The organism is Streptomyces sp. CA-249302, from assembly GCF_050936785.1.
GTDB lineage: Bacteria > Actinomycetota > Actinomycetes > Streptomycetales > Streptomycetaceae > Streptomyces.
Genome location: NZ_JBNJMG010000001.1, coordinates 7,073,547 through 7,186,949, shown reverse-complemented (window position 1 = coordinate 7,186,949; position 113,403 = coordinate 7,073,547). Strand labels below are relative to the sequence as shown.

Sequence of the window (113,403 nt, the reverse complement as noted above, 5' to 3'; positions counted from 1 at the left end):
CTCTTGCCCTTGTAGCTGGTGGTCTTCTCACCGCTGTCGTCGGAGTAGTCGATCTCCTTCTGAGGACCGCCGACGATCGAGTACGTGCTGGTCTTCTCGCCGTAGTAGATCTGCTGCTCGTACGTCCCCAGGTCACCGGTGGACGGCAGGTCGGACTCGGTGAAGACCGGCTGGCCGTTGGCGTCGGCGTCGGTGCCCTTGGCGGCCACCACGCCGTAGCCGTGGGTGTAGCGGAAGTGGTCGTTGATCCAGTTGTTCTTCGGGATGCCGTTGAGGTTCAGCTCACGCAGACCGATGACCGTGTCCTGGACCTTGCCGTCCTGGGTGTAGCGGTCGACGTCCAGGTTGGTCGGGAACGCGTAGTAGTTCCTGATCTGCTGGAGCTGCTGGAAGGTCGGCGAGACGATGTTCGGGTCCAGGATGCGGATGCTCGCCGTGGAGTCGACGTCGTCGCGCAGCGTGGACTTGTCCTGGGTCTTGCTCGTCCCCGAGTAGTCGCTGACCTTGGCGCCGTCGATGCCGTACGCCTCGCGCGTCGCCTTGAGGTTCTTCTGGACGTACGGGGCTTCCTTGGCCTGCTCGTTCGGCTGGACCTGGAACTTCTGGACGATCGCCGGGTACAGCCCGCCGATCAGGATCGCCGAGAGCACCATCAGACCGAAGCCGATCACCGGCAGCTGCCAGGTGCGCCGCCACAGGGTGGCGAAGAACAGCAGCGCGCAGATGACGGCGATGCAGAACAGGATCGTCTTGGCCGGCAGGTACGCGTTGGCGTCGACGTAGCGCAGACCCGTCCAGTTGTCGGTCGCCTTGAAGTCGCTGGACTTCACCGCGAGGCCGTACCGGTCGAGCCAGTAAGCGACCGCCTTCAGCGCGACGAAGACGCCGAGCAGCACCGAGAGGTGACCGGTCGCGGCGGCGGTGGCACGCGCGCCCGGGGAGGTGATGCGCAGCCCGCCGTACAGGTAGTGGGTCAGCGCGGCGGCGATCAGGGAGAGGATCGCGGCGGCGAAGCCGAAGCCAAGCAGGAAGCGGTACCAGGGCAGGTCGAAGGCGTAGAACGAGACGTCGAGGTGGAACTGCGGGTCCTTCTGGTGGAAGGGCACGCCGTTGACCCACATCAGCCAGGTCCGCCACTGGCTGGACGCCGAGGCACCGGCGATCAGGCCCACCAGCGAGGTGATCCCGAGCAGCAGCCAGCGCTTGAACGGCGCGATGCCCATCCGGTACCGGTCGAGGCTCTGCTGCTCCATCGACATGGCGCTCAGCGGGGGCCGCAACCGGTGCGCGAGCCAGATGTTGAAGCCCACCGCGAGGGCCATCAGCAGACCGAAGACGAAGAACAGCCCGATCTTGGTCCACAGCATGGTCGTGAAGACGGACGAGTACTTCACCGAGCGGAACCAGAGCCAGTCCGTCCAGAAGCCCGCGAACATGGTGAACGCCATGCCGAGCACGGCGAGGACACCCAGTGTCATGAGCAGGGTCCGGACACGCCGGGACGGGCGGCCCACTCTGATCCGTGGCCCCGTCGGGCCTCCGCCGCGGTCCGGCATCTGGAAAGCCAAGGTGCGCACCTCGAAGTTCGCTGTCGATCCGTCAGGCCCTCGTGTTCGTGAGCCCGCCGTGGCCCCCGTGATCGCGGGCCCACACCTATGCAACTTACTCACCGTTTACTCGGTTCCCGATTCCGGCCATGAACGAGGCAGGATTGTGACCATGTCCAACACTCCCATGGCGGCGAGCCCGCTCACCCGGGCCGTACTCGAGATCGACGAGTACGCCTCCAACCTCGGCTGGGACCAGCCCGCCCGCCTTTTCGCCCTCGTAGACACCGCTCGGCTGCGGACCCAGGAGCCCGCTCTCGCGGCCCAGCTCGGCCTGGAGGACGAGCAGGAGTCCGCCGGGCTCACGCCGATCGAGCAGGACGAGGTGCCGACGGGCAAGGCGCTCGACGAGTTCCTTGCCACCATCGCCTGGCCCGACGCGGTGGCCGGCTGCGCGCTCACCGTGGAGCGGCTGATGCTGCCGCCGTCCGCCGAGGCGTCCGTCCCGGAAGGGCTGGACGAGAAGCGGCTCGCGAAGTGGGTGGCCGAGCACCCGGACCGTCAGGAGGTCCGGATGACGGTCGCGGTGCTGCGCGACGGCTCCCGCGAATCGGCCCTCAGGCTGCGCGAGAAGGACACCCCGACGGAGGTCCTCACGGGTTCCGACCTGGTGCCCGGCCTGGCGGAGGCGCTGACGGCGACCTTCGAGGAGTAGCGCCGCTCAGGCCTTCGTAGCCCTTCCGGCTACTTGGTCGTGCACTTCGGCAGGTCGGCGGTCCTGCCGCCGCGGATGTCCTTCAGCGCGCCGAGGGCGTCCTCGATGGTGTTCACCTTGACCAGGGTGAGGCCGCTCGGGGTGTCCTTGGCGGCGGCCGCGCAGTTGTCGGCCGGCGTCAGGAAGTACTGGGCGCCCTTGCTGCGCGCGCCCACCGTCTTCATCTCGATGCCGCCGATCGGGCCGACCTTGCCGTCGTCGTCGATGGTCCCGGTGCCGGCCACGAACTTGCCGCCGGTGAGGCTGCCCGGGGTGAGCTTGTCGTAGATGCCGAGCGCGAACATCAGACCGGCGCTCGGCCCGCCGACGTCGGCCAGCTTGATGTCGATGGTGAACGGGAAGGTGTGGTCGGTTCCCGCCGAGATCCCGACGATCGCCCGCTTCGCACCGCTGTCGTCCGAGGTGGCGGTGGTGATCGTGATCTTCTCGGTCCTGGTCGCCGTCTTGTTCGCCTTCTCGGCGGCGGCCTGCTCCTTGGCGGGGACGACCGTGAAGACGACGTCCTCGCCCGGCTTGTGCTTGGTCACCAGCTCGGCGACGTCGTCCGGCTCCTTGACCGTCGTACCGTCCACGGCCTTGATCACGTCACCGGCGTGCAGCTTGCCCTCGGACGGGGAGTCCTTCACCACGGTCGAGACGATCACCCAGGACTTCACCGGGACGTCCAGCTCCTTCAGGGCGGCGACCTTGGCGCTCTCCTGGGACTGGCTGAACTCCTCGGCGTTCTCCTGGGTCGACTGCTCCTCGGTCTTGCCGTCCGGGTAGAGCGTGTCGTGCGGTACGACCTTGTTGTCGTGCGCGAGCCAGCCGTAGACGGCCTCGACGAGGTTCATCTTGTAGTCGGCGCTGGTGACCCGCACGGTCGTCATGTTCAGATGCCCGCTGGTCGCATACGTCTTGCGCCCGGAGATCTGCAGCACCGGCTCGCCGTCGTGGTCCCCGAGCGTGTTCACGGTCGGTCCGGGGGACATCTCCGCGTACGGCACGGGGATGAACACTCCGGCGCACAGGAGCGCGATCAGCATCAGGGTGGAGGCGAGCATCGTCGCGGTGCGGCGTGGCATGCCAAGACAGTACGGGACGACGCTGTCAGCGCACCGTCAGCCCCACCTCTGTCAGGTACCGGAGTGGGACTTCTCCATGGCCTCGCGGAACCGGGCGTACCCGTCGAGCTCGGGCCCGTCGCTGCGCACCTTGCGGGTGCGGTTGGCCCAGCTTCCCCACAGACCGGCGGCGACCGCAGCGACAAGCGGAATCAACAACCAGACGAGCGCACCCATGCCGACCTCCCAACCCCGGTGAGCGACCGCGAGAACTGACTGATCAGCAGATTAACCAGCCACACTGACAACGCTCACGGCAGGGGTGCGGTTACGCAACCGGAGGACCGGCGAAGGGGGTTCGGGCGCCGGGGTTCAGCAGGCGCCGACCCACTCCTCCGTGCCGTCGGAGAAGGTCTGGTGCTTCCAGATCGGCACCTCGTGCTTGAGGTCGTCGATCAGCTTGCGGCACGCCTCGAAGGCCTCGCCCCGGTGCGGGCACGAGACGGCGACGACCACGGCGAGGTCCCCCACCGTCAGATCGCCGACCCGGTGCACCGCGGCCAGCGCCCGTACCGGGTACTCCGCGACGACCTTCTCGGCGATGCGCCGCATCTCGGCCTCGGCACTGGGATGGCACGAATACCCGAGCCGGTCGACATCGACACCCCCGTCGTGGTTCCGCACGGTCCCCACGAACAGCGTGGTCCCACCGGCGGCGTCGTCCCCGACGGCCCGGAAGACCTCGTCCACGGAGAGCGGCGTCTCACGGATGGCGACGAGCTTGATCGGGTCGTCCGCGACCTGCTCGCCGGGGTGGTCGTGTGTGGCTGCCATGGGTCCATCGTGCCCCACGCCTGTGACAACACGGAATACGACTTTCACCAGGCACACGCGTGTGCCGTTTTGGAGCGTCCTACAGCTTTGACGTCTCCCGGGGCGCGCACGCGCGCGTCAGATGCGCCGCCGCGCCTTCCGGGCCCGCCGCACCACGGCCGCCGCGCCCAGCAGCGCGACCGTCGCGCCGGCGGCCCCCGCCGCGGTCGCGTCCTTGCGCCCGAGCCGCCGCCCGACGACCGTGTGCCGCCCGGAGACCTCCTCCAGCAGCTCGGCGAGCACTTCCTCGTTGGTCCACTGCGGCCGCCACCCCGCGTCGTGCAGCCGGCTCCCGCTCACCACCCAGGGGTACATCGTGTACGCCAGATCGCCCGCCGGGGACGGCGTCAGCCCGATCCGGTGCAGCCGGGCCGCGGCCCCGAGGGCCACCGCCGACGGCAGCTCCATCCGCCGGATCCCGCTGAGCTCCTCGACCTCCTCCTGCTCCAGCCACCCGTCGCAGCCGACCGCGAGCTCCCCCTCGACCTTCTCCAGGACGGCGTACTCCAGAGCACTGCACAGATCCTCGATATGGCAGAACTGCCAGGCGGGCCGCGATCCGGCCACGACCAGCAGTCGCGGCGACTCGAAGTACCTGGTCAGCGCGGTGTCGGTGCCACCGATGAGCACCGCGGGGCGTACGACGGTGACATTGAGGCCGGGATGCGCCCGGGGCGCGCGCCGGGCGAGCCGCTCGATCTCCAGCAGGTCGCCCACCCCGGTGGCCTCGGCCGTCGCCCGCAGCTCGGCGTCCTCCGACAGCGGCAGCTCGTTGTCCGGCAGCGCCCCGTAGACCATGGCGGACGTGCACAGCACGGCCCGGTGGACGCCGGCGGCCGCGGCGGCCGTGAGTACCGTCTGGGTCCCCCGCACGTTGTACGCCGTCCGGGCGGCGGGGTCGGTCTCCAGGTCCAGATCGAGCGCCAGATGCACCACCACGTCGGCCCCGCGGAGCTTCTCCGCGATGGCCGGATCCCGCACGTCCAGGATGTGCCACTGCGCCGCCGCGCACTCGCCGCGCCGCTCGTCGATGGCGATGACCTGCTTGATCTCCTCCGAGGCGGCGAGTCGCTCGGTGAGCAGCGCGCCGATGCCGGAGGCGGCGCCGGTGACCGCGACGACGGGACCGCGCACCGTCGGCGGGGTTGACTCGTTTCGCGCTGCGCGAACCTGAGGATCTGGGGAACTCACCGGGCGTCTCCAGCGGTTGTCTTCAGTAAGAACGCGAGTGAAGCGTCCGTACCAGGTGGCATCCATCCTGCCGCAGGCCAAGAGTCGGCGAAGCACCGAGGCCCTAACCGCCCGCGGTGTCTACGCTGGGTGGTGTTATCGGGCAGTCGTGCCGTCGGAGACAACCGGCGGCCTTACCAGCCGAGGAATCCCGTGAGTGACACCCCATTCGGATTCGGCCTTCCGCCGGAGGAGCCGGAAGACGGCGACGAGGGCAAGAAGAAGGACCAGCAGAGCGGTGGTGGTCAGGGCCCGGCCAACCCGTTCGGTTTCGGCGGGCTGCCCGGCGCCGGGGGCTTTGGCGGCCCCGGTGCGGACAACCCGCTCGCTGCCATGTTCGGCTCGCTGAACCCCACCGACCTGGGCGCCGCCTTCCAGCAGCTGGGCCAGATGCTCTCCTACGAGGGCGGCCCGGTGAACTGGGACATGGCCAAGCAGATCGCCCGCCAGACGGTCTCCCAGGGCACCCCGGACGGCACCAAGGACGCGAGCGTCGGCCCCGCCGAGCGCACCGCGGTCGAGGAGGCCGTCCGGCTGGCCGACCTGTGGCTGGACGACGCGACGTCGCTGCCGTCCGGCGCCGGCTCCGCGGTGGCGTGGTCCCGCGCGGAGTGGGTCGAGGCGACCCTGCCCGCGTGGCAGGAGCTGGTCGACCCGGTCGCCGAGCGCGTCGGCGCGGCGATGGGCGACGTCCTGCCGGAGGAGATGCAGGCCATGGCGGGCCCGCTGATCGGCATGATGCGCTCCATGGGCGGCGCCATGTTCGGCACGCAGATCGGTCAGGCCGTCGGCGTGCTCGCGGGCGAGGTCGTCGGTTCCACCGACATCGGCCTGCCGCTCAGCCCGGCAGGCAAGGCCGCGCTGCTGCCGTTGAACATCGAGGCCTTCGGCAAGGACCTGGGCGTGCCCAAGGAGGAGGTGCGGCTGTATCTCGCCCTGCGCGAGGCCGCCCACCAGCGCCTGTTCGCCCATGTGCCGTGGCTGCGCTCGCACCTGTTCGGCGCGGTCGACGGGTACGCGCGCGGGATCAAGGTCGACACCGCCAAGCTGGAGGACGTGGTCGGCCAGTTCGACCCGCAGAACCCGGAGCAGCTGCAGGACGCCCTCCAGCAGGGCATGTTCCAGCCGGAGGACACCCCGGAGCAGAAGGCGGCCCTGGCCCGCCTCGAGACCGCTCTGGCGCTCGTGGAGGGCTGGGTGGACGCGGTGGTCCACGCCGCCGCCAAGCCCCGTCTGTCGTCCGCGGACGCGCTGCGCGAGACGCTGCGCCGGCGCCGTGCGACCGGCGGCCCGGCGGAGCAGACGTTCGCCACGTTGATCGGCCTGGAGCTGCGCCCGCGCCGCCTGCGCGACGCCTCCCGCCTGTGGGCCTCGCTCACGGACGCGCGCGGGGTCGACGGCCGGGACGCCCTGTGGGCCCACCCGGACATGCTGCCGACCGCCTCCGACCTGGACGACCCGGACGGCTTCGTGCACCGCGAGCAGCTGGACTTCTCCGAGATCGAGAAGATGCTCGGCGGGGCAGCGGACGGCTCCGCCGAGAAGCCGGACTTGAAGAAGGACGACGACAAGGGCGACGACACCGAGTGAGCCTGTACGACGACGCGGTCCTCGTCCTGAAGGGGTACGAGGGCCAGGACGAGTTGCGCCAGGCCTACCTGGACCACTTGGCGACCCACCCGGACGGCATGTGGAAGGCCTGCCACGCGGGCCATGTCACGGCGAGCGCGCTGGTGATCGACCCGTCGCGCGAGCGGGTGCTGCTCACCCTCCACAAGAAGCTCCAGATGTGGCTTCAGATGGGCGGCCACTGCGAGCCGGAGGACACCTCCGTGGAGGCCGCGGCCCTGCGGGAGGCGACCGAGGAGTCGGGCATCGCGGGGCTGACGCTGCTGCCAGGCGGCCCGGTGCGCCTGGACCGCCACCCCATCCCGGCGCCCTGCCACTGGCATTTCGACGTCCAGTACGCGGTCGTGGCCCCGCCCGGAGCGGTCCAGGAGATCAGCGACGAGTCGCTGGACCTGCGCTGGTTCGCCTACGGCGAGGTGGCGGACGTGGCCGACGACTCCGTCGTACGACTGCTGGATGCCACGCGCGCGAGGCTCTGAGCGCTGACCACGTGTAAGGGGCGCCCGCTACGGCGGGCGCCCCTTACGTTGGTTTACTGGACCCTCAGCTCCAGACGTTCCCCTGGTTCTGCGCCCGTGCCCCGTGCTGGCCCATGCCGTACTGGGCGGCGAGGCCCTGCCCGATCTGGGCGTTCTGCGGCGGCAGCAGTTCGCTCGGCTGGACCAGCGCGTAGCCGCTGCCCATGAAGCTGAGCTCCCAGCCCTCACCGGTGCTGCCCCGGCGCCGCCACACCCCGGAGGAGTGCGTCTGGGCCTGCATCTGGACGCGCAGGCCGGTCGACCAGGCGACGATCGCGTCGGCGTCGCAGTTGACGTACTTGTCGGGCGTGACCTGCATCATCAGCGGCTCGCCCGAGGTCATCAGGGCGACCTTGCCGCGGCCGGTGATGTTGAGCTGGTACTTCCCGGAGCCGGAGATGCCGTACTGGCTGTCGACGGCGATGACCTCGTGGTGCAGCGAGGAGTCCATCGCGAGGACATAGCTGCTGTCGACGGTGAGGCCGTCCTGCTCGACCTCGACCACATGGATGTGCTGGGCGAGGTTGGCGAGGTAGACCGTGCCCTGCCCGTGGCAGCGCATCAGGCTGAGGCCCTCACCGGTGGCCGCCCGCGCGTAGGCCTGCTGGGTGCTCTGGTACTCGGCGTCGAACTCGACGAGCCCCTGGTAGGCGACCATCGTGCCCTTGCGGGCGAGGATGTCGTCGTGGCCCTCCAGGGTGAGGCGCAGCATCTGCTTGTTCTGCAGGCTGTAGCGCTCCTGGGACTGCGAGTCGTTGAAGGCGAAAAGCGGACTCTGCATGGCGTTTCTGGCTCCCCCTCAGCCCCGGAACCGCAGGCGGTCGGTGCTGTCCTCGCTGGGCTGGACGACGACGATGCCCTGACCGGAGAAGGCCATCTGGTAGGCCTCGCCGCTGCCGCGGCCGATCAGCGACTGCGCCTTGAAGCTGCGCTTGCCCTTCACCTTGAGGTTCGGGGACCAGGCCACGAGCGCGTCCGGGTCGACGTACGTCTCGTCCTCGCCACCGCCGCAGTCCACGACGATCGGCTTGCCCCGGGAGGTCAGCGCGACCCAGCCCTGCCCGGAGATCTTGGTGTTCCACAGGCCTTGGCCGGCGAACTTCGCCAGCCCCTTGACCCGCTCGACACCCCAGGTGAGGGACGCGTCGAAGGCGAGCAGGTTGGTGGCGTTGACGGAGATGCCGTCGCCGTTGAGGTTGATCACGACGACGTCGGCGCCGTAGTCGGCGAGGTAGAGCAGTCCGTCGCCGGAGACCTTCATCAGCGGGGCGCCCTCACCGGTCATCCAGTCGCGGGCGATCTGGCGCACGGCCGGCGGGTTGGGCTCGTACTGGATGAAGCCCTCATAGGCGACCATCGACCCCACGCGCGCGAGGAGGTCGTTTCCGGTCTGCATGGCGACCTTCAGCATGTTGTTGCCGTGGTTCTCCATGCGGGCGGTGACGGGTGCGGGAGCGTAGCCCGCGAGCGGCTGGTTCATGACGGGCTCCCTCAGACCTCGTACGGCTGGACGACGATGAAGTTCCCGGGCGCGCCCCGGAACTGCAGGTTGACGCTCTCCCCGGTGTCGCCCGGGTAGGCGTTGCGGCGCATCCGGACCTGGCTGGAGACGATCACCTGGGAGGCGGCCGACCAGGCCACGACCGCGTTGCAGTCGGCGAAGGTGGTCGGCGTGACCGGCAGCACCACGGGCGTGCCGTGCGTCTTGACGACGATCGTGCCGGTGCCCTGGAACTGCATCGTGAACAGCGCGCCCCCGGGGATGCCGTGGCCCTCGATGCGGCGGACCTCGTACTGGAGGCTCTCGTCGAAGGCGAGGACGTTCTCGGCGGAGACGCAGATGGCGTCGCCCTGGAGCTCGACCGGGTGCAGATGGGTGGAGTTCTCGGCGAGGAACACCTGACCCTGGCCGGTGCAGCGCATCAGCTGCATCTCCTGGCCGGTCGCGCCGCCCACGATCCGGCCGGCGAATCCGGCGCCCTTGTAGCCGAAGTCGACCTTGCCCTGGTAGAGCACCATGCTGCCCTGCCGGGCGAGCACGGGCTGGCCGCCGATGCCGAGGTCGACCCGGATGAGCTTCTTGTTCTGCTGCGTCCAGCGCTGCCCGGTGGGCGTCTCCTTGAACTTCTGGAGCGCGGCACCGACACCGGCACCGCCCTGGGGAGCGCCCTGCGGAACGCCGTACCCCTGCTGGCCCGGGACCTGCCCGAGGGGCGGCTGCTGGCCGTAGCCCGGGGGCTGGGGCGGCTGGCCGTAACCGGGCGGCTGCGGCTGCTGACCGTAGCCGGGCGGCGCGGTCGGCTGGCCGTATCCGGGCGGCGCCGTCGGGGCGTGCGGGGCCTGGGGGGCCTGCGGGGGCTGGCCGTAGTTGGGCGGCGGCGGGGCGCTCTGGCCGCCGGGCTGGCCGTAGGGCTGCTGCTGGGGCGGCTGGCCGTAGCCGGGCGGCGGGCCCGGGGGCGGCACCGGGGCGCCGCCGGGCGGGGTCATGGGCGCGACGATGGTGGGCGCGGCGTGCACGTTCGGCGCGGGGGCCGGGGTGGGCGCCAGGGGCGGGGTCTGTCCCGGGGGCGGCGCGAAGCCCTGGGGGGCGGGTGCGGGGGCCGGCGGGACAGGGGCCGGTGCCGGGCCGCCGAACGCGGGCGGCGCGGTGGCCTGGGCGGGCGGGGCGAAGCCGGGGGCGGCGCCGGTCTGCGGCTGCTGCGGGGCGGGGGCCGCGGGGGCCTCCTCCTCCATGACCTCGCCGCCGAAGTTCTTCAGCAGCGCGTCGAGGCCGCCGTCGAAGCCCTGGCCGACGGCCGCGAACCGCCACACGTCCTTGAGGTAGAAGTCGCCCAGCATCACGGCCCGCTCGGTGGTGAACTCCGAGCCGTTGAAGGCGTACCGGGCCACCTCCTCGCCGCCCGCGACGATGCGGATGTATCCGGGAGCGATCTGCGACATCTGTCCGGCGCCGTCGACGGTCGCCGTGAACGACAGCTTCTGGATCTTCGCCGGGATCCGGTCGAGCGTGACCCGGAAGGACTCCGTGTCCCCCGACTGGGCACCCAGGAGCTGAATCGACTCCTCAGGGGTCTTCGGCTGGTTGAAGAAGACGAAGTAACTGTCGTCCGAGAGCCGTTCGTCGGCGTCGAGGCCGAAGCAGCTGATGTCGAAGGTCAGTCCAGGGCCGCTGATCTGCACGCCTACGTACAGATCGGTGCCCGCGGTGAGGTCACTGATCCTGGCCTTGTGGCCGCGTTGGAATTCCCTGGCCATGCGTAACGACCGTCCCCCATCCCGAATGCGAGTGCGTCGCGCCAGGCTAACGGCAAACTCCGACACCGGAAGAAGTCGGTACACACCCGGTACACAACACCGGGCTCGCCCTTCACTCGCCGCGCGCGCCCGGCAGATGCGGCAACCGCTCGGCGGCGACCACCCCTTCGAGGTAGCCCCGGGCCCGCTCGGTCCGCGGATACGCCTCCAGGAGCCGCCAGAAACGCGGCCCGTGCCCAGGCACGAGCAGATGCGCCAGCTCGTGGACGAGGACGTAGTCGACGACGTACTCGGGCATCCCCTGCAGCCGGTGCGACAGGCGGATGCTGCCCTCGGCGGGGGTGCAGGAGCCCCAGCGCGTGTTCTGGTTGGTGACCCAGCGCACCGAGGTGGGCCGCGCCCGGCCGTCGAAGTACTGTGCCGACAGCCGCTCGGCCCGCTCCGCCAGCTCGGCGTCGCCGAGGACCCGTTTGCTCTCCTGGGCGGCCAGCTTGTCGAGCATGACGGTGACCCAGCGCTGCTCCTCCGCCTCGGACATCCGGGCAGGGATGAGTACGACGGTGCGATCGCCCTCGCGGTACGCGGATACGGTCCGGCGTCGCCGGGCGCTCCTGCGGACCTCGATCGCGCTCGCCCCCGAGCCGCTCGGCGGCTGGCTCGTCGTGCTGCGCTGTGGCGTTCCGGCGCTTTGCAGTGGGTCGGCGGGCACGCCCCGACGTTACCCGCTGCACACGCGGGAAGTCCCGACTCCGGGACGGTTCCGTGCCGATCCCCCTCCGAGCGTCTGATTTGTACGACGAATACCCACCGCCTGTGGACAACTTTCGGCACCCCTCGGCAGGTCCGGGCATGCTGGATCCCGCCGGGGGAACCGCGACGGCCGTCGACCGACCATCGACGCACCGTGAGCGAACCGCCTCGGCGCCACGGGATGTTCTGCGAGGGCTACGGGGGCCTGCGATGGATGCGGTGAGCGTGAAGGGTGCGGTGCGCGCGGACTTGGGAGACGCGGTCGGCTTGGCGAATGCGACGGCCCCGATCGCTCCGCTGGTGAAGCCCGCGCTGCGGCGCGGCTGGCGCGATCTCAACACCGTGCAGTTCGGGATGGCACCGGCGCACGCGATGACGCTGGGGCCGATGGACCCGGCGACGGGCAGCTTCCTCGACCTGCTCAACGGCACGCGGGGGATGCCGCTGCTGCGTGAGGAGGCGCGCCGGATGGATCTGCCCGACGGCCATGTCGACGGGCTGGTGGCGGGGCTGGCACGGGCCGGTCTCCTGGACGACGCCAGAGGAGGTGGCCCGGCCGCCGACGCCCTGCGCGGCAAGAAGGAGGTCCTGGACCGGCTGCGCCCCGACCTCGCCTCCCTCTCCCTGCTCACCACGGGACCGGGCGACGCGATCGGGCAGCTGGCGGCGCGACGCTCACTGCGGGTGCAGGTAAGGGGCGCGGGCCGGGTGGGCGCGATGGTGGCCTCGCTGCTCGCGGCCGCGGGGGTCGGCGAGGTCGACGTGTGCGACGTCGGCAAGGTCGAGTCATGGGACGTCGCGCCGGGCGGACTGCCGTCCGAGTCCGTCGGAGACCGCAGGGACGAGGCCGCCCGGCGGACCGCACGCGGCTGGGCTCCGGACCGCCCACCGCGCCGCGCCCGCACGGCACCGCCCACAGCCGGCGACCCCGGCTTCTCGCTGGTGATCCTCGCCCCGCGCGACGACGTCGACGTCCACGCGCCCGCTCCGTCCGCCGCCGAACCCCTCGTCGATTCGGGTACGCCCCATCTGTACGCCGGCGTCGTGGAGGCCACCGGAGTCGTCGGCCCCCTGGTCCTGCCCGGCGAGACGGGCTGCGCGGGCTGTCTGCACGAGGGACGCAGCGACCGGGACCAGGCCTGGCCCCGCCTGGTGGCCCAGTGGCGCTCGGGTTCGGGCAGGCCACGCCCGGTGCGGCCCTGCGATGTGACGCTGGCCACTACGGTCGCCGGGCTGGCGGCCGCACACGCCCTCGTCTTCCTGGACGGCCGGGTCCCGACGACCGCGGGCGCCCGCTGGGAGGTCTCGCTGCCCGGGCTGACCTGGCACGCTCGACCGGTCTGGGCGCACCTGGCATGTCCGTGCGGTGCCGCGGAGAAAGGTAAGAAGGGGGCACAGGCCGATGAGGACGGGCAGCCGCACGAGACAATGACGGGGCAACGGTCGTCGAAGTCATGCCGTGAGGCGGACGCGGCGCGGCCGGCAGGGACTTGGAGGGCGCATGTCTGATCTTCCCCGCAAGGCGGTCACCCGGACCGCCAAGCTCGCCGCGCTCCCGCTCGGCTTCGCCGGGCGGGCCACCTGGGGACTGGGCAAGCGGATCGTCGGCGAGTCCGCGGAGATCGTCGGCCGCGAGCTCCAACAGCGCACGGCGGAGCAGCTGTTCAAGGTGCTCGGCGAGCTCAAGGGCGGCGCGATGAAGTTCGGCCAGGCCCTGTCCGTCTTCGAGTCGGCGCTGCCCGAGGAGGTCGCCGGCCCCTACCGGGCGGCGCTGACGAAGCTGCAGGAGGCGGCCCCGCCGATGCCGACGCGCACCGTGCACACGGTGCTCGCCGAGCGGCTCGGCAAGGACTGGCAGGAGCTGTTCCTCGAGTTCGAGGACAAGCCGGCCGCCGCGGCCTCGATCGGCCAGGTGCATCGTGCGGTGTGGCACGACGGCCGCGAGGTGGCGGTCAAGGTCCAGTACCCGGGAGCGGGCGAGGCCCTGCTGTCCGACCTGAACCAGCTGAGCCGTTTCGCCCGTCTGCTGGGCCCCCTCATCCCCGGTATGGACATCAAGCCGCTGATCGCGGAGCTCAAGGACCGGGTCTCGGAGGAGCTGGACTACGGCCTGGAGGCCCAGGCCCAGCAGGCCCACGCGGAGGAGTTCGCGGACGACCCGGACGTCGTGGTGCCCGGTGTGGTCCACCAGTGCGACCAGGTGCTGGTCACCGAGTGGATCGACGGCATCCCGCTGTCGGAGATCATCTCGGACGGCACCACGGAGCAGCGCGACCGCGCCGGCCAGCTGCTGGCCCGCTTCCTCTTCTCGGGCCCGGCCCGCACCGGTCTGCTGCACGCCGACCCGCATCCGGGCAACTTCCGTCTGCTGCCCGGCGGTCCGGCCGGCGAGGACGACTGGCGGCTGGGCGTCCTGGACTTCGGCACGGTCGACCGGCTCCCGGGGGGCCTGCCGACCACGATCGGCGACTCCCTGCGCATGACCCTCGACGGCGAGGCGGAGGCGGTCTACGAGCTGCTCTGCGAAGAGGGCTTCGTCAAGGAGTCCATAGAGCTGGACCCGGCCGCCGTCCTCGACTACCTCCTGCCGATCATCGAACCGGCCGACGTCGACGAGTTCACCTTCACCCGCGGCTGGATGCGCAGCCAGGCGGCCCGCATAGCCGACCCCCGCTCCCCCGCCTACCAGCTGGGCAAGCGGCTGAACCTGCCACCGGCCTACCTGCTGATTCACCGCGTGACGCTGAGCACGATCGGTGTGCTGTGCCAGCTGGGCGCGACGGTCCGGCTGCGGGACGAGCTGGAGGAGTGGCTGCCGGGGTTCGTGCCGGAGGAGCCGGAGGAGGAAGAGTCGGCCGCGGAGGCGTGAGCTACCACCAGGCCGAGTCGAGCCGCCCCTCGATCGCCCGGAGGTTCTCCCGGGAGCAGGCGTCGCAGAAGTAGTGGCGGGTGCCGTTCTCCACGGAGCAGATCCAGGTGGGTTGCGGACCCTCGGCGCGGGTGCCGCAGTGGGCACACACCAGGGGCTGGGGCTCCGCCGGGGAGCCGCCGTCGTCACTGCCTCCGGAAGGACTCGTCACGCGGCGACGATACGCCGAGGTCGGCGCCCGCGCGGGCAGAACGCACCGCGGGGGCCGGTCCGTTCGGACGGACCGGCCCCCGCGGGGAGCTTTCGCCTCCCGGGCTGGGGAGGCCACCGCTTCAGGTGTGGTTGGTCACTGCATGACGGCCATGGCGAGCGCACGGCGGGCACGCCGCGAGGCGCGCTCCGCACGGCGCTGCATCCGGCGGGCGGACACCAGGCGCACGGCCTGTCGTTCCCGCTCGGCCTCGTGCAGCAGGTCGTGCATATGCGCACGAGCCAGGGCTTCTGGTTGAAGTTGCATCTCTCGGGTCCTGTTCTGGGGTGAACCGGCGGTGCCGGTAGTCGTGGTGTCTTCGATCGCGGAGCCGGCGGGCTCGTTGGTGGACGGCTTCATCGGGGCCTGCTTCTTGGGGTCGTGCGTGAGGGGGCGGTCGATCGTTCCTGCGGTGTTCATGCCGTGACCGGGTTCTTGCGCGGGCGACCACGCGGCCGCTTCCGGGCGACGACAACACCCTGGACGAACAGCTCGCCACCCCAGACGCCCCAGGGCTCACGCCGCTCCTTGGCGCCGGCGAGGCAGGCCTCGATCAGCGGGCAGGTGCGGCAGAGGGACTTGGCGTACTCGACGTCCGCCGGCGACTCGGCGAAGAAGACCTCCGGGTCGTAGGAACGGCAGGGGACGGGTACGCCGAGGTTCTCGATGGCGTCGTCGAGCGCGGTGAGCGCAGTGAGCGGGATCAAGGCGGAGTCCTCCGTGAGGCCGGGCGGGGGGATCGTTTCGGAAGGCGGTACGGACGGGGCGTGCGCTTCGAGTTGCACGGTTGGTCTTCCTCGTCTGGTCGTTCCGGCCCTGTTGGGCCGGGTGGCGGCTGGTACCGGGTTCTTTTCTTGTCCCGAGGCCCCTTCGCCCGTCCGTCCCGGTGCTGGGACAAACAGAAGGGCCGCGGATCCCGGATGGGGTTCCGCGGCCCTGAAGGCGCCGGCCTGATTGTCGATCAGGCTGGATCACTCCAGGGTTCTGGCCCACGGAAGGCCCACATCTGGTGGTGCTGCGTCGTCTGCTTCCGGTTACCGGCACCGGCCGCCGTAAAGGCATAGGCCTGTGCCTGCGCCGCTACTGCTTCCAGTGCCTTGGTCGGTCGCTCATTGCGCTCACTGACGGGAAGACCCGCGAGAGACACGGAGGACGCCGGCCGGGCGGCACGAATGCCGGACAGACCGGTGCCCGAGATGCTGGCGCCGAGCATGCACATGGAGGCGACGACCGAGGGATCGGTCATTTTCGCGGTCTTGATGGAGCTGGCGTTGATGCTGATCACTGGACTCGCCTCCTCTCGGCGTCTTGGGGGACTGGGATGAACCAGTCCGACGGATATGCAAGTAGAACACGGAATCGGGGCCTCCGAGAAGGCCTCCGTCCCCGTGGCTAAGAACCTATGGGGATTGCTGGGGCATGCGCAAACTATTTTTTCGACGAGTTTCCGTCAGCCTTCCTCGTCGTCCTCCGGGACCTCCCGGCCTGCGCAGATGGCCAGGACATCGGCCCCGTACCGGTTGAACTTGCGCGCTCCGACGCCGGGGATCCGGGCCAGCTCGTGCTCCTCGTCGGGGACGGCCTCGGCGATCGCCATGAGTGTCTTGTCGGTGAAGACGCAGAAGGCGGGCTGTCCGCTGAGCCTCGCCTGGTCCGCCCGCCACTCGCGCAACCGCTCGTACAGGCCCTCGTCCATGTCGGACGGGCAGTCCTCACAGCGCATCAGTTTCATCTCGCCGGCGTCGGTGAGCGTGCGGCCGCACACCCGGCAGCGGGCCGGGCTGCGCTGGGTGCGCCGCTGAACGACGTCGGGCCGGCCGGCGAAGCCGCGCTCGATCCCGCCGGAGCCCGCCGCCGCGCTGCGGCCGACGGTGGCGGTGGAGCCGGGACGCAGGCCGTCCAGGAAGCGGCTGGGGCGCCGGTTCGGGCGGCCGCCGGGCGAGCGGGACAGGGACCAGGAGACGTGCAGGCGCTCGCGGGCGCGGGTGACGCCGACGTAGAGGAGGCGGCGCTCCTCCTCGATCTGCTCGTCGGTCTTTGCGTAGGTGATCGGCATCATGCCCTCGGCGACGCCGACCAGGAAGACGACGTCCCACTCCAGGCCCTTGGCCGAGTGCAGGGAGGCCAGGGTGACGCCCTGGACGGTCGGGGCGTGCTGGGCGTTGGCCCGCTCGTCCAGCTCGGCGACGAGGTCCCCGAGGGTGGCGTCGGCTCTGGCGGCGACGAAGTCCTGCGCGAGGTTGACCAGGGCGGCCAGGGACTCCCAGCGCTCTCTGACGGCGCCGGAGCCGGCCGGGGGCTGGGATGTCCAGCCCTCCCCCGACAGCACGGCGCGGACCTGGGAGGGCAGGTCGACGGCGTCGTCGAGCAGGGAGTTGTTCCCGCCGAAGCGGGCCGAGCCGCGCAGGGCGACGATCGCCCGGCGCACCTCGGGGCGGTCGAAGAACCGCTCGGCGCCGCGCAGCTGGTAGGGGACCCCGGCGTCGGCGAGGGCCTGTTCGTAGGTCTCGGACTGGGCGTTGGTCCGGAACAGGATCGCGATCTCGGCCGCCGGGACGCCCGCGTCGATGAGCTCGCGGATGCGGCGGGCGGCGCCCTCGGCCTCGGCCGGCTCGTCGACGTACTCGGTGTAGCCGGGCTCGGGGCCCGCCGCGCGCTGGGAGACCAGCTCCAGGCGGTGGTCGGCGGCGCGGCCGCGGGCCTGGGCGAGGAGGCCGTTGGCCAGGTGGACGACCTGGGGCGTGGAGCGGTAGTCCCGGACCAGCTTGACGACGGTGGCGCCGGGGTGGCGGGTGCGGAAGTCGAGGAGGTGGTCGGGAGTTGCTCCGGTGAACGAGTAGATCGTCTGGCTGGCGTCGCCGACCACGCACAGGTTGTCCCGCTCGCCCAGCCACAGGTCCAGCAGGCGCTGCTGGAGCGGGCTGACGTCCTGGTACTCGTCGACGACGAAGTGCTGGTACTGGGCGCGGACCTGTTCGGCGATGTCACCGCGGTCCTGCAGGACGGCGACGGTCAGCAGCAGGACGTCCTCGAAGTCGATGACCGCGCGGTCCCGCTTGAGGTCTTCGTAGACGGAGTAGAGCTGGGCGATCTCGGCCGGGTCGCGGGGGGCGTCACGGCCGGCCTTGACGGCGGCCGCGGCGTAGTCGGCGGGGACGGTCTGGGTGACCTTGGACCACTCGATCTCGGCGGTGACGTCCCGCAGCTCGCCCCGGTCGAGGCGGATGCGGCAGGCGGCGGCCGCGTCGGCGACGAGCTGGATCTTGCGGTCGACGAGCCGGGGCATGGAGCCGCCGACGGCTTTCGGCCAGAAGTACTGGAGCTGGCGCAGGGCCGCGGAGTGGAACGTACGGGCCTGGACGCCGGCGGCGCCGAGCTGCCGGAGCCGGCCGCGCATCTCGCCGGCGGCACGGTTGGTGAACGTGACGGCCAGCACGCTGGAGGGCTGGAGGATCCCGGCGCGCACTCCGTAGGCGATCCGGTGGGTGATCGCCCGGGTCTTGCCTGTGCCGGCGCCGGCGAGCACGCACACCGGGCCGCGCAGGGCGGTGGCCACCGCGCGCTGCTCGGGGTCGAGCCCGGCGAGCACCGCGTCGGCCGACTCCGGAACCTGCGGGAAGAGCGTGGAGTGCGTTGCTGCTGTCACACCGCCATGCTGCCAGGTCGCCGGAGACAGGAGCGGCGGTTGTCCACAGGCAGGCACCGGCAGTCGTACTAATGCGGCAGGCGTCACGTCGGGCGGGGCACCGCGTGTGGGAATGGTGGCCCTTTCAAGTACGTTCCCACTGCGACCACCGATCCCCAGCAGCTGAGGAGAGCGAGAGACATGCCGGGCACTCTGACGATGTACAGCACGACGTGGTGCGGTTACTGCCGCCGGCTGAAGAGCCAGATGGACCGCGAGGGCATCACGTACAACGAGATCAACATCGAGCAGGACCCGGAGTCCGCGGCGTTCGTGGAGAAGGCGAATGGCGGAAACCAGACGGTTCCGACCGTGCTGTTCTCCGACGGTTCGACACTCACGAACCCGTCGCTGGCGCAGGTGAAGCAGAAGATCGGCGTGTAGTCGCTCCGCGGTTTCGCAGAGACGGAGAAGGCGGTTCCTGAGGCGGCTCAGGGGCCGCCTTCTCGCTTGTGGTGCGACCCCGGACGATCGTTGCCTTCAGACGAAGCTCCTCGTCGGCAGCGGCTTGCCATACCACATCTCGATCAGGCGGGCCGCGATGGAGATGCCGTAGGGCGGCAGCACCTCGCCGGCCTCGAAGGCGGCGCCCAGTTCGTCGCGGGAGAACCAGCGGGCCTCGTGGATCTCGTCGCCGTCGACGTTGATCTCGGTCGAGGTGGCGTGCGCCATGAAGCCGAGCATCAGGCTGGACGGGAACGGCCAGGGCTGGCTGGCGACGTACTCGACCTGGCCGACAGTGATGCCGGCCTCCTCGAAGACCTCGCGGCGCACCGCCTGCTCGATGGACTCGCCGGGCTCGACGAAGCCGGCCAGCGTCGAGAAGCGGCCCTCGGGCCAGTGCACCTGGCGGCCGAGCAGGATGCGGTCCTCGGCGTCGGTGACCGCCATGATCACGGCGGGGTCGGTCCGCGGGTAGTGCTCGGCGCCGCAGGCCTGGCAGCGGCGGATGTGGCCGGCCGCCGCGATCACCGTGCGCTCGCCGCAGCGGGAGCAGAAGCGGTGGGTGCGCTGCCAGTTCTCCAGGCCGACCGCGTGCACCATCAGACCCGCGTCGCGGGGTGACAGCAGCAGGCCGGCCTCGCGCAGGCCCGCCGGGCGCGCGGACTGGTCGATTCGGCCGGGCAGCGCGTCCTTCTGGAGGGCGAAGTAGCTGACGCCGTCCTCGTCGGTGCCCAGGAAGTAGCGGTGCGCCTCGGTGAGGGGGGCTTCGAACGAGGGGGTCATGACGAGTTCGGTACGGCCGTCCGCCGTCTCGTCGATGAGGACCTGGCCGCCGGAGACCACGAAGCAGCGGGTCGTGGGGTGGCTCCAAGCCGCCGCGAGCCAGGCCTCGTCGAGGCGGTGGTGGGCGGCGCGGTCGATGCCGCTCGGGGCGGTGAGCGAGATGGGGCGGTCGGCGGTGTGGTCGGTCCAGGTGGTCACGGGTGCTTCCAACTCCCCCAGTGGAACGGATTGTTTCGGCGGGCGGTCAGGCGGGACGTGTCGTGGGCGGCGGTCGGCGCCGGGCACTCAGGGTGCATGGCGCCATGTCTCCGCGAGGTCGCCCCACAGGTACGCGGTGGTCTCGACGCCCTTGAGCAGAAGGTCGAGCTCGACCTTCTCGTTCGGCGCGTGCCAGCCGTCGGACGGGACGGAGATGCCCAGGAAGAGCACCGGTGCGCCGAGGGCCTCCTGGAGGTCGGCGGCCGGGCCGGAGCCGCCCTCGCGCGTGAAGCGGACCGGCCCCTCGAAGGCGCGGCCCATGGCGCGGGCGACGGACTGCAGGGCGGGGTGGTCCAGCGGTGTCAGGCACGGGCGCGTGGCGGCGCCGAACGTGATCTCGTGCCGGATCCCGGCGGGCACCTGCTCGGCGGCCCACGCGCGGACGGCCTTCTCGATGTGGTCGGGGTCCTGGCCGGCGACGAGTCGGAAGGACAGCTTCACCATGGCCGAGGACGGGATGATCGTCTTGCTGCCGGGGCCCTGGTAGCCGCCGCCGATGCCGTTGACCTCGGCGGTGGGGCGGGCCCAGATGCGCTCCAGGGTGGTGTGCCCGGCCTCGCCCCGGACGGCGTGCGACCTGGCGGTGCGCAGCCACTGCTGCTCGTCGAAGGGCAGCTCGGCGAAGAGTTCGCGCTCGTGCTCGGTGAGTTCGATGATGCCGTCGTAGAAGCCGGGGACCGCCACGCGTGCGTGCTCGTCGTGCAGGGCGGCGACCAGGCGGGCGGCCGCGGTGGCCGGGTTGGGCACGGCGCCGCCGAAGGAGCCGGAGTGGATGTCCTGGTCGGGGCCGTACAGCGTGATCTCGCACTCCGCGAGGCCGCGCATGCCGGTGCACACCGTGGGGGTGTCCTCGGACCACATGCCGGTGTCGGAGACGATCACGGCGTCGGCGGCGAGCCGGTCCGCGTACCGCTCGACCAGTGCGCGGAAGTGCGGGGAGCCGGACTCCTCCTCGCCCTCGACGAGCAGCTTCAGGTTGACCGCGGGGGCGGTACGGCCGGTGGCGGCGAGGTGGGCGCGGACGCCGAGTGTGTGGAAGAACACCTGGCCCTTGTCATCGGCCGCCCCGCGCGCGTAGAGGCGGTTCTCGCGGACGACCGGCTCGAAGGGGTCGCTGTCCCAGCCGTCCTCGCGGGCGGCGGGCTGTACGTCGTGATGGCCGTAGACCAGGACCGTGGGCGCCTGGGGATCGGCGGCGGGCCACTCGGCGAAGACGGCCGGGGCGCCCGGGGTCTCCCAGACCTCGGTGGTCGGGAAGCCGGTCTCCTGGAGCTTGGCGGCGAGCCAGTCGGCGCTGCGCCGTACATCGGGAGCGTGGTCGGGCTGGGCCGACACGGACGGGATGCGCAGCCACTCGGCGAGGGCGTCGAGGAAGGCGGCACGATGCTGCTCGATGTACGTACGGACGGCGCTGACGGCACTGTCAACGGGCTGGCTCATGGTCACGAGCCTATCGGCCCGCACCGACATCCTCGGTGGGCGGTTCCTCACAGTTTGCTTGTGCGCCGGGCTCGCCCAGCAGCAGCCGCTCCAGTGCCGCCCGGTCCGGCAGGCCCTCCGGTCGTACAACCTCACCAGTGCGTACGTACAGGAACGCCGCGTTGACGGATTCCAGGGGAATGCCCTGCTGCTCGGCCCAGGCCAACCGGTACACGGCAAGCTGGAGGGGGTCTGCGGTACGGGATTGGCTGGTCTTCCAGTCGACGATCTCGTACGTCGTCCCGTCGCCGTCGTCCGCCTTGTAGACGGCGTCGATCCGGCCCCGGACCACGCGGCCGGCGATGGCCAGCTGGATGGGCGCCTCGACGCGGTGGGGCGTGCGGTGCGCGTACTCGGTGCGCTCGAAGGCGTCCTTGAGGGCCTCCAGGTCACGTTCGTCGGCGATCTCGGCCTCGCTCCCGGGCAGCTCGTCCGGCTCCAGCACGGGCAGCGTCAGCTCTTCGAAGCGGGCCTCGACCCAGGCGTGGAACCGGGTGCCCCGGCGCGCGGCCGGCTGCGGCGGGCGCGGCATCGGGCGCGCGAGCTCCTGCGCGAACCCGTCCGGGTCGGCGGCCAGCCGGAGCACTTGGGACGCGGTGAGCGAGGCGGGCAGCGGCACGTCGGTCACGGCTGCACGCGCGCGTAGGAGCTCACCGGTGAGGGCGTCGAGGTCACGGTCCCAGGAGGCAAGAGTGCGCGCCTCCTCCGGGGTGAGGCGGGCCGGCGCACGGCCACGCGTGCGTGCGCCCGCCTCCTCGGCCCGCTCCGGAGCCGCCGCCTGGTGCGGCACGCTCGGTCGGTCCGCGGACCATGCGTCCCAGTCGTCCGGCTCGCCCTCGGCGAAGGACTCAGTGAACGGATCCTCCTCGTAGGGCAGTTCATCCGCGTCGTAAGGGAGCTCTTCGTCGTCCGGCGGCGGTGGCCACTCCGGGTCCTCGTGGTCGTCTGGGTCGTGTACGGCCGCGGGGTGGTCGTCCTCGTGGGAGGCGAGGTCCTCCAGGTGGGCCAGGACGGTTTCGGCGGCCTTTCGGCGGCGGGTGAGGGACGCCTCGTCCAGGGGCAGGGGCCAGACCTGGTCGGCGCTCGCCCTGTGCAGGGCCGGGTTCTCCTCGTCCTCGGCCGGCTCGTCCGCCCAGGCCTCGATCTCGCCGTAACCCGTCTCACAGTGCTCGTAGAGGTCCAGCAGGAAGCCGGAGGGGCCGCGCGGCTTCTTCTGGCTGGGGCCCCACCAGTGGCCCGAGCCGAGGAGGAGGGAGCGGGGGCGAGTGAAGGTGACGTAGCCGAGGCGGAGTTCCTCGGTGTGCTGGTGCTCCTTCATGTCCTCCTGGAAGGCCTTCAGGCCGCGCGAGTCCCAGGCCTCGACGTCGGGGAGGGTGTCGGCGTCGCCGCGCAGTTCGTGCGGCAGCACCTTGCCCTGGGCGGTCCACTTCTCGCGGCCCTGGGTGCTGGGGAAGGTCCCCGTGACCAGGCCGGGGACGGCGACTACGTCCCACTCCAGGCCCTTGGACTTGTGCGCGGTGAGCACCTTGACGGTGTTCTCGCCGCCCGGCAGCGCGTTGTCGAGACCCTTCTCGTACTGGGCGGCCGTGCGCAGGAAGCCCAGGAAGGCGAGCAGGGTCGCCTCGCCGTCGCCGGCGGCGAACGCGGCGGCGACGTCCAGGAAGTTGGAGAGGGTCTCGCGGCGGCGGGCGGCCAGCGCGTGCGGGGACGCCGACAGCTCCACCTCCAGGCCGGTGACGGCGAGGACGCGGTGCAGGACGTCCATCAGCGGGTCGGACAACGAGCGGCGCAGGTCGCGCAGTTCGGCGGCCAGGCGCGCGAACCGCACGCGTGCGTCCGGCGAGAAGGGCAGTCCGTCGTCCTCCTGCTCGGCGTCGAGCGGCAGCTCCAGGAAGGTGTCGAGGGCGTCCGCCAGCGATATCACCTCGGACGGATCGACCCCCTCGACGGCCTCGGCGAGCCGGCGGTCCCGGTCCTCGTCGCCCTCCACGCGCGCGTGCGCGACGAGTCGCCGGGCGCGGCGGCCCAGCAGGGCGAGGTCGCGCGGGCCGATGCGCCAGCGCGGACCGGTCAGCAGGCGCACCAGGGCGGCGTTGGCACCGGGGTCCTGGAGGACCTCGCAGACGGCGACCAGGTCGGCGATCTCCGGCAGGTGCAGCAGCCCGGACAGGCCGACGACCTCGACGGGGACGTCCCGGGCGACGAGCGCGCCCTGGATCTCCGCGAAGTCGGTCGCCGTACGGCACAGGACGGCGATCTCACCGGGTGCCTTGCCGGTGTTCACGAGGTGGGCGATCGAGTCGGCGAGCCACTCGATCTCCTCGGCATGGGTGGGCAGCAGCGCGCAGCGCACCATGCCGTCGCGCTCGGCGCCGGGAGCCGGGCGGAGTGCCTCCACGCCCGCGTGCATGGCACGCAGGGGCTCGGCGAGGCCGTTGGCGAGGTCGAGGAGGCGGCCGCCGCTGCGGCGGTTCTCGCTGAGCGCCTGACGGGTGGCCGGGCGGCCGTCGGGGTGCGCGAAGTGCTCCGGGAAGTCGTCCAGATTGGCCACGGAGGCGCCGCGCCAGCCGTAGATCGCCTGGCAGGGGTCGCCGACCGCGGTGACCGGGTGGCCGGTGCCGCCGCCGAACAGGCCCGCCAGGAGGATGCGTTGGGCGACCGAGGTGTCCTGGTACTCGTCGAGCAGGACGACACGGAACTCGTCGCGCAGGATGCGGCCGACTTCGGGGATCTGCGCGAGCTGCGCGGACAGGGCGATCTGGTCGCCGAAGTCGAGCAGGTCGCGCTCGCGCTTGGCGGCCCGGTAGCGGACTACAAGGTCGGCGAGTTCACGGCGGGCCGCGGCCGCCTCGGGGACCTTGCGCAGGTCGGCGTTGGTGAGCTTGGCGCCCTGCAAGCTGCGCAGCAGTTCGGCGTCGTACGCGCGCAGGTTCTCGGGTCGTACGAGGTGCTCGGCGAGTTCGGCGTCGAGGTTGAGCAGGTCGCTGACGAGGTCGGCGAAGGAGCGGGTGAGCGCCGGGTAGGGGCCCGGGGACTCCCGCAGGACGCGCGCGGCGAGTTGGTAGCGGGTGGCGTCGGCGAGCAGCCGGGATGTCGGCTCCAGGCCGATGCGCAGGCCGTGGTCGGTCAGCAGGCGGCCCGCGAAGGCGTGGTACGTCGAGATCACCGGCTCGCCCGGCGGGTTGTCCGGGTCGACGACGTCGGGGTCGGTGACGCCCGCCCTGATCAGCGCCTTGCGGACGCGCTCGGCGAGTTCGCCGGCCGCCTTGTTGGTGAAGGTGAGGCCGAGGACCTGCTCGGGGGCGACCTGGCCGGTGCCGACCAGCCAGACCACGCGCGCCGCCATCACCGTGGTCTTGCCCGACCCGGCTCCGGCCACGATCACCTGCGGGGCGGGCGGCGCGACGATGCAGGCCGTCTGCTCCGGGGTGAACGGGATCCCGAGGAGCTCCTTGAGCTGATCGGGATCGGTGATACGAGGCGGCACGTCAGAGAGGCTAGCGGCGGCCACTGACAACGGAGGACCGATCGACCTTGGGTCGAGGAGAAGCGCAGGTCAGCACGGGGGGTGTCGTCGCTCACCCGGGTCACTCGACCACGTGCCGCCCCTCGGGCCGAGCGCTGCAGGACGCCCGGAACGCGCAGTGTGTGCAGTGTTGTCCGGAGGTCGGGGTGAAGCGTTCGTCGAGGACCTTGCCGGCGGCGGTCGCCAACAGGTCGCCGACCCACTCACCCTCAAGCGGCTCCTGGGCCTGCACCTTGGGCAGCGTCTCGCCGCCGTCCCGCCGCGCGGCGCCCTGGCGCAGCTGGACCAGTTCGGCGCCGCCGGGCTCGGGGCGTACCCCGTCGAAGGCCTCGTCGACGGCGCCCTCCTTGACGGCGAGCTGGTAGACGGCGAGCTGGGGGTGGTGTTCCACCTCGCGCGCGGTGGGCGCCTGTTTGCCGGTCTTGAAGTCGACGACATAGGCGCGGCCCTCGCCGTCCGCCTCGACGCGGTCCATCTGACCGCGGATGCGCACCTCGTAGTCGCCGGCTTCCAGGGTGACGTCGAAGTCGTGCTCGCTGGCGACCGGCGTACGTCCCGTGCGGTCCATGACGTGCCACTTCAGGAAGCGTTCGAGCGCCACGCGCGCGTTCTCCTTCTCCTGCGCCGACTTCCAGGGCGCGTCGAAGGCGAGCGCGTTCCACACGGAGTCGAGGCGTTCCATGAGGACGGCGAGGTCGGCCGGGGTGTGCCCGGAGGCGACCTCGTCGGCGAGGACGTGCACGACGTTGCCGAAGCCCTGGGCGGCCGTGGCGGGCGCGTCGGCCTTCACCTCGCGGCCCAGGAACCATTGCAGGGCACAGGTGTTGGCGAGCTGGTCGAGGGCGCTGCCGGAGAGCACGACGGGCTGGTCGCGGTTGCGCAGCGGCACCTTGGACTCGGTCGGGTCCCACATGCCCCACCAGCGGTAGGGGTGGGCGGACGGCACGAGCGGGCGGCCGTCCTCGTCGGCGAGCGCGGCGAGCCGGGCCAGCCGGTGGGCGGCGGCCTCCCTGAGGGTGTCGGAGACGCGCGGGTCGACCGTGGTGGCGCGCAGTTCGGCGACGAGCGCGGCGACGGACAGCGGGCGGCGGGGGCGGCCGGTGACGTCCCTTGATTCGACGCCGAGTTCGGTGAGGAAGCGGGATGGCTGGTCGCCGTCGTCGGCGGGGGCCTTCACGGCGGTGACGACGAGGCGTTCACGCGCGCGCGTGGCGGCGACGTAGAACAGGCGGCGCTCTTCGGCGAGCAGCGCACCCGGGGTGAGCGGTTCGGCGAGTCCGTCGCGGCCGATGCGGTCGGCCTCCAGGAGGGAGCCGCGGCGGCGCAGGTCGGGCCACAGGCCCTCCTGGACGCCGGCGACGACGACCAGGCGCCACTCCAGGCCCTTCGAGCGGTGCGCGGTCATCAGGCGCACGGCGTCGGGGCGTACGGCACGCCGGGTGAGCGTGTCGGCGGCGATGTCCTCGGCGTCGATCTCCTCCAGGAAGTTGAGGGCGCCCCGGCCGCCGGTGCGCTCCTCCGCGCGCGTGGCGGTCGCGAACAGCGCGCACACGGCGTCCAGATCGCGGTCGGCGTTGCGCCCGGCCGCGCCGCCGCGCCGGGCGGACCGCTCCAGCCGCGCGGGCCAGGGCGTGCCGTCCCAGAGGTCCCACAGCGCCTCCTCGGCCGTACCGCCGCCCGCGAGCCGCTCACGGGCCTTGCGCAGCAGCGCGCCGAGCCGTTGGGCGCCACGCGCGTACGCGGGGTCGTGCACGGCCAGCCGTTCGGGCTCGGCCAGCGCCCGCGCCAGCAGCTCGTCCGAGGGCGCCGGCAGGGCATTGCCGCCGGCCCGCTCCTCGTCCCGCAGGGCCCGCCCGAGGCGGCGCAGATCCGCCGCGTCCATGCCGCCGAGGGGAGAGGCGAGGAGGGTGAGCGCGGTCTCGGTGTCGAGCCAGCAGGGGGCCGCCGCATCGGTTGCGTCGTCTTCGCCGCCGTCCACCGGCTCGGCCGCCTCACGTTCGCCGGCCTCCAGCGCCTCAGCCGCGCCGCCTTGGCCGCCCTCCGGCGCGCCCTCCTCGCTCTCGGCCGGCGGTGCCACGTCCGCGCCCTCGCCACGCGCGCGTGGGCCCCCGTCGGCCGCCTCCGCCGCAGCCACCGCCCGAAGCGCCGTCAGCAAGGGCGCCACCGCCGGTTCGTGCCGCAGTGGCAGGTCGTCGCCGTCGATGTCGAGGGGGACCCCCGCGGCCGTGAGCGCACGGCGCACCGTCGGGATCGTGCGGGACCCGGCGCGCACCAGGACGGCCATCTCGCGCCAGGGGACGCCGTCCTCCAGGTGTGCCCGGCGCAGGATGTCGGCGATGTTGTCCAGCTCCGTACCGGCCGTCGGGTACGTGTACACCTCGATGCGGCCGCCGTCCCGCACCGGCGCGAGCTCGCGATGCGCGCGAACCTTCTCCGCCGGGAGCCGGGTCAGCGGCATGCGCTGGGTGAGCAGCCGGGTCCCGGCGAGCAGCGCGGCGCCGGAGCGGCGGGAGGTCCGCAGAACCTCCACGGGGGCGGGGCGGCCGTCCGCGCGCGGGAAGGCATACGGGAACTCCAGGATGCCGTTGACGTCGGCGCCCCTGAACGCGTAGATCGACTGGTCCGGGTCGCCGTACGCGACCAGGGTGCGCCCCCCGCCCGCGAGCGCGTGCAGCAGCCGTACCTGCGCCGCGTCCGTGTCCTGGTACTCGTCCACGAGTACGGCGTCGTACTGCGCGGCGAGCTTCTCGGCGACCTCGGGTCGGTGGGCGAGGAGGACCGCGCGGTGGACCAGCTCCGAGTAGTCGAGCACGCCCTGGAGGTCGAGCACGTCGAGGTACTCGGCGAGGAAAGCGGCCGCGGCGCGCCAGTCGGGGCGGCCGATGCGGTGGGCGAAGGCATCCAGGGCGCCCGGGTCCAGGCCGAGTTCGCGGCTGCGCGCGAGGACCGCGCGGACCTCGTCGGCGAAGCCCCGGGTGGTCAGGCAGGCGCGCAGCTCGTCCGGCCAGCGCACGTGCGCGAGGCCGAGCCGCTCCAGGTCGGGCTGCCCGGCGAGCAGTCCGCGTACGGCGACGTCCTGTTCGGGGCCGGACAGCAGCCGCAGCGGCTCAACGAACAGTTCGCTGTCCTGGTGGGCGCGGACCAGGGCGTAGCAGAACGAGTGGAACGTCGTCGCCTGGGGCGAGTGGGCCGCTCCTATGCGCAGCGCCATGCGGTCGCGCAGCTCGACGGCCGCCTTGCGGCTGAACGTCAGCACCAGGATGCGCTCGGGGTCCCCGCCCCGGGCGATCCGGGCCGCCACCGACTCGACGAGCGTGGTGGTCTTGCCGGTGCCCGGACCTGCGAGGACGAGCAGCGGACCGCCCTTGTGGTCAACCACGGAGCGCTGTGCGGCGTCCAGAAGAGGGGGATCCGGTCGGGCCGGCGGGGTACGGACCAGTCGGTAAGCGCCACGGTTCCCCTGTCGCACCTGGGGGTGCGGCAGGCGCCTGGTGGAGGAAGAGGAGCTCACGTGGTTCGCCGGTCCTGGTGGTCGTACTGGTTGTCGGACCACCGCGCGTGCAGGGCGGTGATCGGGTGGTGAGGGGGACTCGTGCAGCCGACGCTACGCCGACGGGTGTTGCGGAAGCAGGGCTTCCCCTTCTTCCCTCTCCTCCCGCACGGCACTCGCGACACGCGCGCCCCTCGCCTCACGAACGTACGGCATGCAACGGGCGTGCCCCTGTTCCCCCGTACGGATCACGGGTCACACACCGGATCGTCGTATGGCGGAAGCTTTCAGGTGTGACCCTCCGTGCGTTCGCCGCCGTCCCAGCGCGCCCGCTTCATGTCGAGGCGCGGCAGGTGGCCCTGGGCGGCCCGGCTCGCCTCCTTGAGGGGCGTGCCCTCGGCGCGGTAGTGGTCGAGCGCCCGCAGCTCGTGCCCGGGGAGCAGCACACCGTCCGAGCGCACCACACGCCACCACGGAACGGCTCCCCCATAGAGGGCCATCACCCGGCCGACCTGCCTGGGACCGCCCTCCTCCAGCCACTCGGCCACGTCGCCGTACGTCATGACACGCCCGGGCGGGATCAGTTCGGCGACCTCCAGGACGCGCTCGGCGTACTCGGGCAGCGCGTCGGGGCGGTCCTCAGGCGGCAGGCTCTCCTCGCTCATCCGCCCCATCCTGCCGCACCCCACCGACAGTGTGACGGGCCCGTCACCATGCGTATCCCTCGCCCCGGGGCGGCGCTTCCGGCAGACTGTGCGCCCCCGCCCTTGCACCCTGATGCCCCCGTGTGTCAGTGGGGCATGCCACCATCATGCGGGCGGTGACCGGTGATACGAGATCAAGAAGAGACGATGAAGCAGCAGGGTGTGCACCCGGAGGACGCTCAGAGCGCCTCTGACGCTTCGTCGCGCCCGGACACCGACAACGACGACACCGACACGCCCGCGAAGGACGTCGAGGAGGCCGCGCGGAACGACGACTCCGAGTGCCTCGACGAGGCGCACGCCGACGAGGTCGAGGGCGACGAACCGCTGCTCCCCGCGCGCGTGCACCGCCCCTCCGACCTGATGCGGCTCCTGGTGGGTCTGCTGGCCGTCGTCGTACTGCTGGCGATCGCCGCGTTCGCGCACGGCACCACCTCGGGTCTCGAACAGGACATCAACAAGGGCACCGGACAGGCGCCCGACCTGCTCATCAAGATCGCCGGCCTGGCCTCCAGCATCGCGATCCTGCTGGTGCCGGTCGCGTTCGCGATCGAGCGGCTGATCAAGCGCGACGGCCTGCGCATCGCCGACGGCGTGCTCGCGGCGGTCCTGGCGCACGGCGTGACCCTCGCCACAGACCTGTGGGTCGCCAAGGCCGCCCCCGACTCCATCCAGGAGGCGCTCACCCAGCCCTCCCCCGGCGACATCCACGCGCTGACCGACCCGGTGCACGGCTATCTCGCCCCGGTCATCGCGTACATGACGGCCGTCGGCATGTCCCGGCGGCCGCGCTGGCGCGCGGTGCTGTGGATGGTGCTGCTCCTGGACGCGTTCTCGATGCTCGTCACCGGCTACACCACGCCGTTCTCGATCATCCTGACGGTGCTGATCGGCTGGACCGTGGCCTACGGGACGCTGTACGCGGTGGGCTCGCCCAACGTCCGTCCGACCGGGCGGACGCTGATGGCGGGCCTGAGGCACGTCGGCTTCCGTCCGGTGAGCGCCGCGCGCGAGGAGGTGACGGAGACTCCGGAGACCGGCGACCGCGGCCGGCGCTACTTCGTCACGCTGGAGGACGGCCCGCCGCTGGACGTCACGGTCGTCGACCGCGAGCAGCAGGCGCAGGGCTTCTTCTACCGCGCCTGGCGCAACCTGACGCTGCGCGGCTTCGCCACCCGCAGCAGCCTCCAGTCGCTGCGGCAGGCCCTGGAGCAGGAGGCGTTGCTCGCGTACGCGGCCATCGCGGCCGGCGCCAACGCGCCCAAGCTGATCGCGACCTCGGAACTCGGCCCCGACGCCGTCATGCTCGTCTACGAGCACACGGGCGGGCGCACCCTCGACTCCCTGGCGGACGACCAGATCACCGACGAGCTGCTGCACGACACCTGGCACCAGGTGCGCGCGTTGCAGTCGCGCCGGATCGCGCACCGCAGGCTGGTGGGCGACGCGATTCTGGTGGATCGTTCCGGCACGGTCATCCTCACCGACCTGCGGGTCGGCGAGATCGCGGCCGGCGACCTGCTGCTGCGCATGGACGTCTCGCAGCTCCTGGTGACGCTCGGCCTGCGGGTGGGCGCCGAGCGCGCGGTGGCGTCGGCTGTGGGCGTGCTCGGCCCGGACGCGGTGGCCGACTGTCTGCCGATGCTCCAGCCCATCGCGCTCAGCCGCACCTCGCGCGCGACCCTGCGCAAGCTGGCCCGGGAGCGCGCCCAGCGGGAGCGGGAGGCGGTCCTGGAGGCGTCCCGGCAGGCCAAGCAGGCCCGCCTGGAGGCGGCCGGGGACGACGACACCAGGCCCGTACTCGAAAAGCCCGACAAGAAGGCCGTACGAGCGGAGCAGCGGGCCGAGAAGCGGGCCATCGACGAGGCCATCGACGAAGCGCGCGAGGAGGATCTGCTCAGTCAGATCCGGCACCAGGTGCTGTTGATCAGGCCGCAGGCGCCGGTCGAGCCGGCCCGGCTCGAGCGGGTGCGGCCGCGCACGCTGATGAGTTTCATCGCGGGCGCCATCGGCGCGTACTTCCTACTCACGCAGCTCACCCACATCGAGTTCGGGCCGCTGATCGAGAACGCCCAGTGGGGCTGGGTCCTCGCGGCCGTGGTGTTCTCGGCGGGCAGCTACTTCGCGGCGGCGATGGCGCTGCTCGGGTTCGTGCCCGAGCGGGTGCCGTTCCTGCGGACGGTGGCGGCGCAGGTCGCCGGGTCGTTCGTCAAGATCGTCGCGCCGGCGGCGGTGGGCGGCGTCGCCCTCAACACGCGCTTCCTGCAACGCGCCGGGGTGCGCCCCGGCCTCGCGGTCGCGAGCGTCGGCGCGTCGCAGTTGTTCGGGCTCGGCTGCCACATCCTGATGCTGCTGTCCTTCGGCTATCTGACCGGCACGGAGAAGACGCCGTCCCTGTCGCCGTCCCGGACGGTCATCGCGGGCCTGCTGACGGTGGCGGTGCTCGTCCTGGTGGTCACCTCGGTGCCGTTCCTGCGGAAGTTCGTCGCCACGCGCGTGCGTTCGCTCTTCGCCGGTGTCGTGCCGCGCATGCTGGACGTGCTGCAACGGCCGCAGAAGCTGGTCACCGGCATCGGCGGCATGCTCCTGCTGACCGCCTGCTTCGTGATGTGCCTGGACGCCTCGATCCGCGCCTTCGGCCAGGAGGGGACCTCGCTCAGCATCGCCAGCGTCGCGGTCGTCTTCCTCGCCGGCAACGCGCTCGGCTCGGCGGCCCCGACCCCGGGCGGTGTGGGCGCCGTCGAAGCCACCCTGACGGTCGGTCTGATCGCGGTCGGCCTCCCCAAGGAGGTCGCGGCCCCCGCCGTCCTGCTGTTCCGCCTGCTGACGCTCTGGCTGCCCGTGCTCCCGGGCTGGCTGGCCTTCAACCACCTGTCCCGCAAGGGCTCGCTCTAGTACGGCCGTTTCCGGTACGGCGTCTTCTGGTACGGCGGCCGTACGCGCGCGTACCTCATACGGCCCGTGCCCCGAGCGCCCCGCCCCGGGCGACCGCAGGATGGGAGCATGCCGAAGCCTCCCCGCGCGCGTGCCGCTGCCCTGACCGCCACCGCCGTGCTGCTGTCCTCCGTGCTGGCGGGCTGCAGCGGCGACGACTCGAAGGACAAGGACGAGGACCTGTCGGCCCAGAAGCTGGACTGGAAGGACTGCCCGGCGCCGTCCCAGGCGGAAGGCGGAGGTGATGCCCCGTCACCGCTGCCGAACGGCGCGAAGTGGCAGTGCGCCACCATGAAGGCGCCCCTCGACTGGAACAAGCCCAAGGGCGACACGATCGGCATCGCCCTGATCCGGGCCAGGACCAGCGGCAGCGCGAGCAAACGCATCGGCTCGCTCGTCTTCAACTTCGGCGGCCCCGGCGGCTCGGGCGTCACCACGCTGCCCGCCTTCGGCGAGGACTACACGAAGCTGCGCACCCGCTACGACCTGGTCAGCTTCGACCCGCGCGGAGTCGGCCGCAGCGCGCCCGTGAAGTGCGAGAGCGACCAGCAGCTCGACGCCTACTTCCAGCAGGACGCGACCCCCGACGACGCGGCCGAGCGCACCGAGCTGCTGGACAACACCAAGGAGTTCAATGCGGCCTGCGAGAAGAACTCCAAGAAGGTGCTCCCCCATGTGCGCACCACCGACGCGGCCCGCGACATGGACCTCATGCGGCAGGTCCTCGGCGACGACAAGCTGTACTACTTCGGCATCTCGTACGGCACCGAACTCGGCGGCGTCTACGCCCACTTGTTCCCGAAGAAGGTGGGCAGGGCCGTCTTCGACGCGGTCGTCGACCCGACGCAGAACTCCGAACAGGGCTCGCTCGGCCAGGCCAAGGGCTTCCAGCTGGCGCTCGACAACTTCGCCGAGGACTGCACCTCGAAGACCGAGGCCTGCCCGGTCGGCGACAGCGCCCAGGACGTGAAGGACCGTATCGCCAAACTGTTGACGGACCTGGACAAAAAGCCGATTCCTGGCATCCTCCCGCGTGAGCTGACCCAGACTGCCGCGACCAACGGCATCGCCCAGGCCCTGTACTCGAAGGACTTCTGGCAGTACCTCACCGAGGGCCTGGAGCAGGCGTACGACGGGGACGGCAAGATCCTCCTCGCCCTGTCCGACTCGATGAACGGACGCAGCGAGAACGGCGAGTACAGCAACATCACCGCGGCCAACATCTCCATCAACTGCGCCGACGACAAGCCCCGGTACGACTCCGACTACGTCGAACAGAAGCTGCCGGAGTTCCGGGCCGCCTCGCCGCTCTTCGGCGACTTCCTGGCCTGGTCCATGGTCAGCTGCACGGACTGGGCCGTCGCGGGCGCCGCGGACCATCCCGACGTGAGCGCGCCCGGCTCGGCGCCGATCCTCGTCGTGGGCAACACGGGCGACCCGGCAACCCCGTACGAGGGCGCGCGGAAGATGGTGGACGCGCTGGGCGAGGGCGTGGGCGTCGAGCTGACCTACAAGGGTCAGGGGCACGGGGCCTACGACAGCAAGAACAAGTGCGTGCAGAGCGCGGTGAACGGCTATCTGCTGGACGGGAAGGTACCGGCGGCCGGAACCGTCTGCTCCTAGTGACCGACCCCCATTCCGGTTAAACGTGCAGGTCAGAACGTTATCCACAGGCCTCCGCAGGCTCGGCCCGGTCCGCTTACCATGGCCTGACCGCCGTCTGCTGCTCGGTGCGGACGGCTCACATGGGGGGAAAGCACATGGCACGACTGGCACGGTGGGCGGCTCTGGGGACGGCCGCCGGACTCCTGGTGGCGGGCTGCAGCAGTGGCTCGTCGTCCGACGACGGCGGCGGGGACGGCAAGGGGGGCGGGAAGACGAGCGCGGCCGCCTCACCGTCGAGCGGCTCCTCCGGTACGACCGCCGCACTGCCCTCCTCCCTCACGGCGCAGAAGCTCGCCTGGGGGCGCTGCAAGGCCACCGCGGGCTCCGCGGCGCCGTCCAGCGAGTGGCAGTGCGCCACCCTGAAGGTGCCGCTGGACTGGTCGAAGCCTGAGGGCGGGACGATCGGCATCGCGCTGATCCGCTCGAAGGCGACCGGCGGCGACCGGATCGGCTCCCTGCTGTTCAACTTCGGCGGCCCCGGGGGCTCGGGCGTCGACTACATGCCGGCGTACGCGCCCACGGTGTCCAAGCTGCACGAGCGGTACGACCTGGTCAGCTGGGACCCGCGCGGGGTGGGCGCCAGCGAGGGCGTGCGCTGCCGCAGCGACAAGGCGATCCAGGCCGCCGAGGACATCGACGCGACGCCCGACACCCCGGCCGAGGAGACGGCGTATCTCCAGGACGCCGCCGACTTCGGCAAGGGCTGCCAGAAGGCCGCCGGGAAGCTGCTGGCACACGTGTCGACGACGGACACCGCGCGCGACATGGATCTGATGCGCCAGGTGCTGGGCGACGCGAGCATGCACTACTTCGGCATCTCGTACGGCACCGAACTCGGTGGTGTCTACGCCCACTTGTTCCCGAAGAAGGTCGGCCGGCTGATCCTCGACGCGGTCGTCGATCCCAGCGCCGACTCGGTGGGCCACGCGGAGAACCAGGCCACGGGATTCCAGCGCGCGCTGGACGACTACCTCAAGTCCACCGGCCAGGACCCTAAGCAGGGCACGCAGAAGATCGCGGACCTGGTGAAGCAGCTCGACGCGAAGCCGCTGCCGACCTCGTCCGGGCGCAAGCTGACGCAGACGCTCGCGGTCACCGGCATCGTCCTGCCGCTGTACAGCAAGTCGGGCTGGCCGACGCTGACCAGCGCCCTGAACGCGGCGGAAGAGGGTGACGGCACGGAGCTGCTGGCCCTCGCGGACGGCTACAACGAGCGGGATGCCTCGGGGCACTACGGCACGACGACCCACTCGCAACGGGTCATATCGTGCCTGGACGACAAGCAGCGGCCGACCGCGGAGGAGACCAAGAAGCTGCTGCCGACGTTCGAGAAGATCTCGCCGGTGTTCGGGGACTACCTCGGCTGGGACACGGCCGGCTGGTGCCACGACTGGCCGGTGGCCGGGCAGTTCGACAACCCGGAGGTGAGCGCCCCGGGTGCGGCTCCGGTCCTGGTGGTCGGCAACACCGGCGACCCGGCGACCCCGTACGAGGGCGCCCGGAAGATGGCCGACGAGCTGGGCAAGGGCGTCGGTGTGGAGCTCACCTGGAAGGGCGAGGGCCACGGGGCGTACGGCAGCGGGAGCGACTGTGTCGACTCGACGGTGAACGCGTATCTGCTCAACGGGACGGTGCCGAAGGACGGAAAGGTCTGCGCCTCGTAGCGGAAGCAGCGGAAAGGGGCCCGGCACCCGTGGTGCCGAGCCCCTCCCGGGAAGGCTTGTGTCTAGTAGACCGGCTTGTGCGGCTCGATCTGGTTGACCCAGCCGATCACGCCGCCGCCGACGTGCACGGCGTCGGCGAAGCCCGCGGACTTCAGGACCGCGAGGACTTCCGCGCTGCGGACACCCGTCTTGCAGTGCAGGACGATCTTCTTGTCCTGCGGGAGGCCCTCCAGGGCGGTGCCCATGAGGAACTCGTTCTTCGGGATCAGCTTGGCGCCCGGGATGGAGACGATCTCGTACTCGTTGATCTCGCGGACGTCGATGATCTCGATGCTCTCGCCGTCGTCGATCCACTCCTTGAGCTGCTTGGGAGTGATCGTCGAGCCGGCGGCGGCCTCCTGGGCCTCCTCGGAGACGACGCCGCAGAAGGCCTCGTAGTCGATGAGCTCGGTGACGGTCGCGTTCGGGCCGCAGACCGCGCAGTTCGGGTCCTTGCGGACCTTGACCTGGCGGTACTGCATCTCCAGGGCGTCGTAGATCATCAGGCGGCCGACGAGGGGCTCGCCGGTGCCGGTGAGGACCTTGATGGCCTCGGTGACCTGGATGGAGCCGATGGACGCGCACAGCACGCCCAGCACGCCGCCCTCGGCGCAGGAGGGGACCATGCCCGGCGGCGGGGGCTCCGGGTAGAGGCAGCGGTAGCAGGGGCCGTGCTCGGACCAGAAGACCGAGGCCTGGCCGTCGAAACGGTAGATCGAGCCCCACACGTACGGCTTGTTGAGCAGCACGCACGCGTCGTTGACCAGGTAGCGGGTCGCGAAGTTGTCGGTGCCGTCGACGATCAGGTCGTACTGGCTGAAGATGTCCATCACGTTCTCGGCCTCAAGCCGCTCTTCGTGGAGGATCACGTTCACGTACGGGTTGATGCCGAGGACGGAGTCGCGCGCGGACGCGGCCTTGGAGCGGCCGATGTCGGCCTGGCTGTGGATGATCTGGCGCTGCAGGTTCGACTCGTCGACCTCGTCGAACTCCACGATGCCGAGCGTGCCGACGCCCGCCGCGGCCAGGTACATCAGCGCCGGCGAGCCCAGGCCGCCGGCGCCCACACAGAGCACCTTGGCGTTCTTCAGCCGCTTCTGCCCGTCCATCCCGACGTCGGGGATGATCAGGTGGCGGGAGTACCTGCGGACCTCGTCTACGGTGAGCTCGGAAGCGGGCTCGACCAGGGGTGGCAGCGACACGGGGACTCCGTTGGTCGGTCAATCACTACGGTTGTTCTCCGTGTAACAGTGCCATGGCCTTCTTCATTCCGAGACACCCGTTCCGATCCGCGAGACGATTTCGTCCCAGTAGCCGGGCATGGTCTCCCATGGGTCGGTGCGGCCGCCGCGGTCCGTGCGGTCGGTGAAGTAGATGGTCGACGCGCCCTGCCAGCGGGCGATCCGCAGCGCCTCGTCCAGGTGCGGGCGGGGCAGTCCGTGGACGAAGTGGCAGAAGCGCTCGGGCGGGTGGTCGGCGGTCCACTCGGCCACCTGCGACCAGCGGTAGTCGCTCCACGGCCCGGCGAACGTGACCAGTTGGTCGGCGGTCTCGGCATAGCCGGGGTAGGGGTGAGTGCCGTGGCCGAGGACGATGTGGGCGTCGTCGCGGATCGCGCGCAGTGTGGTGACGGTACGGCGGATCTCCGGGAGCGAGCCGCGCTCGGTCGGGCAGCGGTCCAGGAGGAAGCCGTCGACCTGGTACCAGTCGAGGTAGCGCTGCGCGTCGGAGACCAGCTCGCCGAAGGTGCGGGCGCCGTAGGTCGAGTCGAGGTGGCCGAGGACGCGGACACCCGCGTTGCGCAGCCGGCCGGCCGCCTCCAGGCAGTGCGGGTCGGGGCGGCTGCCGGGGCCGTCGGCGACGTTGAGGACGACCCAGTGCAAGGGGGTGCCGGGGCGGGTGAGTTCGCCCCATTCGGTGGGTGCGAGGAGGGGGTGGGCGTAGCCGGGGATCCCGAAGCCGGTGCGGACGTCGGTGCTCGCGGTACTGGTCCTGGTGCTGGTCACATACGGCATGCGGCCTCCATCCAGATGTCGGCGAGGGACTCTTCGAGGTTGATCCGGGGCCGCCAGCCGAGCCGGTCGCGCGCGGTGCGCACGTCGGCCTGCTGCCAGCTGCCGCAGCCGTCGGGGTACGGGTACGCGACCGGGGACGCGTGGTCGGATTCGCCGCGCGGGTGGCCGATGGACGCCCGCAGCGGGCCGGGCGGGCCGTCGAGTTCGTGCAGGGCACCGCCGTATCCCGCCACGCGTGCGAGGGTCGCGGCGGCGTCGCGCAGCCGGACGGCGCGGCCGGAGCCGATGTTGATGACGCCCTGGGCGGCGGAGAGCGAGGCGGCGTGCACGGCGCGCGCGACGTCGCGTACGTCGATGAAGTCGCGCTGCGCGCCGAGGCCGCCGAGCTTCAGCTCACCGTCGCCGGACTGCATCGCCCGGCGCATGGCCTCCGCGAGCCGGCCCAGCGGGGAGCCGGCGGGCGTACCGGGGCCCGCCGGGGAGAAGACGCGCAGTACCACGGCGTCCAGGCCGGAGCCGAGGACGAGTTCGGTGGCGGCGAGCTTGCTGACGCCGTACGGGCCGCCGGGGCGTGGCACCGCGTCCTCCGCGGTGGAGGAGCCGGGCTGGCTGGGGCCGTACTCGGCGCCGCAGCCGATCTGCACCAGCCGGGCGCCGCAGCCGCTGCGGCGCAGGGCCTCGCAGACCGTGGCGACGGCGACGGTGTTGTGCCGGGCGAGTTCGCGGGCCCCGCCCCGGGTGGCGCCGGCGCAGTTGACGACGACGCCGGGGTGGACCGCGTCGAGGAACCGGGTGAGGGCGCCGGGGCTGCCCGAGGCGAGGTCGAAGCGGACGTCGGCGTCGTCGCCGCGGCCGAGCGCGGTGAGCTGGACGGCCGGGTCGGCGAGCAGACGGTCGGCGACGAAGCGGCCGAGGTAGCCGTTGGCTCCGATCAGCAGGACTCTCATCGGGCGGCTCCCGGGGCCGAGGCGTCGGGTCGGGAGGTGATCATCTGGGGTTCTCCTTCAGAGGGGGTGGTGCGATTGCCTCGGGCGGCGGGACCGGGCGCCTCGGGCTGGATACGTCGGGCCGCGGAGCGCACGTGGGCGCGCTCCGCGGGGGTCCCGGGGGCGGCTGCCGCGTCAGCACGGCCGGTCCGCGCGGGCGTGGGCGGAGGCCCGGGTGAGGGCACGGGCCGCGTGGACGAGCACGGTCAGCGCGGCGGCCGAGCAGACGAGCGCCGGGACGCTGCCGGGGCCCCATGACTCGACCAGCGTCTCCACGGGGGTGGCGAGGAAGCCGCAGCCGGGTAGGCGGCCCACGAAGACCGTGCCCAGGGCGGTCGCCTCGGCCGTGGCCGCGGCGGTGAGCACGATCGCCGGGGCATGCCGGAAGCCGTGTGTGGTGAGGAGGCGGGCGAGGAGCAGCAGGGCGCCCAGGGTGACGGTCTGGGCGTACGCCGCACTCTCGCCCAGGACCGTGCCGCACAGGGCGAGCAGGGCGGCCAGGGCGCACAGGTACAGGGCGAAGGTGCCGAGCAGCAGGGGTCGTACGGAATCGCCGAACTCCGCCAGACCGCGGCTGGCGGCGAGTCTGCGGCGGGCGCGCACGGCGAACAGGTGGGCGCACCAGGCCGCGGGGGCGCAGGCCCAGGCGAGGGCCAGGACGGGGGCGGTGGCGACGGGCCAGGGTCCGTGGGCGGCGCCGTCGGGCAGGCCGTCGGGGCCGCCGGCGACGGCCGCGCGGAGGAGGCCGTCGCCGAGGACGGCGTAGGCGAGGAGCCAGTAGGTCCAGGTGCGGATGCCGGGAGCGTGCGGGGCGGGGCCCAGCGGCGTGGGGTCGGTCGTGGCGAGGGGGCCGCGGGAGAGCACGGCGCGCACAGCCAGGGCCACGGCGAGGACACCGGCGACAGCCACGAACGGGCGGGCCTGTCCGTGGGTCAGGCGCATCCCGACCGCGGTCGCGGTGCCGAGCACACCGGGGAGGAGGGTGAGCAGGACCCAGCCGGTACGCACCTCAAGGGCCGTGTCGAGCACGGGAGTCGGCGCGGCCTCCTCGTCGCGGGCGGCCCGCGCGAACATCTCCTCGGCCAGGGAGAAGACGTCCCGGTGCCGGAACCGCGCCGCGGTCCGATCGGTGACGCCGTGCGCCTCCAGGCCGGCCGCGATCTCCAGCGGGTCCACGGCCCGCTCGCACAGCTCCCGGTGACGGTGCATCAGTGCTTTCACGGGGTCGGCGGCGGTGCGGCGGGGGCTCGCCGGCTGCCGTCGCGCGGGGACGGCTTCGGCGCCCCCACGCGCGCTGGTGTCCATGTCGCCTTCGACACGGACGCGCGTACTCGCCTCGCCGACGGTCCACTCCCCCGACCGCTCGTCCCACGCCCCCGGACTCTCCGGCATCCCGGGCCGATCCAGCTCCCCGAGCCCGCTCATCGCGCCCCCTTCGCGGCCGGCATCGAAGAGATCCCGGCCCCCGTTGAAGCCTCAGTCGGCGCCGAAGCCACAGCCACCGTCGAAGCCTCCGTCGGCGCCGAGGTCGCGGCCGCCGTCGAAGTTCCGGTCGGCACCGAGCCGGCGGGCATCGAGCCGGCAGGCACCGAAGTCGTCGCCCGCACCGGCGCCCCCGCGGCCCACCCCGGCCCGCCCCGTGCCACCACACGGGCCCCCGCTTCGGTCCAGCGGCCGGGGACGTGGGCCTCGGCGGGGACGGCGAAGGGCAGCGGCTCTCCCGTGTCGTCGAGGACGACCCGGCGTACCGGGGTGTGCGACACGATCTCCAGGTAAATGCCGTGAAATGCCGTGGTGTTCTGCTCGACGGTGAACAGTTCGAGCGCACGCGCGCGTGCGGCCGCGCCCAGGCGCGCCCGGCGCGCGGGGTCGCGCAGCAGCGCCACGCACGCCTCGGCGAGCGCCCGCGGATTGCGCGGCGGTACGACGAGCCCCGTACCGCCGATGACCTCCACGACCGCGCCGACGTCCGTGGAGACGGTCACGCGGCCGCAGAACATGGCCTCGACCAAGCTGATGGGGAAGCCCTCGACCACGCTGGACAGGACGGTGACGGCACCGGCGGCGTACGCGTCCGCGAGCGTCGGCAGTTCCGGTCCGCCGATCTCCTCGAAGGAGACGGGGTTGTCACCGACGGAGTGCAGTCCCTCAGCCTCGTCGGGGAAGAGCTGGGCGGCGAGGGCCCGGCAGTGGCCGAGGTAGGCCTCGCCCTCGGCGCCCACCGGAGCGCCGACGATCCGCAGCCGCGTCTTCGGCTCCTCCTTGCGGACCTCGGCGAAGGCGTGCAGCAGGGAGACCAGGTCCTTGGCGGGTTCGACGCGCCCGACCCAGACCAGCGTGTCGGGGTCCGCGCACTCCGTGGACTCCCCCACCTCGGCGAAGTGCGAGGCGTCCATGCCCGGGTAGACCGTGTGGAGCTTGGCGCGGTCGGCGCCGCAGCGCTCCTGCCAGCGGCGCGCGTGCGCGTTGCCGGGCGTGATGATCGCGGCCCGGTGGTAGGTCTCGGCGGCGAGCCTGCCGTGGAAGGCGGCGAGCAGCGACCGCACGGCGGGGGGCGCGTCCGTGCTGGCGAGGTAGTGCGTGCGCAGCCGCACGCCGTACTCGGTGAGCAGCAGCGGTACGCCGGAGAAGTGGTTCGCGAGCAGTCCGGGCAGGGCCGCCGGGCCACCCGAGGTCGCGTGGCACAGGTCGACCTCGTCGAGGCCGTCGTCGTACCAGTCGAGAGAGAGGGGGCGCAGGGCGCGTTCCAGGTGCGCGGCGACGGCGAGCAGATCCGGTACGCGCGCCTCGCGCGCCGTCCGCAGTGCGCCCGGCGCACGACAGGCGCGCTCCAGGGCGCGCACGGCGCGTTCCGAACGGAGTGCGCCCACCAGCCCGCCCTCGTCGCGAGCGAGCTCGGCGAGCCCGTACAGCGCGCTGCTGAAACGGTCCGCCTCAGTGGCCGACTTCCCCGCGGCGGCGCCGTAGGCATCGCCCGCGCTCCCCCCGCACACCACGGCCGCCAGCTCCCCGTAGTACTCGGCGAATCGCCGCCGCGCCCGCCGCCCGTACACCACGCCGTCGTCCTCGGCCGCCCACAGCGGCGCCGTCCGTACCCGGCCGACCTGGCGCGGGAGCGCGACCCAGCCCTCGTCCTCCTGGCGCTCGCTGCGGCTGAGCGCGTAGATGTCGAACTCGTGCTGCTCGAGCCCGCGCACGAGCCGGTCGCACCAGAGCCTGGCGTCACCGCTCACATACGGATAGCCACCCTCCGTAAGCAGTCCGATGCGCACTAGTGCACCCCCGATCTCCCGTATGGGGAGCCGCCGTTGACCCGACGGCTCGCAGCGGGAAGAACGTATGCGGACAAGGCGGTGGCGCGACGGACGGTTGTCCATCGCGCCACCAAAAGGGGTGAACGGTCGTAACTTTCCCGTGCGGGTCGCGTTCGATCGCGCTAAGAGATCAAGCAGTTACGTTACGTCAGGCTGCGGCCAGCTCCCGCCGGGCGGCCCGGCGCCGGGCCGCGACCTGGGGGTCGAGAGCCGGTACGGCGGCCAACAGCTGCTTGGTGTACGGGTCCTGGGGGTCGTCGTACACCTCGTCGGCGGGCCCCGATTCCACGATCCGGCCGCGGCGCATCACCGCGACCCGGTCGCTGACCTGGCGGACGACGGCGAGGTCGTGCGCCACGAAGACGAGCGCGAGCCCGAGTTCACGCTGGAGTTCGCCGAGCAGGGCGACGACCTGAGCCTGCGTCGTCACGTCCAGCGCGGAGACCGGCTCGTCGCAGACGATCACGCGCGGGTCGGCCGCGAGCGCCCGCGCGATGCCGACGCGCTGGCGCTGGCCGCCGCTGAACTCGTGCGGGTAGCGGTCGTAGTGCGCCCCTTCGAGCCCCACGCGCTCCAGCAGTTCCCTCACGCGCCCCCTGATCGCCTGCTCGTCGCGCTCTCCACGCGCGCGTAGCGGGTCGGCTATCGACTCGCCCACGCTGCGGCGGGGGTTGAGGGAGGAGACGGGGTCCTGGAAGACCATCTGGACGGCCGGATTCACGCCCACGCGCGCGTGGCCGCCGTAACGGACCTCGCCCGCCGTCGGCTCCAGCAGTCCGACCAGCATCCGCCCGAGCGTCGTCTTGCCGCTGCCGCTCTCGCCGACGACACCGAGGGTCTCGCCCCGGTGGATGGTCAGCGACACGTCGTCCACTGCGGCGAACGCCCGCTTGCCGCGGCCGAATTCGCGCCGGAGGCCGGTCGCCTCCAGGACGACCTCGTCGGAGGCCTCGGACGGGGCGCGCCGGTCGTCCACCCGTGGCACCGCCGACATCAGTTCCCGCGTATAGGCCTCCTTGGGCGCTCCGAGCACGTCCGTCACCGGCCCGTGTTCGACCACGCGCCCGTGCTGCATGACGAGCACCCGGTCGACGCTCTCGGCGGCGACGCCGACGTCGTGGGTGACGAGCAGCAGCCCCATGCCCGTCTCCTCGCGCAGCGTGTGCAGCAGGTCGAGGATCTGGGCCTGGACGGTGACGTCGAGGGCGGTGGTCGGCTCGTCGGCGATCAGCAGCTCGGGCTCGCAGGCGAGCGCCATGGCGATGAGCGCGCGCTGGCGCATGCCGCCGCTGAACTCGTGGGGGCGGGACCGGGACCGGCGCTGCGCGTCCGGAATTCCAACCCGGTCGAGGACCTCGACGGCACGCGTGCGTGCGGCTCGGCGTGACACGCGCGTGTGCACGCGGTACACCTCGGCGATCTGGTCGCCGATCGCGTAGTACGGGTCGAGGGACGACAACGGGTCCTGGAACACCATCGCGGCCTTCGCCCCGCGCAGCCGCCGCAGTTCCTCGTCGGACGCCTTGGGTACGTCGACGCCGGCGACCTCGATCGAGCCGCCGACCCGCGCGCCCGTGCCCCGGTGCAGCCCCAGCAGGGCGGAGGCGACGGTGGACTTGCCGGAGCCGGACTCGCCGACCAGGGCGAGGGCGGCGCCCGGCGCAAGCTCGAAGGAGAGGCCGTCGACGGCCCGCAGGTCGCCGAACTCGACGGACAGGTCCGTGACTTGGACGAGACTCACGTCAGTACCACCCGTCGGTCGGCCAGCGCGTACAGCACGTCCGCGACGGCGTTGGCGAGGACCACGAAGAAGCCGATGACCAGGACCATGCCGACCACCACCGGAAGGTCGACCACATTGACCGCATGGACGAGCTCCTGGCCGATGCCGGGGAGGCCGAACAGCGACTCGATGAGGACGGCACCGCCCACCGCACTGCCGAAGTCGTTGGCGTTCAGGGCGATGATCGGCGCCAGGGCGCCCCGCAGGGCGTGCCGGCCGACGATGGACCGCTCGCCGACTCCGTAGGCCCGGAAGGTGCGGATGTGGTCCTCCGCAAGGGTCTCCAGCATCGACGCGCGCGTGAGCCGCGCGAAGTAGGCCGCCTCGGCGAGCGCGAGGGTGAGCCAGGGCAGCAGCAGGCCCCAGGCCCACTGTTCGGGGTCGTCGGAGAAGGAGACGTACTCCGGGAAGGGCAGCAGCTCCAGCTGGCCGCAGACCACGATCATCAGCACGAGACCGATGACGAAGGGGGGCGTGGAGATCCCCGCCAGCGTGATGCCGGTCAGCGCGCGTTCGCTGAGCCGGCCGCGCCGCCAGGCGGAGAGGACGCCGGTGCCGACGCCCAGGATCAGCCAGAGCACCATCGCGCCGAGCACCAGCGACAGGCTGACCGGCAGTTTGGTCAGGATGATCTGCATGACCTGCTGGTCGCTCTGGTACGACTGCCCGAGGCAGGGCGCCGAGCAGTGCTCGACGGACGTGCCGGTCGAGTAGTCCTGGCCGACGAGGATGCCCTCCAGGAAGTGCCAGTAGCGCAGGTACAGGGGGTCGTCGAGTCTGAGCTGCTGGGCGACCTGGTGGACCTGCTCCGGCGAGCAGCGCGGGCCGCAGGTGATCTGGGCGACGTTGCCGGGAGTGGCGTAGAAGACGACATAGATGATCACCGAGAGGGCGAGCAGGGTGAGCACGGCGCCCACGGTGCGGCGCAGGGCGAATCCGGCGAAGCCGCTCATGACTTCGCCTCCTTGCCGCCGGCCGGCTTCGGCTTCGCAGCACCCGGCTCCTTGTCGACCGCCGACTCCGAATTCGCCGTACCCGACTGCGACTTCGCGCCGCTCGCGGCCGCCTTGGCCTCGCGCCTGCGCCCCGTGCCGACGCGCAGGCGCGAGGCCGCGCGTGGGTCGAGGGCGGTGCGGATGCCGTCGCCCAGGACGGTGAGCGCGAGGACGGTCACGAAGAGCGCGCCGGCCGGCAGCAGCAGGTACTGCGGGGCGGCCTGGTACCAGACGTTGGCCGAGGTGAGCATCTGTCCCCAGGACGGGGTGGGCGGCTTCACGCCGACCCCGAGGAAGGACAGCGCGGCCTCGACGGTGATGTTGGCCGGCACCATCAGCGCGGCGTAGGTGATGACCGGCGCGGCGAGGCCGGGGAGCAGTTCCCGGCGGGCGATGCGCCAGGTGCCCCAGCCGCTGAGCCGGGCGGCGGACACGTGGTCGAGCTCCTTGAGGGTGAGCGTCGCGGCGCGGGTGATCTTGGCGATCGTGCCCCAGGCGACGAATCCGATGATGAGCGCGACCAGCACGGGCCTCGGGAAGCTGCCGGGCACGACAGCCAGCAGCGCCAACGCCATGATCATCAACGGCATGGCGACGATGATGTCGGTGATTCGGCTCAACAGTTGATCAACCCATCGATTGCCGAGCGCGGCCGCGACGCCCACGACGACACCGAGGAAGACCTGGACCGCGGTGGCGGCCAGCGCGACCCCCAGGGAGACCCGGGCGCCGTACACCAGACGCGCGAACAGGTCGCGCCCGGTCTGCGGTTCGACGCCCAGCCAGTGGTCCCCGCCGATGCCGCCGAGGGACCCGATCGGCACGCCGCCGCGCGCGGAGTCGACGAGGGAGGGGTGGTACGTGGTCGGGTCCTGGCCCTCCAGCGCCGTGAGCAGCGGCGCGGCGAGTGCGACCAGGACCAGCAGCGCGACGACGGCCGCCGCGACGAGGGCGGCGCGCTGCGCACGCAGCCGCCGCCAGAACTGACGAGCCCCCGAGGTCCCCGAGGCGGACGCCTCGGGGACCTGGGTGGCGACAAGTGCCTCGCTCACGGCGCTACTTGACCGCGACCTGCGAGATGTCCAGCACGCCGGTCCAGTCGCTGATCACCACGTTGCGGATGTCCTCGCCGACCAGACGCTTGTAGACGGGGTGGAACAGCGGCACGGTCAGCGCCTGCTCGCCGATCTTCTTGTCCAGTGCACCCCACCTCTTGGCGGCAGCGTCAAGATCGGTCAACTTGTTGATCGCGTCAATCTCGGCATTGACCGACTTGTCATTGAGCAGGCCCGTGTTGAAGTTCGCGCCGTCCTTGACGATCTGTCGGCCGTCGAAGATCGGGGCGAGGAAGGGACCGCCGGAGGGCCAGTCGGCACCCCAGTGGGCGAGGAAGAAGCCCGGCTCGGTCTTCACGCTGTGGATCGTGTCCGAGTAGTCGTTGTCCTCCAGACCCTGCAGCTTGACCGTGATGCCGGCCTTCTTGAGCGCGTCCTGGATCGCGGTGGCGATCTCCGGGCTGGTCTCGAAGTCCTTGGCGTTGGAGTGCGTCAGCGTGACGGTGAGCCCGTTCGGGTAACCGGCCTCCTTGAGCAGCTCCTTGGCCTTCGCCGCGTTGCCGGTCCTGCCCGCCGGGAAGAGGTCGTACGGCTCGTAGCCGAAGGACTTCTGGTTCGGCAGATAGGTGGTCGCGGCCTCGGCGAGCGCGGAGCCGCCCGCCGCGTTGATCACCGACGAGCGGTCGACGGCGTACGAGATCGCCTGCCGCACCTTGACGTTGTTGAACGGCTTGACCGTCGGGTTGAACGCTATGTAGTTCGTGTAGCCGAAGTGGCCGGTGCCGACGCGCGAGGCGAGGTCCTTGTCGCCGGTCACCTTGGCGAGCTCGGCCGGGCCGAGGTTGGTGTCCGTCGTGACGGCGGTCGCGTCCGCGCCCTGGGACGCCGACAACCGCTGGTTGATCACGGACGAGTCGAGCCCCGACTTCACGTCGACCTTGTCCGGGTAGGCCTTGCGCTCGGCGTCCGTGGCGGTCGACCAGTACTTGTTGCGCTCCAGGACGATGTGCTCACCGTTGTTCTCGTTCTGCACGACCTTGTACGGGCCGGACGAGACCGGGTGCTCCGCGTACTTCGTGCCCGTGTCCTTGGCCTTCGGGACGGGCGTGAACTGCGTCTGCGTGGCCAGGTACGGGAACTCGCCCTCGGGCTTGTTCAGATGGAAGACGATGGTCCGGTCGTCCGGCGTCTCGATCGCCGACAGGCCCTTCTTGTCCTTGTACGGCCCCTGGTAGTCGGCCGCGCCGACCAGCCAGTCCCGCAGGTAGGGCGCGCCGCCGGACAGTTCGGGCGCGAAGGAGCGCTCGATGCCGTACTTGATGTCGGCGGAGGTGATCGCCGTGCCGTCCTCGTACTTGAGGCCCTTCTTCAGGGTGTACGTCCACACGGTCGCGTCCTTGTTGGGACGCCCGGTGTCGGTGGCGAGGTCCGGGACGACCTTGGCGCCGGCCGCGCCGGCCTCGCGGTTGCGGGTGGTGAGCGTACGGAAGACCAGGGACGGGACGTTTCCGCCGCCGGAGGTGTACAGCCGGGCGGGGTCGAAGTTCTCCTGCGGGCTGGAGTTCAGCACCGTCAGGGTGCCGCCCTTGTGGGGCGTGGAGTCGCCACCGGAGCCCTTGGCATCGTTGTCCTTCGGCCCGCAGGCGGCGGCGCCCGCCGCCAGTACCAGGCCTACGGATGCAGCGGCCACACGGCGCGCTCTGACGGACGGTTGACGCATCGGAATGACGACCTCTCGGACGGTTCGGACCACTATGGCCCGAATAGTGAGACGGATTGACGAAGGGTGAGACGGAAGCGAACAGACCTCTGCCCGGGCGTCAGGTCGTCGAAAACCGTGACCCAGTCACGGAAGGGGAAAGAAATCGCGACGCGAACGCCTGGGGGCGGGCGTCAGCGACAGTGGATGTCGGCCACGCAGAGCGGGGTCACGCCGATGAGCGCCAGCTCGATGGCTGCGCGAGGCGAGGCGTGAAGGGTCGACATGCCCAGAAATATGTACGATCTTTCTGCGCATGTCAACGTGACCTATGTGGCTTCTGTCAACTCCCGGGATACGGCCAGGGGTTGGGCAGACAGTGGATCCCGTCGTGGTCGAGGAACTTGGTCTGCTGCTGCATGACCGGCGCGAGCTGACCGTCCTTGCTGCAGGTGACATGGCTGTAGCCGAGCCGGTGACCGACCTCGTGATTGATCAACATCTGCCGGTACGCATGGATCTGATCACCGTATGTGGTTGATCCCTGTGCCCACCTGTACGCATTGATCATGACGCGCTGGGTGGAGGCGGAATCGCAGGACACGTTGTCCTCGGTGGTGTCCAGGCCGGACTTGGCGCACCAGGTCGCGGTGGTCCCCGGGCTGGCGAGCGTGATCACGAAGTCCGGTTTGCCGGTGGAGACGCGCTCGAAGGTACGGGCGCCATTGTGCGCCCAGCTCCGGTCGTCGTTGAGCGTCTTCTGCACGGCCTGCGCGAACAGTTCGCCGTCGAGGCCGAGCCCCTGCTCCACATCGACGCGGTAGGTGTACTTCTGCCCCTTCCCCGGCGCCTTGTCGGTCCCGGGGATCGTGTCGAACTTCCCGGATCCCTTGAGCGTGGCGCTCAACGTGTACTTCGTGTCCATCTTCTGCGTGTACGTCAACGTCGCGACGCTCGCCGACGAGGACGGCGTCGGCCGCCCCTCCCCGCGCGAGGAGGAGTCCCGGACGTCGCGCGCCTGACCGGTGGCCGACTGCGTTCCGACGGCGGAGTCGTCGCGCCCGTTCGTGACCTGGCCGGCGACGACGACGGCCAGCACGGTGGTGACGGCGGCGGCCGCGATACCGGTGAAGGTCCGTCCCTTGGCGCCCTTGGCCTGTGCGGGCACACCGCTCGGCGGCACGTCCTCGGCATCGTCGTCCGCCTCGGACGGAACGCCGACCCCGGTGCCGGGATCCCAGTCGGTGACGGAGGCGTACGGATCGGCGGCGTAAGGGGCGGCGGCGTGCGCGGAGACACTGCCGCGGGGCGCGAAGACGTCGACGTCCTCACCACCCTCCCCGAAGGCGTCGAGGTAGTCCTGCCGCGGCCCGCCGGGCGGCGCCTGCCGCTGCCGCGGAAAGGCGACCCCGGGTCCGCCCGCGGACCCGTACCCGACCCCGGCCCGCCCCCTCGACTCGCCCCAGCCACCCCCGCCTTCACGCTGCTCGGGATGCCCACCACGAACCTGGGGCACCCCGTGGGCAGGAGTGCCGTCGCCATAACGCGGCACCCCGTGTGCGGGCGTACCGTCGGGCAGCCTCGGAAACCCGTGCGCGGGCGTCCCATCGGGAAATCGCGGCACCCCACGCGCGGGCGTGCCATCGGGCAGCCTCGGAAACCCATGCGCAGGCGTCCCATCGGGCAACCTCGGCACCCCACGCGCGGGCGTGCCGTCCGCCATCCTCGGCACTCCACGCGCAGGCGTACCGTCAGCCGTCCTCGGCGCCCCAGAACCCCCGGAACCCCCGGAACCCCCAGACCCCCGAGCCCTTTTCCCGGCCCCTATGTCCCCTGCGTCACCCTTCGCGGCGGCAGAGCCCCCGCGGCGGCTGTGGCGTCCCACGTCGCCCCTCAGCTCCCCGCGCTCTCGGCAACGGCCCCGTCCACGCCCGTGGACGCCGTACCGTCCACCAACCCCCCGGTCTCCCCGAGGAGTTCGACGAACGCGCGGGCCACCGTCTCCGGGTACTCCATCATCGCCACGTGCCCCGCGTCCGGCAGGGTCAGCAGGCGGGAGTCGGGGAAGGCGCTGGCCGCCTTCCGGGCCATGCGGAAGCCGACGAGCTGGTCCCGGCCGCCGTAGACGAGGAGGGTCGGCGCGAGGACGCGCTCGGCCTGGCGCCACAGTCCGTGCTGGCCGCCCAGGGTGTACGCGTTCACGACCCCGCGCGCGGAACGCGTCATCGCGTCCCAGAAGTACGGCAGTTGGAGCCGCCGTTCCATCTCCTCGACCGCGTTGCGGAAACCTTCCGGCGAAACCCGGCCGGGATCGCCGTAACAAAGCCCGAGGACCCCGCGGACGCGCTGCTCCGCGGTCCACTCGCGGGTGTACCGGGTGAAGAATCCGGCCACTCCGGGCAGCGCGAGCAGCGCCGTGGGTACGGCGGTGCGCTGGACCAGGATCTCGGGCAGCGCCGGCGAGACCAGGGTGAGCGTGCGGACCAGATCGGGGCGCAGGGCCGCCACACGCGTGGTGACCGCGCCGCCGAGCGAGTTGCCGAAGACGTGCACGGGACCGCGCCCGGCCGCGTCGAGATAACGGATGACCGCACGCGCGTGCCCGGTGACCGAGTAGTCGCCGTCGTCCGGCGGCGGGGAGTCGCCGAAGCCCGGCAGGTCGATGGCCTCGCCGTCGACGACACCCTCGAGCCGCTGCATCAGCTCCGACCAGTTCTGCGAGGAACCGCCGAGGCCGTGGACGTACAGCGCGGCCGGCAGCCCCTCGCGCGCCGGCGGTCTCGACCGCACCGTCAGGGTGATCCCGGGCAACCCGACCGACCTGAGCCGCTCGCCCTCGGCGACCCTGACGGGCGCCACCTTCGGGAGCACGGTGGACGCCGGTACGGACGGCAGCTCGGTCGAAGACATGCGGCAATGTTACGAGACGATCACGTAGTGGCTCATGTGTTCGCCTGTGTTCGCGGTCACAGATCGCACGCTCATCGCATAGCGTCCGCCTCCGGTGTCTCCTAGGCTCGTACAGAGGGCACCCGCTGTGGCCCCTGCTTCTTCCAGGGACATTCGTAGGAAGGGAGCCCACCATGGCCATCGACCCCACCGATCCCGAGACGTTCGAGGACATCGGCGCCCGGAAGGCGCAGGAGTTCGACGTCGAGGCCCCCGAGAACGACGCGGCGGAGCAGTACACCGACGTCTCGTCGGACCGCGACGACCCGCTCGAGGACGTGGACCCGGCCCGGGCGAACGAGGCGGACCTGGTGGAACAGCGCCGCGTCGTCTCCCTCGACGAGGACGACTACCGCTGACGGGGGACACGGGCGCGCCGGAGGGCACGGCTGAGCTGGAACAAGACGGGCCTGTGCCCGCCACATCCCGCTTTGAAACCCTATGCATGGCTTTCGCGGCCGTCCGGTCCGTGAAATTCTGCGCTCGCACCGCGCACACCAGGGTTACCGAAAAGTACGATGGCCGCGCGGCGCACACCGCATGTGGACGAAATTGGGAGGCGGCGTGACAGCCATCGAGCAGACAGAGGCGGCACGCCCGCGGGGCACGCGCCTGCCGCGACGTGCCCGACGGAATCAGCTGCTGGGCGCCGCCCAGGAAGTCTTCGTGGCGCAGGGCTACCACGCGGCCGCGATGGACGACATCGCCGAGCGCGCCGGCGTCAGCAAGCCGGTGCTCTACCAGCACTTCCCGGGCAAGCTCGACCTGTACCTGGCACTGCTGGACCAGCACTGCGAGTCGCTGATCCAGGCGGTACGCGCCGCGCTGGCGTCGACGACCGACAACAAGCAGCGCGTACGGGCGACCATGGACGCGTATTTCGCGTACGTCGAGGACGACGGCGGCGCCTTCCGCCTGGTCTTCGAGTCGGACCTGACGAACGAGCCCGCCGTGCGCGAGCGCGTCGACAAGGTCACGAACGAGTGCGCGGAGGCGATCTGCGAGGTCATCGCCGAGGACACCGGCCTCTCCCAGGCCGAGTCGATGCTGCTGGCCTCGGGCCTGGGCGGCCTCGCCCAGGTGGTGGCCCGCTCCTGGCTGCACAGCGACCGCAGCGTCCCGCGCGACCAGGCGGTTCAGCTGCTGACGTCACTGGCCTGGCGCGGCATCGCGGGCTTCCCGCTGCACGGCACGGACCAGCAGCACTGAGCCGCACGCGCGCGTGGCGGCCGTTTGTTCCCGCTCCCTGTTCGCTCCTGGCGTGCAGGCGCGGAGCGTGTACGTCCCCTCACCGGGCTAATGTGTGCTGGGTACGGCGCGGAAAGGTCGCGCACTTACTGACCGTCGGAGGGACATAGCCGTGGAGGTCAAGATCGGCGTGCAGCACGCGCCCCGCGAGATCGTTCTGGAGAGCGGTCAGAGTGCCGAGGAGGTCGAGCGGATCGTGGCCGACGCCCTGGCGGGGAAGTCGCAGCTGCTCTCCCTCGTGGACGAGCACGGCCGCAAGGTCCTCGTCCCGGCCGAGCGCCTCGCCTACGTCGAGCTCGGCGAGCCGGCCCCCCGCAAGGTGGGCTTCGGCGCGCTGTAGGAACACGCCACGAGAGGGGCCCGGCGACCAGTGGTCGCCGGGCCCCTCTCGCACTCTCCCCGCCCCCCTGCCACGTACTCCCCGAAAGATTTTTCTCCTCCACATATGGAGCACAAGGAGCGCACAGAGGAGGATTGCATTCCGCAGGTCACGGGTATGACGGGCTACGACCGTGATGCGCAGTGTGGCCGTGTGGGAGGGACCCCATGATGTTGTTCGAAGCGCTCGGCTCCGCTCTGCTCGGCCTGGTGCTGGCGTGGGCGGCGAACCGCCGCTTCTCGCACCGCCTCCCGGCCCGTTCCCTGGTACTGGCGACGGGCGTCGCCGGAGCCCTTTTCGGCGCTTTCATCACCCACACCGCGCTGGACCCCGGCTACGTGGTCTTCATCCTCCTGGGAGCGGCGGCCGTCTCCGCGGCCTCCCTGTCCCTGCTCCTGCGCCCGGCGGGAAGACTCCGCCGCTCGGCACCGGCGTGACCGACGACGAGCGCGGACCCGAACGCCCCTAGGCCGCCAGCCCCAGCGCGGCCATCCGCTTGGTGTGCGCCTCGGTGATCCGCGAGAACATCCGTCCCACCTCGGCGAGATCGAACCCGTCGGCGACCCCGCCCACGAGCATGGTCGACAGCGCGTCCCGGTCGGCCACGACCCGCTGCGACTGCGACAGCGCCTCGCCCATCAACCGTCGCGCCCAGAGCGCGAGTCGCCCGCCCACGCGCGGGTCGGCGTCGATCGCGGCCCGCACCTTCTCCACCGCGAACCCGGCATGTCCGGTGTCGTCCAGAACGGCGAGCACCAGTTCCCGCGAGTCCGTGTCGAGCCGCGCGGCCACCTCCCGGTAGAAGTCGCTGGCGATCGAGTCACCGACGTACGCCTTGACGAGCCCCTCCAGCCAGTCCGACGGTGCCGTCTGCTTGTGGAAGCCGTCCAACGCGGCGACGAACGGCTCCATCGCGTGCGTGGGCTCCTCGCCGATCTCCGTCAGCCGGTCCCGCAGCCGCTCGAAGTGGTGGAACTCCGCCGACGCCATCTTCGCCAGCTCCGCCTTGTCCGCCAGCGTCGGCGCCAGCTTGGCGTCCTCCGCGAGCCGCTCGAACGCCGCGAGTTCGCCGTAGGCGAGTGCGCCGAGGAGGTCGACGACCGCGGCACGGTACTGCGGGTCGACGGAGGCCGTCGCCCAGTCCTGGGCGGCTACTCCGGTGTGTTCCTGGGGGGCGTCGGAGGCGTTGTCAGGCTTGTCAGAGGTCGTCATGAAGCGCACAATAGCCCGCTTGTCGAGCGGGGGAAGGCCCTGGTCAATCAGTGTGACGACGACTACGTGACCAAATCGGCCATCGCATATACAGGATTCCGGGGTATGGTGGTAATGCGCCTGCTGAGTACGTACGTCGCAGAGAAGCCTCTGCGGACGCCGTACACAACGGGCCGCACGTTTGAGGATGCCCGGTCGGTGGCCCGATCGGCTCCGACCCGACAGCCCTTCGAGGTCGTACGGCCCATTGCGTACGACGACCGGAGGGACACCCTCAGCGGTACGAGCGCTAGAGCGTCGGCAGTGGTCCCGTGCGTTACGGCAAGCCCGTAAGGCAGCCGACGTCCCCCGGCACGGTCCGTCAACGACCCCCGCGCTCGCCTCGCACCGCGCACACAGAAGAGGCAGCACCCTGACTACGACGTTCAGAGATCTCGGAATCCTTCCCGAGACCGCCGAGGCCCTCGAGGCCGTCGGCATCATCACTCCCTTCCCCATCCAGGAGATGACGCTCCCCGTCGCCCTTTCCGGCACGGACGTCATCGGACAGGCCAAGACCGGCACCGGCAAGACGCTGGGCTTCGGCCTCCCGCTCCTCGAGCGCGTCACCGTCCCCGCCGACGTCGAGGCCGGCCGCGCGAAGCCCGAGGACCTCACCGACACCCCGCAGGCGCTGGTCGTCGTCCCGACGCGCGAGCTCTGCACCCAGGTCACCAACGACCTGCTGACCGCCGGCAAGGTGCGCAACGTCCGCGTTCTCGCCATCTACGGCGGCCGGGCCTACGAGCCCCAGGTCGAGGCGCTCAGGCAGGGCGTCGACGTGGTCGTCGGCACCCCGGGCCGTCTTCTCGACCTCGCGGGCCAGAAGAAGCTCAACCTCAAGCACGTCAAGGCCCTCGTCCTGGACGAGGCCGACGAGATGCTCGACCTGGGCTTCCTGCCCGACGTCGAGAAGATCATCAACCTGCTGCCGGCCCGCCGCCAGACCATGCTGTTCTCGGCGACCATGCCGGGCGCCGTCATCGGCCTCGCGCGCCGCTACATGTCGCAGCCCACGCACATCCGCGCCACGGCGCCGGACGACGAGGGCGCGACGGTCGCGAACACCGCGCAGTACGTCTACCGCGCGCACAACATGGACAAGCCCGAGCTGGTCGCGCGCATACTGCAGGCCGAGGGCCGCGGTCTGGTCATGGTCTTCTGCCGCACGAAGCGCACCGCGGCCGACCTCGCCGACCAGCTCAAGCAGCGCGGCTTCGCGGCCGGCGCGGTCCACGGCGACCTCGGGCAGGGCGCGCGTGAGCAGGCCCTGCGCGCGTTCCGCAACGGCAAGGTGGACGTCCTCGTCTGCACCGACGTCGCCGCGCGCGGCATCGACGTCGAGGGCGTGACCCACGTCATCAACTACCAGTCGCCGGAAGACGAGAAGACGTACCTGCACCGCATCGGCCGCACCGGCCGCGCGGGTGCGAAGGGCATCGCGATCACGCTCGTCGACTGGGACGACATCCCGCGCTGGCAGCTCATCAACAAGGCGCTGGACCTGGGCTTCAACGACCCGCCGGAGACGTACTCCACCTCCCCGCACCTCTTCGAGGAGCTGAGCATCCCCGCGGGCACCAAGGGTGTCCTGCCCCGGGCCGAGCGCACGCGCGCGGGCCTGGACGCGGAGGAGCTGGAGGACCTGGGCGAGACCGGCGGCCGCGGTGGACGCGGACGCGGCGGCCGAGGCGACCGCGACGGCCGTTCCGACACCCGCTCCACGGACCGCGAGCGCGCACCGCGCACCCCGCGTCGGCGTCGCCGCACCCGAGGCGGAGCCACGACGGACGGTACGCCGGCCCCGGAAGCGGTGTCGGAGACCTCGCCCCTCGAGGAGCCCACGGCCACCCGCACCCCCCGCCGCCGTCGCCGCACCCGCGCCGGCGCAGGGCAGGCGGCACCGGCCACGGCAACGACGACGCCCGAGTCCGCGGAAGCAGCGGTAGCGACGGCAGCGGCCCCAGCCCTGGACACTCCGGCGACCCTGGACGTCCCGGAGACCCCGGCCAAGCCCCGCCGCCGTACCCGCAAGGCGACGGCATCCGCGGAAGCCGCGGTCGACACGGCCGAGGGCACCACGGAGTCCGCTCCGGAGCCGAAGGAGACGGCACCGCGCCGCCGTACCCGCAAGACGACGGCAGCCGCGGAGCCCACCACCGACACGGCCGAGGCGACGGAAGCGAAGCCGCGCACCCGGACCCGCAAGGCGACGGCGGCGGACACGGCGGTCGCCACGGCCGAGGCCACCGAGGTCAAGCCGCGGACGCGCACCCGCAAGGCAACGGCCGCCGCCGAGACGGCAGTTGACACCGCGGAGGCAACGGAAGCAAAGCCGCGCCGCCGCACCCGCAAGACCGCCGAAGCCACCACGGCACCGGAGACCACCGAAGCGGTCACCGCGCCGGAAACCACCGAAGCGGTCACCGCGCCGGAGACCACGGAGACGAAGCCGCGCACCCGTACCCGCAAGGCAACGACGACCGCCGCCGCCAAGGCCGCAGTCGACACCGCCGAAGGCACGGAGGCCAAGCCCCGCACCCGGACCCGCAAGGCAACGGCTGCCGCCGCCGAGATCCCGGCCCAGACCGGCGAGGAACCCGAGGCCAAGCCCCGCAGCCGCGCCCGCAAGGCGACGGCGGCGGACACGGCAGTCGCCACGGCCGAGGCCACCGAGGTCAAGCCGCGGACGCGCACCCGCAAGGCAACGGCCGCCGCCGAGACCGCAGTTGACACCGCGGAGGCAACGGAAGCAAAGCCGCGCCGCCGCACCCGCAAGGCCGCCGAAGCCACCACGGCACCGGAGACCACCGAAGCGGTCACCGCGCCGGAGGCCGCCAAGGCGGTCACCGCGCCGGAGGCCACGGAGACGAAGCCGCGCACCCGTACCCGCAAGGCAACGACGACCGCCGCCGCCAAGGCCGCAGTCGACACCGCCGAAGGCACGGAGGCCAAGCCCCGCACCCGGACCCGCAAGGCAACGGCTGCCGCCACGGAGCCGGAGTCCGCGCCGACCGCCGAGACGAAGCCGCGCCGCACCCGCAAGACCGCGGCCGCAGCCGAAATCCCGGCCCAGGTCACCGCGGAGCCGGAGGCCAAGCCGCGCGCCCGCCGCACCCGCAAGGCGGCAGCCGCAGCGGAGCCCACGGACGGCTGACCCTGCCCTGACCGACGGCCCGGCCCACCTCAGGTGGACCGGGCCGTCGGCGTTGCACCCCACCACACGGCCGGGCACCAGCCCTGACATCTCCCCGACACCCTCGCCAGATAGCCTCACCCCATGAGCCGCCCCCCGACCTTCGCCCCACCCCCGGCGCCCAGGCGTTCACGCTGCACACCGCCCGCGGAGCCTTCGCCGCGGTCAAAGCCGACGTGCCGGCCGGCATCTCCACGAAGGGCACCGCCCTCCTCCTCCCCGGCTTCACCGGCAGCAAGGAGGACTTCAACCCCCTCCACCAGGCGCTCACCGCCCGCGGCTACCACACCGTCGCCGTGGACGGCCGCGGCCAGTACGAGTCGGACGGCCCGGAAACAGACGAATACGCCTACGCCCAGGACGAGTTGGCCCGCGACGTCCTCGCCCAGGCCGCCGCGCTCGACACCCCCGTACACCTGGTGGGCCATTCCCTCGGCGGCCAGATCGCCCGAGCCGCCGTGCTCCAGGACCACGCCCCCTTCCGCTCCCTCACCCTCATGGCCTCCGGCCCCGCCCAGATCTCCGTCTCCCAGCAGCAACGCGTCAAGCTGCTCCAGGACGCGCTCGCCGTCATGACGATGGCCGAGGTGTGGGAGGCGATCCAGGCGATGGAGCCCCCGGAGGAGGCCGAGGCCGGGGACCTGGACGAGGGCCTCGCCGACAGCGAGGACCTGCGCCGCCGCTGGCTGGGCAACAAGCCGGCCCAACTCCTCGCCACAGGGCGCCAGTTGTGTGTGGAACCGGACCGCGTGGCGGAACTCGCCACCGTCCCGATCCCGTTCCACGTCCTCTCGGGCTCCCGCGACGACACCTGGCCGGTGACCCTCCTCGACGACATGGCCCTGCGCCTGCGCGCCCGCCGAACCGTCATCCAGGGCGCGGAACACTCCCCCAACACGGACAGGCCCCAGGAAACGGCCCAAGCCTTCGCCGACTTCTGGGACCGGAACTAGTACTGCGCCTGCAGGTGCTCCCAGAACCCGTCGCGCAACGCCCGCCGCAGATCCGCCTGCCCCCGCAGCGAGTACTGAAGCAGCCCCTCCGCCTCCACCAGCAGGTCCTGATCCACCGACCCCGGCAGATAAGGGTGCCCCGGCAGCAGCTCCACCAGCGCCTCCCGCCCCCGGGCCGCCAGCCACTTCGCCGCGATCTGCGCCCCGACGAAGCGCACGTCCTCCCGGCTCGGCCGGACCGCCGTCGCCTCATAGGCGGCCGCCGTCCGCCGGGAGACATACGGCTTGAAGAAGTCCAGGTCAAAGGTCCGCTGACTGTCCACCTCCCACAACAGCGGCTCCGCCTGGTTACGCCCCTCCGGCGCCTCGATCCCCCACAGGTGGACCCGCGCCCCGTACCCCTGCGCCGCCTCGACCGCCGACACCAGGTCCTCGTCCCCGCCGAGCAGCGCCGCGTCGCTGATGGCCCGATGTCTCGCCAGCGACTCCAGGTCCGACCTGATCAGTGAGTCGACGCCCTTCTGCTGGTTGTTGGCGTTGAGGTTCCCCAACCGGACCTTCACGTCCGGGAGTTCCGCGATGGACTGCTGCTCCGCGGTATGGATACGACGCCGAGCCCCGTCGTACCAGTAGACCCGCAGCAGCCGGCTGTCCGCGAAGATGGTCCGCGCCTTGTCGATGAGCGCCTCGATCAGCCCCTCCGCGTCCAGATCGAAGGCGCGCCGGTCCTCCGTCCCGGCGACGAGACGCCCCGCGGCTGCATACAAATACCCCGCGTCGACGAAGATCGCATGCGTCGAGGGCGTCTTCGCCACCTCGGCGAGCATGCGCTGAAGCAGCTCGTTCGTGCGGTCGATGCGGTCGCCGAGCGCCGCTTGGTCGTCGTTCATCGCCTCCATTGTCCCGGCGGTCACGCTGCGAACACAACCGGTCCCGGTCAGTCTCCTTCCTTCACCTCCCTTGTCCCTTACCGGTCAATTATTAGCCGTTCGAAAAATTTCCTTAGCGTAGGGAATGTTTGTAACACGCAGGCCGTTGACTGGTACGGAACACAGCGAGACGAAGGGAGAGGCCATGCGCTTCGAAATCATGCGACTCGACGAGGTCAACGGCACGACCGTGGACAGCAAGGTCGTGGACGCCGCCTCCGTCAACCGGATCGTTCAGCAGGCCGCCGCCATCGGACAGCGCCTCTGGATCAGGCCGGCCGACGAGCCGGCCGCGTAACAGACGCGGATCACCCCAGAAGCTTCAGAGCCCCCGCCCGGCACCGACGCCGGACGGGGGCTCTGCGCCTACCGGGACGCTCAGGCCCCCTTGATCACCTGAGTGACCCCGTTGATGATCTGCTGCACGGCGATCGCGGACAGCATCATGCCCGCGAGCCGGGTCACCAGCACGACACCGCCGTCCTTGATGACCCGGATGATCAGCAGCGAGTACCGCATCACCAGCCACAGCACGACGTGAATGGCGAGGATCGCGCACCACACCGCCACCTGCGAGGCGACACCGTCGGCCTTCTGCACGGCGAGGATGACGGACACGATGGCACCGGGACCGGCGAGCAGCGGCATGCCGAGCGGAACCAGCGCCACGTTGACGTCCTTGGTCTGCTTGGGCTCGTCGGTCTTGCCGGTGAGCAGATCCAGGGCGATGAGAAGCAGCAGCAGCCCGCCCGCGATCATCAGCGCGGGCACCGAAACATGCAGGTAGTTCAGGATCTGGTGCCCCAACAGCCCGAACACCGTGATCACACCCCCCGCCACGCACACGGCCTGGAAGGCCATCCGCTTCTGCACCTTGCCGGGCCGGCCGGCGGTCAGGGCGAGGAAGATCGGGGTGATCCCGGGGGGATCCATGATGACGAACAGGGTCAGGAACAGAGAGCCGAAAACGGCGGCGTCGAACATGACGAAGGAAGCCTTGCGGTAAAGAATCCGGACTGGAGGACGACGGCGAACAGACCGTCAGACCCCACCCGCACCCGGCACCGGAAACGCTCCGGTGGCCCGCCGAGTGATCTCCCCGTACACCTCGGGATCCGTCACGTACTCGCCGAGCACGCACGTCTTCCGGCTGCCGTGGTAGTCGCTGGACCCGGTGACCAGCAGTCCCAGCTCCTTGGCCAGCCCCCGCAGCCGCGCCCGCGTCTCCGGGTCGTGGTCCATGTGGTCGATCTCGACGCCGTCCAGGCCGGCCGCGGCCATCTCGGCGATCGCCGATTCCGGGACCGTACGACCGCGCTTGCTGGCGCCGGGGTGCGCGAACACCGTCACGCCCCCCGCGGCCTTGACCAGCCGGATCGCCTCGAAGGGATCCGTCTCGTGCTTGTCCACGAAGGCCCGTCCGCCGTCGGCCAGCCACTCGGGCGTGAAGGCGTCGGTCACGCTCGCCACGACACCCAGCTCGACCAGCGCGGTGGCGACATGCGGCCGCCCGACCGACCCGTCCCCGGCGATCCGCAGCACCTGCTCCCAGGTGACCGGCACGCCCAGCCCGTTCAGCTTGGCGACCATGCCCTGGGCCCGCGGCACCCGGTCGTCCCGCACCAGCTCGCGCTCGGCGAGCAGGGCCGGCTCCTCGGGGTCGAAGAGGTAGGCGAGCATGTGCATCGAGATGCCGTCGATACGGCAGGACAGCTCGGCGCCGGTGACCAGCGTGAGCCCCTCGGGCAGCGCGCCGATCGCCTCGGCGTACCCGCGGGTGGTGTCGTGGTCGGTCAGCGCGACGACGTCCAGCCCGGCCGCGGCGGCGTTGCGCACCAGCTCGGCGGGGGTGTCCGTACCGTCGGAAGCGGTGGAGTGGGTGTGCAGGTCGATGCGCACTACGCGGACTCCAGACAGCGACGGAACGACAGGGAACGCTCAAGGATAACCGGATTTTCGAGCTCCCCTGTCACACCCGCACCCGCACAGCGACCCCTACACAAACGCCCAGCGGGCGCTCAGCGAACCCCTAGGGTTCCAACAGTCGCGGCGACAGCGCCCCGCAGGGCACGAGCTCCACTTCCGCCCCCGCGTCGCGCAGATCCGTCAGCACCAGCTCGTCGTACATCAGCAGCCCCGACTGCTCGGGCCACACCACGGCCCACAGCCACAGCCCGCGCGCCTCGCCCGCGAACACCGCACGGTCGTCCGGCGTGCCGGAGACGTGCCAGAGCGGCGTGGGACGGCCGCCGGCCAGGACCTTGGCCTGGGGCGGCTTCTCGACGCTCATGTACGGCCCCGGGTCCGGGCCGTCGATACCGGCGTACCGCGCGCCGAGACCGACGCCCAGCTCCTCGGCGACGAGGATCAGCTCCCCTATACCGCCGAGCGGGCCCGGTCCCGAGCAGGCCACCGCGGTGGCTCGGCCGCCGTGCCGGTCGTCGCCGGCGCAGGCCACGCCCGTGTGCAACCAGCCGACCGGCAGGGGCCACGGCATCCACACCGGCACCTGCGTGCGATGCACCACCACGCTGAGGGCCTCGACGCTGGGCGGGATCACGGGCTGCACCGGATGCACGGTGCCGTGCACATCGCACTGCCAGGTATCGGCGAAGAGTCCGGGAGCCCTGACCCGGCCACCACACTTCGGGCAACTGGGTTCGCCCCTCATAGGGCCCCACGGTCCTACCCTCGCTCCGCCACGTCAAGGACGATCACCCGTCCGGACGGAACCCTTCACCGGCCGGAACTAGATGCATCTTGCATTAATTAGCTGCCCTAACTTACTATGTGCATATACCAACCATCCCGTCGGGACAGGAGCACATGATGGGAGCAAGTCAGGACCCCTTCGACGCGGGAGCCGGCAGCCTCCTGCGACAGCCCAGGGCCGTGTGGGCCACGGCCGGCGCGTCCGTCGTCGCCTTCATGGGCATCGGACTCGTCGACCCGATCCTGCCGTCCATCGCCAAGGGCCTGGACGCGACGGCAAGTCAGGTCTCGCTCCTCTTCACCTCGTACTTCCTGATCACCGCCGTCGCGATGCTGGTGACCGGCTTCGTCTCCAGCCGTATCGGCGGCCGCAAAACCCTGCTGCTCGGCCTCGCCTTCGTGGTCGTCTTCGCGGGTCTCGCGGGCACCTCGGACTCGGTCGCCGAACTCGTCGGCTTCCGCGCGGGCTGGGGGCTCGGCAACGCCCTCTTCGTCTCGACCGCCCTCGCGGTCATCGTCGGCGCGGCGGCCGGCGGCAGCGCCGCGGCGATCCTCCTCTACGAGTCCGCACTCGGCCTCGGCATGGCCTGCGGCCCGCTGCTGGGCGCGCTGCTCGGCAACCAGAGCTGGCGCTACCCGTTCTTCGGCACCGCGTTCCTGATGGCGGTCGGCTTCCTGTGCATCACGGTGTTCCTGAAGGAGCAGCCGAAGCCGGCCCGGAAGACCTCGCTCCTCGACCCCGTCAAGGCGCTCGGGCACGGCGGCCTGGCCTCGGCTGCCGTCTCCTCGTTCTTCTACAACTACACGTTCTTCACCGTGCTGGCCTTCACGCCGTTCGTGCTGGACATGACCCCGTACAGGTCGGGCGCCGTCTTCTTCTGCTGGGGCGTGCTGCTCGCCGTCTTCTCGGTCCTCGTGGCACCGCGCATGCAGGCGCGGTTCGGCTCGCTGAAGGTGCTCGGCGGCTCGCTGGTACTGCTCGCGGCGGACGTCCTGATCCTCGGCTACGGCAGCCATACCACGGCCGTCGTCTGCACGATCCTGTCCGGCGCCTTCATCGGCGTGAACAACACCGTGTACACCGAGCTGGCGTTGGGCGTGTCGGACGCGCCGCGTCCGGTGGCGAGCGCCGGCTACAACTTCGTGCGCTGGTTCGCGGCCGCCGCGGCGCCCTACTTCGCACCGAAGATCGAGGAGTGGACCGACATCCACGTCCCGTTCGTGGTCGCGGCGGTCACCGCACTGCTGGGCGCGCTCGTGGTCGTCGTACGACGGAACGCGCTCACCCACGACGCCGAGGAGCTGGAAACGCGGCACGCCACCGAGGACGGTGTCACCGTGTTCGCCAACTGACGCTTTTCGGCCACCGGTTGGTGAGCTTGCTCACTTGGTGGGTCAGTCGAGCGGGACGGACTTCCGGGAGGGATCGCGGAGGTCCGTTCCGTTCGTCAGCCAGCGTTCCTGGAGGGCCGGGGCGCCGTGGACGCGTTTCCAGGCGGCCTCGTTCGGGGTCATCGGGAGCAGGGGCAGGAAGTGGACCGGGGAGAGGGGCTCGTCGAGGTCGAGGTCCTCGACCAGGCCGCCCGGCTCGGCGACCAGGACCGAGCTGAACGGGGCGCCGGGCCACAGCGGTTCGCCGACGTCGAGGGAGGCGCCGGGGGCCACGATCACGCCCTCGACCTGCGGGGACGCGGCGAGCACGGCGAGCGGGCGGAGCGCCTTGTCGGTGTCGGCGAGGCCGCCGCGGACGGAGAGGACCAGTTCGGCGCGGGGGCCCTTGACGGGATCCGCGAGGACGGCGGTGGGGTCGCTCATCGGCTGTGCGGACATGCCGAGGGTGGCGTAGCGGACGATGTCTCCCGAGCGGAAACGGAGCACCTCGATGCGGTCCGTGCCCAGGAAGGTGACGGCGGCGCGCGCGTCCGGTTCGCCCAGCGCGGAGCGCAACCGGGCCTCTACCAAGGGAAGAACATCAACCATGCGGCGAGCATAGAACTCGTCAGTACCGGGCAAAGCAGCGCCTTGACAGTTTGGGCGGCTGATACTCTGGCCCGGTCGTTCGGGCAGCACGCAGAAGCGTCGCGAACAAGTCCCGACGCGCTTGGTACTCCCTTACGAGGGACCGGCCGGAGGAGGTGGGGCTGTCATGGATCGAAGTCACCCGTGCAGTACCACTCGCTCTTCCCGCCGCTGATACAGCTGATCCGGCTCTGGCTGACCGCCGCCTTTCACGCTCACGTCTTCTTGCGGAAGAGCGCTTCGTCTCGTTTTGCCTGATCCGTCTGATCTGACTCTGTAGCGAAGCTCGCCACCGCGATGGTGCGGTGCTCCCCGCTTTGTGGACGTGCCAAACACCCGCAGTCAGGACGTCCCCATTCCGGGTAGTTCCACCCCTCGTCGGCGCCCTTTCGTTGCCTGCCACGAAGGAGCCAGCCATGTCGATGATCCGTGACCTCCGTGCCGCGGTCCGGCCCTCCCGCAGCCTGTCGCTGCGCAAGGACACCGGTTCGTACGACACGACACGCGACCCCGGCACCCCCTCGGCCGTCGTCGACTGCGCCGTCTACCGCGACGGCGCGCGCGTCGACACCGGCCGGTCGCTGACCCCGCACGAGGCGATGCGCCAGGTGCGCCGGGACGGGGGCTTCGTCTGGATCGGTCTGCACGAGCCGACCGAGGCCGAATTCGCCGGTATCGCGAGCGAGTTCGGGCTGCACCCGCTGGCCGTGGAGGACGCCGTCCAGGCGCACCAGCGGCCCAAGCTGGAGCGCTACGACGACTCGCTCTTCACCGTCTTCAAGACCATCCACTACGTCGAGCACGACCGGCTGACCGCCACCAGCGAGGTCGTGGAGTCCGGCGAGGTGATGTGCTTCACCGGCCGGGACTTCTTCATCACCGTCCGGCACGGCGGCCAGGGCTCGCTGCGCGCCCTGCGCCACCGGCTTCAGGACGACCCGGAGCTGCTCGCCAAGGGCCCCTCGGCGGTGCTGCACGCGATCGCCGACCATGTCGTCGACGGCTATGTCGCGGTCGCCGACGCCGTGCAGGACGACATCGACGAGGTGGAGACCGAGGTCTTCTCGCCCGGCCGGCGCGGGGTCTCGCGCGGTGTGGACTCGGCACGGATCTACCAACTCAAGCGCGAGGTACTGGAGTTCAAGCGCGCGGTCTCCCCGCTGCTGCGGCCCATGCAGCTGTTGAGCGAGCGGCCGATGCGGCTGGTCGACCCCGACATCCAGAAGTACTTCCGGGACGTCGCCGACCACCTCGCCCGCGTCCAGGAGCAGGTCCTCGGCTTCGACGAGCTGCTCAACTCGATCCTCCAGGCCAACCTCGCGCAGGCGTCCGTGGCGCAGAACGAGGACATGCGGAAGATCACCGCGTGGGCGGCGATCATCGCCGTACCGACGATGGTGACCGGTGTGTACGGCATGAACTTCGACCACATGCCCGAACTGCACTGGCGCTACGGCTACCCGATGGTGCTCTGCCTGACCGTGGGCCTGTGCCTGGGCATCCACCGCACGCTGAAGCGCAACGGCTGGCTGTGAGCGGGCCTGGATAGGCTGGGCCCATGACAAGCGAGCTGCTCGACCAGGCCCTCGTCGAGGAGGCCACGAAGAAGTCCGGTCTCGTCTGGGTCTCGGGAGCCGGCCTCCCGGCCCGCGCGCTGTGGCACGTGTGGCACGAGGGTGCCGCCTGCGTGGTCGGCGACGGACCGGGCGAGCAGCCGCTGCCGGGGCTGACCGACGGCGGCCCGGCCGAGGTCACCGTGCGCAGCAAGGACAAGGGCGGCCGGCTGGTCTCCTGGTCCGCGAAGGTCGTGGAGCTGACCGCCGGGTCCGAGCAGTACGAGGCGACGGTCGCCGAACTGAAGGGGAAGCGGCTCAACGCCCCCGACGGCGAGGCGATGCCGGAGCGCTGGGCGCGCGAGTGCCGGGTGCTGCGCCTGGAACCGACCGGGGCGACAGCGCCGTTGCCCGCCGAGAGCCTGGCCGAGGCACCGCTGCCGACGCCGGCCACGACCCGCAAACCCATCCCCGCCGGGCTGCCGAAGCTGCTGCTGAAGAAGCGCCGACGGTAGCCGTCTAGGACGCCGGCAGCTGCTTGCCGTAGTCCACCGTCTCGCTGTCCTTCGGCTCGCTGAGCCGGAAGGCCTTGTCCCAGGAGGAGAAGGTCAGGCTGCCGGCGCCGGCCGCGCGGTCCAGCCGTAGCGGATACGGCTTGCCCTCCAGGGAGACGTCGAGGGTGCCGCCGGAGCCCTTGTCGCCGGTGATGCGGATGGTGCGGGTACCCGCCTGCTCGTGGTGCCCGTCCGTCGCGAGCGAACCGTGCAGGGTGAGCAGACCCCCGAGGAGTACGTCCATGTCCGTGAAGCCGCTGAACTTCTTGTACGCCGGGTCGCCCGACGGCACCTTCACGTACTTGCCGTCGAGCTTGCCCGCGGCCGAGTCGTCCTTGTCCCCGTCCTTCTCCTCGTCGGCGTGGTTCCAGAACTCCGCGTCGGCCTTCAGGTACAGCCGCTCGCCGATCCGCAGCAGCCCGAAGGCCCCGGCCTTGGAGGTGACCGAGCCGGTGGCGCCGCCGGACTTCAGGCGCATGTCGAGTCTGTACGTGCGTCCGTTGGTGACCACGGTTCCGGAGAGGCGTACGGCCCCGGCCGAGTCGGCGGCCGCCCGGGTCTTCGACTGGATCGTGGCGGCCGGCAGCTTGCCGACCCCGTTGGTCCCCGCGTCCGGGTCCGAACTGCATCCCCCGAGCAACCCCGCCCCCACCACGGCCAGTACGCACAGCGCGGTCCTGCGGTTACGGCCCTGGGGAATCGCAGTCACAGGCGGGGCTGCCTTTCGGTCGCGGGGCGTGCGGAGCGTACGCAGCGTACCGGTGAGTCGGGGGTGCGGCGGAGGCAGTCCGTCCGGACCTCCCACCAGCGCGGATCCGATCGGTACGGGCTAGCCTGAAGCCCACCCGAGCGGGCAATCCGGATAAAGAAAACCAACACGGAACTATCGCAAGAAAAGGAGGCGCAGCCATGGCAGCGGGCGCCCCTTCCCGGATCTTCGTCTCGCACCTGTCCGGGATCGCAGTCTTCGATCCGAACGGCGACCAGGTGGGCCGCGTACGCGATCTCGTGGTCGTACTGCGTGTCGGCCGACGGCCCCCGCGCGTCCTCGGACTGGTCGTCGAACTGCCCACCCGGCGTCGCATCTTCCTGCAGATGACCAGAGTGACGAGTATCGAGTCGGGCCAGGTCATCGCCACCGGCGTGCTCAACGTCCGCCGCTTCGAGCAACGGCCCACCGAGCGCCTCGTCTTCGGCGAGCTCCTCGACCGCCGGGTCACCCTCGCCGAGACCGGCGAGGAGGTCACCGTCCTCGACCTGTCGGTGCAGCAGCTCCCCGCCCGCCGGGACTGGGAGATCGACCGCGTCTTCGTGCGCAAGGGCAGGAAGGGCGGCGCCTTCAGAAGGGCCAAGGGCGAGGCGCTGACCGTCGAGTGGTCCGCCGTCACCGGCTTCTCCCTGGAGGAGCACGGACAGGGCGCCGAGAGCCTCCTGGCCACCTTCGAGCAGCTGCGCCCGGCCGACCTGGCCAACGTCCTCCACCACCTCTCGCCCAAACGGCGCGCCGAGGTCGCCGCCGCCCTCGACGACGACCGGCTGGCCGACGTACTCGAAGAGCTCCCGGAGGACGACCAGATCGAGATCCTCGGCAAGCTGAAGGAGGAACGTGCCGCCGACGTCCTGGAGGCCATGGACCCGGACGACGCGGCCGACCTGCTCTCCGAACTCCCCGAGGATGACAAGGAGCGGCTGCTGAGCCTCATGGAGCCCGGCGACGCGGCCGACATGCGGCGCCTGATGTCGTACGAGGAGCACACCGCCGGCGGTCTGATGACGACCGAGCCGATCGTGCTGCGGCCCGACGCCACCGTCGCCGACGCCCTCGCGCGCGTGCGCAACCCCGACCTCTCCCCCGCGCTCGCCGCCCAGGTCTACGTCTGCCGCCCGCCCGACGAGACGCCGACCGGCAAGTACCTCGGCACGGTCCACTTCCAGCGGCTGCTGCGCGAACCGCCGTACACGCTGGTGAGCGCGGTCGTCGACGACGACCTTCAGGCCCTCGACCCCGAGTCGGCGCTGCCCCTGGTCGCCGGGTTCTTCGCGACGTACGACATGGTCGCGGCGCCCGTCGTCGACGAGGCCGGGTCGCTGCTCGGCGCGGTGACCGTGGACGACGTACTCGACCACATGCTGCCCGAGGACTGGCGGGAGACCGAGTTCCACCTGGACGAGGGTGCGGAGGGGGTGGCCGCTCATGGCTCCTGAGCGCGAGAACACACGGGAGCGCACCCCGGCCGGCGCGACGGCGACCACGCGCCCGCGGGCCCGTCTCGACCAGCCGCGTCCGCCGCGCCGGAGGCTGCTGCCGGAGTGGGACCCGGAGGCCTTCGGGCGGCTGTCGGAACGCATCGCGCGCTTCCTCGGCACGGGCCGGTTCATCGTCTGGATGACGGTCGTCATCGTGCTGTGGGTGGTGTGGAACATCTTCGCGCCGGGCAGCCTGCGCTTCGACAACTACCCGTTCATCTTCCTCACCCTGATGCTGTCCCTCCAGGCCTCCTACGCGGCCCCGCTGATCCTGCTCGCGCAGAACCGGCAGGACGACCGCGACCGGGTCAACCTCGAACAGGACCGCAAGCAGAACGAGCGGTCCATCGCCGACACCGAGTACCTCACCCGGGAGATCGCCGCCCTGCGCCTCGGACTGGGCGAGGTGGCCACCCGGGACTGGATCCGCTCCGAGCTCCAGGACATGGTCAAGGAGCTGGAGGAACGGCAGAACGGGCACCGGGGGCACGTCGTATTCCCGGCAGAACGGTCGCCCGGACGTGACGTAGACGACCGGTGACGGGCTTACCGGGGCCCGGCTACCGAGCCGTACCATCGTTCCTATGGCTAGCGAAGACGCGGTGCGCGAGGCACTGGCGACGGTGAACGACCCCGAGATCAACCGACCCATCACCGAGCTCGGGATGGTCAAGTCGGTGGACATCGCTGCGGACGGGGCGGTCGCGGTCACCGTGTACCTGACGGTCTCCGGCTGCCCGATGCGCGAGACGATCACCCAGCGGGTGACCGACGCGGTCTCGGCGGTCGAGGGCGTCACCCGGGTCGACGTCTCGCTGGACGTGATGAGCGACGAGCAGCGCAAGGAGCTGGCGACGGCTCTGCGCGGCGGCACCGCCGAGCGCGAGGTCCCCTTCGCCAAGCCCGGCTCGCTCACCCGTGTGTACGCGGTGGCCTCCGGCAAGGGCGGCGTCGGCAAGTCCTCGGTGACGGTGAACCTGGCGGCGGCGATGGCGGCCGACGGCCTCAAGGTCGGTGTCGTCGACGCCGACATCTACGGCCACAGCGTGCCGCGCATGCTGGGCGCGGACGGCCGCCCGACCCAGGTCGAGAACATGATCATGCCGCCGTCCGCGAACGGCGTGAAGGTCATCTCGATCGGCATGTTCACCCCGGGCAACGCGCCGGTGGTGTGGCGCGGCCCGATGCTCCACCGGGCGCTCCAGCAGTTCCTGGCGGACGTGTACTGGGGCGACCTGGACGTTCTGCTGCTTGATTTGCCGCCTGGCACGGGCGACATCGCCATCTCCGTCGCCCAGCTGGTCCCGAACGCCGAGATCCTGGTCGTGACGACCCCGCAGCAGGCCGCCGCCGAGGTCGCCGAGCGCGCGGGCTCCATCGCCGTCCAGACCCACCAGAAGATCGTCGGCGTGGTCGAGAACATGTCCGGCCTGCCCTGCCCGCACTGCGGCGAGATGGTCGACGTCTTCGGCACGGGCGGCGGCCAGACGGTCGCGGACGGCCTGACCAGGACCACGGGTGCTTCCGTGCCGGTGCTCGGCTCGATCCCGATCGACGTCCGCCTCCGCGAGGGCGGCGACGAGGGCAAGCCGGTGGTCCTGACCGACCCGGACAGCCCGGCGGGCGCGGCCCTGCGGGGCATCGCGGGCAAGCTGGGCGGCCGGCAGCGGGGCCTTTCGGGACTGTCCCTGGGGATCACCCCGAAGAACAAGTTCTAGGGAACTTCTTACGACTGTGGGGCGCCATCCGGTGGGATGGTGCCCCTTTTGTCGTCTCCGTCGTCGTCAGGCGTACTCGCCGATGTCCTTGATCATCGCGAAGCCGAGCCCGTACGCACTCATGCCTCTCCCGTACGCCCCCACGTGCACGCCTTCCTGTGTGGACCCCGCGAGCACCCAGCCGAACTCGGACTCGCGGTAGTGGAAGGGGGTCGGCACGCCGTCGACCGGCAGGGAGAGCGTCGACCACTCCTCACCGGCCAGGTCGTCGGCCAGCGCCCACGCGGTCTCCGTCTGCTGCTCCAGCCAGTCGTCCCGCAGCGAGTGGTCCATCTGCCCGGGCCAGGTGAACGACAGCAGCCCCACCCCCGCCAGCCAGGCGGCCGAGGAGACCGAGGTGGCCTCCAGCAACCCCGTGCCGTCGGCGCTCCGCCGGGACGGATTCGCCGCGACCGTCACGACGACCGCGAACTTCTCCCGCGGCTCACCGGTGGAGCCGACCGCGTACTCGTTCTTCACGGAGGGCTCGTCACCGTGTCCGATGGACCCGTGCTCGACCGCCCCGTCGGCCGCCGTCCCGACCTGCATCAGCCAGCGCGGGCCCGTGAAGGCCTCGTCGAGGCCGTACCACGGGAAGGGCGCCTCCAGGTAACCGTCGACCGTGCGCCGGGCGGAGGGAACCTGTTGTCCACCCTCCGCGGCCGGCGCCTGCGCGACCTGACTCGTCGTCTCCATGTGCCCGGACGCCTCCTCGCTCTCGTCGGACCGAAGCGGCCCGCCCCCCTTCGGGCTGACTCGTCCGGTCCGCACAACAACTCGGCAGCATAGCCACACCACAGAGAGCAACCGGGAAATCGCCCGGCGCGTGGGTCGTGCGGGAGGCGGGTTCAGGCCGTGCGGAGGCGCGAACGACTATGAAACGCGTCACGTACGACGGTTTCGCGGGCGGTGTCCGTACGGCTCAGGTGGCGTCCGCGTCGAAGGGCGGGCGGTCGTCGTCCTCGGGCTTCTTGGTCATGTCGACACGGCCGGAGGAGGACGGACCGGAGGACGCGGAGGAGGACGAGGAACCGGACGACGACGGCGCGTCGGTGCTGTGCACCGCGTCCGTGACCTCGGCCATCTCCTTCTTCAGGTCGAAGCCGTTGCGGATCTCCTTGAGCCCCAGTTCGTCGTTGTCCAGCTGCTTGCGGATGAACGTCTTGGGGTTGAGGTCCTCGAACTCGAAGTCCTTGAACTCCGGGCCGAGTTCGCTACGGATGTCTTCCTTGGCGCTCTCCGAGAACTCCCGGATCTTGCGGATCGTCCGCATGACGTCCTGAATGACCTTCGGGAGCTTGTCCGGACCGAAAACGAGCACGGCGAGGACAACGAGCGTGATGAGCTCGAGCGGTCCTATGTCATTGAACACCTGAAGCTCCTTGCGATTCCGGGCCGGAACCACGGTACCCGGCGATCCGGTACGACCGGTACTGTCCCGAGGTCCGCGAGTACGCGCGCGTGGTCGGTTTTCCCCGTTGTTTGCCTTGTGGGGCGGGGTACGGGGGGCCGCCTATGAGGTTTCTGTCAATCGTGCTCAGCCACCGTCAGCTGCCTTCGGAGGAGCCGAGGACCAGCGAGATCGCCAGCTCCTTGCCGTCGCGCCGCACGGTCAGCTCCAGTCGGTCGCCGGGCCGGTGGGCGCGGGTCTTGACGATCAGTTCCTCGCCGGAGTGGACGCGCTGGCCGTCGACCGCGGTGATCACGTCGCCCGCCTTGATGCCGGCCTTGTCGCCGGGGCCGCCCGCGTTGACGGCGGGACCGCCGCCGGCGGCCTTGGTGCCGACCCGGGCGCCGTCGCCGGTGTAGTCCATGTCGAGGGTGACGCCGATGACGGGGTGGGTGGCCTTGCCGGTGTTGATGAGCTCCTCGGCGACGCGCTTGGCCTGGTTGACGGGGATGGCGAAGCCGAGCCCGATGGAACCGGCCTGCCCGGTCTCCGACCCGGAGCCGTCGTCGGCCGACCGGATGGCGGAGTTGATCCCGATGACCCGCGCGCTGGAGTCGAGCAGGGGTCCGCCGGAGTTCCCCGGGTTGATCGGTGCGTCGGTCTGCAGCGCGTCGACGTACGAGACGTCGCTCCCGTCGGCGCTGTCGCCACCGGCCGTGATGGGCCGTTCCTTCGCGCTGATGATGCCGGAGGTGACCGTGCCCTCCAGGTCGAAGGGGGCGCCGATGGCGACGACCGGGTCCCCGACCTGGACGTTGTCGGAGTTGCCCAGCGCCATGGGCTTGAGCCCGCGCACGCCGCTCACCTTCACGACGGCGAGGTCGTACCCGCTGTCCCGCCCCACGACGGTGGCCTTGGCGGTGTCGCCGCTGTTGAAGGTCACGGATATCTGACCGTCGGCCCCCGCGGGCTGGACGACGTGGTTGTTGGTGAGGATGTGCCCCTGCGCGTCGAGCACGAACCCCGTCCCGGTACCGGACTCCTCGGCCCCGGTCACATGCAGGGTCACCACACTGGGCAGCGCCCGCGCCGCGATCCCGGCCACACTGTCGGGCGCCCGCCCGACAGCCTCTTTCCCGGCCTGCGGCAGCGATACGTCCCCCACGCCGCCGTTCCGCTCCAGATAGGCGCCGATGGCACCGCCGACGCCGCCGGAGACGAGCGCGAGCACGACGGCACCGACGACGAGGGCTTTCCGCGCCCGCCGACGCTGCGTTTGCCGGTCGTCCACGGGGGCGCCGTTTTGCTGGAGGGGGGCGGCGGGGACGGGGGCCCAGGGGTCGTAGTTCCGCCAGGGGTTGGCAGGGGGCTGGGGGTCTGTGTGGGGCGTGGACGGGGCGGGGGTGGAGGTTGCCGGGGGCCGGGCGCCGTGCTGCGTCGGCAGCGATGTGCCCTGGGCCGGGGTGGCCGCGGGGTGCTGGACGGGCGGGGCGGGGGCCCAGGGGCCGGGTCCGCCGTAGGGAGGGGTGCTGTAGGGGTCGGGGTCGTGCAGGGGCTTGGGCTGCTCGGCGGAGGGCGCGGCAGGCACGTGCACCTCGGCGGGCCGGGCCAACTCGAAGTCGCCGTCCGTATCGGCGACGCCCTCGGGAGGCCTCAGCTCGAAGTCGCCGTCAGCGGGAACGGCATCCGGACCGGGAACGGCATCCGGACCGGGAAGGACAGCCGGCCGCGCCAACTCGAAGTCGCCGTCGTCGTCCGCACGCCGCACCGAAGCCGACCGCGGCTCCCCCGCCGGTGTCTCCCCCGCCGCGTCCTCCGGGCGCGGCCGGTTCCACCACCGTGGCTTCGTGGGCTTCCCCTCGTTCATGCTCTCCCCACAGCTCGCCGCGGCACGCACGGCGGCGGCCCCGGTTCGTCGGCTCCGCGCCCCGCGGCCGAGGGCAAACCCGGCCGTGGGCACGGCTCACCCTGGATTGAACCAGGTTCCCGGGCCGCCGGTCAGCGGGCGGTGCGGGCAGGGGAAGGAGAGGAGGTCGAGTCGGGGACGGGTGCGGCGAGGAGGCTCGGGCCGGTGACCTCGGGAGCCGAGGACAACGAGGTCAGGGTGAGCGGCTGGGCGTCGGTGAGCGGACGTATCAGTGGCGACATCACGGCCGCGCCGGCCATCACGGGAGCGGCCAGTGCGTGCATGGTCTGCGCCACGCCGGCCTGGCTCGGTACGCCGGGCAGCAGCGGTGCGGACACCTCGGTCGGGGCGGCCGGGGTGTCGCCGAGCGAACGCTGCCCCTGCACCTGCCCGAGCAGCGGGCCCACGCTCCGGCGCCGCTGGGTCTCGGGAGCCGTCGCGGCGCCCGACCCCTGCGTGCGCGCCGGAGTCACATTGCTGCCACCCGAGCCGCGGGCGTCCGCGGCCGTGTCCGTCACCGTGGCGGTGGTGACGCCGCCCAGCGCGATCGCGGCCAGCGACACCGCGCCGGCGGCGACGAACGCGAACCGCATCCCGCGCGAGGCCGAGCGGTCGGCCTCGTGACGGCTGACGTCATGGATACGGAAGCCACGGTCGGAGGCGGGCAGGCTCGGGGCGGGGGCGACGTGCGGCGCGGCGGGGGCGTAGTCGAACTCGAAGCGGTCGGGGCGCTGCTTCAGCCCGAAGACTCCCGTCGTGCCGAACTTCCCGGAGGCCGAGCCGGGGAGTCTTCCCCCGCCGAACGGCGAGCCGCCGTCCGGCTCGTCACCTCCTCCGGGGAGCCCCTGAAGCCGGGCCAGGAAGCTCTCGGAGGGCGGCGGGGGCGCCGCCTCCGCGAAGACGTTCTTCAGCCGTCGCTGGGCGTCGGCCTCCGCCTTGCACCTGGCGCAGGTGGCCAGGTGGGCGAGGACGCGCTCGCGCGACTCATGGCCGAGCTCGCCGTCCACCAGGGCGGAGAGTCGGTCTCCCAGGTGCTGCTCGGACAGATGCCGCTCGGCGGGGCCGGGGCCGGGTCGTGATCCACTCACGCGGTCGCGCCCCCTCCCCCCAGAGCGGCCACGCGTGGCACGAAGGAACGTCGCTCGGCCGCCCGGGCCTCGGGCGAACGGTGCGCGAGCGCCTTGCGCAGCTGCGAACGGCCGCGGTGGATCCGGGAACGGACCGTGCCGAGCTTCACGCCGAGAGTCGCGGCGATCTCCTCGTAGGACAGTCCTTCGATGTCGCACAGGACGACGGCGGCGCGGAACTCGGGCGCGAGCGTGTCGAGGGCCTGCTGGACGTCGGCGTCGAAGTGGGCGTCGTTGAAGATCTGCTGCGGGTTCGGCTCGCGGCTGGGCAGACGCTCGGCCGCGTCGTCGCCGAGGGCGTCGAAGCGGATGCGCTGCTTGCGGCGGACCATGTCCAGGAACAGGTTCGTCGTGATGCGGTGCAGCCAGCCCTCGAAGGTGCCCGGCGTGTAGGTGGACAGAGAGCGGAAGACGCGGACGAAGACCTCCTGGGTGAGATCCTCGGCGTCGTGCTGGTTACCGGTCAGGCGGTACGCCAGTCGGTAGACCCGGCCGCTGTGGGTGCTGACGATCTCCTCCCAGGTGGGCGGAGTCCACGCCTGCCCGTCCGCGTCGGTCGAGAAAGTCGCGGTCTGGGCGTGGTCAGCGGCGTGGCTGTGGTCAGCAGCGGTGTCGTTCACGGATTTCGGCCTGCCCGCCGATCCGAGGAAGCGCCGCAGCACTCCTCCGCGATCCACAGGCGCAGCCGCACCTCCCCTGTCGGCTCTGGTGGTGTCCAGTGGAGCCCCTACCATAGCCACCTCGCCCGTTAGCTCCGGATAAGCGGTTTTACGAGAATTTGATCTGGGCTGATACCGCTCGGACCCCTGCGTCTGCAGTTGCTCGGGCCGCTGCCCCTCATCGTGATCCAACTGTGTCCCCCCGCTGTCGTCTCCACCCCTCTAAACGCCCGGTCCCATCTGCGGGTTCCCGGGCCCAACGGATACAGTCACGCCCAGGCAACCACGGGGACAGGAGAGGGTCATTACCGGCAACCGGCAGACGAGCTGGGCGTTCGCCGACGCCTACGTCGCCGAGGACGAAGTCCTGCGCTGGGCCCGTGACCGGGCCCGCGACGCGGGGCTGCGCTCGGTGTCGCCCGGCACGGGCGCGGCGCTGCGGTTGCTGGCGGCCTCGGTGGACGCGAAGGCGGTCGCCGAGATCGGCACCGGCACCGGCGTCTCCGGCATCCATCTCCTGCACGGCATGCGCCCGGACGGGGTGCTCACCACCGTCGACCCCGAGCCGGAGCACCAGCAGTTCGCCCGCCAGGCCTTCCGCGCCTCCGGCTTCGCCAGCAACCGGGCCCGCTTCATCCCCGGGCGCGCCCTGGACGTCCTGCCCCGCCTCGCGGACGCCGGCTACGACCTCGTCTTCTGCGACGGCGACCGGCAGGAGGTCATGGACTACCTCGCTGAATCGTTGCGCCTGCTCCGTCCGGGGGGTCTGGTGGTCTTCGAGGGCGTCTTCGCCAACGGCCGCACGGTCGACTCGGGTCCGCAGCCGACGGAGGTCCTGCGGCTGCGGGAGCTGCTGCGGGCCGTGCGCGAGAGCCAGGAGCTGGTGCCCTCGCTGCTGCCGGTGGGCGACGGCCTGCTGTGCGCCGTCAAGCGCTGAGGACCACGCCGAGAACCACCTCGTACGCCGGTGACGAGGCCCACAAAAGCAACCCCGGCATCACTGGGATGCCGGGGTTGTCGAAAGGGTATGGTCGCTTCCGCGTCAGCCGACGACCTTCTTGAGGGCGTCGCCGAGCGCGTCGGCCTCGTCAGGGGTCAGCTCGACGACGAGCCGACCGCCGCCTTCGAGCGGAACGCGCATGACGATGCCCCGCCCCTCCTTGGTCACCTCGAGCGGGCCATCGCCCGTCCGCGGCTTCATGGCCGCCATGCTCGTTCCCCTTCCTGAAACCAGCTCATCGCCAAAGCCGACGGCCCGGGAGGGCACGCGCGGGCCACAGCGTGGGACTGGGACACGCGACACCGGCATCGAACACATTGCTTCCAAGCCATTATCCCGCATCTCAGGACCCGATGACCAACATCAGTCGGCATCGCTTGGGCAACGCGCGCGAGCAAAACCACCCAATTCGGCGATGTGACTGCGATACTGCTCGGCCCCACGGTCCTCCGCCGACCGGAAACCCTCCCGAATTCTTTGACGCAGGTCACACGTCCACTCCGGTCTCTCTCCGCCATGCTGTCCTACGGACAGGGGCGTACCCACCGGTACGCCTGAGCCGCTACTGCGGAGGGGACACACCATGGCCGACACCGTGCTCTACGAGGTGACCGACGGTCTCGCGACGATCACGCTGAACCGCCCCGAGGCGATGAACGCGCTGAACATCGCGACGAAGGTCGCACTGCTGGAGGCGGTTCGCTCCGCGGCCGAGGACGACGCGGTACGGGCGGTGCTGCTGACGGCGGCCGGGGACCGGGCGTTCTGTGTGGGTCAGGACCTCAAGGAGCACATCGGATTGCTCGCCGAGGGTTCGGCGCACGTCATGAGCACGGTCAAGGAGCACTACAACCCGGTTGTACGCGCGCTGACGGAGATGCCGAAGCCCGTGGTGGCCGGGGTGAACGGGGTCGCGGCGGGTGCGGGCTTCGGGCTGGCGCTGGCCGCGGACTACCGCGTGGCGGCCGACACCGCCGGGTTCAACACGTCCTTCGCCGGGGTCGCGCTCACGGCGGACTCCGGGATCTCGTGGACCCTGCCGCGGGTGGTGGGGCCGGGGCGCGCCGCCGACCTGCTGCTCTTCCCGCGCACGATCAAGGCGCAGGAGGCCTACGAGCTGGGGATCGTGAACCGTCTCGTGCCGGCGGCGGAGCTTGCCGCGGAGGCGGAGAAGACGGCGCGGGCTCTCGCCGAGGGTCCGACGGTGGCGTACGCGGCGATCAAGGAGTCCGTGGCGTTCGGCTTCTCGCACTCGCTCTCCGAGACGCTGGAGAAGGAGGACGAGTTGCAGGGGCGGGCAGGGGCGGCAGAGGACCATGCGATCGCCGTGCGGGCGTTCGTCAACAAGGAGACGCCGAAGTACCTGGGCCGGTAGGACCGTTTTCGAGCGCGGGTTCGTGGGGGCTGGTCGCGCAGTTCCCCGCGCCCCTTACGGGGCGCTTCTGGTGACGCATGTTTCCAGGTGGTCGTTGACCAGGCCACATGCCTGCATCAAGGCGTACGCCGTTGTCGGGCCCACGAAGCGGAGGCCCTGCTTCTTCAGGGCCTTCGACAGGGCCGTCGACTCCGGGGTGACCGCCGGGACGTCCCCGGTCGTCTTCGGGGCCGGCCCCGGCTTCGGGGCGTGGGACCAGATCAGGTCGTCCAGGGTGCCCGGCGTCCACTCGGCGAGTGCGCGCGCGTTGGCGAGCGTCGCGTCGATCTTGGCCCGGTTGCGGATGATGCCCTCGTCCAGGAGGAGGCGGGCGCGGTCCTCGTCCGTGAACGTGGCGACCTTGGCGATCCTGAAGTCGGCGAAGGCCTTACGGAAGCCCGGGCGGCGGCGCAGGATCGTGATCCAGGAGAGGCCGGACTGGAAGGCCTCCAGGCTGAGGCGTTCGAAGAGGGCGTCGTCGCCGTGGACCGGGCGGCCCCACTCCTCGTCGTGGTACGCCACGTAGTCCTCGGTGGACAGCGCCCAGGGGCAGCGCAGGGCGCCGTCCGGGCCGGCGATCGCGGCGCCGTCGGTCACTGCTGCTCCCCGTGGCCGTGCATCGGCTTCTCCATGGAGACGTGGTGGGCGGCGGCCTGCGCACCCGCCAGCGCGGACTCCAGGTCGGCGATCCGGGCGTCCCGCTCGGCGAGCTCCGCGGCGACGCGGTTGAGCGCGTCGTCCACGTCGGCCATGCGGTAGCCGCGGGCGGCGAGCGGGAAGCGGAGGGCGTCCACGTCGGCCCGGCCGACCGGGCGGTCCAGCGGCAGGGGGTCCTGGAGGCGCTCGGGGTCCACCTCGGGCAACGGGCCCTCGCCCTCGCCACCGCCCACCACGGCCAGTGTCACCGCGGCGACCACGACGGCGAGGGCGACGACCAGGAACAAGAACATAACCATCGCTGTGGTCCCCAAGCTCGAAGTCAGGAAGCTGAATGTGTCAGGGTCCGATCGTGCCATGCGACGCTGACAGTTAGGGTCACAGGCGGCCGAAAGGCCGAGGACACCCAGGTCGTACTACGAGAGGTCACAGGGGATGCTCAGGCTGGGCAGGCGCGAATTCGAGGCGCACGAGCCGGTGATCATGGCGATCGTGAACCGCACCCCGGACTCCTTCTACGACCAGGGGGCGACGTTCCGCGACGAGCCCGCCCTCGCGCGCGTGGAGCAGGCGGTGGCCGAGGGCGCCGCCATCGTCGACATCGGCGGGGTGAAGGCCGGCCCCGGCGAGGAGGTGACCGCCGAGGAGGAGGCGCGGCGGACCGTCGGCTTCGTGGCGGAGGTCCGGCGGCGCTTCCCGGACGTGATCATCAGCGTCGACACCTGGCGGGCGGACGTCGGTGAGGCCGTGTGCGAGGCCGGCGCCGATGTGCTGAACGACGCCTGGGGCGGGGTGGATCCCCGGCTGGCGGAGGTCGCCGCGCGCTACGGGGTGGGCCTGGTGTGCACGCACGCCGGCGGCGCCGAGCCTCGGACGCGGCCGCACCGGGTGACGTACGACGATGTCATGGCCGACATCCTGCGGGTCACCCTGGGGCTGGCGGAGCGGGCGGCCGAGCTGGGTGTGGCGCGGGAGTCGATCATGATCGACCCGGGACACGACTTCGGCAAGAACACGCGGCACAGCCTGGAGGCGACGCGGCGGCTGGGCGAGATGGTCGAGACGGGCTGGCCGGTGCTGGTCTCGCTGTCCAACAAGGACTTCGTCGGCGAGACGCTCGACAAGCCGGTGAAGGAACGGGTGGTGGGGACACTCGCGACCACCGCCGTCTCGGCCTGGCTGGGCGCGCAGGTGTACCGCGTGCACGAGGTCGCGGAGACCCGGCAGGTGCTGGAGATGGTGGCGTCGATCGCGGGCCACCGGCCCCCGGCGGTCGCCCGCCGAGGGCTCGCGTAGCGGGCGGGCGCTAGCGCGCGGCCTCCTTGGACACCAGGGCGACCGCCTCGTCCACGTCGTCCGTGACGTGGAACAGGAGGAGGTCCTTCTCCGAGGCCTTGCCCTGGGCGATCAGCGTGTTCTTCAGCCAGTCGACCAGGCCACCCCAGTACTCGCTGCCGAACAGGACGATCGGGAAACGGGTGACCTTCTGGGTCTGGACGAGGGTCAGCGCCTCGAAGAGCTCGTCGAGGGTTCCGAGGCCGCCGGGGAGGACCACGAAGCCCTGCGCGTACTTGACGAACATCATCTTCCGCACGAAGAAGTAGCGGAAGTTCAGGCCGATGTCGACGTACGGGTTGAGCCCCTGCTCGAAGGGGAGCTCGATGCCGAGGCCGACCGAGACGCCCTTGGCCTCGACGGCGCCCTTGTTGGCCGCCTCCATGGCGCCGGGGCCGCCGCCCGTGATGACCGCCCAGCCGGCGTCCACCAGGGCGTGTCCGAGGCGTACGCCCGCCTCGTACTCGGGCGAGTCCGCCTTGGTGCGGGCCGAGCCGAACACGCTGATCGCGGGCGGGAGTTCGGCGAGGGTGCCGAAGCCCTCGATGAACTCCGACTGGATGCGCAGCACCCGCCAGGGGTCGGTGTGGACCCAGTCCGAGGGCCCGCCCGCGTCCAGCAGCCGCTGGTCGGTCGTGCTCGCGGTGACCTGACTGCGCCTCCGGAGGACCGGTCCCAGGCGCTGTTCCTCCGGTGGCTGCTGCTTGCCCTCGGGGTTCCCGGTAGCCATGTGCGCTCCCTCCGCTTGCAGGTGTTTCCACCATCAGCGTAGATCTACGCGGGTTACGGACGGGGGACGTCAGCGTGTCAGCCAGTTCCGCAGGCGTTCCTCGCCGGCGAGGATCTTCGCCGTATCGACCCTTTCATCCCGCTTGTGTGCCAAGTGCGGGTTTCCGGGGCCGTAGTTGACCGCGGGGACGCCGAGGGCGGAGAAGCGGGAGACGTCCGTCCAGCCGTACTTGGGCATCGGGGTGCCGCCGACCGCCTCGATGAAGGCCGCGGCGGCCGGGTGGGAGAGGCCGGGCAGCGCGGCGCCGCTGTGGTCGTCGATCACGAACTCCTCGACGCCGCAGTCCGCGAAGACCTCGCGGACGTGCGCGACGGCCTGCTCCTCGGTGCGGTCGGGGGCGTAGCGGAAGTTGACCGTCACCACGCACTCGTCGGGGATTACGTTGCCCGCCACCCCGCCCGAGATGCGGACCGCGTTGAGGCCCTCGCGGTACTCGAGGCCGTCGATGACCGGGTAGCGGGGTTCGTACGAGGCCAGCCGGGCCAGGATCGGGGCGGCCGCGTGGATCGCGTTGGAGCCCATCCAGGAGCGCGCCGAGTGGGCCCGCTCGCCCTTGGTCTTCAGCAGCACCCGGAGCGTGCCCTGGCAGCCGCCCTCCACCTCGCCGTTCGACGGCTCGAGGAGCACCGCGAAGTCGGCCTCCAGCCACTCCGGGTGGGCCTCGGCGACGTGCTTGAGGCCGTTGAGCTCGGCCTGGACCTCTTCGTTGTCGTAGAAGATGAAGGTCAGGTCCCGGTTGGGCGCGGGGACCGTGGCCGCGATGCGCAGCTGCACCGCCACCCCGGACTTCATGTCGCAGGTGCCGCAGCCCCAGAGCACCCCGTCCTCGTCCAGCCGGGAGGGGACGTTGCCCGCGATCGGGACCGTGTCGATGTGGCCGGCCAGGACGACCCGCTCGGACCGGCCCAGGTTCGTCCGGGCGATCACGTTGTTGCCGTACCGCTCGACCGTCAGGTGCGGAAGCGCGCGCAGGGCGGTCTCGATCGCGTCGGCGAGGGGCTTCTCGGTGCCGCTCTCCGAGGGGAAGTCGACGAGCTGCGCGGTGAGCCCGGCGGCGTTCAGGGTGAGATCAAGGGGGGTGTCGGCCATGCCGTCGACCCTAACGCGCCAGGGCCTTCATCAGTTGTCCACACCCGTAGCAGGGGCCACAGCGCGCTCCGCTACCTTGTACGGCGTGCCAGAGCCGTCACCCACCCTCAAGCGCCGTGGCCGCCTCTTCCGGATCGGGGCAGCCTTCGTTGTCCTGCTCGCCCTCGCGGGCTACCTCGTGGTGAAGTACGTCACCGGGGGCAACGGACCGGGCTGCAAGGTGGTCTCCGGCACGGGGGACGGGAAGGCGTACGAGTTCACGCCGGAGCAGGCGGTGAACGCGGCGACGATCGCCGCCGTCGGCACCGGGCGCGGGATGCCCGAACGGGCCGTGGCGATCGCCCTCGCCACCTCGATCCAGGAGTCGGGGCTGCGCAACATCCAGCACGGCGACCGGGATTCGCTCGGCCTCTTCCAGCAGCGGCCCTCGCAGGGCTGGGGCACCGAGAAGCAGATCCTGGACCCGACGTACGCGGCCGGTGTCTTCTACGAGCACCTGGCCAAGGTCGACGGCTACCAGAAGCTCCCGCTCACCGTGGCCGCGCAGCGCGTGCAGCGCAGCGGCTACCCGGAGGCGTACGCCAAGCACGAGCCGGACGCCACAATGCTCGCCGCCGCCCTCACCGGGGACTCCCCCGCCACGCTCACCTGCCAGGGGCGGACGGACGCGACCACCGCCGTCGCGGCGGGCCCGGACGGCGTACGGGCCGCTCTGGTGCGGGACTTCGGGCGGGACGTGCTGCAGCCGGCCGGGGCCGAGGTGAGCAAGAAGCGTGCGTCCACCGCCTCCCCGTCGCCGACCGGGAGTTCACAGGCCGCCGGGCGGACCGTCACGCTGCCCGTCGCCGCCGGCAGCAGCCCCGCCAAGGGGCGCACGGCCCGGCAGCGCGGCTGGCAGCTGGCGCACTGGGCCGTGGCCAACGCCACCGCCCTGCACATCGAGCGGGTCTCGTACGGCGGGCGGGAGTGGACCGCCGGGAACACCGACAGCCAGTGGCGCACGGCCCGTTCGCAGGTGAGTTCGGTCCGGATCGTCACTGGGCAGTAGTACGGGGCTTCACTCGGGCGGGTTACGCGGGTCGCGGGTGCGCCGTGGTGTGGGCAGGTTTTCGTGCCGTAACCCTCGTATCCGTCAAAACCCTTGGGAACAAAGGGCTGTAAGGATTCGGCGCGCTTTCGGTGGTGGCACTCTTTGCCCGTTTTTATCCACAGCCGATAATGCGACGCATTGCGAACTCTTTACGTTTGGTCGCCGCAACCTTCGTCTGCTTCGAGCGGTAGTCACTGCGTCCGACCCGGACGATCAACATCCAGTCGACCAACAGGAGCATCATGTCCCTCCCTCTGACCCGTCGGATCGCCCGTGCCGCGCTGCTCGTCGCAGCGGGAGCGGCCGCCGGGGTCGGTGCGGCCGGCTCCGCGAGCGCGGCCCCGCAGCTCCCCGCGACCCCGAACCTCGGCGGCCTGACCGCCCTGGACGGGGCGAACGTCGGCAACACCGTCGACGGCGCGACCCAGAACGTCACGGGGCTCGCGGGCAGCACCGGCGGCAAGACGGTCGAGAAGGCGGTGCCGGCCGCGGGCAAGACCGGTGGCAAGGCCGTGAAGAAGGCGACGCCGGCGGCGCAGAAGGCCGCGGGCGAGGCGGCCGGGTCCGCTGGGGGGATCGTCGGTGACACGGCTCAGACGGCGACCAAGGGTGGGCTGCCGACGGACTCGCTCACCAAGGGTGGGGGGCTGCCGGCTGCCTCCTCGCTGCCGCTGAAGGGGCTGCCGCTGGGCTGACGCCTTGGCGCCGGTGGGGTGACGAAGGGACCCGGGGTTTTCCCTGGGTCCCTTTTCGTTGTTCGTCGGGTGCGGGGCGGTGGGGGCTGGTCGCGCAGTTCCCCGCGCCCCTTAGCGGCGTGCTCCTTAGCGGAGGCGTTCAGTTGCCGCTTGGACGCGCTCGTCCGTCGCCGTAAGGGCCACTCGTACGAAGTTCCTGCCCGCCTCGCCGTAGAAGTCGCCCGGTGCGACCAGGATGCCCAGGTCGGCCAGGTGGGCCACCGTGGTCCAGCAGGACTCGTCCCTCGTCGCCCACAGGTAGAGGCTGGCCTCGCTGTGTTCGATGCGGAAGCCGTGGTTCACGAGGGCCTCGCGCAGCAGCGTCCGGCGGGCCGCGTACCGCTCCCGCTGCTCGCGCACATGGGCGTCGTCACCCAGCGCCGCCACCACCGCCGCCTGCGTCGGCGCCGACGTCATCATGCCGCCGTGCTTGCGGATCTCCAGGAGGGGGGCCAGGACCGTCGGGTCGCCGGCCAGGAAGGCGGCGCGGTAGCCGGCGAGGTTCGAGCGCTTGGAGAGGGAGTGGACCGAGACGATGCCCTCGTACGAGCCGCCGTTCACGTCGGGGTGCAGGACCGAGACCGGGTCCGCCTCCCAGCCCAGTTCGAGGTAGCACTCGTCGGAGAAGACGAGGATGCCGTGCTCGCGGGCCCAGGCCACGATGCGGGTGAGTTCCGCCTTCGACAGGACCTTGCCGGTGGGGTTGGACGGGGAGTTGAGCCAGAGGAGCTTCAGGCCCTCGGGGTCCAGCTCCGTGGGGTCGTCGTACGCCTCGTAGTCCGCCCGGGCCAGGCGGGCGCCCACCTCGTAGGTCGGGTACGCCAGGCGCGGGTACGCGACCCTGTCGCCGGGGCCGAGGCCCAGCTGGGTCGGGAGCCAGGCGACGAGTTCCTTGGAGCCGACGATCGGCAGGACGTGCCGGTGAGTGACCTCGCGGGCGCCGAGCCTGCGCTCGACCCAGCCGGTGATCGCGTCGCGCAGCGCCGGGGTGCCCCAGACCGTCGGATAGCCCGGGGAGTCCGCCGCGTCGATCAGCGCCTTCTGGATCAGGTCGGGGACCGGGTCGACCGGGGTGCCGACGGAGAGGTCGACGATGCCGTCCGGGTGCGCGGCGGCCGTCTTCTTGTACGGCTCCAGCTTGTCCCAGGGGAAGGTCGGAAGGCGATCGGAGACTGCGGACACGGTCTGGTGCTCACTTTCGGGTCGTACGGCAAACGCCTCGGTCCCGTACGGCGATCAGGGCTGATCGGGCCGTACGGGACCGAGGCGGCACTGGGGTCCCCCCCCCCCGCTCGAGCGAAGCCGAGAGTGGGGGAGCGGGCCGCTACGCGCTCACGCCTGGGGCGGCAGCGCGGCGATGAAGGGGTGGTCCCGCTCGATCAGGCCCAGCTTGCTTGCGCCGCCCGGGGAGCCGAGCTCGTCGAAGAACTCGACGTTCGCCTTGTAGTAGTCCTTCCACTCCTCCGGAGTGTCGTCCTCGTAGAAGATCGCCTCTACCGGGCACACCGGCTCACAGGCACCACAGTCGACGCATTCGTCCGGGTGGATGTACAAGGACCGCTGGCCCTCGTAGATGCAGTCGACCGGGCACTCCTCGATGCACGCCTTGTCCTTGACGTCTACACAAGGCTGCGCGATGACGTAGGTCACGCTGTCGTTCCTCCTCGATAGGGCGCTGGCGGGCCTGTCCTAGGCTCCGCCGCCTGGCGCGCGGGAGCGCGGCGTCGTCGATGCCCGCACCTAGTATCTCCGTTCTTGGGCATGATCCGAACAGGAGGGGTGAACCGACCTGTGGAAATCTCGGCCGGCGGACGTCTGGAGGTCCGTATCACCGCTGCTGACGTGGGCAAACGGGTCTCCGTACGGCGCTTGAGCGAACCTGGAGTCACCGGGGAGAAGTTCACCGACACGGTGGGTGTTCTCACATCATGGGACGACGGTGTGCTGCTGATCACACGGAAGAGCGGCGAGAGCGTCCGTATCCCGGAATCCTCGCTGGTCGCGGGGAAGGTCGTGCCCGCCGCGCCGGCCCGTCGCCGGGGGCCCGCCGCCTCGTACGGGGAACTCGCGCGCGTCGCCACGCGCGCGTGGCGGCCGGTGGAGAGCGAGCGGCTCGGCGAGTGGGAGCTGCGGGCGGCGGCCGGCTTCACGCGACGGGCCAATTCCGTGCTGCCGCTCGGCGACCCAGGCATACCGCTCGACGAGGCCCTGGGTGTCGTACGACGGTGGTACGGCGAGCGTGGTCTGCCCGCGTACGTCCAGACCGCGACCGGCGCCGAGGGCACACAGGAGCTGCTGTGCGCGGAGCTGGAGCGGCGCGGATGGGTGCGTGAGGTGACCGCCGAGCTGTGGGTCGGGGCGCTCGCGCCGGTCGCGGACCTGGCGGACGGCTCGGGCGTCGTGTTGTCCCGGGAGGTCGACGAGGCGTGGCTGTCCCGGTATCAGCGGAAGGGGGTGAGCGAGGTGGCTCTGGGGGTATTGGGAAGCGGGCCGTCGGTGTGGTTCGCGACGGTGCCGGGCTCGTCGGCCGATGCTCCGGCCGCGATCGGGCGGTGTGTCGTGGACGGGCGATGGGCCTCGTTCGCCGCCGTCGAGGTGGATCCCGCGCTACGACGGCAGGGGCTGGCCACGAAGGTGATGGCCGCGTTGGCCGGACGGGCTCTCGACGAGGGGGCCTCGGCGGCGTGGTTGCAGGTCGAGGAGGAGAACGCGGGGGCGCGGGCCCTGTACGCCGGGATGGGCTTCGCCGCGCACCACGCGTACCACCACTACCGGGAACCGGCGGCTCCCGGTGGCGGCCGGTAACGGATCGCCGTGAGAGGGCACGACCCAGCTATGCGTCCCACCGATCCCCCGTCCCCCGAGCGCGCCGCCGAACTGCGCCGGCGGTTCGCCGAGGAGGCACGCTGCGAGCAGCCCGACCTGTCCACGCTCTGTCTCCTGCTGGGCGCGGAGGCGGACGGCGGGCTGGACGAGGCGGGCATCGACGCGGCGCAGATGGCACTGGACGAGCTGGCGGGCCAGGTCCCCTTCCGCCCCGGCGGCCCGATGTCCTGGGCGACGGCGCTGCACCACCTCCTGGGCGCCCGCGCGGGCTTCCGCGGCTCCCCCGCCGACTACCAGCGCCTGGAGTCGTCCCTGCTGCACGAGGTGCTGCGACGGCGGCGCGGGCTGCCGATCCTGCTGTCGGTGGTGTGGATGGAGGTCGCACGGCGGGCGGGGGCGCCGGTGTACGGGGTGGCGCTGCCCGGGCACTTCGTGGTCGGCTTCGGGCCGCAGGAGCAGCAGGTGCTCGCCGATCCGTTCGACGGCGGGCGGGTGCTCGGCGGGGGCGACGCGGAGTTGCTGGTGGCGGGGGCGACGGGCGCTCCGCTGGACCCCTCGATGCTGACTCCCGCGGACCCGCTGGACGTGGTGCTGCGCATCCTGAACAACGTCCGCGCGTGGGCCGCCGCCCGGCCAGAACGGTCGGATGTCGGGCTGTGGGCGGTGGAACTGTCCCTCCTGCTGCCGTCCCACCCGGCACGCCTGCGCTACGAGCGCGCCCAACTCCTCGTCCAGCGCGGAGACTTCCTGACCGGAGCCGCGGAACTCGACGCATACGCCGAGGTGGTGGCGGCGGTGGACGAGCCGGCGGCGGAACGGGTGCGGAGGCAGGCCGACTCGGCGCGGGCGATGCTCAACTAGGCACGCGGACGCAGCTCAGAGCCAGCCCTTCTCCCGCGCTGTCCGAACCGCCTCCGCCCTGTTGCGCACCGCCAGTTTCTGGATCGCCGTGGAGAGGTAGTTGCGGACCGTGCCCTGGGAGAGGTGCAGGGTCGCTGCCAGTTCGGCGTTCGTCGAGCCGTCGGCTGCTGCCCGCAGGACCTCTCGTTCGCGGTCCGTCAGGGGGTTGGCGCCCTCTGCCAGGGCCGCTGCCGCCAAGGTCGGGTCGATGACCCGCTCGCCCGCCAGTACCTTCCGTACCGCCGCCGCCAGTTGGGCCGCCGGGGCGTCCTTGACCAGGAAGGCGTCGGCGCCGGCCTCCATCGCGCTGCGGAGGTAGCCGGGGCGGCCGAAGGTGGTGAGGACGACCAGTTTCACGGCCGGGAGCGCCTTGTGGACCTGGGCCGCCGCCTCGATGCCCGTGCAGCCCGGCATCTCGATGTCCAGCAGGGCCACGTCCACGGCGTGCTCGCGTGCCGCGGCCAACACCTCGTCGCCGCGGGCCACTTGGGCGACGACCTCGATGTCGTCCTCCAGGCCGAGCAGCGCCGCCAGCGCCTCGCGGACCATGGACTGGTCCTCGGCGAGCAGCACCTTGATCGTAGGGCTCATGCACCGGATCCTACGGCGGCCGACGCGTCCACGGGGACGCGGGCGACCAGGCGGAAACCGTGCTTCAGACGGGTCGCCTCCAGCGCGCCGCCGGCCTTCTCCAGGCGCTCGGTCAGGCCCGTCAGACCGTTGCCGGGGCCCTTGCCTGAGCCGCCCGAGCCGTTGTCCTCGACGGTGAGCTCCAGGACCCGTCCGTCGAGGGTCTGGCGGGTGAGCAGCTCCACCGTGCAGCGGGTGGCGCCGCTGTGCCGTACCACGTTGGTGACCGCCTCCCGCAGCGCCCAGGCCAGGGCGGACTCGCTCTCGTCCGGGACGCCGGTGAGGTCGGGCTCCGCGGGCACCTCGGCGGTGACCTGGGCCGCCGTCAACGCGACCTGGGCACCCGCGAGTTCGGCGGACAGGCGGGGGCGCCGGTAGCCGGTGACGGCCTCCCGGACGTCGACCAGGGCCTGGCGGCTGACCTGTTCGATGTCGGCGACCTGCTGGGCCGCCTTGTCGGGGTGGTCGGGGAGCATCCGGCCGGCGAGTTCGCTCTTGAGCGTGATCAGCGAGAGGGAGTGGCCGAGCAGGTCGTGCAGGTCGCGGGCGAGCCGCAACCGCTCCTCGTTGGCGGCGAGTTGGGCCACCGTCGCCCGGGCCTTGCGCAACTCGACAGTCGTCCGCACCAGTTGCTTGACGCCGGTCATCGCGAAGCCGAGGAGGACCACCACCAGGAGCAGGCTCCAGTCGAAGTCGCCCGCGTGCAGGCCGACCAGGACCATCGCCAGGGCATTCGCGCCGATCGCCCAGTACGCCCCCCGCAGCGGCAGAGTCGCGCCGCATGTGACGGAGACGTACACGAACAGGCCGATCCATGCGCCGCCCAGGGTGAGGCACAGGACGACGGCGAGTGTGCCGAGCAAGGCGACCATGACGGCAACGGTCCGGCCCTGGAACGGTCGGCCCATGTTCCGGAACACCAGCGTCAGATAGACGCCGGTGAAGGTCGCCAGGGCCACCCAGCCGGCCGCGGTCGCGGCGGCCGAGTGGTGGCCGGAGGTCAGGTCCTGCACCGGCGACCCGAGGAAGATCAGCCAGGGCAGGATCCAGACCAGCTTGCGGAACGCGTCGCCCCGGCTGCGGGGCGGCTGGCCGATCCGGATCGCGTTCTCGGGCCGCACGTCCTCGGGAAGCGTGTCGTCCGTCATGGTGCTCACGCCTTCAGCGTGTCCTTCCGGTACAGCCAGGCCGCGCCGCCCGCGAAGAGCAGGAAGAAGGCGACGAGGATGGCGATGTCCTGGGCGTGGGGGGCCTGGCTCTGTTCGATGGCCCGTCCGAGGGCAGCGTACGCGTGCGTGGGCAGCCACTTGGCGATGTCCTGCAACCACTCGGGGAAGGTCGAGCTCGGCATCCACAGGCCGCCGAGGATGGACAGGCCGAAGTAGACGATCATCGTGATCGGGCGCACCGCGTCCCCGGAGGCGAGGTAGCCGATGGCGACGCCGAGCGCGGCGAAGACCAGACTGCCCGCCCAGATGGCGCCGGTGAGCGCGAACCACTGCCAGGCGTCCAGGCGTACGTCCTTCACGGCGGCGGCGACCAGGAAGACGACCACGATGGACGGCAGGCTCACCACGGCCGCGCTGGCGGTCTTGGCGAGGACGTAGCCGCGCCCGGGCAGCGGGGTCAGCCTCAGCTGCCGTACCCAGCCGCCCTCCCGCTCCTTGGCGATGCGCTCGCTGTTGCCCATCAGGACGGCGGTCAGGGCGCCGAAGGAGGCCATGGAGACCATGACGTACTTCGCGACGCTCAGGCCTGTCCCGTCGACGTCGCCCGTCTGGTTGGAGACGAGCAGGAAGATCACCGACGGGTAGATCACCGAGAAGAACAGGAACTTGCGGTTGCGCAGGGCGCGGGTGAGCTCCAGCTTGATCAGACCGTTCATGACTGCTTGGCCTCCTCGGCGGCGGTGATGGCGACGAAGGCCTGCTCCAGGCCGAGCCCGGCGACTTCGAGGTTGCGGGGGTAGACGCCGAGGCCGTAGAGGGCGTGCACGGTCGCGTCGGCGTCGGTGGACTGGATGCGGATGGTCTGGCCGGAGATGTCGATCGTGGTCAGGAAGGGGAGGCCGCGCAGAGGGGCTTCCTCGATCGTCCCCTCCAGGTCGAACGACACCCTCCGCGCCCCGGCCTTCGCCTTGATCTCGGACGCCGTACCGTCCGCGAGGAGCCGTCCCCGGTGCAGCACGAGCACGCGGTCGGCGATCGCGTCGGCCTCCTCCAGGTAGTGCGTGGCGAAGAGGACCGTCCGCCCCTGGTCGGCCTGCTCGCGCATGGTGGCCCAGAACGCCTGGCGGGCGGAGACGTCCATGCCGGTGGTCGGCTCGTCCAGGACGATCAGGTCGCTGTCGCCGGCCGTGGCGAGGGCGAAGCGGACGCGCTGGGCCTGGCCGCCGGAGAGCTTGTTGACCTTGCGGTCGGCGATCTGGGTGAGGCTGGCACGGGCCAGTACGTCGGCGACCTTGTACGGCTTCGGGTGCAGACCGCAGGCGAGCCTGACCAGCTCGGCGACGGTGACCTCGTCCATCAGGCCGCCGCTCTGCAGCATGGCGCCGACCCGGCCGTTCACGATGGCCTCGCGGGGGCTGGTGCCGAAGACGCGGACCGTGCCGCTGTCGGCGTTGCGCAGGCCGAGGAGGAGGTCGAGGGTGGTCGACTTGCCGGCGCCGTTCGGGCCCAGCAGGGCCACGGTCTCCCCCGGGTGCAGGGCGAGCGACAGCCCGTCCACGGCCCGTACGCTCCCGTAGGTCTTGCTCACCTGGTCGAAGCCGACCACCTCGGTGGTGGCTGTCGCTGTCGTCGTCATGTGATCCATGGTGGCCGCGGGGGCCGCACGGACGGCAGTGTCGGCGGTCCTGAGTGGCGGATGACAGATGTCATACGACGACCAGGGGGCACCCGGCGCGTGCCGGGTGCCCCCTGATGGTGTCGTGCTCCGCTAGCTGGGGTTCGTCTCGATGACGCCGACCCGGTTGGTCTTGCTGAGCAGGGCCTGGCGCAGGGCGACGTAGACGTCCTGCGGGGTGACGGCGGTCTTCTTGCCGGTGCCGCGGGTGATCAGGACGCCGTCGAACTGGCCGCCGTAGAGCTTCTTGAGCGCGGTGAGGTCCGGCTTGTCGACAAGCTTGCCGTTCACCGCCTCGACCCTGAGGAACTTCCAGAGGGAGTTCTGCGGGCTGAGCGGGAGCGTGACACCGGTGTCCGTCTTGACCGTGACCAGGCCCGACATCGCCGGCTCCGCGAAGGCCTTCATCTCGCGGTCGACCTCGGCGTTCGTGATCGTCGGCTGCTTGGCCGTGGTGACCACCGCGACCGGGTCGCTGGAACCCGTCTCCACCTGGGTGCGGTACGCCTCCGTGACCGCCTCGGCCGACTTGGCCGCGTCGATGCCCTTGCCCGCCTTGCCGTAGACGGCGACGGCCTTGCCGGACTTGAACTCGATCGTGCCCTCGGTCATCGAGCCGGAGCCGCCGGCCGCGCTCTGCAGGGCCGCGGTCAGCTTCTCCTCGTCGACCGGCATGTCCGGTTCGACGACACGGTGCTGCCCGAACAGGGAGCCGATGACGGAGATCGGGTTGTAGTCGCTCGTCGCGGCCGCGGATACCGTCGACTGCTCGTCGAACTGGAGGCCAGCCTGGTCCGGCGTGAGCGAGACGGTGGAGCCGCCGACCGAGAGCTTCAGCGGCTTGTTCACGCTCTTGCCGAAGGCCGTGTCGAGCTTCTTGACCGCGTCGTCGCGGGTGCCGCCGCCGATGTCGACGCCGAGCACGGTGGTGCCCTTGGGGACGTCGGAGTGGTTCATCAGCAGGCCGGCGCCGTAGGCACCGACGCCGGCGACGAACACCAGGCCGCCGACCAGGACCAGCTTGTTGCGGCCCTTCTTTTTCTTCTTGGGCGCGGCGGACGCCGACGAGCCCTGCTTCTGCGAGGGCGCGTCGGGCAGCTTCGGGGGCGTGTGCGGGCCCGAAGGCTCGGTGTCGGTGCCCTGGCCGAACGCGCCCGGACCGAACGGTGAGTTGGCGCCCTGCGGCAGCACCGGGATGCCGCTGGTGACGGTGTGCCCGGAGACGTTGTCCGGGGCCGGGTAGCCCTGCGCGCCCGGCTCGGGGGCCGGCTTCTGCGGGGTGAGGATCGCGGTGTCGTCACTGAGCCCGCCACCGGGACCGAGTCCCGCGCCGGGGCCCTGCGGACCGGCGTTGATGCCGGTGCCGGGACCCTGGGGGCCGGTGCCGATGCCCATGCCGGGGTCGAGGGGGCCACCGCCATGGCTGAGGGGGCCGGGGCCCTGCGCGCCGGCGCCCGGGCCGAAGGGACCGCTGCCGGTGCCGGGGCCCTGGAGGCCGGTGCCGGGGCCGGCGGGGCCTGCGCCCATGCCGGACGGTCCCGTGCCGATGCCGGAGGGGCCCGGGCCGATGCCCGCGGGGCCCGCGCCGATCGGCGGCACCATCGGGCCGTCGCCGGTGACCGGGCCGGCCGTCGGGCCGGCGGGGCCCTGCGAACCGCCCTGGCCGCCGTGGCCGTTCGGCCCGTTGAAGCCGCTCGCGCCGCCCTGGCCGCCGTAGGTGTCCGGGCCGTTGAAGTCGCTGATGCCGCCCTGGCCGCCGAAGGTGTCCGGGCCGCCGTAGCCGCCCTGGCCGTTCTGCGGGGCACTGCCGTTCTGCGCGCGGCCGTTCTGCGCGCCGCGGTCGTTCTCCGAGAAGTACGGCAGGTCGTCGCGGCGCGGCTCGCCGCCGCCGGGGCGCGATCCGTTGCCGCCGCCGAGGGGGCCCGCGGCCAGCGCCTCGGTGACGTCGAAGGAACCGGTGCCGCCGCCGTGTCCGGGGGCCACCGGGCCGCCGGTCGCGCCGCCGGGGAGCCCGGCGCCGTTCGTCCCGCCCGGCCGCGCGCCGTTCGCACCGCCGGGCCGGGAGCCGCCCGGCACGCTCATGGAGCCGACCACACCGCCGGGACGCCCGGCGCCCGTACGCGGACCGCCGGCAGCGCCGCCGCCGGCCCCGGCCGCACGCGGACCACCGGCAGCCGTACCGGGTCCGCCCGGCCGCGCACCGCCGGCCGCGGGACCCGCCGCGGGGGCACCCGCGCCCGGACCCGAACCGCCCGGCAGACCGGCCCCGTTGGTGGCGCCGCCGCCCTGACCGCCCTTGGCGGGGCCGGACTTGCGCGGGGCGAACCAGTCGCTCTGCTTCTCGGCCGGCTGAGCAGGCTCGGCGGGCGGCTCGACGGCGCCCATGGCCGTGGTCGCGCCCGGCGCCGGAAGCTGGGTCTCGCCGGTCTCCTCGACGGAGGGCTCGGCGTCCGCGACGGGCGTCCGCACGACGACCGGCGGAATGGGCCGCGACCCGGGGATGTTGATCCGGATACGGGTCGTCAGCGTGGTCTCGGTCTTGCGCTCCTCCGGCTGCGCGGCCGAACGGCCCGCGTCCGTACCGGCGTCGGAAGCCGTCGGGGTCCCGTACGGCGGCGTGCCGGAGGGGTATGCGGCCCCGCCGTGCCCGTTGGGCCCGGAGGACGGAGTGTCAGTTTCACGACTCAAGGCAGGTTCTCCCGGTTGGCTCCGCCGCCCCACACGACCTGAACACGCGGGCGGCTCGGCGGCGCGCACCACCATACTGGCCACTTCTGGCGCGTATCCCACGACCGCCGGGGAAACCCACACGGCACTTGCACGCGCCCTTAACGGCGAAGTGGTACGTCACTTGCCAAGTCGGACGTCACGGCCACCTGGTTGCCGCCCCTGGCCAAGGGTGGCGCAGATCACAGCGACCGCCATCCCTCCGAGGAGGAAGAGGTACGAGCCTCCTCCTGCGCCGAAGAGGAAGTCGCCCTCGGGTCTGCTCGCGGTGAGCAGGATGACGGCGATCATCCAGCCGGCCGCGGGCGCGACGGCCCCGCCCCGGCTGCCGACCGCCCGTGCCCCGCCGAGGCAGAGCCCGGCCTCGCCGGCGAGCGCGAGCAGCAGCCCGCCCGGGAACCAGCCTGCCTGCACCAGGGAGCCGGCGGCGCCGACGACCGCGCCGAGCACGAAGAGGGCCACATACAGCAGCGTCCGCCCGGCGGAGGGCCGCTGGATCGGCTGGGCGAGCAGGGAACCGCGCTCGTTCATGACGCCTCCCCGGCACCGAGTCCGGCGAACAGGTCGTGCTCTCTCGCCGCGCCGCCCTCTCCGCGTACCAACTCGTAGTACTCGGTGGTGAAGAGGGGTTGCGCGAGCTCGTTCGAGAGCGCGAAGTACGGCTCCGCGACCTCGATCTGCGTCGCGTGCGCCCGCATCGCGGCGGCCTTGGCCCCGGCGTGCGCGGTGCCGTCGATCTCGGTGGTGATCCGCTCGTCGGCGACCACGCCCGGCACGTCGTCGAGGACGCCGGCCTTGGAGAAGGGCAGAGCGGACAGGTCGCCGTCGAGCCCGGCGAAGGCGGCTTCGCCGACGGACCGGGGGACCCGGTTCCAGTAGACCTTGGGGATCTCCCAGCCCTGGTCCGCGGCCAGTTCGGCGGCGCGCATGGCGACGCGGTGGGCCTGGATGTGGTCGGGGTGGCCGTAGCCGCCGTGGTCGTCGTAGGTGACGAGGACCTGGGGACGTACCTCCAGGATCACCTCGACGAGCCGGCCGGCCGCCTCGTCCACGTCGGCCTGCCAGAAGCAGGCCGGGTCCTCGTTGTCCGGCAGGCCCATCATCCCGGAGTCCGTGTACTGGCCGGGGCCGCCGAGCAGACGGAAGTCCTCGACGCCGAGCTCGGCCATGGCGGCGGTGAGCTCGCGCAGCCGGTGCTCGCCCAGAGCCGCGCCGGTGAGATGCCGCAGCTCGGGCGGGATGACCTCGCCACGCTCGCCGAGTGTGCAGGTGACCAGGGTCACCCGGGCACCCTCGGCCGCGTACCGGGCCATGGTCGCGCCGTTGTTGATCGACTCGTCGTCCGGGTGCGCGTGCACCAGCAGCAGACGCCGGGTGGGTTCCGTCATGGATCCCACCCTACGAGGCGCCACTGACAGGGCCGCGCAGCCCCGGTCAGAACTTGATGCTGCCGATCATGCTGGCGATGTTCGTCGTCAGGTCGTTGATGGTGGGCGCGACGGTCGAGGAGGCGAGATAGAACCCGAGAAGGATGCAGACGACCGCGTGTCCGCCCTTCAGCCCGGACTTCTTGACCAGCAGGAAGACGACGATCGCCAGCAGCACCACCGCCGAAATCGAGAGTGCCACGGCGGCTCACCTCCAAAGATCCACAGGAGCGCGGGGGTCGGACCAAGGGGCAGAAAAGTCCATGCGGATAAATCCACAAGGACCAGCAGGTTCATACCCACTATGCGCTAGTGATCATAACTATCCGTACGCGCGCATCGGTCGGCGCACGGCCGCACAAGGGGGCGCATGGCCAATATGGTCGGGGCATGACGACGACGTCCGACTCCTTCCCCCGCCGGCACGCCCGCACCCAGCGCTTCACGCTCGGCGCGCCGCGCGCGTTCGCCGTGGCTCCCGACGGTGCCCGTGTCGTGTTCCTGCGCTCCACCTCCGGTACGGACAGGGCGAGTTCCCTGTGGGTTCTCGACCCGGCGGACGGCGGGGAGCGCGTGGCGGCGGACCCGCGCGCCCTGCTCGACGGCGGTTCGGAGGACCTGTCGCCGCAGGAGCGGGCGCGGCGCGAGCGGAGCCGTGAGGGCGGTGCCGGCATCGTCGGCTACGCCACCGACGCGGACGTGGAGTTGGCCTCTTTCGCCTTGTCAGGGCGGCTTTTCACGGCCGAGCTGCGGGCCGGCACGGCACGTGAACTCCCCGTCCCCGGACCGGTGATCGACCCGCGCCCCTCCCCCGACGGCCGGCACATCGCGTACGTCGCCGAGGGCGCCCTGCGTGTGGTGGGCGCCGAGGGCGAGGGTGAACGGGCGCTCGCGGAGCCGGAGTCGGCCAACGTCACCTATGGACTGGCCGAGTTCATCGCGGCCGAGGAGATGGGCCGTTCGCGGGGCTTCTGGTGGTCTCCCGAGTCGGACCGGCTGCTGGTCGCACGGGTGGACGACACGCCGGTGCGGCGATGGTGGATCTCGGACCCCGCACAGCCGGAACGTGACCCACAGCACGTCGCCTATCCGGCGGCGGGCACGGACAACGCGGACGTCCGGCTGTTCGTCATGGGCCTGGACGGGACCCGCACGGAGGTCGTCTGGGACTGGGCGCGCTATCCGTATCTGGCGCATGCACACTGGTCAGACGCGGGTGCGCCGCTGCTGCTGGTACAGGCGCGCGACCAGCGCAGCCAGCTGTTCCTGGCCGTGGACCCGGAGACCGGGGCGACCCGCCTGGTGCACGCGGACGAAGATCCAGTTTGGCTGGATCTTTTCCCTGGGGTGCCCTGCTGGAGCCCCTCGGGACGGCTCGTGCGGATCGCGGACGAGGGCGGGGCGCGGGTGCTCGCGGTGGGTGAACGGCCACTCACGGGACCGCAGTTGCACGTCCGCGCGGTGCTGGACGTGAGCGACGCCGACGTGCTCGTCTCCGCGTCGGCCGGGGCGGAGGCCGAGCATCCGGAGACCGGTGAGGTGCACGTCTACCGCGTGAACGAGCTCGGCCTGGAGCGCGTCTCGCAGGCGCCCGGCGTGCACTCGGCGGTGCGCGCCGGGGGCGTGACCGTGCTGGTGTCCGCCGCCCTGGACCGGCCCGGCAGCCGGGCGCAGGTTCTACGGGACGGCAAGCAGCTCGCGACGATCACCTCTTACGCCGAAGATCCCGGTTTGTCCCCGCGCGTGACGCTCACCGAGGGGGGCGCACGCCGAATCCCGTGCGCCGTGCTCATGCCACGTGACTACGCCGGTGACACCTCGCTGCCGGTGCTCCTCGACCCGTACGGCGGTCCGCACGGGCCGCGGGTGGTCGCCGCACACAACGCGCATCTGACCTCGCAGTGGTTCGCCGACCAGGGCTTCGCGGTGGTCGTCGCCGACGGGCGGGGCACCCCTTGGCGCTCCCCCGCCTGGGAGAAGGGCGTCCACCGGGACTTCACCGCCTCCCTCGACGACCAGATCGAGGCGCTCCAGGACCTCGCCAAGAGTCACCCCCTGGACCTGTCCCGGGTGGCGATCCGGGGCTGGTCGTACGGCGGCTGGCTGGCGGGCCTCGCGGTGCTGCGCCGGCCGGACGTCTTCCACGCGGGCATCGCGGGCGCCCCGGTCACCGACTGGCGGCTGTACGACACGCACTACACGGAGCGGTACCTGGGCGACCCCGGCGCGGCCCCGGAGGCGTACGCGAAGAGCTCGCTCGTCACCGACGAGGGGCTGTCCGACCCCGCCGAGCCGCACCGGCCGCTGATGATCGTGCACGGGCTCGCCGACGACAACGTGGTCGTCGCACACGCCCTGCGGCTGTCCTCCGCGCTGCTCGCCGCGGGCCGCCCGCACGAGGTGCTGCCGCTGTCCGGGGTGACCCACATGACCCCGCAGGAACAGGTCGCGGAGAACCTGCTGCTGCTCCAGGTCGACTTCCTCAAGCGCTCATTGGGGCTCGCATAGCCACACAAACCCGCATCAACCGCGTTAACAAGCAGGCAACTTGGCCGACCCGATCCCGATATACGGACGCGTCAGTCTATTGAGCGTACGGCCGTGCGGGTGCCGTAAACGGACCGGGGTGTCGCCATGTCACCCCGGTCCGTTGTTGTCCGGGGCTTCCGGCGCCTCAGACGGAAGCCCGTCCGGCTCCTCCGGTGGCACGACCTGCTTCTCCTCCGCGAAGTGGCACGCCGAGTCGTGTGCGGCCGGGCCGGTTGCGAGGCGGAACTCGGCCGGGACCGCGAGCAGCGGCACCTCAAGGGCGCAGCGCTCCTGCGCCTTCCAGCAGCGGGTGCGGAAGCGGCAGCCGGAGGGGACGTTCGTCGGGGACGGCACGTCGCCGGAGAGGATGATCCGCTCCCGGTGCTCACGCGCCTCCGGGTCGGGCACGGGGACGGCGGACAGCAGCGCCTGGGTGTACGGGTGCGTCGGGTGGTCGTAGATCTCCTCGTCCCGGCCGATCTCCACGATCCGCCCGAGGTACATCACGCCGACCCGGTCCGAGATGTGCCGGACGATCGACAGGTCGTGCGCGATGAAGACGTAGCTCAGCTCGAACTCGCTCTGCAGCCGGTCCAGCAGGTTGATCACCTGGGCCTGCACGGACACGTCGAGCGCGGAGACCGGCTCGTCGGCGACGATCACCTCCGGGCGCAGCGCCAACCCGCGCGCGATGCCGATGCGTTGGCGCTGGCCACCGGAGAACTGGTGCGGATAGCGGTTGATGTACTCGGGGTTGAGCCCGACGACGTCCAACAGCTCCTGGACCCTCTTGCGCCGGTCGCCCTTGGGTGCCACCTCGGGGTGGATCTCGTACGGCTCCCCGATGATGTCGCCCACCGTCATGCGGGGGTTGAGGGAGGTGTACGGGTCCTGGAAGACCATCTGGATGTTGCGGCGGACCGACTTGAGGGCCTTGCCGGAGAGCTTGGTGAGGTCCTCGCCCTTGTACTTGATCAATCCATCGGTGGGCCGCTCAAGATTGACCAGCATCTTGGCAACGGTCGACTTGCCGCAGCCGGACTCCCCGACGATGCCGAGGGTCTCTCCTTTGTTGAGCGTGAAGTCAACACCGTCAACGGCCTTGACGGCACCGACCTGTTTCTTGAACAGAATGCCCTGGGTCAAGGGGTAGTGCTTGACCAGTCCACTCACTTCCAGGATGGGCTCAATCCGATCAATCTGGTCAACCATTGAGGCACTCCCTCCAGAAGTGACAGGCACTGCCCCGGTCCTCGTCAACCTCGTACAGAGGCGGTACATCGGTCCGGCAGACGTCTTGAGCCATCGGGCAGCGGGGGTTGAACGCGCAACCCGGAGGGATGTTCATCAAGTTGGGCGGCAGTCCCTTGATCGCATACAGCTCCTGCCCCTTCTGATCAAGACGGGGGATGGAATCAAGGAGACCGCGTGTGTACGGATGCGCCGGCGCCTTGTAGATGTCGTGGACCGGCGCCGACTCGACGATCCGGCCCGCGTACATCACGGCGATCCTGTCGGCGACGTCGGCCACGACCCCCAGGTCGTGGGTGATCAGGATCAGCCCCATGTGGAACTCGCGCTGCAACTCCGCGAGCAGGTCCATGACCTGGGCCTGGACGGTGACGTCGAGGGCGGTGGTGGGCTCGTCGGCGATGATGAGGGCGGGCTCCAGGGCGAGCGCCATGGCGATCATGATGCGTTGGCGCATGCCGCCGGAGAACTGGTGCGGGTAGTCCTTGACCCGGTCGGCGGCGGCCGGGATGCGCACCCGGTCCATCAGCTCGACGGCCTTGGCGCGGGCGTCCTTCCGGGACATCCCCCGGTGCACGACGAACATCTCGCCGAGCTGGTCGCCCACGGAGAGCACCGGGTTGAGGGAGGACAACGCGTCCTGGAAGATCATCGCCATCTCGGCGCCGCGGACCTTGCGCCGCTCGTCCTCCTTCAGCTTCAGCAGGTCCTGGCCCCGGAAGAGGATCTCGCCGCCGGTGATCCTCCCGGGCGGGATGTCCAGGATCCCCATCACGGCCTGCGCGGTCACCGACTTCCCCGACCCGGACTCACCGAGCACGGCAAGGGTCTCCCCCGCGTCCACGCTGTAGTTCACACCGTTGACGGCCTTGGCGACCCCGTCCCGGGTCCGGAACTCCACGTGCAGGTCACGCACTTCGAGCAGCATGACGGCGGCTCACCTCAGCTTCGGGTCGAGGGCGTCGCGGACCGCGTCGCCGAGCATGATGAACGCGAGCACCGTGATCGCGAGTGCGCCGGCCGGCCAGAGCAGCATGTGCGGGGCATTGCGGATGTAGGCGGAGGCGGAAGAGATGTCGATGCCCCAGCTGACCGTCGGCGGCTTCAGGCCGACGCCGAGGTAGGAGAGGGTCGCCTCGAGGGCGATGTACGTGCCGAGCGCGATGGTCGCGACGACGATCACCGGGGCGACGGCGTTGGGCGCGATGTGCCGGAGCAGGATGCGGGAGTCGGAGGCGCCCAGGGCGCGGGCCGCCTGGACGTAGTCGTTCTGCTTGGCCGTGATGACCGAGCCGCGGGCGATGCGGTACACCTGCGTCCAGCCGAGCAGCACGATGAACCCGATGACCGGCCAGATCGTGTTGCTGGTCACCACGGAGAGCAGGACCAGACCGCCGAGCACGACCGGGATCGCGAAGAAGATGTCGGTGATCCGGGACATGAACGAGTCCCAGGCACCGCCGAAGTACCCGGCGAGCCCGCCCAGGATCGAGCCGAGGAGCGCTACGCCGAGCGTGGACAGGACGCCGACGCTGATGGAGATGCGGGTCCCGTACACGGTGCGCGTGTAGACGTCGCAGCCCTGGCCGTCGTAACCGAAGGGATGGCCCGGCTGCGAGCCCTCCTGGGCCTTGGCGAGGTCGCACTTGAGGGGGTTTCCCGACGCGATCAGGGACGGCCACAGCGAGATGACGACCAGGAAGAGGATCACCAGCCCGGAGACGATGAAGACCGGGTTGCGGCGCAGGTCGCGCCAGGCGTCGGACCACAGGCTGCGAGGCTTCTGCTGGGGGCCGGTGCCTTCGGGTCCCCCGGGGGCCCGTCCGCCGGAGGCGGCTGATGGACGCTGCTCCAGGGTCTCCGCCTCGCTCGTAGCGAGGTCCATCGCGCCGCCCATGCCGGTGCCGGCGATGGCGCCCTCCGGTTCGTACGGCTGCTCAGGCATAGCGGATCCTCGGGTCGAGTACGGCGTACAGGAGGTCGACGAGCAGGTTGGCGACCAGGAAGACGAGGACGAGGACCGTCACGAAGCCGACGACCGTCTGGGTGTTCTGCCTGAGAATCCCCTGGTAGAGCTGGTAGCCGACGCCGTGGATGTTGAAGATCCGCTCGGTGACGATCGCGCCGCCCATCAGGGCGCCGATGTCGGTGCCGATGAAGGTGACGACCGGGATGAGCGAGTTGCGCAGCAGGTGACGGATGATCACCCGCTGGCGGGGCAGGCCCTTGGCGATGGCCGTACGGACGTAGTCGGCGCGCCGGTTCTCCGCGATGGAGGTGCGGGTCAGCCGGGTGACGTAGGCGAGGGAGACGGAGGCCAGGACCAGGCCCGGCACGATCAGTTCGCTGAAGGTGGCGTCCGTGGAGACCGAGGGTTTGATCCAGCCCCACTCGACGCCGAGCAGCAGCTGGAGCAGCAGGCCGGTGACGAAGGTGGGGACGGAGATGACGACCAGGGTGAGGAGCAGCACCGAGGTGTCGACGGGACGGCCCCGCCGTAGACCCGTGACCACGCCCAGCGTGATGCCGATGACGATCTCGAAGAGGATCGCCACGATGGTCAGCCGGATGGTGACGGGGAACGCCGTCGACATCAGCTCGGTGACCTTCTGGCCGTTGAACGCCGTGCCGAAGTCGCCGGTGAAGACGTTCCCCATGTAGGTGAGGTACTGCTGCGGGAAGACGGGCTTGTCGAGTCCGTACTCCTTCTTCAGCTGGGCGGCCGTGGCCGGGTCGCACTGCTTGTCGCCGCACAGGCCCGCGATGGGGTCGCCCATCACGTTCACCATCAGGAAGATCAGCAGCGTGGCCCCGATGAACACCGGGATCATCTGGAGCAGACGCCGGACCACGTACCTGCCCACGGGGGCTCAGCCGACCTTGATCTCGTTGTAGACCGGGACGCTGAAGGGGTTGAGGGCGACGTTGGAGAGCCGGTCGGACCAGCCGGCGCTGCCGTTCTGGTACCAGAGCGGGATGGCCGCCATGTTGTCGCGTACGACCTTCTCGGCGTCCTGGAAGAGTCCGATCGCCTTGGTGGTGTCGGTCTCGGTGTTCGCCTGGTTGACGAGCTTGTCGAAGTCCTTGTTGGACCACTTGCCGTCGTTGGAGGAGGCGTTGGTGTAGTAGAGCGGCTGGAGGAAGTTCTGGATCAGCGGGTAGTCCATCTGCCAGCCCGCCCGGAACGGCCCGGACATCTTCTTCTGGGTGATCTGGTTGCGGAAGTCGGCGAAGGTGCCGACCGGGTTGCCCACGCAGGCCTTGTCGTTGCCGAGCGCGTTGTTGATGGAGTTGCACACGGCGTCCACCCACTCCTTGTGCGAGCCCGTGTCCGCGTTGTACGTGATCTTGACCTGGCCGCCGGGCAGCCCGCCGCCCTCCTCGATCAGCTTCTTGGCCTCGTCCGGCTTGTACTCGCAGCCGTCACCGCACAGCCCGTCCTGGAAGCCGCCCTTCTCGCCGAGCACCGGCGAGGTCCAGTCGGTGGCCGGGGTGCGGGTCTTCTGGAAGATCGTGTCGGTGATCTGCTCGCGGTTGATGGCCATGGACAGGCCCTTGCGGACCTTCTCCGAGCCGCTCTTGTTCCAGTCCTTGTCGTAGTACGGGAACGCGAGCGTCTGGATGATGCCGGCCGGGGTGTTGAGGTAGCGGTCGCCGAGGTCGCTCTTGACGTTCTTGAGCTGGGCGGCCGGGACGTCGTCCACCAGGTCCAGGTTGCCGGCCATCAGGTCGGTGTAGGCGGTGTTGTTGTCGGTGTAGACCTTGAGGTCGACACCGCCGTTCTCCGCCTTGTCGTCACCGGGGTAGTCGGCCCACTTCCGCAGGGACATCTTCGAGCCCTTGGTGTACGACTCCACGGTGTACGGGCCGTTGCCGACAGGCTTCTTGATCCAGGCCGAGTGGTCGGAGTAGAAGGTCTTCGGCAGCGGGGCGAAGGCCACGTAGCCGAGGGTGTCCGGGAAGGTCGAGAACTTCTGCGTGAGCTTGATGGTGAAGGTGTTCGTGCCGGTGACCTTCAGGCCGGAGAGGGTGTCGGCGGTCTGCTTGGAGCCGTCCTCCGGGTGCACCTTGTCGTAGCCCTCGATGTACCCGAAGAAGTACGCGTTCTTCTGGTTGTTCTTGAGGGAGGCGCCGTAGTTCCAGGCGTCCACGAAGGACTTGGCGGTGACGGCCTCGCCGTTGCTGAACTTCCAGCCACTCTTGACGGTGACGGTGAAGTTCTGCGAGTCCGAGGTGTCGATCTTGTCGGCCAGCATGTCCTCGGCGGCACCGGTCTTGGGGTTGTACCGCTTCAGCCCGCGGAAGATCATGTCGAGCACCTTGCCGCCCTGCACCTCGTTGGTGTTGGCCGGCTCCAGCGGGTTCTGCGGGTCACCCCAGGAGGAGCTGAACACCGCGCTGTCGTCACCACCGCCGCTGTCGCTCCCGCCACCCCCGCAGGCCGTCGCGGCGAGTGCGACCGCCGCCGCGCATGCGGCCCATTTGGCGTGCGTGGCTCCGCGCATGGAGTGCCTCCTCAGAAATGCCAGTCCGTTATCGGCAAATATCGGGGCAAGCCACATACAGCGCACATTCGGCGCGCCCATTTGCAGGAGTCACGAGATCGTCACGGTGGCCGAATCCGCTCGGTGACGGCGTCAGCGCCTCACCAGGACCCCTTCAGTGGTCTGGACCAATATTGGCGGGCTCGCACATCAATTCGGCATTTCCGCAGGCCACGCAGGTTTCACGCGCCGTTGACGGGTGCAGACCACCGCTGATAGACACACTCATCACCCAGCTGGCGTCACCAGGCGAAATCCGTTCCCGAGGTTCCGACAAGCCGTCCCTGTGCGAGCGATGACGCGAGGTCACCAATCCATGAGCACTCAAGACCAGCACGGCAGAAGGCGTTCACACCCGAGAAGCCCGCGCTTGCGTGCGCTCCGGCTGGTCGCGGCGGCCGGTGCCGCCGCACTGACCCTCTCGGCGGGCCTCGTGACACCGCTGAACCCCGCGCCCGGGCAGGCGCAGGCCGCCGACGGCGACAAGGTGCTCACCGTCGCGGTGGCCCAGAGCGTCGACTCGCTGAGCCCCTTCCTCGCGGTACGGCTGCTCAGCACCAGCATCCTGCGGCTGACGTACGAGTACCTCACCGACTACGACCCCGGGGACGCCCACCCGGTGCCGGGCCTCGCCACCAGCTGGAAGCCGTCCGCGGACAAGCTGACCTGGACGTACACGATCCGCTCGGACGCGAAGTGGTCGGACGGGCAGAAGGTGACCGCCGAGGACGCCGCCTGGACGTTCGACAAGCTGATGACCGACGAGGCGGCCGCCACCGCGAACGGCAGCTTCGTCACCAACTTCCGCAAGGTTACGGCCCCGAGCCCCACCCAGCTGGTCATCGAGCTGAAGAAGCCGCAGGCCACGATGACCGCCCTGGACGTGCCGATCGTCCCCGAGCACATCTGGAAGGACGTGAAGGACTTCTCGAAGTTCAACAACGACAAGTCCTTCCCGATCGTCGGTGACGGGCCGTTCGTGCTCACCGACTACAAGGCGGACAGTTACGTCCGGCTCAAGGCGAACAAGAGCTTCTGGCGCGGGGCGCCCAAGTTCGACGAGCTGGTCTTCAAGTACTACAAGGACCAGGACGCGGCGGTGGCCGCCCTCCGCAAGGGCGAGGTCTCCTTCGTCGCGGGCCAGCCCGCCCTGACACCGGCTCAGGCGTCCTCCCTCAAGGGCCAGAAGGACATCCACGTCAACGAGGGTCCAGGCCGCCGCTTCTACGCCCTGGCCACCAACCCGGGCGCCAAGGCCGGGAACGGCCAGAAGTTCGGCGACGGCGACCCGTCCCTGCTGGACGAGCGGGTCAGGCACGCACTCTTCATGGCCGTCGACCGCAAGACCATCATCGACAAGGTGTTCCAGGGCCACGCGGTCGAGGGCCAGGGCTACATCCCGCCACGCTTCTCCACGTACTTCTGGCAGCCGTCGGGCAGCCAGACCCTCTCGTACGACCCCGCCAAGGCGGCCCAGCTCCTCGACCAGGCGGGCTACAAGAAGAACGCCGACGGCAAGCGGGTCGGCAAGGACGGCAAACCGCTGAACTACCGGGTGCTGTGCCACGCCACCGACCCGAACGACAAGGCCGTCGGCCAGTACCTCAAGGAGTGGTGGGCCAAGCTCGGCGTCGGCATGACGCTCGACTGCCTGGACAACGTCACCGATCCCTGGCTGGCCGGCAAGTACGACCTCGCCTTCGACGGCTGGTCGGTCAACCCGGACCCGGACTACGTGCTGTCGATCCACACCTGCGCGGCCCTGCCCGCGACCCCGAAGGACACCGGCGCGACCGACAACTTCATCTGCGACAAGACGTACGACGAGCTGTACGCCAAGCAGCTCGCCGAGTACGACTCGGCCAAACGGGCCGACATCGTCAAGCAGATGGAGTCGCGGCTGTACGACCTCGGGTACATGAACGTCATGGCGTATCCGAACGCCGTCGAGGCGTACCGCACCGACCAGATCAAGTCCATCGAGACGATGCCGGAGGCGGCCGGCAACATCTACGGCCAGGACGGCTACTGGAGCTGGTGGTCGGCCGTGCCCGCCGACTCCTCTTCCTCCTCCGGCGGCTCGTCGACCGGGGTGGTCGTCGGAGTCGTCGCGGGTGTCGTCGTACTCGCCGCGGCCGGGGTGTTCCTCGCGATGCGCCGCCGCACCACCGCCGACGACCGCGAGTAGGTGGTCCATGGTCTCCGAGGCAGCAACCGCGCCCGTGGTGAAAGCCGGACGGACCGGCATGGGCACCGCCTATCCGCGGTACGTCGCCGGCAAGGCGGGCGGTGCCGTCGTGTCGCTGCTCGCCGTCCTCGTCACCGGCTTCTTCCTGTTCCGGCTGATCCCGGGCGACCCGGTCAAGACGATGACCGGCGGCCGCCCGGTGTCCGCCGAGCAACTCGCCCAGTACCGCAGGGAGTTCGGGCTCGACCTGCCGCTGTGGCACCAGTTCACCGACTACTGCGGCAAGGCGCTCACCGGTGACCTGGGCACCTCGTACCAGTTCCGCGCCCCGGTCATCGACAAGATCACCGAAGCCCTGCCGAACACCCTCCTGCTCACCGGCACAGCCTTCGTCCTCTACACCGCGCTCGGCATCTGGCTCGGCACCCGCTCGGCCTGGCGGCACGGCAGGCTCGGCGACCGCCTCAACACCGGCCTGGCGCTGACCCTTTACTCGGTGCCGTCGTTCTGGCTCGGCCTGCTCCTCATCATCGTGTTCGGGGTGGGCCTCGGCCCGATCCCCGGCCTGTTCCCGACCGGCGGCATGGAGTCCGGTGGCAAGGAGGGCTTCGCATACGTCCTCGACGTCGCCCACCACCTGATCCTGCCGGTGATCACGCTGGTCGCGGTCGAGTACGGACAGACCCTGCTGGTCACCCGCTCGGCGCTGCTGGACGAGATGGGCAGCGACTATCTGACGACGGCCCGCGCCAAGGGCCTGCGGGACGATCTCGTCCGCCGCCGGCACGCCGTGCCGAACGCGCTGCTGCCCACGGTCACCCTGGTCTTCGTCAACCTCGGCCGGACCGTCGCGGGCGTCATCCTGGTCGAGACCGTCTTCTCCTGGCCGGGCCTCGGCGGACTCTTCTACCAGGCCCTCAGCGTGCCCGATCTCCCCCTCGTCCAGGGCCTGTTCCTCGTCTTCGCCGCCGCGGTGATCATCATGAACACCCTGGCCGACCTGCTCTATCCGCTGCTCGACCCCCGGGTGGGCCGATGACGACCGACACCGAGACCTCTGTCGCCCCGGCTCCCGGCCCGCGCGGGCTCGCCTGGCAGAGGCGCCGCAGCTCTGCCGCACGGTTCTGGCGGCAATACCGCACCCACCGGGCCGGGGTGGTCGGCCTGGCCGCGCTCGTCCTGTTCGCGCTGGTCGCGCTGACCGCGCCGCTGACGGTCGGCTCGGACGTGACCGGGGTGACCGACGCGCCGGGCAATCCGCTCGAAGCGCCGAGCACCGAATTCCCGCTGGGCACCGACCGGTTCGGGCGCGACCTGCTGGGCCTGGTGATCTGGGGCTCCCGGGTCTCCCTCTTGGTCGGGCTGCTCGCGGCCGTGCTGTCGGTGGCGATCGGCGCGGTCGTCGGCATCACCGCCGGGCACTTCAAGGGCGCGTACGCGACCGTGCTGATGCGGATCACCGACTGGTTCCTCGTCATGCCGACGCTGGTGCTCGCCATCGCGCTGGCCACGGTCATGTCCCGCTCCCTCGGCACCGTGATCCTCGCGATCGGCGTCACCTCCTGGCCGACCACGGCCCGGCTGGTGCGCGCCCAGACGCTGGCGGTCGAGTCACGGCCGTACATCGAACGCGCGAAGGCGCTCGGCGGCGGCCACTGGCACGTCATGAGCCGGCACGTGCTGCCCAATGTGATGCCGCTGGTGCTGGCCCAGACGACCCTGATGATCTCCTCTTCCGTGCTGGCCGAGGCGACGCTGGCCTTTCTCGGGCTCGGCGACCCGACGGTGATCTCGTGGGGCGGGCTGCTCCAGGACGCGCGGGAGGCGGGGGCGGTCAGTGCGGGCGACTGGTGGTATCTGGTGCCGCCCGGCATCGCGATCGCGGTGGTCGCGCTGACGTTCACGCTGTGCGGGCGGGCAGTGGAGTCCGTGCTCAACCCGAGGCTGGGGGTGGCCCGTTGACGCTGCTTGAGGTCCGGGACCTGACGGTGACGTACGCGGGCGGGGCCGCCGCCGTACGAGGCGTGGACCTGTCCCTCGAGGCCGGACGCAAGCTCGGCATCGCCGGGGAGTCCGGCTGCGGCAAGTCCACGCTGGCACTGGCGCTGCTGCGACTGCTGCCGGCCGGCACCGAGATCGGCGGGGAGATCCTGCTCGACGGGGAGGACGTCCTGACCATGCGGTGGGGGCGGGTGCGCGCGGTGCGCTGGGCGGGGGCCTCGATCGTCTTCCAGGGCGCGATGCACTCGCTCAACCCCGTGCACCGCGTGGGCGACCAGATCGCCGAGCCGATCCTCCTCCACGGCGGGGCGACCGCGGCGGCGGCGCGGAAGCGGACCGGCGAGCTGCTGGAACAGGTGGGACTGCCGGCCGCGCGGGCACGGACGTACCCGCACGAACTCTCGGGCGGCCAGCGCCAGCGCGTCATGATCGCGATGGCCCTGGCCTGCGACCCACGCCTGGTCATCGCGGACGAACCGACGACCGCGCTGGACGTGATGATCCAGGCGCAGATCCTGAGGCTGATCGAAAGTCTGGTGTCCGAGCAGGAGTTGGGCCTGATCATGATCAGCCACGACCTCGCCGTCCTCGCCGACACCTGCGACCGGCTGGCCGTGATGTACGCGGGCCGGGTGGTCGAGGAGGGTCCGGCCCGTTCGGTGTACGAGAACGCGCTGCACCCGTACGGCAAGGCCCTGTCGGGAGCCTTCCCGCGCATCGGCGACCCGGCCTCCCGGTTCGCCCCGCGCGGCCTGGCCGGCGATCCGCCCGACCCCTCGGACGTCCCGTCCGGCTGCACCTTCCATCCGCGCTGCCCGGTGGCGCTGGACGAGTGCGCGGTCGAGGACCAGTGGCTGCGGGAGGGCGAGCCGGGGCGGCGGGCGGCCTGCGTACACGTGGGCACTGCGGTGCCGCCGCCGGCCGGTCCCGCGCGGGACGTGAGGAGTACGACATGACGACTCCCGAGCCGCTGCTCAGCGCGCGGGGCCTGCACGTGACGTTCCCCGGCCGGCACGGCGCGCCCGAGGCCCGGGCCGTGGACGGCGTCGAACTCGACATCGGGGCCGGGGAGATCGTGGCGCTGGTCGGCGAGTCGGGCTGCGGCAAGACGACGCTGGCGCGCTCGCTGCTGGGTCTGGTGCGGCCGACGGCCGGGAGCGTCAGCTTCGCCGGCGAGCCGCTGGCGTACAACTCCCGTGCGCTGAAGGCGTATCGGAAACGCGCCCAGCTGGTGTTGCAGGATCCGAGCGGGTCCCTCAACCCCCGGCACACGGTGTACGAGGCGGTGGCCGAGGGCCTGCGGATCCATGGCTACGGCGGCGACGAACAGGCGGCGGTGGCCCGGGCGTTGTCCCGTGCGGGACTGCGACCGCCGGAGCGCTTCTTCCTGCGCTACCCGCACGAGTTGTCCGGGGGCCAACGCCAACGGGTGGTGATCGCGGGCGCGTTGGTCCTCGACCCCGAACTGATCATCGCGGACGAGCCGGTGGCCTCCCTGGACGCCTCGGTCCGCGGCGAGATCCTGGCCCTCCTCCTCCGCCTGCGCACCGAGTTGGGCCTGTCCGCGCTGGTGGTCACCCACGATCTGGGCCTGGCCTGGAACATCGCCGACCGGGTGGCGGTGATGTACCTGGGCCGGATCGTGGAGACCGGCACGGTGGAGGAGGTCCTGACGGCACCTCGACACCCGTACACCCAGGCGCTGTTGTCCGTCCTTCCGGAGGCTCCCGGCGACCCGGTGGTCCTGACCGGCGAGCCCCCGGACCCGTCCCGCATCCCTTCCGGGTGCCGCTTCCATGCGCGGTGCCAGGTGCTGGCGGGTGGGGAGGCGGAACGGGCGGGGGTCGCGGATGCGTGCCGGTCCCTGGATCTGGAGGTGCTGGACGGGAGCGGGGAGGGGCAGGTGGCTTGCCATTGGGCGCGGGCGCGGGTGGCTACCTAGCCTCGCGGGCCACCAACTCGATCTCGAAACCATCGGAGTTGGCGAGATAGGCGGCGTAGTGGTCGGGCCCGCCGGCGTACGGGTACCGCTCGGCGAAGAGCGGCTGCCAGCCGTGGGCGGGGGCGTCCTGGGCCAACGAGTCGACGTCCGATCGTGAACCGGCGTGAAAGGCAAGGTGGTTGAGGCCGGGTCGCGTCCGGTCGTGCGCCGTGCCGCTCATGGCCGACGACTCCTCGACGACCAGATAGGTGTCCCCCGCCCGCCAGCTCCGCCCCCGCCCCCACTCCTGATACGGCACCCATCCGAGCCGCCCCAGCAGCCAGCCCCACTCTCCGACTGCCCGCCCCAGATCCGGCACCCACAGCTCAACGTGGTGCAACATGTCACTCCCTGTACACAAACGCCGCAAAAGGGGCGCGGGGCTGTGCTGACGCTCAAAACACCAGTTCCCGGCACCCCTGAGACAAGGGGTACCGGGAACAACGGCTCAGCCGCCGCAGGTGTCACGCCGCGTGGACGACGTCCTTCTCCTCCGCGAAGTGGCACGCCGACTCGTGGGCCGCCGGCGAGTCCGCGCCCTTGAAACGCTCGGGGATCGCCAGCAGCGGCACCTCCTCGGCACACTTGTCCTGCGCCTTCCAGCAGCGCGTGCGGAAGCGGCAGCCCGAGGGCGGGTTGGCCGGGGACGGCACGTCACCGGTGAGGATGATCCGCTCGCGGTGCTCGCGGGCCTCCGGGTCCGGCACGGGCACGGCCGACAGCAGCGCCTGGGTGTAGGGGTGCGTCGGGTGCTCGTAGATCTGCTCGTCGGTGCCGATCTCGGCCATCTTGCCGAGGTACATCACACCCACCCGGTCCGAGATGTGCCGGACGATCGACAGGTCGTGCGCGATGAAGATGTAGGAGAGGTTGAACTCGTCCTGCAGTCGCTCCATCAGGTTGATGACCTGCGCCTGGACGGAGACGTCCAGCGCCGACACCGGCTCGTCGCAGATGATGATCTCGGGGTTCAGGGCCAGGCCGCGGGCGATGCCGATGCGCTGGCGCTGACCGCCGGAGAACTGGTGCGGGTACCGGTTGATGTACTCCGGGTTGAGGCCGACGACGTCCAGCAGCTCCTGCACCTTGCGGCGCCGGTCGCCCTTCGGAGCCACCTCGGGGTGGATGTCGAAGGGCTCGCCGATGATGTCGCCCACCGTCATACGCGGGTTGAGCGAGGTGTACGGGTCCTGGAACACCATCTGGATGTTGCGGCGGACCGCCTTCAGCGCGCGCCCGGACAACTTGGTGATGTCCTGGCCCTTGTAGAAGATCTCGCCGGCGGTCGCCTGCTCCAGGTTCATCAGGAGCTTGGCCACCGTCGACTTGCCGCAGCCGGACTCGCCCACGATGCCCAGGGTCTCGCCCTGGTGCAGGTCGAAGGAGATGCCGTCGACGGCCTTGACCGCGCCGACCTGCTTCTTGAACAGGATGCCCAGCGTCAGCGGGAAGTGCTTGACGAGGTTGCGCACCTGGAGGATCGGCTCACCGCGGTCGACGGGCGCGTCCAAGGCGGTTACGGCCTCCGCCTCGGACTTGGCCTCAACGACGTCGACCTCGGAGACGTTGGGCGTCGCGTCCTGCGGCTCGTCGTTCTTGCTGAGCTCAGCCATGGAGCGTCTCCTTCCAGAAGTGGCAGGCCGAGGCGCGGCCCACCAGCTCGCCGCCGTCCTGCTCGGTGACCGGCAGGAGGTTCGGGACGTCGGTACGGCAGACGTCCTGGGCCTTGGGGCAGCGCGGGTTGAACGCACAACCGGTGGGGATGCGCAGCAGGTTGGGCGGCAGACCCTTGATCGCGTAGAGCTCCTGGCCCTTCTGGTCCAGGCGCGGGATCGAGTCGAGCAGACCGCGGGTGTACGGGTGCGCGGGCCGCTTGTACAGCTCGTGCACCGGCGCGGTCTCGACGATCCGGCCCGCGTACATCACGGCGATCTTGTCCGCGACGTCGGCGACCACGCCGAGGTCGTGGGTGATCAGGATCAGACCCATGTTGTACTCGCGCTGCAACTCCGCGAGCAGGTCCATGACCTGGGCCTGGACGGTCACGTCGAGGGCCGTGGTCGGCTCGTCGGCGATGATCAGCTCCGGCTCCAGCGCGAGCGCCATGGCGATCATGATGCGCTGGCGCATACCGCCGGAGAACTGGTGCGGGTAGTCGTTGACCCGCGCCGCGGCGGCCGGGATCTTCACCCGGTCCATCAGCTCGATGGCCTTGGCCTTGGCGTCCTTCTTCGACATGCCGTGGTGGACACGGAACATCTCGCCGAGCTGGTAGCCCACGCTGAGCACCGGGTTGAGGGAGCTGAGCGCGTCCTGGAAGATCATGGCGATGCGCCGGCCGCGGATCTTGCGGCGGTCCTCGCCGGACATCGTGAGCATGTCCTGGCCGAGGAAGCGGATCTCGCCCTGCGGGATCTTCGCCGGGGGCATGTCGAGGATGCCCATGATGGCCTGCGCGGTCACCGACTTGCCGGAGCCCGACTCGCCGAGGACGGCGAGCGTCTCACCGGCGCTGACGCTGTAGTTGACGCCGTTGACGGCCTTGACCACGCCCTCGCGGGTGTGGAACTCGACGTGCAGGTCACGCACTTCGAGCAGCGGGCCGTCGTTGCCCTCGCGCGGCGAGGGCACGGAAACTTCTTCGATGATGGTCACGTACGCCTCCCTCAGCGCATCTTCGGGTCGAGGGCGTTGCGGACGGCCTCACCGAGCATGATGAACGCCAACACGGTGATGATCAGCATGATCGACGGGTAGAGCATGATCCACTGAGCCACTCGGATCTGGTTGCCGCCGTCGGAGATGTCGTTGCCCCAGGACACGCCGTTCAGGCCGAGGCCCAGGTACGACAGGGTCGCCTCGGCGGAGATGTAGATGCCGAGCGAGATGGTGGCGACGACGATCACCGGGGCCAGCGTGTTCGGCAGGATGTGCCGGAACATGATGCGCGGCGTGCTCGCGCCCAGCGCCTGGGCTGCGTGCACGTAGTCCGACTGCTTGGTGGTGATCACCGCGCCGCGCATCACGCGGGCTATCTGGGTCCAGCCGAAGAAGCTCAGGGCTCCGATGACGACCCAGGTGGTGCGGTCCTGGAAGGAGTTGAGGATGACCATCGTGCCGAGCAGGAACGGGATGCCGAAGAAGACGTCCGTCAGCCGGGACAGGATCGAGTCGACGATGCCGCCGAAGTAGCCCGCGATCATGCCGACCAGACCGCCCGCGATGGTCACCGCGACGGTCGTACCGAAGCCGACCGCGATGGAGGCCCGGGCGCCGTAGATGACACGGGCGTACACGCTGCGGCCCTGCTGGTCGTAGCCCAGCCAGTCGGCGGAGAAGACGTTGCCCAGCTTCGGCTTCTGCAGGAAGTGCTTGGCCAGGTCGCCGTGGGCCGGGTTGGCGCCGGTGTACCAGCCGGGGAAGAAGGTAATGGTCAGCAGCAGGACGATCAGCACCGCCGAGACGAGGAAGATCCAGCTGCGCCGCAGGTCCTGCCAGGCGTCGCCCCACAGACTGCGGGTCTTCTCCTGTTTCGGCTCGGGCAGCGGACCACCGGCCGCCGCGACGGCCGCGTCCTCGGCAGCTGCCTCGGGAACGGTCTTGGTGACGTCAGGCATAGCGAATCCTCGGGTCAAGGACCGCGTAAAGCAGGTCGACGAGCAGGTTGGCGAGGAGGTACACGAGGACCAGGATGGTCACGAGGCCCACGAGGGTCGTGCCCTCGCGGCGCACGATCGACTGGTAGATCGTGCCACCGATGCCCTGGATGTTGAACAGGCCCTCGGTGACGACGGCTCCGCCCATCAGTGCGCCGATGTCGGTGCCGAGGTAAGTGACCACCGGGATCAGCGAGTTGCGCATGAGGTGGACACCGACCACGCGACGCCTCGGCAGGCCCTTCGCGATGGCCGTGCGGATGTAGTCGGCGCGCAGGTTCTCGGCGATCGACGTACGGGTGAGCCGGGTGACGTACGCCAGCGACGCGGTCGCCAGCACGATGGCCGGCATCAGCAGCTCGTTGTAGTTCGTCGAGTCGTTGACGTTCGGCGGCAGCCAGTTGAGGTCGAAGGCGAAGACGACCTTGAGGATGTAGCCGAGGACGAACACCGGCACCGAGATCAGCACCAGGGTGACCAGCAGGATCGCGTTGTCCGCGAAACGTCCGGCGCGCAGACCCGCGACGATGCCCAGGGCGACGCCGAAGACCATCTCGATGAGGAACGCGAGAGCGGCCAGGCGGAGGGTGACGGGGAACGCGTCGCCGAGGACGTCCGTCACCGGACGGCCGCTGGCGATCTGGGTGCCGAAGTCGGCGTGCAGGATCATGTCCCGCATGTAGTGCCAGTACTGGACCAGGATCGGCTGGTCCAGGCCGTACTGATGTCTCAGTGCCGCGATCACCTGCGGGCTGCCGCCCTTGTCGCCGAAGAGCCCGCGCACGGGGTCACCGGGCAGGGCGTACACCATGAGGAAGATCAGCAGGGTTGTCCCGATGAAGACCGGGATCATCTGGAGCAGTCGTCGTGCGACGTAGCGCCCCATCGTGCCTCCATGTCAGTCACAGCGGCAGCCAACGGGCCCTTTCCCCGCGCACCGGTGATTGATGCGCATGGAAAGGGCCCCCCAGCCACTGCCGTTGCCCGGGGCGCGAGCAGCCGCGCCCCGGGTACGGGCTTGTGGTTACTTCTTCTTGACCTGAACGCCGGTCAGGATCGGGTCGCCGTCCTGGGCGTACTTGACGCCGGTGACGTTCTCCGAGTAGCCCGCGTTGACCTTGTAGTACCAGAGCGGAATGCTCGGCATGTAGTTCGGGAGCTGCTTCTCGATCTCCTGGTACTTCTTCTCCGAGTCCTCCAGCGTCGGCGCGGCGTCGGCCGCGGCGATCTCGCTGTCGATCGTCTTGTTGGAGAAGCCGCCCTGGTTGCCGTCCGACTCCGTGCCGTACAGGTCACGGATGAAGTTGGCGTTGAACGGGTAGTCCAGCACCCAGCCCGAGCGGTACAGCGACTTGACCTGCTTCGCGTCACGCGCGTTCAGGTCGGCCTGGAAGTCGGCCTTCGAGTCGCCGGAGCACTTCACGCCGGTGGCGTTGGTGATGGAGTTGCAGACCGCCTCCACCCACTCCTTGTGGCCGCCGTCGGCGTTGTACTGGATGTAGATCTGGTTGCCCGGAACACCGCCGCCCTCCTTGATGAGCGCCTTGGCCTTCGTCGGGTTGTACGTCGTGACGTCGCCGGCCGCGTTCGGCTGGTAGCCGAGAACGCCCTTGGCGACCCAGCCCGTTGCGGGCTCACGCGTGCCCTGCAGCACCGTCTTGGTGATGGTGTTGCGGTCGATGGCCATGGACAGACCCTGGATGA

Annotated in this window: 104 protein-coding genes (2 of these 104 running past the window's edge); 35 read left to right on the top strand and 69 right to left on the bottom strand. The window is 71.0% G+C overall.

The window, feature by feature from the left end:
• On the bottom strand, positions 1-1,556 hold the 5' portion of the coding sequence (locus ACQEWB_RS32620; RefSeq protein WP_432844143.1) for a UPF0182 family membrane protein. Its footprint begins 1,423 nt before the window's first position; the window shows 1,556 of its 2,979 coding nt (coding positions 1-1,556); the start codon lies at positions 1,554-1,556; its stop codon lies off the left edge, out of view.
• A gap of 163 nt (positions 1,557-1,719) precedes the next feature.
• Between ACQEWB_RS32620 and ACQEWB_RS32615 the strand changes: the two genes are divergently transcribed.
• Positions 1,720-2,262, top strand: a complete 543-nt coding sequence (locus ACQEWB_RS32615) for a PPA1309 family protein (RefSeq protein ID WP_432837326.1) — start codon at positions 1,720-1,722, stop codon at positions 2,260-2,262.
• Between the two features lie 29 nt (positions 2,263-2,291).
• Here the strand turns inward: ACQEWB_RS32615 and ACQEWB_RS32610 are convergent, their stop codons facing one another.
• From ACQEWB_RS32610 to ACQEWB_RS32595, 4 genes are all read right to left on the bottom strand, one after another.
• Entirely contained in the window at positions 2,292-3,386 is a 1,095-nt protein-coding gene (locus ACQEWB_RS32610; protein WP_432837324.1) for a YlbL family protein, read from the bottom strand.
• A 51-nt stretch (positions 3,387-3,437) separates the two neighbouring features.
• On the bottom strand, positions 3,438-3,602 hold the full coding sequence (locus tag ACQEWB_RS32605) for a hypothetical protein (RefSeq protein ID WP_366839387.1): 165 nt from the start codon (positions 3,600-3,602) through the stop codon (positions 3,438-3,440).
• A gap of 135 nt (positions 3,603-3,737) precedes the next feature.
• On the bottom strand, positions 3,738-4,199 hold the full coding sequence (locus ACQEWB_RS32600; RefSeq protein WP_242766174.1) for a molybdenum cofactor biosynthesis protein MoaE: 462 nt from the start codon (positions 4,197-4,199) through the stop codon (positions 3,738-3,740).
• A gap of 117 nt (positions 4,200-4,316) precedes the next feature.
• A complete protein-coding gene (locus ACQEWB_RS32595; RefSeq protein ID WP_432837321.1) occupies positions 4,317-5,429 on the bottom strand; it encodes an SDR family oxidoreductase in 1,113 nt (370 codons plus the stop codon).
• Positions 5,430-5,621: 192 nt separating this feature from the next.
• Here ACQEWB_RS32595 and ACQEWB_RS32590 point away from each other — a divergent pair, with 192 nt between their 5' ends.
• On the top strand, positions 5,622-7,058 hold the full coding sequence (locus ACQEWB_RS32590; protein WP_432837319.1) for a zinc-dependent metalloprotease: 1,437 nt from the start codon (positions 5,622-5,624) through the stop codon (positions 7,056-7,058).
• Positions 7,055-7,576 carry an NUDIX hydrolase gene (locus ACQEWB_RS32585; protein ID WP_432837317.1) on the top strand — a complete coding sequence of 174 codons (522 nt, stop codon included), beginning with the start codon at positions 7,055-7,057 and terminating at the stop codon, positions 7,574-7,576. The genes ACQEWB_RS32590 and ACQEWB_RS32585 overlap by 4 nt, the downstream gene beginning before the upstream one ends.
• 64 nt (positions 7,577-7,640) lie before the next feature.
• Here ACQEWB_RS32585 and ACQEWB_RS32580 read toward each other — a convergent pair whose 3' ends face one another.
• The 4 genes from ACQEWB_RS32580 to ACQEWB_RS32565 form a co-directional block, all read right to left on the bottom strand.
• Complete coding sequence (locus ACQEWB_RS32580) at positions 7,641-8,396, bottom strand: AIM24 family protein (RefSeq protein ID WP_432837315.1); 756 nt, start codon at positions 8,394-8,396, stop codon at positions 7,641-7,643.
• 18 nt (positions 8,397-8,414) lie between these two features.
• Entirely contained in the window at positions 8,415-9,095 is a 681-nt protein-coding gene (locus tag ACQEWB_RS32575) for an AIM24 family protein (RefSeq protein ID WP_432837313.1), read from the bottom strand.
• Positions 9,096-9,106: 11 nt separating this feature from the next.
• Positions 9,107-10,870 (bottom strand): TerD family protein, encoded by a 1,764-nt coding sequence (locus ACQEWB_RS32570; protein WP_432837311.1) that lies wholly within the window; start codon positions 10,868-10,870, stop codon positions 9,107-9,109.
• A gap of 112 nt (positions 10,871-10,982) precedes the next feature.
• Positions 10,983-11,579: a M48 metallopeptidase family protein gene (locus ACQEWB_RS32565; RefSeq protein ID WP_432837309.1), complete on the bottom strand. Its 597-nt coding sequence runs from the start codon at positions 11,577-11,579 to the stop codon at positions 10,983-10,985.
• Positions 11,580-11,908: 329 nt separating this feature from the next.
• Here ACQEWB_RS32565 and ACQEWB_RS32560 point away from each other — a divergent pair, with 329 nt between their 5' ends.
• Together ACQEWB_RS32560 and ACQEWB_RS32555 are read left to right on the top strand one after the other, a co-directional pair.
• A complete protein-coding gene (locus tag ACQEWB_RS32560) occupies positions 11,909-13,129 on the top strand; it encodes a ThiF family adenylyltransferase (RefSeq protein ID WP_432844141.1) in 1,221 nt (406 codons plus the stop codon).
• Entirely contained in the window at positions 13,122-14,489 is a 1,368-nt protein-coding gene (locus tag ACQEWB_RS32555) for an ABC1 kinase family protein (protein WP_432837307.1), read from the top strand. The genes ACQEWB_RS32560 and ACQEWB_RS32555 overlap by 8 nt, the downstream gene beginning before the upstream one ends.
• 1 nt (position 14,490) lies before the next feature.
• On the opposite strand, the gene ACQEWB_RS32550 is transcribed toward ACQEWB_RS32555, so the two are convergent.
• From ACQEWB_RS32550 to ACQEWB_RS32530, 5 genes are all read right to left on the bottom strand, one after another.
• The gene (locus ACQEWB_RS32550; RefSeq protein ID WP_432837305.1) at positions 14,491-14,700 is read right to left on the bottom strand and encodes a hypothetical protein; all 210 of its coding nucleotides are present in this window, start codon (positions 14,698-14,700) and stop codon (positions 14,491-14,493) included.
• A 135-nt stretch (positions 14,701-14,835) separates the two neighbouring features.
• The gene (locus tag ACQEWB_RS32545) at positions 14,836-15,159 is read right to left on the bottom strand and encodes a hypothetical protein (RefSeq protein ID WP_432837303.1); all 324 of its coding nucleotides are present in this window, start codon (positions 15,157-15,159) and stop codon (positions 14,836-14,838) included.
• Positions 15,156-15,524, bottom strand: coding sequence for a WhiB family transcriptional regulator (locus ACQEWB_RS32540; RefSeq protein WP_242766163.1), 369 nt, complete (start codon positions 15,522-15,524; stop codon positions 15,156-15,158). The genes ACQEWB_RS32545 and ACQEWB_RS32540 overlap by 4 nt, the downstream gene beginning before the upstream one ends.
• Positions 15,525-15,700: 176 nt before the next feature.
• Positions 15,701-16,024: a hypothetical protein gene (locus ACQEWB_RS32535; RefSeq protein ID WP_432837300.1), complete on the bottom strand. Its 324-nt coding sequence runs from the start codon at positions 16,022-16,024 to the stop codon at positions 15,701-15,703.
• Positions 16,025-16,189: 165 nt separating this feature from the next.
• A complete protein-coding gene (locus tag ACQEWB_RS32530; RefSeq protein WP_432837298.1) occupies positions 16,190-18,385 on the bottom strand; it encodes an ATP-dependent DNA helicase UvrD2 in 2,196 nt (731 codons plus the stop codon).
• Positions 18,386-18,565: 180 nt separating this feature from the next.
• Here ACQEWB_RS32530 and ACQEWB_RS32525 point away from each other — a divergent pair, with 180 nt between their 5' ends.
• Positions 18,566-18,808, top strand: coding sequence for a mycoredoxin (locus ACQEWB_RS32525; protein WP_432837296.1), 243 nt, complete (start codon positions 18,566-18,568; stop codon positions 18,806-18,808).
• 96 nt (positions 18,809-18,904) lie between these two features.
• Here ACQEWB_RS32525 and nudC read toward each other — a convergent pair whose 3' ends face one another.
• From nudC to ACQEWB_RS32500, 5 genes are all read right to left on the bottom strand, one after another.
• A complete protein-coding gene (gene nudC / locus ACQEWB_RS32520) occupies positions 18,905-19,849 on the bottom strand; it encodes an NAD(+) diphosphatase (RefSeq protein ID WP_432837294.1) in 945 nt (314 codons plus the stop codon).
• A gap of 87 nt (positions 19,850-19,936) precedes the next feature.
• The gene (locus ACQEWB_RS32515; RefSeq protein ID WP_432837292.1) at positions 19,937-21,349 is read right to left on the bottom strand and encodes a dipeptidase; all 1,413 of its coding nucleotides are present in this window, start codon (positions 21,347-21,349) and stop codon (positions 19,937-19,939) included.
• A 10-nt stretch (positions 21,350-21,359) separates the two neighbouring features.
• Positions 21,360-24,875 carry a UvrD-helicase domain-containing protein gene (locus ACQEWB_RS32510; protein ID WP_432837290.1) on the bottom strand — a complete coding sequence of 1,172 codons (3,516 nt, stop codon included), beginning with the start codon at positions 24,873-24,875 and terminating at the stop codon, positions 21,360-21,362.
• A 100-nt stretch (positions 24,876-24,975) separates the two neighbouring features.
• Complete coding sequence (locus ACQEWB_RS32505; RefSeq protein WP_432837288.1) at positions 24,976-28,425, bottom strand: ATP-dependent helicase; 3,450 nt, start codon at positions 28,423-28,425, stop codon at positions 24,976-24,978.
• Between the two features lie 266 nt (positions 28,426-28,691).
• Positions 28,692-29,069, bottom strand: a complete 378-nt coding sequence (locus ACQEWB_RS32500) for an MGMT family protein (protein WP_432837286.1) — start codon at positions 29,067-29,069, stop codon at positions 28,692-28,694.
• A 186-nt stretch (positions 29,070-29,255) separates the two neighbouring features.
• On the opposite strand from ACQEWB_RS32500, the gene ACQEWB_RS32495 reads away from it, so the two are divergent.
• The 3 genes from ACQEWB_RS32495 to ACQEWB_RS32485 all read left to right on the top strand — a co-directional run bounded on the left by ACQEWB_RS32495 (position 29,256) and on the right by ACQEWB_RS32485 (position 35,371).
• A complete protein-coding gene (locus tag ACQEWB_RS32495) occupies positions 29,256-32,003 on the top strand; it encodes a lysylphosphatidylglycerol synthase domain-containing protein (protein WP_432837284.1) in 2,748 nt (915 codons plus the stop codon).
• Positions 32,004-32,111: 108 nt separating this feature from the next.
• The gene (locus ACQEWB_RS32490) at positions 32,112-33,665 is read left to right on the top strand and encodes an alpha/beta hydrolase (RefSeq protein WP_432837282.1); all 1,554 of its coding nucleotides are present in this window, start codon (positions 32,112-32,114) and stop codon (positions 33,663-33,665) included.
• A gap of 137 nt (positions 33,666-33,802) precedes the next feature.
• Complete coding sequence (locus ACQEWB_RS32485) at positions 33,803-35,371, top strand: alpha/beta hydrolase (protein ID WP_432837280.1); 1,569 nt, start codon at positions 33,803-33,805, stop codon at positions 35,369-35,371.
• 62 nt (positions 35,372-35,433) lie between these two features.
• On the opposite strand, the gene moeZ is transcribed toward ACQEWB_RS32485, so the two are convergent.
• The 12 genes from moeZ to ACQEWB_RS32425 form a co-directional block, all read right to left on the bottom strand.
• Positions 35,434-36,612: an adenylyltransferase/sulfurtransferase MoeZ gene (moeZ, locus tag ACQEWB_RS32480; protein ID WP_432837278.1), complete on the bottom strand. Its 1,179-nt coding sequence runs from the start codon at positions 36,610-36,612 to the stop codon at positions 35,434-35,436.
• A gap of 63 nt (positions 36,613-36,675) precedes the next feature.
• Positions 36,676-37,425 carry a spherulation-specific family 4 protein gene (locus ACQEWB_RS32475; protein WP_432837276.1) on the bottom strand — a complete coding sequence of 250 codons (750 nt, stop codon included), beginning with the start codon at positions 37,423-37,425 and terminating at the stop codon, positions 36,676-36,678.
• Positions 37,413-38,372 carry an NAD-dependent epimerase/dehydratase family protein gene (locus ACQEWB_RS32470; protein ID WP_432837274.1) on the bottom strand — a complete coding sequence of 320 codons (960 nt, stop codon included), beginning with the start codon at positions 38,370-38,372 and terminating at the stop codon, positions 37,413-37,415. The genes ACQEWB_RS32475 and ACQEWB_RS32470 overlap by 13 nt, the downstream gene beginning before the upstream one ends.
• Positions 38,373-38,546: 174 nt before the next feature.
• The gene (locus tag ACQEWB_RS32465; RefSeq protein ID WP_432837272.1) at positions 38,547-39,836 is read right to left on the bottom strand and encodes a hypothetical protein; all 1,290 of its coding nucleotides are present in this window, start codon (positions 39,834-39,836) and stop codon (positions 38,547-38,549) included.
• Positions 39,833-41,683, bottom strand: a complete 1,851-nt coding sequence (locus ACQEWB_RS32460; RefSeq protein WP_432837270.1) for a DUF3492 domain-containing protein — start codon at positions 41,681-41,683, stop codon at positions 39,833-39,835. The genes ACQEWB_RS32465 and ACQEWB_RS32460 overlap by 4 nt, the downstream gene beginning before the upstream one ends.
• A gap of 190 nt (positions 41,684-41,873) precedes the next feature.
• Positions 41,874-43,466, bottom strand: a complete 1,593-nt coding sequence (locus tag ACQEWB_RS32455; protein WP_432837268.1) for a dipeptide ABC transporter ATP-binding protein — start codon at positions 43,464-43,466, stop codon at positions 41,874-41,876.
• Positions 43,463-44,461: an ABC transporter permease gene (locus tag ACQEWB_RS32450; protein WP_432837266.1), complete on the bottom strand. Its 999-nt coding sequence runs from the start codon at positions 44,459-44,461 to the stop codon at positions 43,463-43,465. The genes ACQEWB_RS32455 and ACQEWB_RS32450 overlap by 4 nt, the downstream gene beginning before the upstream one ends.
• Positions 44,458-45,555 (bottom strand): ABC transporter permease, encoded by a 1,098-nt coding sequence (locus tag ACQEWB_RS32445; protein ID WP_432837264.1) that lies wholly within the window; start codon positions 45,553-45,555, stop codon positions 44,458-44,460. The genes ACQEWB_RS32450 and ACQEWB_RS32445 overlap by 4 nt, the downstream gene beginning before the upstream one ends.
• Positions 45,556-45,559: 4 nt before the next feature.
• Positions 45,560-47,278, bottom strand: coding sequence for an ABC transporter substrate-binding protein (locus tag ACQEWB_RS32440; RefSeq protein WP_432837262.1), 1,719 nt, complete (start codon positions 47,276-47,278; stop codon positions 45,560-45,562).
• 173 nt (positions 47,279-47,451) lie between these two features.
• Positions 47,452-47,544 carry an Ms4533A family Cys-rich leader peptide gene (locus tag ACQEWB_RS32435; RefSeq protein ID WP_432837260.1) on the bottom strand — a complete coding sequence of 31 codons (93 nt, stop codon included), beginning with the start codon at positions 47,542-47,544 and terminating at the stop codon, positions 47,452-47,454.
• Between the two features lie 56 nt (positions 47,545-47,600).
• Positions 47,601-49,142 (bottom strand): DUF3152 domain-containing protein, encoded by a 1,542-nt coding sequence (locus tag ACQEWB_RS32430; RefSeq protein ID WP_432837258.1) that lies wholly within the window; start codon positions 49,140-49,142, stop codon positions 47,601-47,603.
• A gap of 8 nt (positions 49,143-49,150) precedes the next feature.
• Positions 49,151-50,167 (bottom strand): alpha/beta fold hydrolase, encoded by a 1,017-nt coding sequence (locus ACQEWB_RS32425; protein WP_432837256.1) that lies wholly within the window; start codon positions 50,165-50,167, stop codon positions 49,151-49,153.
• 173 nt (positions 50,168-50,340) lie between these two features.
• On the opposite strand from ACQEWB_RS32425, the gene ACQEWB_RS32420 reads away from it, so the two are divergent.
• The 4 genes from ACQEWB_RS32420 (at position 50,341) to ACQEWB_RS32405 (ending at position 52,270) form a co-directional block, all read left to right on the top strand.
• Positions 50,341-50,565: a hypothetical protein gene (locus ACQEWB_RS32420; protein WP_432837254.1), complete on the top strand. Its 225-nt coding sequence runs from the start codon at positions 50,341-50,343 to the stop codon at positions 50,563-50,565.
• A 205-nt stretch (positions 50,566-50,770) separates the two neighbouring features.
• Positions 50,771-51,415, top strand: a complete 645-nt coding sequence (locus tag ACQEWB_RS32415) for a TetR/AcrR family transcriptional regulator (RefSeq protein ID WP_432837252.1) — start codon at positions 50,771-50,773, stop codon at positions 51,413-51,415.
• A gap of 151 nt (positions 51,416-51,566) precedes the next feature.
• Positions 51,567-51,794 (top strand): DUF3107 domain-containing protein, encoded by a 228-nt coding sequence (locus ACQEWB_RS32410; protein WP_242766138.1) that lies wholly within the window; start codon positions 51,567-51,569, stop codon positions 51,792-51,794.
• 209 nt (positions 51,795-52,003) lie between these two features.
• The gene (locus ACQEWB_RS32405) at positions 52,004-52,270 is read left to right on the top strand and encodes a hypothetical protein (RefSeq protein ID WP_432844139.1); all 267 of its coding nucleotides are present in this window, start codon (positions 52,004-52,006) and stop codon (positions 52,268-52,270) included.
• Between the two features lie 28 nt (positions 52,271-52,298).
• Here ACQEWB_RS32405 and ACQEWB_RS32400 read toward each other — a convergent pair whose 3' ends face one another.
• Complete coding sequence (locus ACQEWB_RS32400; protein ID WP_432837250.1) at positions 52,299-53,045, bottom strand: ferritin-like domain-containing protein; 747 nt, start codon at positions 53,043-53,045, stop codon at positions 52,299-52,301.
• A gap of 505 nt (positions 53,046-53,550) precedes the next feature.
• Between ACQEWB_RS32400 and ACQEWB_RS32395 the strand changes: the two genes are divergently transcribed.
• Both ACQEWB_RS32395 and ACQEWB_RS32390 read left to right on the top strand, forming a co-directional pair.
• Positions 53,551-56,241 carry a DEAD/DEAH box helicase gene (locus ACQEWB_RS32395; RefSeq protein ID WP_432837248.1) on the top strand — a complete coding sequence of 897 codons (2,691 nt, stop codon included), beginning with the start codon at positions 53,551-53,553 and terminating at the stop codon, positions 56,239-56,241.
• 215 nt (positions 56,242-56,456) lie between these two features.
• The gene (locus tag ACQEWB_RS32390) at positions 56,457-57,233 is read left to right on the top strand and encodes an alpha/beta fold hydrolase (RefSeq protein ID WP_432837246.1); all 777 of its coding nucleotides are present in this window, start codon (positions 56,457-56,459) and stop codon (positions 57,231-57,233) included.
• Here ACQEWB_RS32390 and ACQEWB_RS32385 read toward each other — a convergent pair.
• Positions 57,230-58,123 (bottom strand): NYN domain-containing protein, encoded by an 894-nt coding sequence (locus ACQEWB_RS32385; RefSeq protein ID WP_432837244.1) that lies wholly within the window; start codon positions 58,121-58,123, stop codon positions 57,230-57,232. The two genes, ACQEWB_RS32390 and ACQEWB_RS32385, sit on opposite strands and share 4 nt — an antisense overlap.
• A 184-nt stretch (positions 58,124-58,307) precedes the next feature.
• Between ACQEWB_RS32385 and ACQEWB_RS32380 the strand changes: the two genes are divergently transcribed.
• Positions 58,308-58,460, top strand: a complete 153-nt coding sequence (locus tag ACQEWB_RS32380; protein ID WP_432837242.1) for a hypothetical protein — start codon at positions 58,308-58,310, stop codon at positions 58,458-58,460.
• Between the two features lie 80 nt (positions 58,461-58,540).
• Here the strand turns inward: ACQEWB_RS32380 and ACQEWB_RS32375 are convergent, their stop codons facing one another.
• The 3 genes from ACQEWB_RS32375 to ACQEWB_RS32365 form a co-directional block, all read right to left on the bottom strand.
• Positions 58,541-59,146, bottom strand: a complete 606-nt coding sequence (locus tag ACQEWB_RS32375; RefSeq protein ID WP_432837240.1) for a MarC family protein — start codon at positions 59,144-59,146, stop codon at positions 58,541-58,543.
• Between the two features lie 57 nt (positions 59,147-59,203).
• Complete coding sequence (locus ACQEWB_RS32370; RefSeq protein WP_432837238.1) at positions 59,204-60,061, bottom strand: PHP domain-containing protein; 858 nt, start codon at positions 60,059-60,061, stop codon at positions 59,204-59,206.
• Positions 60,062-60,191: 130 nt separating this feature from the next.
• Positions 60,192-60,833, bottom strand: coding sequence for a DUF6758 family protein (locus ACQEWB_RS32365; protein WP_432837236.1), 642 nt, complete (start codon positions 60,831-60,833; stop codon positions 60,192-60,194).
• Between the two features lie 158 nt (positions 60,834-60,991).
• Between ACQEWB_RS32365 and ACQEWB_RS32360 the strand changes: the two genes are divergently transcribed.
• Entirely contained in the window at positions 60,992-62,227 is a 1,236-nt protein-coding gene (locus ACQEWB_RS32360) for an MFS transporter (RefSeq protein WP_432844137.1), read from the top strand.
• Between the two features lie 42 nt (positions 62,228-62,269).
• Here ACQEWB_RS32360 and ACQEWB_RS32355 read toward each other — a convergent pair whose 3' ends face one another.
• Positions 62,270-62,854: a suppressor of fused domain protein gene (locus tag ACQEWB_RS32355; RefSeq protein ID WP_432837234.1), complete on the bottom strand. Its 585-nt coding sequence runs from the start codon at positions 62,852-62,854 to the stop codon at positions 62,270-62,272.
• A 455-nt stretch (positions 62,855-63,309) separates the two neighbouring features.
• Here ACQEWB_RS32355 and ACQEWB_RS32350 point away from each other — a divergent pair, with 455 nt between their 5' ends.
• Together ACQEWB_RS32350 and ACQEWB_RS32345 are read left to right on the top strand one after the other, a co-directional pair.
• Positions 63,310-64,428 (top strand): magnesium and cobalt transport protein CorA, encoded by a 1,119-nt coding sequence (locus ACQEWB_RS32350; RefSeq protein WP_432837232.1) that lies wholly within the window; start codon positions 63,310-63,312, stop codon positions 64,426-64,428.
• Positions 64,429-64,451: 23 nt separating this feature from the next.
• Positions 64,452-64,961 (top strand): hypothetical protein, encoded by a 510-nt coding sequence (locus ACQEWB_RS32345; RefSeq protein WP_432837230.1) that lies wholly within the window; start codon positions 64,452-64,454, stop codon positions 64,959-64,961.
• Positions 64,962-64,965: 4 nt separating this feature from the next.
• On the opposite strand, the gene ACQEWB_RS32340 is transcribed toward ACQEWB_RS32345, so the two are convergent.
• Positions 64,966-65,709: a hypothetical protein gene (locus ACQEWB_RS32340; RefSeq protein ID WP_432837228.1), complete on the bottom strand. Its 744-nt coding sequence runs from the start codon at positions 65,707-65,709 to the stop codon at positions 64,966-64,968.
• A 200-nt stretch (positions 65,710-65,909) separates the two neighbouring features.
• On the opposite strand from ACQEWB_RS32340, the gene ACQEWB_RS32335 reads away from it, so the two are divergent.
• From ACQEWB_RS32335 to ACQEWB_RS32325, 3 genes are read left to right on the top strand one after another with little or no spacing between them, the layout of a single operon-like run.
• Complete coding sequence (locus ACQEWB_RS32335; RefSeq protein ID WP_432837226.1) at positions 65,910-67,205, top strand: magnesium transporter MgtE N-terminal domain-containing protein; 1,296 nt, start codon at positions 65,910-65,912, stop codon at positions 67,203-67,205.
• A complete protein-coding gene (locus tag ACQEWB_RS32330; protein ID WP_432837224.1) occupies positions 67,195-67,788 on the top strand; it encodes a DUF1003 domain-containing protein in 594 nt (197 codons plus the stop codon). The genes ACQEWB_RS32335 and ACQEWB_RS32330 overlap by 11 nt, the downstream gene beginning before the upstream one ends.
• A 43-nt stretch (positions 67,789-67,831) precedes the next feature.
• Positions 67,832-68,965: an Mrp/NBP35 family ATP-binding protein gene (locus ACQEWB_RS32325; RefSeq protein ID WP_432837222.1), complete on the top strand. Its 1,134-nt coding sequence runs from the start codon at positions 67,832-67,834 to the stop codon at positions 68,963-68,965.
• A gap of 66 nt (positions 68,966-69,031) precedes the next feature.
• On the opposite strand, the gene ACQEWB_RS32320 is transcribed toward ACQEWB_RS32325, so the two are convergent.
• The 5 genes from ACQEWB_RS32320 to sigE all read right to left on the bottom strand — a co-directional run bounded on the left by ACQEWB_RS32320 (position 69,032) and on the right by sigE (position 74,089).
• A complete protein-coding gene (locus ACQEWB_RS32320; protein ID WP_432837220.1) occupies positions 69,032-69,700 on the bottom strand; it encodes a hypothetical protein in 669 nt (222 codons plus the stop codon).
• A gap of 226 nt (positions 69,701-69,926) precedes the next feature.
• Positions 69,927-70,376 carry a sec-independent translocase gene (locus tag ACQEWB_RS32315; RefSeq protein WP_432837218.1) on the bottom strand — a complete coding sequence of 150 codons (450 nt, stop codon included), beginning with the start codon at positions 70,374-70,376 and terminating at the stop codon, positions 69,927-69,929.
• A gap of 175 nt (positions 70,377-70,551) precedes the next feature.
• Entirely contained in the window at positions 70,552-72,261 is a 1,710-nt protein-coding gene (locus ACQEWB_RS32310; protein ID WP_432837216.1) for a trypsin-like peptidase domain-containing protein, read from the bottom strand.
• Between the two features lie 131 nt (positions 72,262-72,392).
• Positions 72,393-73,388, bottom strand: a complete 996-nt coding sequence (locus ACQEWB_RS32305; RefSeq protein WP_432837214.1) for an anti-sigma factor family protein — start codon at positions 73,386-73,388, stop codon at positions 72,393-72,395.
• The gene (sigE, locus tag ACQEWB_RS32300) at positions 73,385-74,089 is read right to left on the bottom strand and encodes an RNA polymerase sigma factor SigE (protein WP_432844135.1); all 705 of its coding nucleotides are present in this window, start codon (positions 74,087-74,089) and stop codon (positions 73,385-73,387) included. Before sigE ends, ACQEWB_RS32305 begins: the two co-directional genes overlap by 4 nt.
• 235 nt (positions 74,090-74,324) lie before the next feature.
• On the opposite strand from sigE, the gene ACQEWB_RS32295 reads away from it, so the two are divergent.
• Complete coding sequence (locus ACQEWB_RS32295; protein WP_432844133.1) at positions 74,325-75,023, top strand: O-methyltransferase; 699 nt, start codon at positions 74,325-74,327, stop codon at positions 75,021-75,023.
• Positions 75,024-75,128: 105 nt separating this feature from the next.
• Here the strand turns inward: ACQEWB_RS32295 and ACQEWB_RS32290 are convergent, their stop codons facing one another.
• A complete protein-coding gene (locus ACQEWB_RS32290; protein WP_003966491.1) occupies positions 75,129-75,296 on the bottom strand; it encodes a DUF3117 domain-containing protein in 168 nt (55 codons plus the stop codon).
• 373 nt (positions 75,297-75,669) lie between these two features.
• Here ACQEWB_RS32290 and ACQEWB_RS32285 point away from each other — a divergent pair, with 373 nt between their 5' ends.
• A complete protein-coding gene (locus tag ACQEWB_RS32285) occupies positions 75,670-76,461 on the top strand; it encodes an enoyl-CoA hydratase/isomerase family protein (protein WP_432837211.1) in 792 nt (263 codons plus the stop codon).
• A gap of 54 nt (positions 76,462-76,515) precedes the next feature.
• On the opposite strand, the gene ACQEWB_RS32280 is transcribed toward ACQEWB_RS32285, so the two are convergent.
• Together ACQEWB_RS32280 and ACQEWB_RS32275 are read right to left on the bottom strand one after the other, a co-directional pair.
• Entirely contained in the window at positions 76,516-77,097 is a 582-nt protein-coding gene (locus ACQEWB_RS32280) for a DNA-3-methyladenine glycosylase I (RefSeq protein ID WP_432837209.1), read from the bottom strand.
• Positions 77,094-77,450 (bottom strand): DivIVA domain-containing protein, encoded by a 357-nt coding sequence (locus tag ACQEWB_RS32275; RefSeq protein WP_432844131.1) that lies wholly within the window; start codon positions 77,448-77,450, stop codon positions 77,094-77,096. Before ACQEWB_RS32275 ends, ACQEWB_RS32280 begins: the two co-directional genes overlap by 4 nt.
• 142 nt (positions 77,451-77,592) lie before the next feature.
• Between ACQEWB_RS32275 and folP the strand changes: the two genes are divergently transcribed.
• Positions 77,593-78,453 carry a dihydropteroate synthase gene (folP, locus tag ACQEWB_RS32270; RefSeq protein ID WP_432837207.1) on the top strand — a complete coding sequence of 287 codons (861 nt, stop codon included), beginning with the start codon at positions 77,593-77,595 and terminating at the stop codon, positions 78,451-78,453.
• A gap of 10 nt (positions 78,454-78,463) precedes the next feature.
• Here folP and ACQEWB_RS32265 read toward each other — a convergent pair whose 3' ends face one another.
• Positions 78,464-79,222, bottom strand: coding sequence for a TIGR00730 family Rossman fold protein (locus ACQEWB_RS32265; RefSeq protein WP_432837205.1), 759 nt, complete (start codon positions 79,220-79,222; stop codon positions 78,464-78,466).
• A gap of 69 nt (positions 79,223-79,291) precedes the next feature.
• Positions 79,292-80,371, bottom strand: a complete 1,080-nt coding sequence (gene dapE / locus ACQEWB_RS32260; protein ID WP_432837203.1) for a succinyl-diaminopimelate desuccinylase — start codon at positions 80,369-80,371, stop codon at positions 79,292-79,294.
• Positions 80,372-80,456: 85 nt separating this feature from the next.
• Between dapE and ACQEWB_RS32255 the strand changes: the two genes are divergently transcribed.
• Positions 80,457-81,419, top strand: a complete 963-nt coding sequence (locus ACQEWB_RS32255; RefSeq protein WP_432837201.1) for a heavy metal transporter — start codon at positions 80,457-80,459, stop codon at positions 81,417-81,419.
• Between the two features lie 284 nt (positions 81,420-81,703).
• Complete coding sequence (locus tag ACQEWB_RS32250; RefSeq protein WP_432837199.1) at positions 81,704-82,156, top strand: ATP-binding protein; 453 nt, start codon at positions 81,704-81,706, stop codon at positions 82,154-82,156.
• 126 nt (positions 82,157-82,282) lie between these two features.
• Here ACQEWB_RS32250 and ACQEWB_RS32245 read toward each other — a convergent pair whose 3' ends face one another.
• Both ACQEWB_RS32245 and fdxA read right to left on the bottom strand, forming a co-directional pair.
• Complete coding sequence (locus ACQEWB_RS32245; protein WP_432837197.1) at positions 82,283-83,377, bottom strand: bifunctional succinyldiaminopimelate transaminase/glutamate-prephenate aminotransferase; 1,095 nt, start codon at positions 83,375-83,377, stop codon at positions 82,283-82,285.
• 150 nt (positions 83,378-83,527) lie between these two features.
• Positions 83,528-83,845: a ferredoxin gene (gene fdxA / locus ACQEWB_RS32240; protein ID WP_004926152.1), complete on the bottom strand. Its 318-nt coding sequence runs from the start codon at positions 83,843-83,845 to the stop codon at positions 83,528-83,530.
• 141 nt (positions 83,846-83,986) lie between these two features.
• Here fdxA and ACQEWB_RS32235 point away from each other — a divergent pair, with 141 nt between their 5' ends.
• Together ACQEWB_RS32235 and ACQEWB_RS32230 are read left to right on the top strand one after the other, a co-directional pair.
• Positions 83,987-85,000: a GNAT family N-acetyltransferase gene (locus ACQEWB_RS32235; RefSeq protein WP_432837194.1), complete on the top strand. Its 1,014-nt coding sequence runs from the start codon at positions 83,987-83,989 to the stop codon at positions 84,998-85,000.
• Between the two features lie 30 nt (positions 85,001-85,030).
• Positions 85,031-85,882 (top strand): tetratricopeptide repeat protein, encoded by an 852-nt coding sequence (locus ACQEWB_RS32230; protein WP_432837192.1) that lies wholly within the window; start codon positions 85,031-85,033, stop codon positions 85,880-85,882.
• A 15-nt stretch (positions 85,883-85,897) separates the two neighbouring features.
• Here ACQEWB_RS32230 and ACQEWB_RS32225 read toward each other — a convergent pair whose 3' ends face one another.
• The 8 genes from ACQEWB_RS32225 to ACQEWB_RS32190 all read right to left on the bottom strand — a co-directional run bounded on the left by ACQEWB_RS32225 (position 85,898) and on the right by ACQEWB_RS32190 (position 93,751).
• Positions 85,898-86,512, bottom strand: coding sequence for a response regulator (locus ACQEWB_RS32225; RefSeq protein WP_432837190.1), 615 nt, complete (start codon positions 86,510-86,512; stop codon positions 85,898-85,900).
• Complete coding sequence (locus ACQEWB_RS32220) at positions 86,509-87,699, bottom strand: sensor histidine kinase (protein WP_432844129.1); 1,191 nt, start codon at positions 87,697-87,699, stop codon at positions 86,509-86,511. Before ACQEWB_RS32220 ends, ACQEWB_RS32225 begins: the two co-directional genes overlap by 4 nt.
• Positions 87,700-87,704: 5 nt before the next feature.
• Positions 87,705-88,436: an ABC transporter permease gene (locus ACQEWB_RS32215; RefSeq protein ID WP_432837188.1), complete on the bottom strand. Its 732-nt coding sequence runs from the start codon at positions 88,434-88,436 to the stop codon at positions 87,705-87,707.
• Positions 88,433-89,356 carry an ABC transporter ATP-binding protein gene (locus ACQEWB_RS32210; protein WP_432837186.1) on the bottom strand — a complete coding sequence of 308 codons (924 nt, stop codon included), beginning with the start codon at positions 89,354-89,356 and terminating at the stop codon, positions 88,433-88,435. The genes ACQEWB_RS32215 and ACQEWB_RS32210 overlap by 4 nt, the downstream gene beginning before the upstream one ends.
• 132 nt (positions 89,357-89,488) lie before the next feature.
• Complete coding sequence (locus ACQEWB_RS32205) at positions 89,489-92,083, bottom strand: hypothetical protein (protein ID WP_432837184.1); 2,595 nt, start codon at positions 92,081-92,083, stop codon at positions 89,489-89,491.
• Positions 92,084-92,242: 159 nt separating this feature from the next.
• On the bottom strand, positions 92,243-92,653 hold the full coding sequence (locus ACQEWB_RS32200; protein WP_432837182.1) for a DUF6113 family protein: 411 nt from the start codon (positions 92,651-92,653) through the stop codon (positions 92,243-92,245).
• Positions 92,650-93,510 (bottom strand): N-acetyl-1-D-myo-inositol-2-amino-2-deoxy-alpha-D-glucopyranoside deacetylase, encoded by an 861-nt coding sequence (mshB, locus tag ACQEWB_RS32195; RefSeq protein ID WP_432837180.1) that lies wholly within the window; start codon positions 93,508-93,510, stop codon positions 92,650-92,652. The genes ACQEWB_RS32200 and mshB overlap by 4 nt, the downstream gene beginning before the upstream one ends.
• A 46-nt stretch (positions 93,511-93,556) precedes the next feature.
• A complete protein-coding gene (locus ACQEWB_RS32190; protein ID WP_058923418.1) occupies positions 93,557-93,751 on the bottom strand; it encodes a hypothetical protein in 195 nt (64 codons plus the stop codon).
• Positions 93,752-93,939: 188 nt separating this feature from the next.
• On the opposite strand from ACQEWB_RS32190, the gene ACQEWB_RS32185 reads away from it, so the two are divergent.
• Entirely contained in the window at positions 93,940-96,057 is a 2,118-nt protein-coding gene (locus tag ACQEWB_RS32185) for a prolyl oligopeptidase family serine peptidase (protein ID WP_432837177.1), read from the top strand.
• Positions 96,058-96,186: 129 nt separating this feature from the next.
• Here ACQEWB_RS32185 and ACQEWB_RS32180 read toward each other — a convergent pair whose 3' ends face one another.
• The 5 genes from ACQEWB_RS32180 to ACQEWB_RS32160 are packed head-to-tail and all read right to left on the bottom strand — an operon-like array spanning position 96,187 to position 101,834.
• Positions 96,187-97,290 carry an ABC transporter ATP-binding protein gene (locus ACQEWB_RS32180; protein WP_432837175.1) on the bottom strand — a complete coding sequence of 368 codons (1,104 nt, stop codon included), beginning with the start codon at positions 97,288-97,290 and terminating at the stop codon, positions 96,187-96,189.
• The gene (locus tag ACQEWB_RS32175) at positions 97,283-98,257 is read right to left on the bottom strand and encodes an ABC transporter ATP-binding protein (protein WP_432837173.1); all 975 of its coding nucleotides are present in this window, start codon (positions 98,255-98,257) and stop codon (positions 97,283-97,285) included. Before ACQEWB_RS32175 ends, ACQEWB_RS32180 begins: the two co-directional genes overlap by 8 nt.
• Before the next feature lie 9 nt (positions 98,258-98,266).
• The gene (locus ACQEWB_RS32170; RefSeq protein WP_432837171.1) at positions 98,267-99,274 is read right to left on the bottom strand and encodes an ABC transporter permease; all 1,008 of its coding nucleotides are present in this window, start codon (positions 99,272-99,274) and stop codon (positions 98,267-98,269) included.
• Positions 99,267-100,193 carry an ABC transporter permease gene (locus ACQEWB_RS32165; protein ID WP_432837169.1) on the bottom strand — a complete coding sequence of 309 codons (927 nt, stop codon included), beginning with the start codon at positions 100,191-100,193 and terminating at the stop codon, positions 99,267-99,269. Before ACQEWB_RS32165 ends, ACQEWB_RS32170 begins: the two co-directional genes overlap by 8 nt.
• 6 nt (positions 100,194-100,199) lie before the next feature.
• On the bottom strand, positions 100,200-101,834 hold the full coding sequence (locus ACQEWB_RS32160; RefSeq protein ID WP_432837167.1) for a peptide ABC transporter substrate-binding protein: 1,635 nt from the start codon (positions 101,832-101,834) through the stop codon (positions 100,200-100,202).
• A 355-nt stretch (positions 101,835-102,189) separates the two neighbouring features.
• On the opposite strand from ACQEWB_RS32160, the gene ACQEWB_RS32155 reads away from it, so the two are divergent.
• The 5 genes from ACQEWB_RS32155 to ACQEWB_RS32135 are packed head-to-tail and all read left to right on the top strand — an operon-like array spanning position 102,190 to position 108,004.
• Positions 102,190-104,061 (top strand): ABC transporter substrate-binding protein, encoded by a 1,872-nt coding sequence (locus tag ACQEWB_RS32155; protein ID WP_432837165.1) that lies wholly within the window; start codon positions 102,190-102,192, stop codon positions 104,059-104,061.
• Positions 104,062-104,068: 7 nt separating this feature from the next.
• The gene (locus ACQEWB_RS32150) at positions 104,069-105,100 is read left to right on the top strand and encodes an ABC transporter permease (RefSeq protein ID WP_432837163.1); all 1,032 of its coding nucleotides are present in this window, start codon (positions 104,069-104,071) and stop codon (positions 105,098-105,100) included.
• Positions 105,097-106,023 carry an ABC transporter permease gene (locus tag ACQEWB_RS32145; protein ID WP_432837161.1) on the top strand — a complete coding sequence of 309 codons (927 nt, stop codon included), beginning with the start codon at positions 105,097-105,099 and terminating at the stop codon, positions 106,021-106,023. Before ACQEWB_RS32150 ends, ACQEWB_RS32145 begins: the two co-directional genes overlap by 4 nt.
• Positions 106,020-107,018: an ABC transporter ATP-binding protein gene (locus ACQEWB_RS32140; protein WP_432837159.1), complete on the top strand. Its 999-nt coding sequence runs from the start codon at positions 106,020-106,022 to the stop codon at positions 107,016-107,018. The genes ACQEWB_RS32145 and ACQEWB_RS32140 overlap by 4 nt, the downstream gene beginning before the upstream one ends.
• On the top strand, positions 107,015-108,004 hold the full coding sequence (locus tag ACQEWB_RS32135) for an ABC transporter ATP-binding protein (protein WP_432837157.1): 990 nt from the start codon (positions 107,015-107,017) through the stop codon (positions 108,002-108,004). The genes ACQEWB_RS32140 and ACQEWB_RS32135 overlap by 4 nt, the downstream gene beginning before the upstream one ends.
• Here ACQEWB_RS32135 and ACQEWB_RS32130 read toward each other — a convergent pair.
• From ACQEWB_RS32130 to ACQEWB_RS32105, 6 genes are all read right to left on the bottom strand, one after another.
• A complete protein-coding gene (locus tag ACQEWB_RS32130; RefSeq protein ID WP_432837155.1) occupies positions 107,997-108,386 on the bottom strand; it encodes a VOC family protein in 390 nt (129 codons plus the stop codon). The genes ACQEWB_RS32135 and ACQEWB_RS32130 overlap by 8 nt on opposite strands.
• Positions 108,387-108,507: 121 nt before the next feature.
• A complete protein-coding gene (locus tag ACQEWB_RS32125) occupies positions 108,508-109,656 on the bottom strand; it encodes an ABC transporter ATP-binding protein (RefSeq protein ID WP_432837153.1) in 1,149 nt (382 codons plus the stop codon).
• Positions 109,649-110,698 (bottom strand): ABC transporter ATP-binding protein, encoded by a 1,050-nt coding sequence (locus ACQEWB_RS32120; protein WP_432837151.1) that lies wholly within the window; start codon positions 110,696-110,698, stop codon positions 109,649-109,651. The genes ACQEWB_RS32125 and ACQEWB_RS32120 overlap by 8 nt, the downstream gene beginning before the upstream one ends.
• Before the next feature lie 11 nt (positions 110,699-110,709).
• Positions 110,710-111,660, bottom strand: a complete 951-nt coding sequence (locus tag ACQEWB_RS32115) for an ABC transporter permease (protein WP_432837149.1) — start codon at positions 111,658-111,660, stop codon at positions 110,710-110,712.
• The gene (locus ACQEWB_RS32110; RefSeq protein ID WP_432837147.1) at positions 111,653-112,585 is read right to left on the bottom strand and encodes an ABC transporter permease; all 933 of its coding nucleotides are present in this window, start codon (positions 112,583-112,585) and stop codon (positions 111,653-111,655) included. The genes ACQEWB_RS32115 and ACQEWB_RS32110 overlap by 8 nt, the downstream gene beginning before the upstream one ends.
• Before the next feature lie 138 nt (positions 112,586-112,723).
• Positions 112,724-113,403, bottom strand: the end of a protein-coding gene (locus ACQEWB_RS32105) for a peptide ABC transporter substrate-binding protein (protein WP_432837145.1). Its footprint extends 949 nt past the window's final position; the window shows 680 of its 1,629 coding nt (coding positions 950-1,629); the start codon falls outside the window, past its right edge; its stop codon occupies positions 112,724-112,726.

Bases quoted from the DNA above. Each gene is read 5' to 3' on its own strand.
- ACQEWB_RS32615 (WP_432837326.1), top strand. From the start codon at position 1,720: ATGTCCAACACTCCCATGGCGGCGAGCCCGCTCACCCGGGCCGTACTC.
- ACQEWB_RS32610 (WP_432837324.1), bottom strand. From the start codon at position 3,386: ATGCCACGCCGCACCGCGACGATGCTCGCCTCCACCCTGATGCTGATC.
- ACQEWB_RS32605 (WP_366839387.1), bottom strand. From the start codon at position 3,602: ATGGGTGCGCTCGTCTGGTTGTTGATTCCGCTTGTCGCTGCGGTCGCC.
- ACQEWB_RS32600 (WP_242766174.1), bottom strand. From the start codon at position 4,199: ATGGCAGCCACACACGACCACCCCGGCGAGCAGGTCGCGGACGACCCG.
- ACQEWB_RS32580 (WP_432837315.1), bottom strand. From the start codon at position 8,396: ATGCAGAGTCCGCTTTTCGCCTTCAACGACTCGCAGTCCCAGGAGCGC.
- ACQEWB_RS32575 (WP_432837313.1), bottom strand. From the start codon at position 9,095: ATGAACCAGCCGCTCGCGGGCTACGCTCCCGCACCCGTCACCGCCCGC.
- ACQEWB_RS32570 (WP_432837311.1), bottom strand. From the start codon at position 10,870: ATGGCCAGGGAATTCCAACGCGGCCACAAGGCCAGGATCAGTGACCTC.
- ACQEWB_RS32555 (WP_432837307.1), top strand. From the start codon at position 13,122: ATGTCTGATCTTCCCCGCAAGGCGGTCACCCGGACCGCCAAGCTCGCC.
- ACQEWB_RS32545 (WP_432837303.1), bottom strand. From the start codon at position 15,159: ATGAACACCGCAGGAACGATCGACCGCCCCCTCACGCACGACCCCAAG.
- ACQEWB_RS32525 (WP_432837296.1), top strand. From the start codon at position 18,566: ATGCCGGGCACTCTGACGATGTACAGCACGACGTGGTGCGGTTACTGC.
- ACQEWB_RS32515 (WP_432837292.1), bottom strand. From the start codon at position 21,349: ATGAGCCAGCCCGTTGACAGTGCCGTCAGCGCCGTCCGTACGTACATC.
- ACQEWB_RS32500 (WP_432837286.1), bottom strand. From the start codon at position 29,069: ATGAGCGAGGAGAGCCTGCCGCCTGAGGACCGCCCCGACGCGCTGCCC.
- ACQEWB_RS32495 (WP_432837284.1), top strand. From the start codon at position 29,256: ATGAAGCAGCAGGGTGTGCACCCGGAGGACGCTCAGAGCGCCTCTGAC.
- ACQEWB_RS32490 (WP_432837282.1), top strand. From the start codon at position 32,112: ATGCCGAAGCCTCCCCGCGCGCGTGCCGCTGCCCTGACCGCCACCGCC.
- ACQEWB_RS32485 (WP_432837280.1), top strand. From the start codon at position 33,803: ATGGCACGACTGGCACGGTGGGCGGCTCTGGGGACGGCCGCCGGACTC.
- ACQEWB_RS32475 (WP_432837276.1), bottom strand. From the start codon at position 37,425: ATGCCGTATGTGACCAGCACCAGGACCAGTACCGCGAGCACCGACGTC.
- ACQEWB_RS32470 (WP_432837274.1), bottom strand. From the start codon at position 38,372: ATGAGAGTCCTGCTGATCGGAGCCAACGGCTACCTCGGCCGCTTCGTC.
- ACQEWB_RS32465 (WP_432837272.1), bottom strand. From the start codon at position 39,836: ATGAGCGGGCTCGGGGAGCTGGATCGGCCCGGGATGCCGGAGAGTCCG.
- ACQEWB_RS32450 (WP_432837266.1), bottom strand. From the start codon at position 44,461: ATGAGCGGCTTCGCCGGATTCGCCCTGCGCCGCACCGTGGGCGCCGTG.
- ACQEWB_RS32440 (WP_432837262.1), bottom strand. From the start codon at position 47,278: ATGCGTCAACCGTCCGTCAGAGCGCGCCGTGTGGCCGCTGCATCCGTA.
- ACQEWB_RS32435 (WP_432837260.1), bottom strand. From the start codon at position 47,544: ATGTCGACCCTTCACGCCTCGCCTCGCGCAGCCATCGAGCTGGCGCTC.
- ACQEWB_RS32425 (WP_432837256.1), bottom strand. From the start codon at position 50,167: ATGTCTTCGACCGAGCTGCCGTCCGTACCGGCGTCCACCGTGCTCCCG.
- ACQEWB_RS32420 (WP_432837254.1), top strand. From the start codon at position 50,341: ATGGCCATCGACCCCACCGATCCCGAGACGTTCGAGGACATCGGCGCC.
- ACQEWB_RS32405 (WP_432844139.1), top strand. From the start codon at position 52,004: ATGTTGTTCGAAGCGCTCGGCTCCGCTCTGCTCGGCCTGGTGCTGGCG.
- ACQEWB_RS32400 (WP_432837250.1), bottom strand. From the start codon at position 53,045: ATGACGACCTCTGACAAGCCTGACAACGCCTCCGACGCCCCCCAGGAA.
- ACQEWB_RS32395 (WP_432837248.1), top strand. From the start codon at position 53,551: ATGACGCTCCCCGTCGCCCTTTCCGGCACGGACGTCATCGGACAGGCC.
- ACQEWB_RS32385 (WP_432837244.1), bottom strand. From the start codon at position 58,123: ATGAACGACGACCAAGCGGCGCTCGGCGACCGCATCGACCGCACGAAC.
- ACQEWB_RS32380 (WP_432837242.1), top strand. From the start codon at position 58,308: ATGCGCTTCGAAATCATGCGACTCGACGAGGTCAACGGCACGACCGTG.
- ACQEWB_RS32375 (WP_432837240.1), bottom strand. From the start codon at position 59,146: ATGTTCGACGCCGCCGTTTTCGGCTCTCTGTTCCTGACCCTGTTCGTC.
- ACQEWB_RS32365 (WP_432837236.1), bottom strand. From the start codon at position 60,833: ATGAGGGGCGAACCCAGTTGCCCGAAGTGTGGTGGCCGGGTCAGGGCT.
- ACQEWB_RS32360 (WP_432844137.1), top strand. From the start codon at position 60,992: ATGGGAGCAAGTCAGGACCCCTTCGACGCGGGAGCCGGCAGCCTCCTG.
- ACQEWB_RS32355 (WP_432837234.1), bottom strand. From the start codon at position 62,854: ATGGTTGATGTTCTTCCCTTGGTAGAGGCCCGGTTGCGCTCCGCGCTG.
- ACQEWB_RS32350 (WP_432837232.1), top strand. From the start codon at position 63,310: ATGTCGATGATCCGTGACCTCCGTGCCGCGGTCCGGCCCTCCCGCAGC.
- ACQEWB_RS32345 (WP_432837230.1), top strand. From the start codon at position 64,452: ATGACAAGCGAGCTGCTCGACCAGGCCCTCGTCGAGGAGGCCACGAAG.
- ACQEWB_RS32335 (WP_432837226.1), top strand. From the start codon at position 65,910: ATGGCAGCGGGCGCCCCTTCCCGGATCTTCGTCTCGCACCTGTCCGGG.
- ACQEWB_RS32330 (WP_432837224.1), top strand. From the start codon at position 67,195: ATGGCTCCTGAGCGCGAGAACACACGGGAGCGCACCCCGGCCGGCGCG.
- ACQEWB_RS32325 (WP_432837222.1), top strand. From the start codon at position 67,832: ATGGCTAGCGAAGACGCGGTGCGCGAGGCACTGGCGACGGTGAACGAC.
- ACQEWB_RS32320 (WP_432837220.1), bottom strand. From the start codon at position 69,700: ATGGAGACGACGAGTCAGGTCGCGCAGGCGCCGGCCGCGGAGGGTGGA.
- ACQEWB_RS32310 (WP_432837216.1), bottom strand. From the start codon at position 72,261: ATGAACGAGGGGAAGCCCACGAAGCCACGGTGGTGGAACCGGCCGCGC.
- ACQEWB_RS32290 (WP_003966491.1), bottom strand. From the start codon at position 75,296: ATGGCGGCCATGAAGCCGCGGACGGGCGATGGCCCGCTCGAGGTGACC.
- ACQEWB_RS32285 (WP_432837211.1), top strand. From the start codon at position 75,670: ATGGCCGACACCGTGCTCTACGAGGTGACCGACGGTCTCGCGACGATC.
- ACQEWB_RS32275 (WP_432844131.1), bottom strand. From the start codon at position 77,450: ATGTTCTTGTTCCTGGTCGTCGCCCTCGCCGTCGTGGTCGCCGCGGTG.
- folP (WP_432837207.1), top strand. From the start codon at position 77,593: ATGCTCAGGCTGGGCAGGCGCGAATTCGAGGCGCACGAGCCGGTGATC.
- ACQEWB_RS32265 (WP_432837205.1), bottom strand. From the start codon at position 79,222: ATGGCTACCGGGAACCCCGAGGGCAAGCAGCAGCCACCGGAGGAACAG.
- dapE (WP_432837203.1), bottom strand. From the start codon at position 80,371: ATGGCCGACACCCCCCTTGATCTCACCCTGAACGCCGCCGGGCTCACC.
- ACQEWB_RS32250 (WP_432837199.1), top strand. From the start codon at position 81,704: ATGTCCCTCCCTCTGACCCGTCGGATCGCCCGTGCCGCGCTGCTCGTC.
- ACQEWB_RS32230 (WP_432837192.1), top strand. From the start codon at position 85,031: ATGCGTCCCACCGATCCCCCGTCCCCCGAGCGCGCCGCCGAACTGCGC.
- ACQEWB_RS32225 (WP_432837190.1), bottom strand. From the start codon at position 86,512: ATGAGCCCTACGATCAAGGTGCTGCTCGCCGAGGACCAGTCCATGGTC.
- ACQEWB_RS32220 (WP_432844129.1), bottom strand. From the start codon at position 87,699: ATGACGGACGACACGCTTCCCGAGGACGTGCGGCCCGAGAACGCGATC.
- ACQEWB_RS32215 (WP_432837188.1), bottom strand. From the start codon at position 88,436: ATGAACGGTCTGATCAAGCTGGAGCTCACCCGCGCCCTGCGCAACCGC.
- ACQEWB_RS32210 (WP_432837186.1), bottom strand. From the start codon at position 89,356: ATGACGACGACAGCGACAGCCACCACCGAGGTGGTCGGCTTCGACCAG.
- ACQEWB_RS32200 (WP_432837182.1), bottom strand. From the start codon at position 92,653: ATGAACGAGCGCGGTTCCCTGCTCGCCCAGCCGATCCAGCGGCCCTCC.
- mshB (WP_432837180.1), bottom strand. From the start codon at position 93,510: ATGACGGAACCCACCCGGCGTCTGCTGCTGGTGCACGCGCACCCGGAC.
- ACQEWB_RS32185 (WP_432837177.1), top strand. From the start codon at position 93,940: ATGACGACGACGTCCGACTCCTTCCCCCGCCGGCACGCCCGCACCCAG.
- ACQEWB_RS32180 (WP_432837175.1), bottom strand. From the start codon at position 97,290: ATGGTTGACCAGATTGATCGGATTGAGCCCATCCTGGAAGTGAGTGGA.
- ACQEWB_RS32175 (WP_432837173.1), bottom strand. From the start codon at position 98,257: ATGCTGCTCGAAGTGCGTGACCTGCACGTGGAGTTCCGGACCCGGGAC.
- ACQEWB_RS32170 (WP_432837171.1), bottom strand. From the start codon at position 99,274: ATGCCTGAGCAGCCGTACGAACCGGAGGGCGCCATCGCCGGCACCGGC.
- ACQEWB_RS32160 (WP_432837167.1), bottom strand. From the start codon at position 101,834: ATGCGCGGAGCCACGCACGCCAAATGGGCCGCATGCGCGGCGGCGGTC.
- ACQEWB_RS32155 (WP_432837165.1), top strand. From the start codon at position 102,190: ATGAGCACTCAAGACCAGCACGGCAGAAGGCGTTCACACCCGAGAAGC.
- ACQEWB_RS32150 (WP_432837163.1), top strand. From the start codon at position 104,069: ATGGTCTCCGAGGCAGCAACCGCGCCCGTGGTGAAAGCCGGACGGACC.
- ACQEWB_RS32145 (WP_432837161.1), top strand. From the start codon at position 105,097: ATGACGACCGACACCGAGACCTCTGTCGCCCCGGCTCCCGGCCCGCGC.
- ACQEWB_RS32135 (WP_432837157.1), top strand. From the start codon at position 107,015: ATGACGACTCCCGAGCCGCTGCTCAGCGCGCGGGGCCTGCACGTGACG.
- ACQEWB_RS32130 (WP_432837155.1), bottom strand. From the start codon at position 108,386: ATGTTGCACCACGTTGAGCTGTGGGTGCCGGATCTGGGGCGGGCAGTC.
- ACQEWB_RS32125 (WP_432837153.1), bottom strand. From the start codon at position 109,656: ATGGCTGAGCTCAGCAAGAACGACGAGCCGCAGGACGCGACGCCCAAC.
- ACQEWB_RS32115 (WP_432837149.1), bottom strand. From the start codon at position 111,660: ATGCCTGACGTCACCAAGACCGTTCCCGAGGCAGCTGCCGAGGACGCG.
- ACQEWB_RS32110 (WP_432837147.1), bottom strand. From the start codon at position 112,585: ATGGGGCGCTACGTCGCACGACGACTGCTCCAGATGATCCCGGTCTTC.